The sequence below is a fragment of the Pseudomonas sp. AC463 genome (assembly GCF_979253585.1).
Genome location: NZ_CEEDDZ010000003.1, coordinates 57,672 through 168,522 on the forward strand (window position 1 = coordinate 57,672; position 110,851 = coordinate 168,522).

General features: G+C 62.5%; 111 protein-coding genes and 3 pseudogenes (2 of these 114 only partly in view). 48 read left to right on the plus strand and 66 right to left on the minus strand.

Annotated elements, in window-relative coordinates; genetic code table 11:
• From lexA to AC0IYH_RS04260, 3 genes are all read right to left on the minus strand, one after another.
• Positions 1 to 82, minus strand: partial view of a transcriptional repressor LexA gene (lexA, locus tag AC0IYH_RS04250; protein ID WP_471833044.1) — the 5' end (the start) only. 536 nt of this gene lie to the left of the window's left edge; only the first 82 of its 618 coding nucleotides appear in the window; its start codon is at positions 80 to 82; the stop codon falls past the left edge of the window.
• A gap of 200 nt (positions 83 to 282) precedes the next feature.
• Complete coding sequence (locus AC0IYH_RS04255) at positions 283 to 870, minus strand: NUDIX domain-containing protein (protein ID WP_122772284.1); 588 nt, start codon at positions 868 to 870, stop codon at positions 283 to 285.
• A 32-nt stretch (positions 871 to 902) separates the two neighbouring features.
• Positions 903 to 1,748: an SDR family NAD(P)-dependent oxidoreductase gene (locus AC0IYH_RS04260; protein ID WP_471833045.1), complete on the minus strand. Its 846-nt coding sequence runs from the start codon at positions 1,746 to 1,748 to the stop codon at positions 903 to 905.
• A 162-nt stretch (positions 1,749 to 1,910) separates the two neighbouring features.
• On the opposite strand from AC0IYH_RS04260, the gene AC0IYH_RS04265 reads away from it, so the two are divergent.
• Positions 1,911 to 2,837 carry an alpha/beta hydrolase gene (locus AC0IYH_RS04265; protein WP_116628882.1) on the plus strand — a complete coding sequence of 309 codons (927 nt, stop codon included), beginning with the start codon at positions 1,911 to 1,913 and terminating at the stop codon, positions 2,835 to 2,837.
• A gap of 192 nt (positions 2,838 to 3,029) precedes the next feature.
• Here AC0IYH_RS04265 and AC0IYH_RS04270 read toward each other — a convergent pair whose 3' ends face one another.
• Complete coding sequence (locus AC0IYH_RS04270) at positions 3,030 to 4,190, minus strand: alpha-hydroxy acid oxidase (RefSeq protein WP_471833046.1); 1,161 nt, start codon at positions 4,188 to 4,190, stop codon at positions 3,030 to 3,032.
• A gap of 137 nt (positions 4,191 to 4,327) precedes the next feature.
• Here AC0IYH_RS04270 and AC0IYH_RS04275 point away from each other — a divergent pair, with 137 nt between their 5' ends.
• Complete coding sequence (locus tag AC0IYH_RS04275) at positions 4,328 to 5,113, plus strand: DeoR/GlpR family DNA-binding transcription regulator (RefSeq protein ID WP_116628880.1); 786 nt, start codon at positions 4,328 to 4,330, stop codon at positions 5,111 to 5,113.
• 14 nt (positions 5,114 to 5,127) lie between these two features.
• Here the strand turns inward: AC0IYH_RS04275 and AC0IYH_RS04280 are convergent, their stop codons facing one another.
• Complete coding sequence (locus AC0IYH_RS04280; RefSeq protein WP_122771837.1) at positions 5,128 to 5,559, minus strand: DNA methylase; 432 nt, start codon at positions 5,557 to 5,559, stop codon at positions 5,128 to 5,130.
• A gap of 169 nt (positions 5,560 to 5,728) precedes the next feature.
• On the opposite strand from AC0IYH_RS04280, the gene AC0IYH_RS04285 reads away from it, so the two are divergent.
• Positions 5,729 to 6,289 carry a type 1 glutamine amidotransferase domain-containing protein gene (locus tag AC0IYH_RS04285; RefSeq protein WP_116628878.1) on the plus strand — a complete coding sequence of 187 codons (561 nt, stop codon included), beginning with the start codon at positions 5,729 to 5,731 and terminating at the stop codon, positions 6,287 to 6,289.
• 58 nt (positions 6,290 to 6,347) lie between these two features.
• Here AC0IYH_RS04285 and AC0IYH_RS04290 read toward each other — a convergent pair whose 3' ends face one another.
• Positions 6,348 to 6,554, minus strand: coding sequence for a PLD nuclease N-terminal domain-containing protein (locus AC0IYH_RS04290; RefSeq protein WP_116628877.1), 207 nt, complete (start codon positions 6,552 to 6,554; stop codon positions 6,348 to 6,350).
• A gap of 269 nt (positions 6,555 to 6,823) precedes the next feature.
• Between AC0IYH_RS04290 and AC0IYH_RS04295 the strand changes: the two genes are divergently transcribed.
• Both AC0IYH_RS04295 and AC0IYH_RS04300 read left to right on the plus strand, forming a co-directional pair.
• Complete coding sequence (locus tag AC0IYH_RS04295; protein ID WP_122771835.1) at positions 6,824 to 7,300, plus strand: hemerythrin domain-containing protein; 477 nt, start codon at positions 6,824 to 6,826, stop codon at positions 7,298 to 7,300.
• Positions 7,301 to 7,435: 135 nt separating this feature from the next.
• A complete protein-coding gene (locus tag AC0IYH_RS04300; RefSeq protein WP_471833047.1) occupies positions 7,436 to 7,714 on the plus strand; it encodes a hypothetical protein in 279 nt (92 codons plus the stop codon).
• Positions 7,715 to 7,720: 6 nt separating this feature from the next.
• Here AC0IYH_RS04300 and AC0IYH_RS04305 read toward each other — a convergent pair whose 3' ends face one another.
• Both AC0IYH_RS04305 and AC0IYH_RS04310 read right to left on the minus strand, forming a co-directional pair.
• Positions 7,721 to 8,266 carry a putative natural product biosynthesis protein gene (locus tag AC0IYH_RS04305; protein ID WP_116628874.1) on the minus strand — a complete coding sequence of 182 codons (546 nt, stop codon included), beginning with the start codon at positions 8,264 to 8,266 and terminating at the stop codon, positions 7,721 to 7,723.
• 62 nt (positions 8,267 to 8,328) lie between these two features.
• Positions 8,329 to 8,712: a DUF2946 domain-containing protein gene (locus AC0IYH_RS04310; protein ID WP_471833048.1), complete on the minus strand. Its 384-nt coding sequence runs from the start codon at positions 8,710 to 8,712 to the stop codon at positions 8,329 to 8,331.
• 180 nt (positions 8,713 to 8,892) lie between these two features.
• On the opposite strand from AC0IYH_RS04310, the gene AC0IYH_RS04315 reads away from it, so the two are divergent.
• The 3 genes from AC0IYH_RS04315 to AC0IYH_RS04325 all read left to right on the plus strand — a co-directional run bounded on the left by AC0IYH_RS04315 (position 8,893) and on the right by AC0IYH_RS04325 (position 11,722).
• Positions 8,893 to 9,498 carry an SCO family protein gene (locus AC0IYH_RS04315; protein WP_471833049.1) on the plus strand — a complete coding sequence of 202 codons (606 nt, stop codon included), beginning with the start codon at positions 8,893 to 8,895 and terminating at the stop codon, positions 9,496 to 9,498.
• Complete coding sequence (locus tag AC0IYH_RS04320) at positions 9,498 to 9,965, plus strand: copper chaperone PCu(A)C (protein WP_471833050.1); 468 nt, start codon at positions 9,498 to 9,500, stop codon at positions 9,963 to 9,965. The genes AC0IYH_RS04315 and AC0IYH_RS04320 overlap by 1 nt, the downstream gene beginning before the upstream one ends.
• A gap of 134 nt (positions 9,966 to 10,099) precedes the next feature.
• Complete coding sequence (locus AC0IYH_RS04325; protein WP_471833051.1) at positions 10,100 to 11,722, plus strand: argininosuccinate lyase; 1,623 nt, start codon at positions 10,100 to 10,102, stop codon at positions 11,720 to 11,722.
• Between the two features lie 58 nt (positions 11,723 to 11,780).
• Here AC0IYH_RS04325 and AC0IYH_RS04330 read toward each other — a convergent pair whose 3' ends face one another.
• Positions 11,781 to 12,992 carry a cation:dicarboxylate symporter family transporter gene (locus AC0IYH_RS04330; protein WP_471833052.1) on the minus strand — a complete coding sequence of 404 codons (1,212 nt, stop codon included), beginning with the start codon at positions 12,990 to 12,992 and terminating at the stop codon, positions 11,781 to 11,783.
• A 118-nt stretch (positions 12,993 to 13,110) separates the two neighbouring features.
• On the opposite strand from AC0IYH_RS04330, the gene AC0IYH_RS04335 reads away from it, so the two are divergent.
• Entirely contained in the window at positions 13,111 to 14,028 is a 918-nt protein-coding gene (locus tag AC0IYH_RS04335; RefSeq protein WP_471833053.1) for a LysR family transcriptional regulator, read from the plus strand.
• A gap of 4 nt (positions 14,029 to 14,032) precedes the next feature.
• Here the strand turns inward: AC0IYH_RS04335 and AC0IYH_RS04340 are convergent, their stop codons facing one another.
• Entirely contained in the window at positions 14,033 to 15,952 is a 1,920-nt protein-coding gene (locus AC0IYH_RS04340; RefSeq protein ID WP_471833054.1) for a sigma 54-interacting transcriptional regulator, read from the minus strand.
• A gap of 183 nt (positions 15,953 to 16,135) precedes the next feature.
• Between AC0IYH_RS04340 and AC0IYH_RS04345 the strand changes: the two genes are divergently transcribed.
• The 3 genes from AC0IYH_RS04345 (at position 16,136) to AC0IYH_RS04355 (ending at position 19,155) form a co-directional block, all read left to right on the plus strand.
• Positions 16,136 to 17,002, plus strand: coding sequence for a DUF1932 domain-containing protein (locus AC0IYH_RS04345; RefSeq protein ID WP_471833055.1), 867 nt, complete (start codon positions 16,136 to 16,138; stop codon positions 17,000 to 17,002).
• Between the two features lie 8 nt (positions 17,003 to 17,010).
• Entirely contained in the window at positions 17,011 to 17,715 is a 705-nt protein-coding gene (locus AC0IYH_RS04350) for an RraA family protein (RefSeq protein ID WP_471833056.1), read from the plus strand.
• A 78-nt stretch (positions 17,716 to 17,793) separates the two neighbouring features.
• Positions 17,794 to 19,155 (plus strand): CitMHS family transporter, encoded by a 1,362-nt coding sequence (locus AC0IYH_RS04355; protein ID WP_471833057.1) that lies wholly within the window; start codon positions 17,794 to 17,796, stop codon positions 19,153 to 19,155.
• Positions 19,156 to 19,214: 59 nt separating this feature from the next.
• Here the strand turns inward: AC0IYH_RS04355 and AC0IYH_RS04360 are convergent, their stop codons facing one another.
• The 4 genes from AC0IYH_RS04360 to AC0IYH_RS04375 all read right to left on the minus strand — a co-directional run bounded on the left by AC0IYH_RS04360 (position 19,215) and on the right by AC0IYH_RS04375 (position 22,940).
• Positions 19,215 to 19,682, minus strand: coding sequence for a GNAT family N-acetyltransferase (locus AC0IYH_RS04360; protein WP_471833058.1), 468 nt, complete (start codon positions 19,680 to 19,682; stop codon positions 19,215 to 19,217).
• A gap of 12 nt (positions 19,683 to 19,694) precedes the next feature.
• Positions 19,695 to 20,129, minus strand: coding sequence for a GNAT family N-acetyltransferase (locus AC0IYH_RS04365; RefSeq protein ID WP_471833059.1), 435 nt, complete (start codon positions 20,127 to 20,129; stop codon positions 19,695 to 19,697).
• Positions 20,130 to 20,514: 385 nt separating this feature from the next.
• Entirely contained in the window at positions 20,515 to 21,756 is a 1,242-nt protein-coding gene (locus AC0IYH_RS04370; RefSeq protein WP_471833060.1) for a DUF1835 domain-containing protein, read from the minus strand.
• A 308-nt stretch (positions 21,757 to 22,064) separates the two neighbouring features.
• Positions 22,065 to 22,940, minus strand: coding sequence for a LysR substrate-binding domain-containing protein (locus tag AC0IYH_RS04375; protein WP_122771824.1), 876 nt, complete (start codon positions 22,938 to 22,940; stop codon positions 22,065 to 22,067).
• A gap of 102 nt (positions 22,941 to 23,042) precedes the next feature.
• Here AC0IYH_RS04375 and AC0IYH_RS04380 point away from each other — a divergent pair, with 102 nt between their 5' ends.
• The 5 genes from AC0IYH_RS04380 to AC0IYH_RS04400 all read left to right on the plus strand — a co-directional run bounded on the left by AC0IYH_RS04380 (position 23,043) and on the right by AC0IYH_RS04400 (position 27,090).
• The gene (locus AC0IYH_RS04380; RefSeq protein WP_471833061.1) at positions 23,043 to 23,978 is read left to right on the plus strand and encodes an NADP-dependent oxidoreductase; all 936 of its coding nucleotides are present in this window, start codon (positions 23,043 to 23,045) and stop codon (positions 23,976 to 23,978) included.
• Positions 23,979 to 24,010: 32 nt separating this feature from the next.
• Complete coding sequence (locus AC0IYH_RS04385) at positions 24,011 to 24,880, plus strand: NmrA/HSCARG family protein (RefSeq protein ID WP_471833062.1); 870 nt, start codon at positions 24,011 to 24,013, stop codon at positions 24,878 to 24,880.
• A 100-nt stretch (positions 24,881 to 24,980) separates the two neighbouring features.
• Positions 24,981 to 25,883 (plus strand): pirin family protein, encoded by a 903-nt coding sequence (locus AC0IYH_RS04390; protein ID WP_471833063.1) that lies wholly within the window; start codon positions 24,981 to 24,983, stop codon positions 25,881 to 25,883.
• Positions 25,884 to 26,003: 120 nt separating this feature from the next.
• Positions 26,004 to 26,495, plus strand: coding sequence for a GNAT family N-acetyltransferase (locus tag AC0IYH_RS04395; protein ID WP_471833064.1), 492 nt, complete (start codon positions 26,004 to 26,006; stop codon positions 26,493 to 26,495).
• 169 nt (positions 26,496 to 26,664) lie between these two features.
• Positions 26,665 to 27,090, plus strand: coding sequence for a GNAT family N-acetyltransferase (locus AC0IYH_RS04400; RefSeq protein WP_471833230.1), 426 nt, complete (start codon positions 26,665 to 26,667; stop codon positions 27,088 to 27,090).
• Here the strand turns inward: AC0IYH_RS04400 and AC0IYH_RS04405 are convergent.
• From AC0IYH_RS04405 to AC0IYH_RS04415, 3 genes are all read right to left on the minus strand, one after another.
• Complete coding sequence (locus AC0IYH_RS04405; protein WP_471833065.1) at positions 27,077 to 27,607, minus strand: GNAT family N-acetyltransferase; 531 nt, start codon at positions 27,605 to 27,607, stop codon at positions 27,077 to 27,079. The genes AC0IYH_RS04400 and AC0IYH_RS04405 overlap by 14 nt on opposite strands.
• On the minus strand, positions 27,604 to 28,146 hold the full coding sequence (locus AC0IYH_RS04410) for a hypothetical protein (protein WP_471833066.1): 543 nt from the start codon (positions 28,144 to 28,146) through the stop codon (positions 27,604 to 27,606). Before AC0IYH_RS04410 ends, AC0IYH_RS04405 begins: the two co-directional genes overlap by 4 nt.
• A gap of 95 nt (positions 28,147 to 28,241) precedes the next feature.
• Complete coding sequence (locus AC0IYH_RS04415; RefSeq protein WP_471833067.1) at positions 28,242 to 29,447, minus strand: TPM domain-containing protein; 1,206 nt, start codon at positions 29,445 to 29,447, stop codon at positions 28,242 to 28,244.
• 128 nt (positions 29,448 to 29,575) lie between these two features.
• On the opposite strand from AC0IYH_RS04415, the gene AC0IYH_RS04420 reads away from it, so the two are divergent.
• Together AC0IYH_RS04420 and AC0IYH_RS04425 are read left to right on the plus strand one after the other, a co-directional pair.
• On the plus strand, positions 29,576 to 30,391 hold the full coding sequence (locus AC0IYH_RS04420; RefSeq protein WP_116628853.1) for an alpha/beta fold hydrolase: 816 nt from the start codon (positions 29,576 to 29,578) through the stop codon (positions 30,389 to 30,391).
• Positions 30,381 to 31,523, plus strand: coding sequence for a PAS domain-containing sensor histidine kinase (locus tag AC0IYH_RS04425; protein ID WP_471833068.1), 1,143 nt, complete (start codon positions 30,381 to 30,383; stop codon positions 31,521 to 31,523). The genes AC0IYH_RS04420 and AC0IYH_RS04425 overlap by 11 nt, the downstream gene beginning before the upstream one ends.
• Here AC0IYH_RS04425 and dapF read toward each other — a convergent pair.
• The gene (dapF, locus tag AC0IYH_RS04430) at positions 31,511 to 32,314 is read right to left on the minus strand and encodes a diaminopimelate epimerase (RefSeq protein WP_471833070.1); all 804 of its coding nucleotides are present in this window, start codon (positions 32,312 to 32,314) and stop codon (positions 31,511 to 31,513) included. The genes AC0IYH_RS04425 and dapF overlap by 13 nt on opposite strands.
• Before the next feature lie 63 nt (positions 32,315 to 32,377).
• Here dapF and AC0IYH_RS04435 point away from each other — a divergent pair, with 63 nt between their 5' ends.
• From AC0IYH_RS04435 to AC0IYH_RS04460, 6 genes and pseudogenes are all read left to right on the plus strand, one after another.
• Positions 32,378 to 32,878, plus strand: coding sequence for a P-loop nucleotide/nucleoside kinase family protein (locus tag AC0IYH_RS04435; RefSeq protein ID WP_471833071.1), 501 nt, complete (start codon positions 32,378 to 32,380; stop codon positions 32,876 to 32,878).
• Positions 32,879 to 32,967: 89 nt separating this feature from the next.
• Entirely contained in the window at positions 32,968 to 33,471 is a 504-nt protein-coding gene (locus tag AC0IYH_RS04440; RefSeq protein WP_116628849.1) for a sigma-70 family RNA polymerase sigma factor, read from the plus strand.
• On the plus strand, positions 33,464 to 34,528 hold the full coding sequence (locus AC0IYH_RS04445) for a FecR family protein (RefSeq protein ID WP_471833072.1): 1,065 nt from the start codon (positions 33,464 to 33,466) through the stop codon (positions 34,526 to 34,528). The genes AC0IYH_RS04440 and AC0IYH_RS04445 overlap by 8 nt, the downstream gene beginning before the upstream one ends.
• Positions 34,529 to 34,665: 137 nt before the next feature.
• Positions 34,666 to 37,488 (plus strand): secretin and TonB N-terminal domain-containing protein, encoded by a 2,823-nt coding sequence (locus tag AC0IYH_RS04450; RefSeq protein ID WP_471833073.1) that lies wholly within the window; start codon positions 34,666 to 34,668, stop codon positions 37,486 to 37,488.
• Between the two features lie 27 nt (positions 37,489 to 37,515).
• Positions 37,516 to 40,272, plus strand: coding sequence for a M16 family metallopeptidase (locus AC0IYH_RS04455; RefSeq protein WP_471833074.1), 2,757 nt, complete (start codon positions 37,516 to 37,518; stop codon positions 40,270 to 40,272).
• Positions 40,269 to 41,774, plus strand: a pseudogene (locus tag AC0IYH_RS04460) (ABC transporter ATP-binding protein/permease); the annotation flags it as partial. The gene AC0IYH_RS04455 and the pseudogene AC0IYH_RS04460, both read left to right, overlap by 4 nt.
• A 142-nt stretch (positions 41,775 to 41,916) precedes the next feature.
• Here AC0IYH_RS04460 and AC0IYH_RS04465 read toward each other — a convergent pair.
• A complete protein-coding gene (locus tag AC0IYH_RS04465) occupies positions 41,917 to 43,521 on the minus strand; it encodes a L,D-transpeptidase family protein (protein WP_471833075.1) in 1,605 nt (534 codons plus the stop codon).
• A 38-nt stretch (positions 43,522 to 43,559) separates the two neighbouring features.
• On the opposite strand from AC0IYH_RS04465, the gene AC0IYH_RS04470 reads away from it, so the two are divergent.
• Together AC0IYH_RS04470 and AC0IYH_RS04475 are read left to right on the plus strand one after the other, a co-directional pair.
• Positions 43,560 to 44,273 carry a murein L,D-transpeptidase catalytic domain family protein gene (locus tag AC0IYH_RS04470; RefSeq protein WP_116628844.1) on the plus strand — a complete coding sequence of 238 codons (714 nt, stop codon included), beginning with the start codon at positions 43,560 to 43,562 and terminating at the stop codon, positions 44,271 to 44,273.
• Positions 44,274 to 44,302: 29 nt separating this feature from the next.
• A complete protein-coding gene (locus tag AC0IYH_RS04475; RefSeq protein ID WP_116628843.1) occupies positions 44,303 to 45,049 on the plus strand; it encodes a creatininase family protein in 747 nt (248 codons plus the stop codon).
• Between the two features lie 74 nt (positions 45,050 to 45,123).
• Here the strand turns inward: AC0IYH_RS04475 and AC0IYH_RS04480 are convergent, their stop codons facing one another.
• Positions 45,124 to 45,456 carry a hypothetical protein gene (locus tag AC0IYH_RS04480; RefSeq protein ID WP_116629033.1) on the minus strand — a complete coding sequence of 111 codons (333 nt, stop codon included), beginning with the start codon at positions 45,454 to 45,456 and terminating at the stop codon, positions 45,124 to 45,126.
• Positions 45,457 to 45,490: 34 nt separating this feature from the next.
• The gene (locus tag AC0IYH_RS04485; protein WP_471833076.1) at positions 45,491 to 46,135 is read right to left on the minus strand and encodes an ATPase; all 645 of its coding nucleotides are present in this window, start codon (positions 46,133 to 46,135) and stop codon (positions 45,491 to 45,493) included.
• A gap of 132 nt (positions 46,136 to 46,267) precedes the next feature.
• On the opposite strand from AC0IYH_RS04485, the gene AC0IYH_RS04490 reads away from it, so the two are divergent.
• Positions 46,268 to 46,540 (plus strand): hypothetical protein, encoded by a 273-nt coding sequence (locus tag AC0IYH_RS04490; protein ID WP_116628841.1) that lies wholly within the window; start codon positions 46,268 to 46,270, stop codon positions 46,538 to 46,540.
• On the opposite strand, the gene yfcF is transcribed toward AC0IYH_RS04490, so the two are convergent.
• From yfcF to AC0IYH_RS04510, 4 genes are all read right to left on the minus strand, one after another.
• Complete coding sequence (yfcF, locus tag AC0IYH_RS04495) at positions 46,515 to 47,147, minus strand: glutathione transferase (RefSeq protein ID WP_471833077.1); 633 nt, start codon at positions 47,145 to 47,147, stop codon at positions 46,515 to 46,517. The two genes, AC0IYH_RS04490 and yfcF, sit on opposite strands and share 26 nt — an antisense overlap.
• A 229-nt stretch (positions 47,148 to 47,376) precedes the next feature.
• A complete protein-coding gene (locus AC0IYH_RS04500) occupies positions 47,377 to 49,809 on the minus strand; it encodes a TonB-dependent siderophore receptor (protein ID WP_471833078.1) in 2,433 nt (810 codons plus the stop codon).
• An 89-nt stretch (positions 49,810 to 49,898) separates the two neighbouring features.
• Positions 49,899 to 50,852, minus strand: a complete 954-nt coding sequence (locus AC0IYH_RS04505) for a FecR domain-containing protein (protein ID WP_122771805.1) — start codon at positions 50,850 to 50,852, stop codon at positions 49,899 to 49,901.
• Positions 50,849 to 51,346, minus strand: a complete 498-nt coding sequence (locus tag AC0IYH_RS04510) for a sigma-70 family RNA polymerase sigma factor (protein ID WP_116628837.1) — start codon at positions 51,344 to 51,346, stop codon at positions 50,849 to 50,851. The genes AC0IYH_RS04505 and AC0IYH_RS04510 overlap by 4 nt, the downstream gene beginning before the upstream one ends.
• A gap of 135 nt (positions 51,347 to 51,481) precedes the next feature.
• Between AC0IYH_RS04510 and AC0IYH_RS04515 the strand changes: the two genes are divergently transcribed.
• Positions 51,482 to 52,636 carry an acetyltransferase domain-containing protein gene (locus AC0IYH_RS04515; protein ID WP_122771804.1) on the plus strand — a complete coding sequence of 385 codons (1,155 nt, stop codon included), beginning with the start codon at positions 51,482 to 51,484 and terminating at the stop codon, positions 52,634 to 52,636.
• Positions 52,637 to 52,676: 40 nt separating this feature from the next.
• Here AC0IYH_RS04515 and AC0IYH_RS04520 read toward each other — a convergent pair whose 3' ends face one another.
• Together AC0IYH_RS04520 and AC0IYH_RS04525 are read right to left on the minus strand one after the other, a co-directional pair.
• The gene (locus AC0IYH_RS04520) at positions 52,677 to 53,288 is read right to left on the minus strand and encodes a M12 family metallopeptidase (RefSeq protein ID WP_163821235.1); all 612 of its coding nucleotides are present in this window, start codon (positions 53,286 to 53,288) and stop codon (positions 52,677 to 52,679) included.
• 317 nt (positions 53,289 to 53,605) lie between these two features.
• The gene (locus AC0IYH_RS04525) at positions 53,606 to 54,211 is read right to left on the minus strand and encodes a LysE family transporter (RefSeq protein ID WP_116628834.1); all 606 of its coding nucleotides are present in this window, start codon (positions 54,209 to 54,211) and stop codon (positions 53,606 to 53,608) included.
• Positions 54,212 to 54,344: 133 nt separating this feature from the next.
• On the opposite strand from AC0IYH_RS04525, the gene AC0IYH_RS04530 reads away from it, so the two are divergent.
• The gene (locus tag AC0IYH_RS04530; RefSeq protein ID WP_471833079.1) at positions 54,345 to 55,988 is read left to right on the plus strand and encodes a sensor domain-containing diguanylate cyclase; all 1,644 of its coding nucleotides are present in this window, start codon (positions 54,345 to 54,347) and stop codon (positions 55,986 to 55,988) included.
• Positions 55,989 to 56,103: 115 nt separating this feature from the next.
• On the opposite strand, the gene AC0IYH_RS04535 is transcribed toward AC0IYH_RS04530, so the two are convergent.
• Genes AC0IYH_RS04535 through AC0IYH_RS04565 form a run of 7 tightly spaced genes read right to left on the minus strand, consistent with a single transcriptional unit; the run spans position 56,104 to position 62,920 of the window.
• Positions 56,104 to 57,423 (minus strand): OprD family porin, encoded by a 1,320-nt coding sequence (locus AC0IYH_RS04535; protein ID WP_471833080.1) that lies wholly within the window; start codon positions 57,421 to 57,423, stop codon positions 56,104 to 56,106.
• A 7-nt stretch (positions 57,424 to 57,430) separates the two neighbouring features.
• Entirely contained in the window at positions 57,431 to 58,264 is an 834-nt protein-coding gene (locus AC0IYH_RS04540) for a phosphodiesterase (protein ID WP_116628831.1), read from the minus strand.
• Between the two features lie 10 nt (positions 58,265 to 58,274).
• Positions 58,275 to 59,306, minus strand: a complete 1,032-nt coding sequence (locus tag AC0IYH_RS04545) for an ABC transporter ATP-binding protein (RefSeq protein ID WP_471833081.1) — start codon at positions 59,304 to 59,306, stop codon at positions 58,275 to 58,277.
• Positions 59,303 to 60,097, minus strand: coding sequence for an ABC transporter permease (locus AC0IYH_RS04550; protein ID WP_471833082.1), 795 nt, complete (start codon positions 60,095 to 60,097; stop codon positions 59,303 to 59,305). The genes AC0IYH_RS04545 and AC0IYH_RS04550 overlap by 4 nt, the downstream gene beginning before the upstream one ends.
• On the minus strand, positions 60,094 to 60,912 hold the full coding sequence (locus tag AC0IYH_RS04555) for an ABC transporter permease (RefSeq protein ID WP_471833083.1): 819 nt from the start codon (positions 60,910 to 60,912) through the stop codon (positions 60,094 to 60,096). Before AC0IYH_RS04555 ends, AC0IYH_RS04550 begins: the two co-directional genes overlap by 4 nt.
• Positions 60,913 to 61,917, minus strand: coding sequence for an ABC transporter substrate-binding protein (locus AC0IYH_RS04560; RefSeq protein WP_116628827.1), 1,005 nt, complete (start codon positions 61,915 to 61,917; stop codon positions 60,913 to 60,915).
• Positions 61,901 to 62,920 carry a LacI family DNA-binding transcriptional regulator gene (locus AC0IYH_RS04565; RefSeq protein WP_471833084.1) on the minus strand — a complete coding sequence of 340 codons (1,020 nt, stop codon included), beginning with the start codon at positions 62,918 to 62,920 and terminating at the stop codon, positions 61,901 to 61,903. Before AC0IYH_RS04565 ends, AC0IYH_RS04560 begins: the two co-directional genes overlap by 17 nt.
• Before the next feature lie 343 nt (positions 62,921 to 63,263).
• Here AC0IYH_RS04565 and AC0IYH_RS04570 point away from each other — a divergent pair, with 343 nt between their 5' ends.
• From AC0IYH_RS04570 to AC0IYH_RS04585, 4 genes are all read left to right on the plus strand, one after another.
• Positions 63,264 to 64,361 carry a carboxynorspermidine decarboxylase gene (locus tag AC0IYH_RS04570; protein ID WP_471833085.1) on the plus strand — a complete coding sequence of 366 codons (1,098 nt, stop codon included), beginning with the start codon at positions 63,264 to 63,266 and terminating at the stop codon, positions 64,359 to 64,361.
• 28 nt (positions 64,362 to 64,389) lie between these two features.
• Complete coding sequence (locus AC0IYH_RS04575; RefSeq protein WP_471833086.1) at positions 64,390 to 65,634, plus strand: saccharopine dehydrogenase family protein; 1,245 nt, start codon at positions 64,390 to 64,392, stop codon at positions 65,632 to 65,634.
• 342 nt (positions 65,635 to 65,976) lie between these two features.
• Positions 65,977 to 66,243, plus strand: a complete 267-nt coding sequence (locus AC0IYH_RS04580) for a DUF6124 family protein (RefSeq protein WP_471833087.1) — start codon at positions 65,977 to 65,979, stop codon at positions 66,241 to 66,243.
• Between the two features lie 69 nt (positions 66,244 to 66,312).
• Complete coding sequence (locus AC0IYH_RS04585; protein ID WP_471833088.1) at positions 66,313 to 66,816, plus strand: signal peptidase II; 504 nt, start codon at positions 66,313 to 66,315, stop codon at positions 66,814 to 66,816.
• Positions 66,817 to 66,856: 40 nt separating this feature from the next.
• On the opposite strand, the gene glsB is transcribed toward AC0IYH_RS04585, so the two are convergent.
• Complete coding sequence (gene glsB, locus AC0IYH_RS04590; RefSeq protein ID WP_116628821.1) at positions 66,857 to 67,765, minus strand: glutaminase B; 909 nt, start codon at positions 67,763 to 67,765, stop codon at positions 66,857 to 66,859.
• Between the two features lie 55 nt (positions 67,766 to 67,820).
• A complete protein-coding gene (locus tag AC0IYH_RS04595) occupies positions 67,821 to 68,165 on the minus strand; it encodes a hypothetical protein (protein WP_122771792.1) in 345 nt (114 codons plus the stop codon).
• Between the two features lie 90 nt (positions 68,166 to 68,255).
• Between AC0IYH_RS04595 and AC0IYH_RS04600 the strand changes: the two genes are divergently transcribed.
• Positions 68,256 to 68,603, plus strand: coding sequence for a hypothetical protein (locus AC0IYH_RS04600; RefSeq protein WP_116628819.1), 348 nt, complete (start codon positions 68,256 to 68,258; stop codon positions 68,601 to 68,603).
• Between the two features lie 45 nt (positions 68,604 to 68,648).
• On the opposite strand, the gene AC0IYH_RS04605 is transcribed toward AC0IYH_RS04600, so the two are convergent.
• From AC0IYH_RS04605 to AC0IYH_RS04630, 6 genes are read right to left on the minus strand one after another with little or no spacing between them, the layout of a single operon-like run.
• Entirely contained in the window at positions 68,649 to 70,928 is a 2,280-nt protein-coding gene (locus AC0IYH_RS04605; protein ID WP_122771791.1) for a molybdopterin guanine dinucleotide-containing S/N-oxide reductase, read from the minus strand.
• Between the two features lie 2 nt (positions 70,929 to 70,930).
• Positions 70,931 to 71,719: an ABC transporter ATP-binding protein gene (locus tag AC0IYH_RS04610; RefSeq protein WP_122771790.1), complete on the minus strand. Its 789-nt coding sequence runs from the start codon at positions 71,717 to 71,719 to the stop codon at positions 70,931 to 70,933.
• The gene (locus tag AC0IYH_RS04615; RefSeq protein ID WP_471833089.1) at positions 71,713 to 72,702 is read right to left on the minus strand and encodes an ABC transporter permease; all 990 of its coding nucleotides are present in this window, start codon (positions 72,700 to 72,702) and stop codon (positions 71,713 to 71,715) included. Before AC0IYH_RS04615 ends, AC0IYH_RS04610 begins: the two co-directional genes overlap by 7 nt.
• Positions 72,689 to 73,747, minus strand: a complete 1,059-nt coding sequence (locus AC0IYH_RS04620) for an ABC transporter substrate-binding protein (RefSeq protein WP_122771788.1) — start codon at positions 73,745 to 73,747, stop codon at positions 72,689 to 72,691. Before AC0IYH_RS04620 ends, AC0IYH_RS04615 begins: the two co-directional genes overlap by 14 nt.
• A gap of 22 nt (positions 73,748 to 73,769) precedes the next feature.
• Positions 73,770 to 75,095 carry an LLM class flavin-dependent oxidoreductase gene (locus AC0IYH_RS04625; protein ID WP_471833090.1) on the minus strand — a complete coding sequence of 442 codons (1,326 nt, stop codon included), beginning with the start codon at positions 75,093 to 75,095 and terminating at the stop codon, positions 73,770 to 73,772.
• Positions 75,092 to 76,030, minus strand: a complete 939-nt coding sequence (locus AC0IYH_RS04630) for an aliphatic sulfonate ABC transporter substrate-binding protein (RefSeq protein ID WP_471833091.1) — start codon at positions 76,028 to 76,030, stop codon at positions 75,092 to 75,094. Before AC0IYH_RS04630 ends, AC0IYH_RS04625 begins: the two co-directional genes overlap by 4 nt.
• A gap of 235 nt (positions 76,031 to 76,265) precedes the next feature.
• Between AC0IYH_RS04630 and AC0IYH_RS04635 the strand changes: the two genes are divergently transcribed.
• Positions 76,266 to 77,210: an aliphatic sulfonate ABC transporter substrate-binding protein gene (locus tag AC0IYH_RS04635; RefSeq protein WP_471833092.1), complete on the plus strand. Its 945-nt coding sequence runs from the start codon at positions 76,266 to 76,268 to the stop codon at positions 77,208 to 77,210.
• Between the two features lie 64 nt (positions 77,211 to 77,274).
• Here AC0IYH_RS04635 and AC0IYH_RS04640 read toward each other — a convergent pair whose 3' ends face one another.
• The 3 genes from AC0IYH_RS04640 to AC0IYH_RS04650 are packed head-to-tail and all read right to left on the minus strand — an operon-like array spanning position 77,275 to position 80,514.
• Entirely contained in the window at positions 77,275 to 78,750 is a 1,476-nt protein-coding gene (locus AC0IYH_RS04640) for an FGGY-family carbohydrate kinase (RefSeq protein ID WP_116628812.1), read from the minus strand.
• Positions 78,751 to 78,755: 5 nt separating this feature from the next.
• Positions 78,756 to 79,688, minus strand: coding sequence for a transketolase family protein (locus tag AC0IYH_RS04645; RefSeq protein WP_471833093.1), 933 nt, complete (start codon positions 79,686 to 79,688; stop codon positions 78,756 to 78,758).
• Complete coding sequence (locus AC0IYH_RS04650) at positions 79,678 to 80,514, minus strand: transketolase (RefSeq protein WP_471833094.1); 837 nt, start codon at positions 80,512 to 80,514, stop codon at positions 79,678 to 79,680. The genes AC0IYH_RS04645 and AC0IYH_RS04650 overlap by 11 nt, the downstream gene beginning before the upstream one ends.
• Positions 80,515 to 80,863: 349 nt before the next feature.
• Between AC0IYH_RS04650 and AC0IYH_RS04655 the strand changes: the two genes are divergently transcribed.
• The 7 genes from AC0IYH_RS04655 (at position 80,864) to tal (ending at position 87,983) form a co-directional block, all read left to right on the plus strand.
• Positions 80,864 to 81,871: an ABC transporter permease gene (locus tag AC0IYH_RS04655; protein ID WP_116628809.1), complete on the plus strand. Its 1,008-nt coding sequence runs from the start codon at positions 80,864 to 80,866 to the stop codon at positions 81,869 to 81,871.
• Between the two features lie 50 nt (positions 81,872 to 81,921).
• On the plus strand, positions 81,922 to 82,854 hold the full coding sequence (locus tag AC0IYH_RS04660; protein ID WP_101271522.1) for a sugar ABC transporter substrate-binding protein: 933 nt from the start codon (positions 81,922 to 81,924) through the stop codon (positions 82,852 to 82,854).
• Between the two features lie 15 nt (positions 82,855 to 82,869).
• The gene (locus tag AC0IYH_RS04665) at positions 82,870 to 84,378 is read left to right on the plus strand and encodes a sugar ABC transporter ATP-binding protein (RefSeq protein ID WP_471833095.1); all 1,509 of its coding nucleotides are present in this window, start codon (positions 82,870 to 82,872) and stop codon (positions 84,376 to 84,378) included.
• Between the two features lie 86 nt (positions 84,379 to 84,464).
• Positions 84,465 to 85,229 carry an SDR family oxidoreductase gene (locus AC0IYH_RS04670; protein ID WP_116628807.1) on the plus strand — a complete coding sequence of 255 codons (765 nt, stop codon included), beginning with the start codon at positions 84,465 to 84,467 and terminating at the stop codon, positions 85,227 to 85,229.
• A gap of 9 nt (positions 85,230 to 85,238) precedes the next feature.
• Positions 85,239 to 86,039 (plus strand): glucose 1-dehydrogenase, encoded by an 801-nt coding sequence (locus AC0IYH_RS04675; protein WP_116628806.1) that lies wholly within the window; start codon positions 85,239 to 85,241, stop codon positions 86,037 to 86,039.
• A 45-nt stretch (positions 86,040 to 86,084) separates the two neighbouring features.
• The gene (locus tag AC0IYH_RS04680; protein WP_116628805.1) at positions 86,085 to 87,038 is read left to right on the plus strand and encodes a sugar-binding transcriptional regulator; all 954 of its coding nucleotides are present in this window, start codon (positions 86,085 to 86,087) and stop codon (positions 87,036 to 87,038) included.
• Positions 87,039 to 87,059: 21 nt separating this feature from the next.
• The gene (gene tal, locus AC0IYH_RS04685; protein ID WP_116628804.1) at positions 87,060 to 87,983 is read left to right on the plus strand and encodes a transaldolase; all 924 of its coding nucleotides are present in this window, start codon (positions 87,060 to 87,062) and stop codon (positions 87,981 to 87,983) included.
• A 50-nt stretch (positions 87,984 to 88,033) separates the two neighbouring features.
• Here tal and AC0IYH_RS04690 read toward each other — a convergent pair whose 3' ends face one another.
• The 6 genes and pseudogenes from AC0IYH_RS04690 to AC0IYH_RS04715 all read right to left on the minus strand — a co-directional run bounded on the left by AC0IYH_RS04690 (position 88,034) and on the right by AC0IYH_RS04715 (position 94,053).
• Positions 88,034 to 88,930, minus strand: a complete 897-nt coding sequence (locus AC0IYH_RS04690; protein WP_116628803.1) for a hypothetical protein — start codon at positions 88,928 to 88,930, stop codon at positions 88,034 to 88,036.
• Positions 88,927 to 89,622, minus strand: coding sequence for a hypothetical protein (locus tag AC0IYH_RS04695; RefSeq protein ID WP_122771783.1), 696 nt, complete (start codon positions 89,620 to 89,622; stop codon positions 88,927 to 88,929). The genes AC0IYH_RS04690 and AC0IYH_RS04695 overlap by 4 nt, the downstream gene beginning before the upstream one ends.
• Before the next feature lie 240 nt (positions 89,623 to 89,862).
• Entirely contained in the window at positions 89,863 to 90,567 is a 705-nt protein-coding gene (aqpZ, locus tag AC0IYH_RS04700) for an aquaporin Z (protein ID WP_116628801.1), read from the minus strand.
• A 132-nt stretch (positions 90,568 to 90,699) separates the two neighbouring features.
• Positions 90,700 to 91,617 (minus strand): annotated as a pseudogene (locus tag AC0IYH_RS04705) (type VI secretion system Vgr family protein); the annotation flags it as partial.
• 104 nt (positions 91,618 to 91,721) lie between these two features.
• Positions 91,722 to 92,906 carry a sugar transporter gene (locus tag AC0IYH_RS04710; RefSeq protein ID WP_116629700.1) on the minus strand — a complete coding sequence of 395 codons (1,185 nt, stop codon included), beginning with the start codon at positions 92,904 to 92,906 and terminating at the stop codon, positions 91,722 to 91,724.
• A gap of 148 nt (positions 92,907 to 93,054) precedes the next feature.
• Entirely contained in the window at positions 93,055 to 94,053 is a 999-nt protein-coding gene (locus AC0IYH_RS04715) for a bile acid:sodium symporter family protein (RefSeq protein WP_471833096.1), read from the minus strand.
• Positions 94,054 to 94,138: 85 nt separating this feature from the next.
• On the opposite strand from AC0IYH_RS04715, the gene AC0IYH_RS04720 reads away from it, so the two are divergent.
• Entirely contained in the window at positions 94,139 to 94,927 is a 789-nt protein-coding gene (locus tag AC0IYH_RS04720) for an AraC family transcriptional regulator (RefSeq protein ID WP_122771781.1), read from the plus strand.
• A gap of 131 nt (positions 94,928 to 95,058) precedes the next feature.
• Here the strand turns inward: AC0IYH_RS04720 and AC0IYH_RS04725 are convergent, their stop codons facing one another.
• The 7 genes from AC0IYH_RS04725 to AC0IYH_RS04755 all read right to left on the minus strand — a co-directional run bounded on the left by AC0IYH_RS04725 (position 95,059) and on the right by AC0IYH_RS04755 (position 101,538).
• Positions 95,059 to 96,294, minus strand: coding sequence for a Zn-dependent hydrolase (locus AC0IYH_RS04725; protein ID WP_471833097.1), 1,236 nt, complete (start codon positions 96,292 to 96,294; stop codon positions 95,059 to 95,061).
• Positions 96,287 to 96,769, minus strand: a complete 483-nt coding sequence (locus AC0IYH_RS04730) for an L-2-amino-thiazoline-4-carboxylic acid hydrolase (protein WP_116629704.1) — start codon at positions 96,767 to 96,769, stop codon at positions 96,287 to 96,289. Before AC0IYH_RS04730 ends, AC0IYH_RS04725 begins: the two co-directional genes overlap by 8 nt.
• Before the next feature lie 57 nt (positions 96,770 to 96,826).
• Positions 96,827 to 97,966: a branched-chain amino acid ABC transporter substrate-binding protein gene (locus AC0IYH_RS04735; protein ID WP_471833098.1), complete on the minus strand. Its 1,140-nt coding sequence runs from the start codon at positions 97,964 to 97,966 to the stop codon at positions 96,827 to 96,829.
• Positions 97,967 to 98,029: 63 nt separating this feature from the next.
• The gene (locus tag AC0IYH_RS04740) at positions 98,030 to 98,746 is read right to left on the minus strand and encodes an ABC transporter ATP-binding protein (protein ID WP_122771779.1); all 717 of its coding nucleotides are present in this window, start codon (positions 98,744 to 98,746) and stop codon (positions 98,030 to 98,032) included.
• The gene (locus AC0IYH_RS04745) at positions 98,739 to 99,512 is read right to left on the minus strand and encodes an ABC transporter ATP-binding protein (protein ID WP_116629707.1); all 774 of its coding nucleotides are present in this window, start codon (positions 99,510 to 99,512) and stop codon (positions 98,739 to 98,741) included. The genes AC0IYH_RS04740 and AC0IYH_RS04745 overlap by 8 nt, the downstream gene beginning before the upstream one ends.
• Positions 99,509 to 100,594: an ABC transporter permease subunit gene (locus AC0IYH_RS04750; protein WP_471833099.1), complete on the minus strand. Its 1,086-nt coding sequence runs from the start codon at positions 100,592 to 100,594 to the stop codon at positions 99,509 to 99,511. Before AC0IYH_RS04750 ends, AC0IYH_RS04745 begins: the two co-directional genes overlap by 4 nt.
• Positions 100,591 to 101,538 carry a branched-chain amino acid ABC transporter permease gene (locus AC0IYH_RS04755; protein ID WP_471833232.1) on the minus strand — a complete coding sequence of 316 codons (948 nt, stop codon included), beginning with the start codon at positions 101,536 to 101,538 and terminating at the stop codon, positions 100,591 to 100,593. Before AC0IYH_RS04755 ends, AC0IYH_RS04750 begins: the two co-directional genes overlap by 4 nt.
• Before the next feature lie 172 nt (positions 101,539 to 101,710).
• Between AC0IYH_RS04755 and AC0IYH_RS04760 the strand changes: the two genes are divergently transcribed.
• Positions 101,711 to 102,607: a LysR substrate-binding domain-containing protein gene (locus tag AC0IYH_RS04760; RefSeq protein WP_471833100.1), complete on the plus strand. Its 897-nt coding sequence runs from the start codon at positions 101,711 to 101,713 to the stop codon at positions 102,605 to 102,607.
• An 85-nt stretch (positions 102,608 to 102,692) separates the two neighbouring features.
• Here the strand turns inward: AC0IYH_RS04760 and AC0IYH_RS04765 are convergent, their stop codons facing one another.
• Positions 102,693 to 103,694, minus strand: a complete 1,002-nt coding sequence (locus tag AC0IYH_RS04765; protein WP_471833101.1) for an ABC transporter substrate-binding protein — start codon at positions 103,692 to 103,694, stop codon at positions 102,693 to 102,695.
• A 165-nt stretch (positions 103,695 to 103,859) separates the two neighbouring features.
• Here AC0IYH_RS04765 and AC0IYH_RS04770 point away from each other — a divergent pair, with 165 nt between their 5' ends.
• Entirely contained in the window at positions 103,860 to 104,288 is a 429-nt protein-coding gene (locus AC0IYH_RS04770; RefSeq protein ID WP_471833102.1) for a hypothetical protein, read from the plus strand.
• A gap of 7 nt (positions 104,289 to 104,295) precedes the next feature.
• On the opposite strand, the gene AC0IYH_RS04775 is transcribed toward AC0IYH_RS04770, so the two are convergent.
• Complete coding sequence (locus tag AC0IYH_RS04775) at positions 104,296 to 104,703, minus strand: SDR family NAD(P)-dependent oxidoreductase (RefSeq protein ID WP_471833103.1); 408 nt, start codon at positions 104,701 to 104,703, stop codon at positions 104,296 to 104,298.
• Between AC0IYH_RS04775 and AC0IYH_RS04780 the strand changes: the two are divergent.
• A pseudogene (locus AC0IYH_RS04780) lies at positions 104,638 to 104,988 on the plus strand (helix-turn-helix domain-containing protein); the annotation flags it as partial. The gene AC0IYH_RS04775 and the pseudogene AC0IYH_RS04780 sit on opposite strands and share 66 nt — an antisense overlap.
• A 24-nt stretch (positions 104,989 to 105,012) precedes the next feature.
• Here the strand turns inward: AC0IYH_RS04780 and AC0IYH_RS04785 are convergent.
• The 3 genes from AC0IYH_RS04785 to AC0IYH_RS04795 are packed head-to-tail and all read right to left on the minus strand — an operon-like array spanning position 105,013 to position 107,139.
• Positions 105,013 to 105,981, minus strand: coding sequence for a saccharopine dehydrogenase family protein (locus tag AC0IYH_RS04785; protein ID WP_471833104.1), 969 nt, complete (start codon positions 105,979 to 105,981; stop codon positions 105,013 to 105,015).
• Entirely contained in the window at positions 105,978 to 106,379 is a 402-nt protein-coding gene (locus tag AC0IYH_RS04790; RefSeq protein WP_122771774.1) for a VOC family protein, read from the minus strand. Before AC0IYH_RS04790 ends, AC0IYH_RS04785 begins: the two co-directional genes overlap by 4 nt.
• Before the next feature lie 16 nt (positions 106,380 to 106,395).
• Complete coding sequence (locus tag AC0IYH_RS04795; protein WP_471833105.1) at positions 106,396 to 107,139, minus strand: SDR family NAD(P)-dependent oxidoreductase; 744 nt, start codon at positions 107,137 to 107,139, stop codon at positions 106,396 to 106,398.
• A gap of 138 nt (positions 107,140 to 107,277) precedes the next feature.
• Between AC0IYH_RS04795 and AC0IYH_RS04800 the strand changes: the two genes are divergently transcribed.
• Entirely contained in the window at positions 107,278 to 108,171 is an 894-nt protein-coding gene (locus AC0IYH_RS04800; RefSeq protein ID WP_471833234.1) for an AraC family transcriptional regulator, read from the plus strand.
• Positions 108,172 to 108,237: 66 nt separating this feature from the next.
• Here AC0IYH_RS04800 and AC0IYH_RS04805 read toward each other — a convergent pair whose 3' ends face one another.
• The 3 genes in view from AC0IYH_RS04805 to AC0IYH_RS04815 are tightly spaced (at most 32 nt apart) and all read right to left on the minus strand, a layout consistent with a single transcriptional unit that may run on beyond the window.
• The gene (locus AC0IYH_RS04805) at positions 108,238 to 109,980 is read right to left on the minus strand and encodes an ABC transporter substrate-binding protein (RefSeq protein WP_122771772.1); all 1,743 of its coding nucleotides are present in this window, start codon (positions 109,978 to 109,980) and stop codon (positions 108,238 to 108,240) included.
• A 32-nt stretch (positions 109,981 to 110,012) separates the two neighbouring features.
• Positions 110,013 to 110,285, minus strand: a complete 273-nt coding sequence (locus AC0IYH_RS04810; RefSeq protein ID WP_003232363.1) for a DUF2160 domain-containing protein — start codon at positions 110,283 to 110,285, stop codon at positions 110,013 to 110,015.
• Between the two features lie 10 nt (positions 110,286 to 110,295).
• Positions 110,296 to 110,851: the 3' portion of a carbohydrate ABC transporter permease gene (locus tag AC0IYH_RS04815; RefSeq protein ID WP_003174634.1), read on the minus strand. It continues 245 nt past the right edge of the window; only the last 556 of its 801 coding nucleotides appear in the window; the start codon falls outside the window, past its right edge; the stop codon is at positions 110,296 to 110,298.

The following is a 110,851-nucleotide window of genomic DNA, read 5'->3' on the forward strand; positions in this document are numbered from 1 at the left end:
GCTGGCCTTGTTGCGCGATACGGTCGCGGATGAAGGTCAGGATGGCGGTGCGGCGGGGGGTCAGGGTCGTCATGGAGTACATTTGTACTCTTGTGAGATATTTCTGACAATAGCCGGCAGTCGGGGGGGGGGTGGCTGGACCTGGAGCCGACCGGCACTTCATAAGTGAACCGAGTCAAAAATGTGGGAGGGGCTTGCCCCCGATGAGGATGTGTCAGTTGATAAATGTGTAACTGACTCACTGCCATCGGGGGCAAGCCCCCTCCCACATGTTTGATCGCCTCACCACCCCTCTTTCAACATCCGCAACTCCAGATGCTGCAACAGCATGATGGTCTTCCCATCCACAATCTCCCCGTCCTGCACCATCGCCAAGGCCTGCTCAAACCCCAGCTCCAGCACCTCGATATCCTCGCCCTCCTCCTCCAGCCCACCACCAACGCCCACGCGATCCCCCGGCTGATACTCACCGATAAAAAAGTGAATCCGCTCAGTCACCGAGCCCGGGCTCATGAACGCCGCGTAGATCTTCTCCACATGCCCCACGCGATACCCCGTCTCTTCCTCGGCTTCCAGGCGAATGCGCTCCTCGGGGCTGGCGTTATCCAGCAACCCCGCCGCCGCTTCGATCAGGTAACCGGGGTAATCGTTGACGAACGTGGGCATGCGGAACTGGCGAATCAGCAACACCGTGCGTTGCTCGCGGTTGTACAGCAGGAGGGTCGCGCCGTTGCCGCGGTCGTATACCTCGCGGGTCTGGGCTTGCCAGCTGCCGTCGCGGCGGCGCAGGTCGAAGCTGTATTTTTTCAGCAGGTACCAGTTATCCGAGAGGGTCTCCTCGGCGGTGATGCGAATGGGGCTGTTGTCCATGGTCAGTACTGTGCTCTTGGAAATAATCGGGTTCATGCTTGTTTGATGCGATGCCACTCAGCCGCAACCTCTTGCGCACTGCCCGCCTTGATCCGTGCCAGATCGCGCGGGTAATCCACACCAGGGTTTTCCGTGAAACGCGTGGCGGTGAATTGACCGTTGCTGGCCCGCAGGATATAGCCCGTGTCCTCGCACTGCGTTGACGCAAGAAACAACACCCCCGGCGCCACCCACTCTGGCTTGAGTTCATCCGGTTCACCGACCACGCCCCACATGCGGGTTTTGGCTACCGGCGAAATGGCGTTGACTCGAATCCCGGCCTGCGCACCTTCATGGCTCAGTGCATTCATGATCCCCAGTTGCGCCATCTTGCCGGCGCTGTAGGCCACCAGCCCGGCCTGCTCATATTGCGCGTACATGGCCCGGTCGGAGGTAGTGAGGATGATGCGCGGCGCAGATGAGCGCAGCAGGTGCGGCCAGGCGTGTTTGCACAACCACAGCGGCGCGTACAGGTTGATGTCCATGGCGCGTTGCAGGAACGCGACGTCAAGGTCTGCAATGTTCTGGTAACCCACCCAACCGGCGTTATGGATCAGGATATCGAGCTGCCCGAATGCCTCGATGGCATACGCAATCAGTTGCCGGCAGCCTTCATTCGTGGACAGGTCACCGCCATGCCCGATCACTGCCAGCCCTTCGGCCTGCAAGGTCTTGGCCGCCGTTTCTACCACCGAGGCGTCGTTGCCGGCACCGGTGTTATCGGCACCGATATCGCTGATCACCACCCGCGCACCCGCCAGGGCCAGCGCCCGCGCATAGCTGAGCCCCAACCCGCGCGCGCCACCGGTGACAATGGCGGTTTTACCTGTGAAATCCATGTGCTTATTCTCCCGTGTGACTGCCCACCCTAACAACCCGGGCGCGTGGTGTTCAATGCTGTAACACTTTGCAAGCAATCGCCGTGGGCGGCCGTCGAATTAATTCCTGCCTGTGTGGGGCATCTGGTAAAACCCGTGCTTCACCTTTGCCCTGGAACCTTCATGTCTTCTCGTTTTCTGTCTCGCCTGAGCCTGCGCTGGTTTCCCTTGCTGTGCATGGCGCTGTTGATCGTCGGCCTGCCGGTGGGTTGCGCCGCGCTGCAACACAAGGAGCGCGAGCTGGTGTTTCGCATCGAGCCCGGCACCGCCAGCTGGTACAGCGGCTTGCCCAAGGCGGTGCAGGAATTCGAACTCAAGCCCAGCAGTTTCAAATCGGGGCAGAACATTCATGGCTGGTGGTACCCGGCGGCAAACAAGGATGCCCCGGCGATCCTCTACCTGCATGGCGTGCGCTGGAATCTCACCGGGCAGCTGTTTCGCATCGAGCAATTGCACGCACTCGGCTACTCGGTGCTGGCCATCGACTATCGCGGCTTTGGCCAAAGCCAGGGCGAGCTGCCGTCGGAAACCACGGTATACGAAGACGCGCGCATTGCCTGGGAACGCTTCCAGGTGTTGCAACCCGACCCGAGCAAGCGCCTGATCTACGGGCACTCCCTGGGCGGCGCGGTGGCTATCGACCTGGCTGTGGAGCTGGGCAAGCAAACCCCGCTGCCGGTGCGCGGGCTGGTGATCGAGTCGACCTTTACGTCCCTGGCAGATGTCGCCACGGCGGTGGCCAACACCTCGTTGCCGGTGCGCTGGTTGCTGTCGCAGAAGTTCGACTCCATCGACAAGATTGCCGACGTGCATATGCCACTGCTGGTGGTGCATGGCCTCGCCGATCAGTACGTGCCACCGCGTTTCAGCCAGCAGTTGTTTGAAGCCGCGCGCGAACCCAAGCGCTTGCTGCTGGTACCCGGCGCCACGCATAACAACAGCATGAGCCTGGCCGGTCGCAACTATCGCCAGGCACTCGACAACCTGATGCAGGCGACGATGCCCGCGCAGGTGGTAACGCACTCCACAGGTCGTAACGGCGACTCGTAAAAGTGCTTTTCGGCACTGGGTTCGCGCTTGGCTGTCAAGCGCAAACCCTGCCCATGCTGGCCCGCGCCGCAGATTGATCAAATATTAACCTTGGGTTAAATCGCCATACCCGCCGGGGTCTTGCAAAGTTATCCACAGAGATACCCACGGTTTTCGTGGACAACTCTTTTTATTTTTTTACGATTTTTTTGCTCAAGAAACGCTTTCAGGAAATGTCCCAGGCAACAAAATCTCATGATTCACATCGCGTATATCGTTATAGCCACAGAGCGCCATCGACACGTCCAGCTCACGGGCAATGATCTCGAGTGCCTTGGTCACGCCCGCCTCACCCATCGCCCCCAAACCATACAAATGCGGCCGACCGATCATGGTGCCCTTGGCACCCAGCGCCATGGCCTTGAGCACGTCTTGCCCTGAGCGAATGCCGCCGTCCAGCCACACTTCAATGCGCTCCCCCACAGCCGCCACAATCGCCGGCAGTTGGCTGATGCTCGACGGCGCACCATCGAGCTGGCGTCCACCGTGGTTACTCACCACCAACGCATCGGCACCGGCATTCGCCGCCAGGCGCGCGTCTTCCACATCCAGAATGCCCTTGATGATCAGCTTGCCGCCCCAGCACTTCTTGATCCACTCCACATCGTCCCAACTCAGGCGGGGGTCGAATTGCTGGGCGGTCCATGACGACAGCGAACCCATGTCCGCCACGCCCTTCACGTGCCCGACGATATTGCCAAAGCCATGGCGCTTGGTGCCGAGCATGCCCATCACCCAGCGCGGTTTGGTGGCCATGTTGAGGATATTCGGCAGGGTCAGCCGGGGCGGCGCCGACAAGCCGTTGATCAAGTCCTTGTGGCGTTGCCCGAGGATTTGCAGGTCCAGGGTCAGCACCAGCGCATCCACGCCGGCGGCCTTGGCCCGCTCGATCAATTGCTCGACAAAGGCGCGGTCGCGCATCACATACAGCTGGAACCAGAACGGCTGGCCGACGTGTTCGGCGATGTCCTCCAGGGAGCAGATGCTCATGGTCGACAAGGTGTAACGCAGGCCAAACTTCGCGGCGGCGCGGGCGGTGAGAATCTCGCCGTCGGCATGCTGCATACCCGCCAGGCCGGTGGGTGCCAGGGCGACCGGCATGGCCATGTCCTGGCCAATCATGGTGGCGCGGATCGAGCGCTCGTCGATATTGCGCGCCACCCGCTGGCGGAATTTGATCCGGGCAAAATCGCTTTCATTCGCCCGGTAGGTGCTCTCAGTCCAGGACCCGGAATCGGCGTAGTCGTAAAACATCCGAGGGACACGTTTTTGCGCCAGCTTGCGTAAATCTTCGATGGTTGTAATCAACGACATCTAGGTCACCTCTCCCTGAACTGAGCACAGACTGAATTGAACAAAGAGAGTAACCGCCCATCGGCGGCGCAACCAGCCATTGCGTTTACAGGAGCAGGCGACTAATCTCGCACAAACCCGCAAAAAAGCGCACAAACATGCAAAACACCCATCACGCCATCGACCTGCCCTCGTTGCGCAAACAGAAGATTCTGTTGCTGCTGGAGCGTGACGGCAAAGTCACCGCCGCCGACCTGGTGGAGCACTTTGCCGTGTCCCAGGACACCATCCGCCGCGACCTCGGCGAACTTGCCGCCGCAGGCCTTTTGCAGCGCGTGCACGGCGGCGCCCTGCCCCGGCCCAAGGACACCGGCAAAGACTTTTTCACCCGTGTCGGTGAAACCAACGATGCCAAGCGCCGCCTCGCGAAACTGGCGGCCGACCGTGTGGAGGATGGCCAGATTGTGCTGTTCGACTCCGGCTCCACCACGCTGCAGATTGCCCAGTCGCTGCCGCGCTCGATCCGCCTCACGGTCGTCACGCCGTCACCGATGATTGCCATCGCCCTGGCCGATCATCCCGATGTAAAAGTGATCCTCGCCGGAGGCCAACTCAACCCCGCAACCCTCTCCACCAGCGGCCATGAAGCCGTGCGTCTGATCCAGAGCATCAAGGCCGACCTGCTGTTTACCGGCGTGTGCGCACTGCATCCGCAGGTGGGCATCAGCTCGCTGCATTTTGATGAAGTGGCGGTCAAGCAAGCCTTGCTCGACAGCGCCTCCCAGGTCGTCGCCGTGACCATGGCGGACAAGCTCGGAGCGGTGGAGCCGTTTGTGGTGGCGCCATGCAACCGCATCCACACGTTAATCACCGAATGGCATGTGCCGAGTGTCGAGGCGTATGAACAGCTAGGGCTGGAAGTGCTGCGGGTGGAGGTCGAGTAGGAACAGCCGCGCAATCAAAACAGCACGTCGACCGCATCGCGCATAAAAATCTCGATGGTCTTGGGCCCCACACCGTCGAATTGCGCAAGGCGTTTTTCGAAGGCCTGGCGGTCGGCGCTGGCGCTGCGTATCTGCGTGATCTTGCCGGCATATTCGGCGCTCAATTTGGCGCTCAGGTCCAACAGACGTTGTGCGGTGGTCTCGTCATAGCGCACGTAATGGGCACGCCCGAGCATCGCCACCAACTCGCGCGAGGTGCAGTGCTGCAACTTGCGGGCGGTGTCGCGACCCTGTTCTTCGACGATCACCTTGTACGCCTGCGCGGCAATAGGCGCCTGGATGCGCTTGCCCATCAGGAAGCTGGCGATAAACCACTTGAACAGGCTGCTGTCATCGTCGGGCTTGAGTTCAATGCCCAACTCTGCAGCACTGATGGCGCGGGCCATAGATCCTCCTTGGTAGATGCTGAACGTATCCAGCAGAGCCACGGGCTGTTTCGATAGTTCAACAAAAATGCCGATGTAAACCGCTCAGCCAATAGGCACAAATTAATTTAAACCTTTGCCCATTGCCCTTGATCAACTCTCCACATCAACCACCAGGAGACACTCGATCATGAGCGCACAACTCAACGGCAAGAACATCCTGATCATCACCTCCAACACCGGCATCGAGCGCGACGAGTTGCTCAAGCCGCTGGAAGCCCTGCGCAGTTTTGGCGCCACCGTAACCCACGCTTCCAGCAAGGGCGGCACCACCCAAACCTTTGTCGGCGACACCGAGAAGGACCAGACCGTAGAGTCCGACGTGCAACTGTCCGACGTGGCAAGCAGCGACTTTGACGCCCTGGTCATTCCCGGCGGTACCGTCAACGCTGACACCCTGCGCCAGGATGCAGCCGCATTGCGGTTGATCAACGACTTCGTCAAGGCTGGCAAAACCGTGGCGGCGATCTGCCACGGCCCATGGGCCCTGATCGACGCTGGCGTGATCAAGGGCAAGACGCTGACCTCCTACAAAAGCGTACGCATCGACCTGGAAAATGCCGGCGCCGCGGCCTGGGTGGATGCGCAGGTCAAGGAATGCAAGGCCAACGGCTGGACCTTGATCACCTCACGCACACCGGATGACTTGCCGGCGTTCAATGACGCGATTGCCCAGGCTGTTGCCGGTTAAGCTTCGGCCATAAACGCAAACAGGCGCCCAAGGGCGCCTGTTTTTTTGCGAAAAAATCTTAGCTTTTACGATGCTCCGGCATCTCGCGCTTGGGCCCGAACATGGCCCACGCAATCAAACCTAACAACGGCACGAAAATCAGAATCACCAGCCACAACCCCTTGGTCTCCCAGCCACTGGTGCTGCGCAAAACGGTGTTGATCGCCCACAGCTCCAAGAGCAGCAGAATCACGGCCAACGCGATCCAGATATAGTTTATTTCCATGGTCCACCTCCTGAGGTCTACGTATTAGGTCAAGCGATGGCCGTGAGGGTTCCATCCAATTTTCAACCGGCTGGGATCGGGTGCGGCGTAATGCAACGCCGATAGCGCCGGACCATGCAAGCTGCACGACCGCCAGCGCAGCACCACTGCGCCAAGCCATTGATGTAACGCAAAATTTTTCGACCGATCAAGTTGGTACAACTGATGCAAGACCTTACCCAAGAGGCGCGCACTTCGACCCGCCCGACTGCTACCCGTGAGGTTTCATCATGAATGCCATTGACCTTCTCAAGGCCGACCATGAACGCGTCAAAGCGCTGCTCACGCAACTGAGCGAATCCACCGAACGCGGCGTAAAGAAACGCACCGAATTGCTGGCCAAGCTTGAGATGGAAATCAGCCTGCATACCAAACTTGAGGAAGAGATTCTCTACCCGGCCTTCCGCAAAGCCGGCGGCAAGGAACAAGACATCATGTACCACGAAGCCAAGGAAGAGCATCGCACTGTCGACTCCCTGGTGCTGCCCGACTTGAAGCAGACCCAGCCTTCGACCACCGAGTTTTCCGGGCGCGTGAAAGTGGTCAAGGAACTGCTGGAGCACCATATCGAAGAAGAGGAAACCGAGATGTTCCCTCAGGCCAAAAAGCTGCTGGGCAAGGACGCTTTGGAAGAACTCGGCGCGCAGATGGAAGCCATGAAAGCGGCCCACAAGAAAGCCACGGCGAGCAAGCCGCTGGCTGCGTGAATACCCTCCGCCGGATTTGCCCGGCGTTGCTAAATAGGCTTGATTGAAACACCACCGGAGCCCGGTCAGCCGGGTTTCGGTTTCGTTCAACGCCGCTGCTCACAGCAGCAAGGGGATTACGTCATGAAGACCAACATGTCCCACCGTTTTTTGCTTGTCGTCGGTTTGTCAGCCCTGCTGGCCAACCCAGCCTTCGCCGCGTTTGGCGACGACACCAGCCCGCCACCCAGCTCGCTGAGCGACAACGCTGCGGGCTCTGCACTGCCGCCAGGCACCTACCCCAGCAGCCCTGCCGACAGCGACAAAAAAGCCGAGACGCCGCCCAAGGAAAAAGCCGCGTCGGGCACCCAGCCTCAACAGAAGCAGCCCGCAAGCAAGGCGCCGAAAAAGCCGGCACCGCGCTCCGGCAGTTGAGTCACCTCACGGCACTGGCCTCCACCCACTGAACTCACCCTGAGCACCCAGCGCGCTCCAGGTGAAGCCCTCGTCGGCCAACGGCAGTTCCTGAGGCTGCGCAAGGCGCAATGGGTGTTCCTTCCAATCGAACACCCGCGAACCTCGCCAGGCCAGGACAATTCCCTGCGCCTGGCTATCGTCGGTGCTGACCCATCGCGCCGCGGCAGCCGCCATGAATGCTTCGATCGGCTCGTGGTCAATCTGCGTGCGGTAGGTGCAGCCCAGCAGCCAGCGACACACATTCAGGTGATAGGTCCAATCCTGCGCCGGCTGGTTACGATAGGCCCAGGTCATAAAACTGCGGAACAGGTTCAACCCTTCCGGCGGGTCGAGCTTGAGCAGCGCCGGGCAGATGTCGAACAACGCGTGCCAATACGGCAACAGCCGTGCATCCAGGCGCACGAAGCAGCGGGAGTTACTCGGGTAGTCAATTCGCGCAGGTTCCGCGCGCAGGCGACGCGACGCCTTGCTGACCAGGCGGCTGGCGCCGGCAGGCAATACAGGGTTCATGAAACGCACTCACAGTCATGACGATAGAACGCCTCCTGGTCACAGGAGGCCCAAGGCACACGTCAGAAAGCGGGAGAGGCGCGGGGGTTGGCCGAGGGCCAGGAGTAACGCGGCGGCGCCTTGTTGCGCCGTTCATGGGCCGGGCGTGGGGTTTGCCCGAGGCCCAACAGCCAGGCGAGGCCGATCAGGAACACCAGCGCGACGCTGACGGCGTTGCACACCGGGCAGGCAAAGTAGTTCGAGATGTTGCTGGAGGTCGGGCTGCCCAACCCTTTGTCGGAAAGTGGCGCCTGCTTGCCGTCCACCGAACAGAACGCGCCGCCGATCCCGTTGAGCTGCTGGCCCATCATCTGGCCATGGCCCAAACCGCACACGAACAGGTTCATCAGCACGCAGAAGTACAGGGTCCAGACGATCAGCGAACGGTCGGGGTGGCTCAGTTTCATGGCGGCGACTCTACCACCAGAGCCGCAAAAGGTTGAAGCACTGCGCGCCCCTGTGGCAGAACGTCGCAGATTACGTGCCGTAGCCAGGGTTGGTAGACTGGCGCCCTCCTCGTTTACTCCTTTTCAAAGCCTGCCGAGTTGATGTTGCGCAACGCAGGCGTTTCACAGGATGCACAGTTGATGAGTACGTTATTCACCCGCCGCAAGGTCCTGACCGGCATGAGCCTGTTGGGTCTGGGCCTGCTGGCCGGTTGTGACAACAGCCCCAAGTTGAACTTCAAGTACGGCAAGGACTTGAGCGACAAGATCATGGGCCGCACTTTCAAGCTCAAGAACACCGAGGGCGATACCGTCACGCTCAGCTCCTACCGTGGCCTGATGCCGGTGGTGTTCTTCGGCTTCACCCAGTGCCCGGCTGTGTGCCCCACCACCCTGGCGCGCGCCGCCCAGGCCAAGAAGCTGATGGGCCGCGACGGCGAGATCATGCAGGTGATCTTTATCACCCTCGACCCGGAACGCGACACGCCGGAGATTCTCGACAAGTACGTCAAGGCCTTCGACCCCAGCTTCGAAGCGCTGTACGGCACCCCGGAAGAAATCGCCGTGGCCGCCAAGGAATTCGGGATCTTTTATGAAAAGATCCCCGCCGGCGACACCTACACCCTGTCCCACACCGCCACCAGTTTTGTCTTCGACACCCGTGGCAACCTGCGCCTGGGCCTGCAGGCGTCCCTTAACGCTAAAGAGTGCGCAGAAGACCTGCTCACCGTCATGGAGGTCTGCTGATGACTGCCGTTCAAACCCTCAAGCGCACCCTGATCGGCCTCGGCCTGCTGGGCCTCGCCGCACACGCCAGTGCCCAGGTGCAAGTGACCGACGCATGGGTACGCGCCTCGGTGCCGGGCCAGCCGTCCAGCGGCGCATTCATGACTGTCACCGCCGACAGCGACAGCAAGCTGCTGAGCGTGGCCTCGCCGGTCGCCAAGGACGTGCAGATCCATGAAATGAGCATGAAAGACGACGTGATGCGCATGGGCCCGGTCGACGCGGTGGCCTTGCCCGCCGGCAAAGCGGTAAAGCTCGACCCCAACGGTTACCACGTGATGCTCATGGGCCTGACCGGCCAGATCAAGGAAGGCGACCAGGTGCCGCTGACCCTCACCGTGGAAAACGCCAAGGGTGAGAAGCAGGCCATTGAAGTCAAGGCTACCGCGCGCGGGCTGGATGGGATTGACCACAGCCACATGCACTGACTTCATATCCCAAAGCTCTGCCATCAACACTTTCTATATATTTTCAATCTGCAAACAGACCCGATAGCCTGATTGTGCCGCGCTTGTCCCAGGACAAGCGCGGCCCACAATTCCAAAAACAATCGGGTATTCCAGTGAACACATCCCCTCGCGCCTTGAAAAGCCTGCTGCACCTGGCTGTGGCCTTCGCCCTCTTCAACAGTTTCGGCGCCTATGCGGCCAACACCGGCGAGCTGCCCTGCGCCACCACCGAACAATGCGCGGCCCAGGCGGCGAAAGTCGGTGCCACACCCGACAGCGCGCAAATCGAACACAAGGCCATGGGCGATCCGACCCAAACCCAATTCGCCTGGCTCAACCGCATCAACAAAGCCTCGATCGTGATGCTCACCGAAGAAGGCATCGTCCCGCCTGCCATGGGCCAGAAGATCGCCGGCGGCGTGCGCTATGCCATTGCCCAGGCCGACCAACCCGGCGGCACGCGCCCCAGCGATGTGCTGCAACTGGAAAAAATCATGACCGACAAGATCGGTCCCGAAGCCTCGCTGATCCACTCCGGCCGCAGCCGCCAGGACATGCTCGCCACCTACCGCCTGGCCGCGCTGCGCAGCCAGGTACTGGCTTACAGCGAAGCCCTCAACGCCACGCGCCAGCGCCTGCTGAACATTGCCGACAAAAACGTCGACACCCTGGTGCCCGCCTACACCAACGGCGTGCAGGCCATGCCGATCAGCTACGCGCATTACCTGCTGGCCTTCGAAGCCGCGTTTGACCGCGATGGCCAACGCATCCGCGAACTGTACACACGCCTGAACAAGAGCCCGATGGGCACCGCCGTGCTGGCAAACTCGGCGTACCCGCTGAACCGCGAGCGCCTGGCCGAGCTGCTGGGCTTTGATGAGGTGCGCGAGAACTCGCTGGATTCGAGCCAGGTGTCGACCTACGACATCCCGATCGAAGCGGCCAACCTGGCGTCGTCCTCAGCGATCCGCGTGGGCGCGATGATTGGCGATATCCATACCCAATATCACCAGATCCGCCCGTGGCTGCTGCTGGATGAAGAAGCCACCTACACCAGCAGCGCCATGCCGCAAAAGCGCAACCCGGGCCTGCTGATGCGCGCCCGTGAAAGCGCCTCCGATGTGGTCGGCCTGGCTCAGGCCGTGACCCTGCGTGCGCACAACGTCACCACCGGCATGACCGACTACAAGTTCGCATTCGACTCACTGGGCGTGTTCCGCTCCACCAAAGAGATGTTCGAAAGCATGGACGCCGTGCTCGACGCCTTGCAGATCAACCCGCAGCGCGCCCTGGAAGAACTGGAGTCGGAATGGACCACCTCGATGGAGCTGGCCGACACCCTGGAGCGCCAATACAAAGTGCCATTCCGCATCGGCCACAGCTTTGCCTCGCTGATCGTGACCGAGGCACGCAGCAACGGCACCACGCCGAAAACCTTCGCGTACGCCGACGCACAGAAGCTGTATAGCCAGGCAGCCGACAAGTACAAGTGGACGCCGAATACCTTGCCGCTGGATGAGGCTGGCTTGCGCGCAGCGCTGTCGCCGACCACCATGGTGCTGACCCGCAAAGGCACCGGCGGCCCGCAACCGCAAGAGGTCAAGCGCATGCTGGTAGAGGCGCGCAAGACGCTGGCGGGGGATCAGCAGTGGCTCAAGGAGCGGCGTGAAAAACTGCTAAACGCTGAGGCCAACCTGGATAAGGCCTTCGACAAGCTGGCCACCAGCAAAAACTGAAATGCTATCCAAATGTGGGAGGGGGCTTGCCCACTCCCACATTGGATTTATGTTCACTTCAGATCGCCAATGCCCGCCGCAACGCTGCCCGATCAATCGACTTCTGCCACCCGCAGATCGCCAGGCACGCCACACAGTTACCCAGCACATTGGTCAGCGAGCGGCATTTCATCAAGCGTTCCACCCCCAGCAGCAACCCCACCCCTTCCAGCGGCACCAGTTGCAGGATGTTCAACGTGGCAATCAAGGTAAATAACGCCGAGCCCGCCACGCTGGTGGAGCCCAGCGATGTCACCAGGCAGATCACCAGCACCGCGAGCAGCTCCGGCACGGCAATCTCGACCCCGCCCATATGGGCCAGGAACATGATGGCGGTGGTCAGGTACAGGTTGGTCCCGGCCAGGTTGAAGGTGTAGCCGGTGGTCAGCACCAGGCGCACCAACTGACGGTCACAGCCCAGGCTTTCGAGTTTATTCACGCAGCCGGGAAGTGCCGCCACCGAGGAGCCGGTAAAGGTCACCAGTAGTAACTCTTGCTTTAAATAAATAATCAGCCGTGAGAGTTTCACACCGACCAGTCGAGTTATAAAAGCCAACACTACCACCACAAATAATGCGCTGACCAGATAAATAACCAGCACAAACTTCAATAACGGCAGTACCGAACTAACGCCATATTTACCCACTACAAACGCCATCGCCCCAAACGCCGCCAACGGGGCAAACTTCAAGATAATCCGCAACAGGTAGAACAACCCCTGTACCCCCGCCTCCAGCCAGCCCAGGCAGCGGTTGCCGAGCGTACTGCCACGGCCCAGCAACACGCCGCAGATCAGCGCGGCGCACATCACTTGCAGCACCAGGCTTTGGGTAAACACGCGGTACAGGGTCGAGGACGCCGACAACAAGGACAGCTCATGCAGGAAGCTCTCCGGCGGCAACGGTGGCGCCGGCAAGGCGCGGGGCTCCAGGTTGAACACCCAGGCGGTGGCCATGCCCAGCACCAGCGCGAAACACGACATCACCTGGAAATACACGATGATCCGCCGTACCACATGGCGGTGATGGGGCTCGCGCTTGATACCGGCGACGCCGGTGGACACCAACACAAACAACAGGAACGGCATCAATACGCCGACCACTTTTATAAAAGCGTCACTCAACACTTTCATATCAACCGCCAGGTCCGGATATACCAGCCCCAGCGTCATGCCAAGTGCGATGGCAATCAAAATAGGCAGGGTCGAATGCTGGGTGTATCGGATCGACATCGCTACTCCAGCCTGTTTTTATTTATTGTTATTGTCGCTGCGCGCCGCTTTAGGCATATTGGGCGCCACGGCCGCAACCGGGCGCAAATAATAAAGTCTTGTCACGGGATATACCACCATGGAACTTCGCCATTTACGCTATTTCATCATGGTGGCTGAAGAGCGACATTTCACCCGTGCCGCCGCGCGCCTGAACATGCAGCAACCGCCCCTCAGCCAACAGATTCGTGCACTTGAACAAGAGCTGGGCTTCGACCTGTTCAAGCGCCACCCCAAGGGCGTGGACCTGACCGCCGGTGGCCTGGTGTTTCTCGACGAAGCCCGCGTGATCCTCGCCCGCGTCGAACACGGCGCGCTCAAGGCCTCCCGCGCCGCCCAAGGCATCGAAGGCACACTGGTGATCGGCTTCACCAGCTCCGCCGCCGCCCACCCGCTGATCCCGCGGATCATCCGCGCGTACCGCGAGCGCTACCCCGGCGTGGAACTGTCGATCAACGAAGGCAGTGCGCGGGAAGTGACCGAAGACTCCATCGAAAAACGCCTAGACATCGGCATCCTCCGCGCGCCGGTCAGCACCCACCAAAGCCTCACGTTCCATCGCCTGCTCAATGAAGAAATGCTGCTGGCCCTGCCCACCGGCCATCCCCTGCTGGACGCTCCCGGCAGCTCCATCCCCCTCACGGCCCTCAAGGATGAACGCTTTATCCTCGTGCGTCGCCCCGGCGCGCCGGGCATGTACGCCAACCTGATCAAAGCCTGCCAGAACGCCGGTTTCGAAGCGAAGATCGCCTTTGAAGTCGAACGCATGCTCACCAACCTGAGCCTAGTGGCCGCCGGCGAAGGCATCTCGGTGGTGCCCGCCTCGATGCGCGATGTACACCGCGAAAGCGTGGTGTACTGCCAGATCAAAAACGCCCGGCCCAAGCTGCTGGCGCCGATCACCCTGGTGCGACGCACGTTCAATCCGTCGGCGCCGTTGCAGAATTTCATCGCCCTGGCGCGGGAGTTGAGTGGGGTGTATCGCCGGCACAGCTGATATCTCAAGGCCTTGAGTAACGCGCCCCGTCAAAACACCCCGGGTCCTCATCCAGGTACTTCTTCATCCGCCGCCACAAGGTCGTGGTGCTGATCTGCAAACGCCGGGCGGCCTCTTCACGGTTGCCGCGCACGCTGGCGAGCACTTCATGCAGCAACGCCAGTTCACTCTGGATCGGCGCGCCCGCTTCAACCGGCGCAGTGCTCGAAAGATCCTCCAGCACATCCTCCAGCCACGGCTCGTCAAACTCGCGGCCCTGGCTCATCACCGCCAGGCGCTCGACGATATTGCCCAGTTGCCGAATATTGCCCGGCCAGGCATAACCGCTCAGGCGCTGCAGCAATGCCTCCTCCGGCTCGGGCGTGACCATGGGCAGGCTGCGCAGCAGGTGGCGCACCAGCTCGGGGATGTCGGCGCGGCGTTCGCGCAGGGCCGGCAGGTGCAGCTTGAGCACGCAGATACGGTAGAAGAAGTCTTCACGAAACCGCCCCTGGGCCACCTGTTGCTCCAGGCTCTTGTTGCTGGCGGTGATGATGCGGATATCAATGGGCGTGACCTTGTCATCGCCGATGCGCACCACCTTGCGCTCCTGCAAGGTACGCAGGAGCTTGACCTGGATATCGGTGGAGGTTTCGTTGATTTCATCGAGGAAGATCGTGCCGGTGTGCGCCAGCTCGAACACCCCGGCCTTGCCCTCGTTGAGCGCGCCGGTGAAGGCGCCTTTTACATAGCCGAACAGCTCGCTCTCCAGCACACCGGGGGCAAACGCCGCGCAGTTGATCGCCACAAACGGGCCGTGTTTGCGCCGCGAGGCATTGTGGATACTCTGGGCAAACAGCTCCTTGCCGGTGCCGGTTTCGCCTTCGATCATCACCGTGCTGTCCACCGCCGCATAGGTCTGGGCCAGGCGCTTGGCCTTGGCGAGCGCGGGGCTGCTGCCGATGATCTGGTCGAAGGTTTTTTCCGCCAGGTGCTGACGCGCCAGCTGGCGGCGCATCTTGCGCTCGATGGCGGTGATTTCGGTCTGGTTTTGCAAGGTGGCGACGGCGCCGATGACCTGGTTGTCGAGGGTGATCGGCGCGATGCTCAGGGTGAGCGACAGACGCCCCAAGGTGATCAACGCCCCGCGCACCGGGCGGCCACTGCCGAGTACCTGGCCGAAATAATCCTGGGCCAGCAGGCCGTCGATGCGGTCGCCGATTTGCACGCTGCCCAGGTACGCCGTGGCCACGCTGTTCAGGTTGGTGACGGTGCGCTGGCTGTCGACGCTGAAAATACCTTCCGACACACAGTTGAGGATCGACTGGATCATCTCGTAGCGGCTTTGCAGCTCCACGCGCTTGAGCCGGCGCTCCTCCTCGATCTGCAGCAAGTGCAGCGCCTCGTCGATGGCATCAAAGGCCGCATCCGGGTCGGCCTCGGACATGATGTAGCGCATGCCCCGCGCCAGCACCGCCTCGCGCAACGACAGCCCGCCGATCGCCACTTCGATACCGTCGGCCCGCAAGCGATCCAGCTGCGCCTCGGTGGCGTGGTGGCTGCCCAGCGGGTCGATCAGGCAGATCGACACCTGCGGCATGAACGGGCGGGCCTTTTCCAGGATGGTCGCGTAGCCCTCGGAGGTGGCGAGGAAGGCCACCTTGTCCGAAACCTGCTGCGCCTTTTGATAGGCATTGATGCAGTCGAAAAACGTGTGCTTGACCTCGACGATGGGCACGCGCAACTGCTCGCGCAACACGCTGGCCGTGCGCCCGCGGCTGATGATCACGCTGACGCCGCTGTCGATCAACTGCCGCGCCTTGAGCGTGGCGTCGTGTTGCGCGGCTTCGACCACCACCAGGGTTAACCCGCGCTGCTCGAGGATGCCGTGCATCACCGACGTGAGGGTGCTGGAGGGGGAAATGACGGCGATGGTGCCTTGCATGGAAAGACCCTGTGAAGTGGCGGCGCGCATTGCATCCTATTGCATGGCGCAACAGGTTGAAATGATCTGAAACCACCCAAGCACTGCGTATATCCATAAGCCTTTGTTTTTAAACACCAATAAACAATGGCACAGCCTTTGCTCCTTCCCAGTCAATAACAAAGACAATGAAGGAAACACTGGATGGATATCGTCTTCATCGGGTTTGGCGAAGCCGCCTACCACCTCAGCAAAGGCCTGCGCACCAGCGGCGACCTGCAGATCGGCGCGTTCGACGCCAACCTCAGCCCCGTGGTACGCCAACGCGCCGACGAGCACCACGTCACCCTCTTCGACTCCCTGGAAACCGCCTGCCACGGCGCACGTTTTGTGGTGTGCCTGACCAGCGCCAGCAGCGCGCTGGGTATCGCACAAAAAGTCCTGCCGCTTTTGGTGGCCGGGCAAACCTACGTGGACATGAACTCCGCCGCACCCAGCGTCAAACAGGCTATCGACCAGTTGCCCCGCGCGGCCGGCGTGGGCTTTTGCGACAGCGCGGTGATGGGCACCGTGCCCGGCAACAACCATCGCGTACCCATGCTGCTGGCCGGCGACGGTGCCGCAGCGTTCACCGCAGCCTTTTCGCCGCGCGGCATGCAGTTGACCGTGCTCGACGCCGAAGCCGGCGCCGCCTCGGCAATCAAGATGCTCAAGAGCGTAGTGATGAAAGGCCTGCCGCAATTGCTGCTGGAAGCCTTCCAGGCCGGTGAAAAATTTGGCGTGCTCGACACCCTGGTGGCGTCACTCGGCGACTCGCTCAACGGCAAAACCATCGAGCAACTGGCCAACACCTTCACCGCACGCACGCTGATCCACGCCAAGCGCCGCAGCGCGGAAATGGACGATGCCGTCGCCACCCTCGAAGCCGCCGGCGTCGACGCCAGCATGAGCCGCGCCACCCAAGGCCAGCTCGACAAGCTCGCCGCCACTGACTGGGCCAGCCTGCTCGGCCCCGACGGCAGCGACATGGACTATCGCAGCGCCATCGCCCACCTGACTGCCCACAAGTGAGACCTGCCATGAACACCGAACACTACTTCCCGCTGCCCGACCTGATCCCTGAAGACCTGCTGGCGCGCTTCCGTCAGCTCAGCCCCGCGCAACTGTGCGACGGCATGCAAAGCCTGGGCATCCCGCGCAACGGCTGCATGGACGCCGACCTCATGCCCCTGGACGAAAGCAAGGTGATGCTCGGCACCGCCTACACCGTCGACACCGAAGACGGCGACAACTTTCCCATCCACGTCGCCGTATACCAGGGCCAACCCGGCTACGTGCTGGTGGTGGCCGGCAAGGCCTACCCCGGCCGCGCCTACATCGGCGACCTGATGGCCGGCGCCGCCCAGGCTGTGGGTTTGAGCGGCATGGTCATCGACGGTTGCGTGCGCGACAAAGTGCCGTTGGCGCAACTCGACATTCCGATCTACGCCAAGGGCTTCATGCAGCGCAGCCCAGGCAAGCAGGGCCCCGGCAAGATCAACGCCAGCGTGACCTGCGCCGGTGTCGAGGTAGCGCCGGGCGACCTGGTGTTCGGTGACTACGACGGCGTCACCGTGGTGCCCCGCGCGCGCCTGCTGGAAGTGCTGGAAGCCTCGGAGAAAAAAAGCGTCTACGAAAACCAGCGCCGCGAGGTGATCGACGCTTACACTCGCGCCCGAGACAGCGACCAGCCTTTGCCGGCACTGGCCCCGGCGTGGGTCACCGAACTGCTCGAAGGCCAGTAACGCTAACGGCTGTACCCGGGGCGCACGGCGCCCCAACCTGCTGCGCTCACTATAAAAATAAAATGTGGAGACGTTCAGATGCTGACAGTTCTGGGCTATGTGTTGATCACGTCATTTCTGTTGCTGGTCATCAAGCAAAAACTTTCCCCTTTCACCGGGTTGATCGTGGTGTCGCTGGCCGTGGGGGTGCTGGTGTGCCTGGTCAATGGCGTGCCGATGGGCACCATCATGACCTGGGTGCGCGAGGGCCTGTTCTACTCGCAGAACGAGGCCGGCAAGGTTTCCCTCGGCACGGTCAACCCGACCGTGATGATCCTGTTTGCAGTGCTGTATTTCAGCCTGATGATGAACGTGGGGCTGTTCGATCCGCTGTGCACCTACCTGATCCGCAAGGCCAACGGCGACCCGCTGAAAATCATCCTGGTCACCGCTTTCACCTCGGCCGTAGTCACGCTGGACGGCGACGGCACCACCACCATCCTGATCATCACCACTGCGTTCCTGCCGCTGTACAAACAGATGGGCATGAAGCTTTCCAACCTGGCCATGTTGATTATTCTGCCGTGCGGCCTGGGCAACTGCCTGCCGTGGGGCGGGCCGCTGGCGCGGGCGGCGGCGGTACTAAACGTGGAGGTCAATACGCTGTTCGTGGCGATCCTGCCGATCCTTGGCGTGTCGTTCCTGTATGTGTTTTTCATGGCGTACTTGATGGGCATCAAGGAGCGCAAGCGCCTGGGGTTTGTGAAGGGTGAAAACGGCATCGTCACGCCCGAACAGATTGTGCAGATGGTCAACGTGATCAAGGACCACGACAAAGAACTCAAGCGCCCCAAACTGTTCCTGTTCAACCTCGCCCTGACCCTGGGCATGCTGGTGATCCTCATCGCCGGCTGGGCCAGCGGCGCGGTGGTGTTCATGCTCGGCACTGCGATTGCGCTGACCGTCAACTACAGCGCCGTGGAACAACGCGAACGCATCACCGCCAACGGTGGCGACGCCGTCGCAGTGGCCTCGATCATCCTCGCCGCCGGCTGCTTCCTGGGCATCTTCAACGGCAGCGGCATGGCCGGCGCCGTGGCCGAACACATGGCCAGCCTGATCCCGGATTCCATGGGCAGCCACACCGCACTGATCTTCGCCTTCCTCGGCGCCCTCGCCTGCTACGCCCTGCCGGTGGACGCCTACTACTTCGGCATCCTGCCAGTGGTGGCGCCGATCGCCTACAAATTCGGCATCAGCCCCACCGAAATCGGCGTGGCGTCCTTCATGGGGCAAGCGCTGCGCTACGCCAGCCCGACGGTGGCGTGGTTGTTCCTGCTGATGAACCGCACGGAGATGACGTTTGGGGAATATCAGAAAGAGTTCTTCAAGTGGTCGATCCCGATGTTTTTCATCTTTTTGATTACGGCGATTTTGACGGGGGAGTTGCCCGTAGGTTAGATCGAACCCGGTCCAAATGTGGGAGGGGGCAAGCCCCCTCCCACACTTTGCGTCAGTGCCTATTCAATTCGTTTCGTCATCGCAATACACGCCAGCTCCAACCCCAATGGCGAATGGTAAACCGCCTGCTCATCCCCCACGTAGCCACACGCCCGATAAAAACTCACCGCATTCAACGTCGCATCCAGCACCACCGCGTCAATCGCCAATTCCCGCGCGACGCTTTCAAGATGATCCAGCATCGCCTTGCCATACCCACGCCCGGTGAATTCGGGCAGCACAAACAGCGCGCCCACTTCATTGTTATCGAGGTCGAGCATGCCGGTGGCGACGGGCTCGCCATTGACCCAGCCCAGGTAAAACGGTTTTTCCATCAGCGCGCTGTAACCGTCCTCGGCCTTGCCACGTGTCCACAGCATCATCTGCTCAACCGTGTAGGCACCGATGCACTGGCTGCGAATGGCTTCGCGGCGGATGTCAAAAGCCGCATGGGCGTCCTCGGGTGTGGCGCGTTTTATCTCCAGCATAGGGTCCATCCATCAGGCGTTTTCATTCCCCTCGCGAGTGAACGAATAACGGTCAATATCCGTGCGTAACTGCCAGCCCTGGCCTTGCCAATACTGGGCGGCATGGGTGTTGGTCTTGAATACATCCAGGTGGCATTTGTGAATGCCCAACTGCTCCAGCGCGCCAAGGCAACGCTCGACCAAAGCCTGTGCGACGCCTTGGCGACGATACTCCGGCAACACCAACAGATGTTGCAGATAACCGCGCCGCCCATCATGGCCGCACATCACACACGCGATCAACCGGCCTTCGGCTTCGGCCACGAAACTCATCCCCGGGTTACGCGCCAGGTAGCGCTCGGTGGCCTCGCGGGAGTCGGCGTCACGCAGGGAAATGCCGGGAGTGGTTTGCATGAGGTAGCGGATGGCGTCGTAGTCGGCTGGGGTCATTACGCGAAGGTTGGGCATCGGCGTGGCCTGGCTGGAAGGGTCAGGCAGATTGGCATAATTTTGTGACGGGCTGCAGTGGGTTGGCCCTATCGCGCAAACTTGCGCTCGCCTTTTTCGACCTCGTCTAAAATTCTCTCTAGCTCAGGGAGTGTCCATTTTTCCCAAGGAAAAACATCCTTTGCATCTCCGATGGGCCAGTACTCCTGCGCGTCAAACGCAATAAACGTCCTGTCTGGGTCGGACGCTGGTTGCCTTGGCATGGAGGCGTCAAGCTGGCTTCACCCAAAGCCGGTGGTGGGCAACATGAATTTTTTTGACAGGCTGCTTTCGGTCCAGTTGTTGGAAGCCTGCAACGGCTTCCAACATTTACGTTGAGTGGCTATCTTGGTTTTTTCAGCCCAACCTAGCGACGCCACACCCGCCCGTCATCACTGACCACCCAAGGCGATTGACCCGGGACGATACGCACCCCGCCTACCCAGCGTTCTTCTGGTGTGTAATCGAGCCAGTTCTCATGCCCGAGTAACACTTGCTCACCAAGAGGAGTTATCCGGATGAGGCGTTTTTGCCACTCTCTACCCGGCTGCTCTTCGACTAGTGGATACGGGGTATCGGTGATAGGCCTTAATAGGGCATTGAACATCTGATCGCCTAAATAAGGCAGCGGCTCGTAACTCATCATGAGGTGGCCGAACACCTTGCCAGCCGGCAATTCACCCCGCTCGGCAAGAATCCGCAGTATCAACCGCTGGGTCATGCTTAAGCCGTCCGCTGCGCCTGGAAGCTCTTGCAGTTGCCTTGCCAAGGCAGGCCCAAGTAGCGGTAACGCCGGATGCCGCTGCACTGCCAATTGCGCCCAATCGCTCGGGTCAGTTGCGGTATAGGCATCCCAAGCCTTGCGGGCAAGCGCCAACGCATCGTCACCCAGTGGGCGCCGCTGGGTCCAGAGCCAGGCCAACAGATCCGGCGCGAGCTGACCAATCCCTATGAATCGTTCAACACCGGGCACCCGGTTGGTCTCAATCAATTCGAGCCTGCGTGGCAGTACGGGCAGACTCGCCAGTAATCGAATCAGAAACAGTTGATCGTACGCATCACCTTCACACCAAAGCACCAGTTCACTGCCAGCATTCAGTTGCGCCAGCGCCTTGCGCTGAATAGCTTGGCGCGCCTGGATATCCCTGGCATCGAGCCGGAATGCCTGCTCCGCGAACTCCGCCCGTACCAACCAGTAATCATCATCCGGTAAAGCGGGAACCGGCCCCAGCACCATGGGATCATCGAACATATAAAATGCACCCGAGAATCCCGCTACTCGAAGGCTGTGCTCAATGTCGTTGCCACAACGCCAATGCTGGACTGTCGACTCATTCGCAGCAGCGAAGCCCGGATTGCGTGCAGCGAATGCAACGCTGTCGGTGTGAGCAATCAGTTTGGGCCAACTGGCGAAGCCCGACTCGCGAGCCACCAGCCACTGCACATCGGCGAGTCGATAGTCAGGGCCAGGTATACCCAGTGCGTGTAGCTGGGAACGGGCATCTGCGGCCTGGTTATTCTTGATGTCTTTCAAAAGGCGCTTGGCGTGTTTGCGAAGCGACGGGAGGTCGAGTAGACCGTGATGACGGGAAGCGTTAGTGGCAGGCATGCCAACTCCTTATGGGGCTCGGTCCGCCGACAAGCCGGGAGCTGGAATGAGAAAATGGGCAACCATGCCTTGGGTGACCCCTTCGCGCGGACCGCAGGCGCAGCAAACGCCCAAGTGCCGACTTTAGCCGCAAGAGGTAACAGAAGCAAAGAGTGGAAGAGCACTGACATCGAACAGCCAGTCTTGAGGGGGGGCGCGCGAAGTGTTGCTACACCGACGAAACGTCGATGACCTCTGGAGCCGAGGCTGACGGGCGTTTCAATAACGATGCCTCCAAGAGCGGCACAACAATCAGGCGTAAAAAAGTTCTATCCCCTCAGAACAAGAGACATGTCTGAATACTTTTCACACATGAAGTCGACGAATGCGCGAACCTTTGGCGCCGCCAGCCGCCTGGAGGTGTGCAAAACCCAAAGCGCCGGCTCTACACCTGACACCGTGCCCCACTCTACCAATTCCCCGCGGGCCAGCTGATTCCACGCGATGGACTGTGGAATAAGAGCTGCGCCGCCACCGGCGATCGCAGCGTCGCGCACCATCAGTAGCGAAGAAAATTGCATTTTCGGGATCGGCTCCAGAACCCATTGCCCGCCATCGAGACTCCAGTGCGTGGGCTGGAACGTAGAGGTTACGATCGCCGGTACGGGTCTGACCGCGCCGGGGGTTGGCCTGGATATTTCAGGCGCCGCCACCACGATCAGCCGGTCCCTGGCGAAGCAGCGCCCGACCAGGCTGCTGTCCGGGCTTGGGTTGATCCGGATGGCGACGTCAAATTGTTCCTCCACCAGATCCACCTTGCGATCTTCCGACACGACCTCAATGAAGACTTCCGGGTAGGCCTTACAGAACTCGGCGCCAATACGCCCCATCGCCAGCTGCGAGAACAGAATCGGCGCCGCCACTCGCAGGCGCCCACGCGGCGTTGAAACCCCGTCACGGGCTGCGGTCATGGCTTCGGCCACTTCACTCAAAGGGCCCTCAGTTCGCGACATCAATGCTTCACCCGCTTCGGTGAGCTTCAATCCCCGCGCGCTGCGCTCGATCAGCCTCACGCCCAATTGCTCTTCAAGGTCGCCGATTCGGCGCGACAAGGTCGCCTTGGACACACCGCTCGCACGGCTGGCTCTTCCCAGCCCTGAATGGTTGGCGACGAGAATGAAATCAATCAGAGCGTTCAGGTTCATGGTGTTCCACATTTGAAACGAGGTGTATGGATTCTGTGGTCTTCGTTTTGTAAGTGCAACGGATTACTTTCTCGTCATCGGAATACGAGATGAGGAATTCCAATGAGCACCCTTCAACGCGCTGTACTGATCCGGGCCTACGGCGGTGCGCACGCCGCACAGATTGCGCACATAGAAACGCCGGCACCCGAGCACGGCCAGGTTCGAGTTCGGGTTCGCGCCGCCGGCGTGAATGGCATCGATTGGAAGGTTCGTGAAGGTCATGTACGCAATGCCTTCGCACTTGCATTGCCGATCGTGCTCGGTGCCGAAATGGCCGGGGTGATCGATGCAGTGGGTCCCGGATCCTCACGCTTCAGCATCGGTGAGCGTGTCATGGGGGCGATGGGCGGGCTGGGCGCGTACGCTGAATTCGTGACCGTCAGCGAAGCGAGCCTTTGCCCCACCCCCGAGGCTCTGGACGACGTGCAGGCGGCGGCCATGCCTGTAGCAGCGGTAGCGGCCTGGAATAGTCTTCATCATGCAGGGCCGATCGTTGCGGGGCAGCGCGTCCTGATTCATGGCGCGGCCGGTGGGCTAGGCGCTTATGCCGTGCAGTTCGCCAAGCGTGCCGGCGCCGAGGTCTTCGCAACGGCGGGCAGTGCCGACCTGGATTACGTACGCAGCCTCGGCGCCGACGAGGTCTTTGACTACCAATCTCAGCGCTTCGAAAACCTCGTGCGCAACATTGACCTGGTGCTCGACTACGTCGGTGGCGAGGTATTGGACCGCTCGTGGCAGGTGTTGGCGCAGGACGGCGTGGTTGTCGGCACATCAGCGCCCGACATTCTCGCCCGAACACCCGCGAATCGTCGAAGCCTCTGGTTCATGAATAAACCTGACCCTCAATTACTGGAGAAGCTGGCCCGGGAAGTCGCCGACGGCACACTTCAGTCGAGGATCGGCGGCGTCGTTGGCTTCACTGATATCCCCGAGGCAATCGAACGCAATCGTACTGTTTCGCGGACGGGCAAGGTCGTTGCGGACTTCACTCGTTGATCCAGTCTAAATCCCATGCAGGAGTTTCAAAGATGAGCATTCTGGTTATTGGCGCCACTGGCACCATCGGTTCACTGGTCACGAAAGGCCTTGCTGACGCGGGCGCAGAGGTCAAAGCCCTGGTACGCCAGGCGGGTAAGCGGGAATTCCCGGCGGGCGTCATTGAAGTCGTCGGCGACCTTACCGACGTAGCGTCGATGCGCGTTGCGCTCGCGTCGGTGCGCACGCTGTTCCTGCTCAATGCCGTGACGCCCGACGAGGTCACTCAGGCCCTGATCACCCTGAACCTGGCTCGCGAGGCGGGTATCGAGCGCATTGTTTACCTGTCGGTGATTCATGCCGACAAATTCACCAATGTCCCGCACTTCACCGGCAAGCATACGGTTGAACGCATGATCGAGAGCCTCGGCATTCCCGCCACGGTTCTGCGTCCGGCTTACTTCATGCAAAACGACCTCATGGTCCAACAGACTATTGAAAACTACTCGGTCTACCCAATGCCGATCGGCGCGGCGGGCGTGTCGATGATTGACGCACGCGATATCGCTGACGTGGCCGTTGCAGAGCTGCTGCGACGCGACAAAGCACCCTCGGCGCTGGAGCGTGTAACGCTGGAACTGGTTGGGCCGCAAGCGCTCACCGGTGCGTCCGTGGCGAAGGCCTGGAGTACCGCCCTGGGGCGCGAGATCGCCTACGGGGGTGATGACGTGGTCGCTTTCGAAGGACAACTGGCCTCGTATGGTCCCACCTGGCTGGCTTATGACATGCGCCTGATGATGGCGGGTATACAGACCTTCGGCATGCAATCAGCTCAGGGCACGGTGGAAAAGCTCCAGACCCTCGTCGGGCACCCGCTGCGCACTTACGACGACTTTGTCCGCGAGGCCGTTGCCAAGGTTTAAGCCGCCAGGGCAAAGGGGACAAGCATCGCCCGGCTCAATCGAGCGGGCAGGTTGAATCTCGTGCGCCCACCGCAAGCCTGACATCCAGGGAATCGAAACCATGACAACCTCCTCGCGCCAAGCCGACGCCCACGTGCGCCGGCGTGTTGTGCAGCACACACGTGGCACCGCCGGCCACGGCCCGATCACCCGCCTCATGAGTCCCTCGGACTTGGGACAAATGCTCAAGCCCTTCGTCTTCCTCGATATCTTTGATGTCAGTGGCGATGGCATTCATGCGATGGCTGACATGCCTTTGCACCCCCATTCCGGCATAGCCACAGTGACGGTTTTCACCGAAGGCAGAGTGCGCTACAACGATGCGGACAACGGGCGAGGCACCTTCGGCTACGGTGGTGTCGAATGGATGCGGGCAAGCGGTGGCGTTTGGCATGGCAAGGAACTGACTGCCGAACAGGTGCCGCGTATACAGGGCTTTCAATTATGGATCGCTTTGGCGCAGGACCTCGAAAACGCTGAGCCTGAGAGTCGCTACTTCGAGTCAGTAGGGGCCAGTGAAGGTCAACCGGCTCATGTGATTCTCGGCAATTATCAAGGCAGGCAGAGCCCTGTACCTGCGCCAAAGGGGATCAATTACTTACTGGTTACGTTAACGCCAGGAGAGCAATGGGAGTATCAGCCACCCCCCGGACATAGTGTCGGATGGCTTGCTCTGGCCAAGGGCGAGTTGACGACCGGGAGTATTATTCAGGCAGGCGAAATGGTCAGTTTCAATTCCAGCGAAGCCCCTATCACCTTGCAGGCCTTGGGCCAGGAGGACGCGGTATTTGTGCTGGGTTCGGCAGTTCCTCATCCACATGCGCTGCATCTCGGGTACTACTCCGTGCATACCAGTGAGCAGGCGCTGGAGCAAGGTGAGCGCCGCATTGCCGAGCTGGGCAAGAAATTGAAAGCGGCCGGAGACCGTCGTACGGCGTCAGGAGTCATTCCGGTGTTCCGCTGATGGTTTTTAACCTCAGGTTCGAGGAATTGTAAGGAAGCCCGCTTTGGCGGGTTTTCCGGTTTTGTGGAGGGGCCATTTGTATCTATCATGTGGCCTTTCGCTCAACGTCCAGGACACCCCATGCCCGCCCTCACCTTCCGTAACGCCCTCCCCGCCGACGCTGCGCGCTGCTTTGAAATCGAAATCAGCGCCTACGAAGGTGACGAAGCCGCGACCCTGGAAAAGATCGCCACGCGTATCGCGCAGTACCCCGAGGGCTTTTTGATTCTCGAGGCGGATGGCGCGGTGGTGGGTTTTATCAATTGCGGTTGCGCCCACCACGTGGTGATGTCGGACGAGGCGTTCAAGGAGTTGGTGGGGCATTCGGCCGAGGCGCCGAATGTGGTGATCATGTCGGTGGTGGTTGACCCGGCGCAGCAGGGCAAGGGTTATTCCAGGCTGTTGATGACCGAGTTTGTGCAGCGCATGCACGCGCTGGGCAAGCGGACGATTCACTTGATGTGCAAGGAGCAGCATGTGCCGTTGTATACGCGCATGGGCTACACCTATGTGCAGCCGTCGCCGTCGGATCACGGCGGCATGGCGTGGCATGAGATGGTGATGGACCTCTGATTCTTCCTCCCTGGTAAAGGATTACCTGCATGTTTATCGGACGCCTCGCCCAACTCACCGAGCAAGTTCGCGCCGCCCCGGCGCGCACGCTGTGGCCCTGTTCGAGCAGCAGCCTGACCAGCGTATTGCCCCATGGGACGGAGTCAAGACCAGCAAGGAGTCCGGCGTGATGCAGCATCCCCAGATCGAAATCAGCGACCAGGCCAACCCCGACGCCGAGTGCATTCTCGGCAACGGCCTAGCGGCGTTCAACGAAGGCATTACCGGCTACAACGACCGCCGCCCGCTGACGGTGCTGATCAGAGACCCCGACACCCAGCAGATCCTTGGCGGCATCACCGGTAAAACCACCTTGGGCATGGCCTTTCTTGACCTGTTCCACGTGCCCGATTCAATGCGTGGAACGGGCCTCGGCAGTCAGTTGCTGCAGGTTTTCGAGGGCGAAGCCCGGCGCCGGGGGTGTGCCAGTGCGGTGCTGTACACCCTCAGTTTCCAGGCGCCGGGGTTTTATGAGAAGCATGGGTGGGTGCGGTTTGGCGAGGTACCGTGCGAACCTGCGGGCAGCAGCCGCGTGTTTTTGTCTAAGGCGTTGTGACGCTCAACGCTTTACCAAACAACCGGTTCCCATGGGTTTCGCCCTGGAAGGTATAAGTCGGCGAGCCCAATAGTTCATACCCGCGCCGAGGGTAAAACCCCAGCGCCCGCTCATTGCCTACCCACACCGTGGCCCACAATAACGCAGCACCGCCGAGTGCTGCGCGATGTTCGGCCGCTTGCAGCAGCTGATAACCGATGCCCAGGCCAGTGAAGCGTTCCTGGATATACAGGCGTTGCAACTCGGCGATGTTCGAGGCTTCGATCATCGGGTGGCGGGCGTTGAGTTTAACCTGGGCGAAGCCGACCAGGTGATGGTTGGATTCGGCGACCATCAGCGAGGTGCCTGGCTCAGCCAGCAACGCGGCGATGGTACCCGGGGCAAAGGCTTGCAGCACCTCGTCGGCAATCGAGCGGCGAATACCTTGGGTAGCGTAGGTGTCGAGGAATACCTGCATACCCAGCACGCCGATGCACAGGGCGTCCTGGGGCACGGCGTCGCGGATCAGCAGGGTCATCCTTCCTGCCCTGGCAGTGGGAAGATGACTTCCTGGGTATCCAGGTTCCTGATGCTGGAATAGGTGCGGTACTCAGTGCTGTAGTTCGGCGCCACACCCTTGGTGCTGGCGGTCAGGCGGTACGTCACTACGTAGCGTTGGCCGGGCTTGAAGTCGACGTCGTCCGCGCCTTTGTTGCAAAACGCGCCGCCGGTGCCCAGCGCGTTCATCGACACGTTGCACCAGCGCAACGAGTGTTTGCCCGGCGACAGCTTGAGGGCTTGCTCGCCACTCACGTCAAGGATCGAGCGGCGCCCTGCGCCGGGCAGCGGCTGGCCGTCGACTTCGACGGCCAGTACCAGGCGGTGGAACGGCACGCCCAGCTCGCGCTCGCGCCAGGTGTCGAAGTACACCAGCACGGCATCCGGGGCATTGTTGGAAAGGTCCACGGGTTGGAGTTTTTCCGGGGCCCAATCCCCCTGGTAGTTTTTGTAGTGGTAATCGGAACAGGCGCCGAGCAATGGCAGGGTCAATACGGCGGCGAGTTTCAGCAGTTTCATCGAGTGACGGTCCTTGTGAGCGATGAGAATCCTATCGACATCATCGTGGAAATCTTGAACCGATTGCCACCGTCAATTCTCCGCAGCCAACGGCTTTACCAACTCCCGGAAGCCCCGCCGCCGCCGCTGGAACCGCCGCCGCCCGAGGAACTGCTGCTGGAACTGGAACGGCTGGAACTGGAGCTCGAACTCGACCCGCCCCCCGACCCCGAGCCGGACGTGGAAATGCTCTGCACAAAAATGATAAACGCCGCAAAGGACGCCACCGGAATCGCCACGATCCAGCCCTGGTAGTCGTTCCCCACCAGCAGGCCCGCCGTCACATAAATCCCCATTACCGCCAGCGCACGCACAATGAAGAAGCGTGGTTTGGTCTTCCACGACTCCTTGATCACGTAGAACAGCCCCACATAAAGCGCCAGCACCAGCGCCCCGCCAAACGGCCACACCAGCCAATGGACGAAGCTGATCTGGACAAAATGGTTCACCACCAGCACGCCGACAATGTAGGCCAGCAGCGCCATCACGCAGTAAAACGCGATGCGCGCCAGCCACAATGCGCCGAAGGTGGCGCCGCCGATCAGCATGGTCAGCGGCAATACTCCCAGGTGGATCGGCCAATCCGGGCCGCCGCCGTAAATTGCCAGCAGCACGGTGGCGACCACCGCAGCCAGCAACGCACGACGCCACGGCAGTTTGCCGGCAGCCATCAGCACACCGCCGATGCCGCCGAGGATAAACGCCAGCAGCACGGCGATCGCCTGGGGGTTGACGCCGGGGCCGGCCACTTCGGGAAGGTCGCCGCCGTCCACCAGCGTCACCAGGTCATTCACGCCTTGGCTCACCCCACCCGCGAAGTCGCCCTGGCGAAACGCCGGGGTGATGTGTTCTTCGATAATTCGATGGGCCAGCAGGTCGGTGACGGTGCCTTCCAGGCCGTAGCCGACTTCGATGCGCACCTTGTGGTCGTCCTTGGCCACCACCAGCAGAATGCCGTCGTTGACCTCCTTGCGCCCCAGTTTCCAGGCGCGGAACATCTGGTTGGCGTAATCCTCGATGCTGCCGCCGCCGGTGCTGGGCACCAGCAGCACGGCCACCTGGGCGCCTTTGCGCTGTTCGAGAGCGGCCAGTTGCTCTTTCAGACGAGTGGTGGTGCCGGCGTCGAGGGTATTGGTCAGGTCAATCACCCGCTGATCAAGGGCGACGCCGATGGGCGAAGTGTCGGCCTGGGCGGTGATAACCAGGTTGGCGAGCACCATCACCAGCAGACCCAAGACCGATTGCCGCAGAATCACCATCATGCTTTGTTACCTGAAGTTTCTTCCTGAAGGCGCCGACTTTACCCTATCCGCGCTATAACGCGTGACCCCACGGGATTGACTATCTAAACTGCCCGCACGCATAGCAAAAAGCCATAACCGAGAAGCCCATGGACCTGCGCCACCGCAATAACATCACTGTGATGGGCACCGGCACCTCGACCCTGGTGTTTTCCCACGGCTTCGGCTGCAACCAGGCCATGTGGAATGCGCTGGCGCCGCAGTTTGCAGCGCGCTTCCGGGTAGTACTGTACGACTTGGTGGGCGCCGGCCTCTCGGACCTCAGCGCCTTCGACAAAGCCAAGTACAACACGCTGGACGGCTACGCCCACGACCTCAACGAGATCATCGAGGCCTACGCCGAAGGCCCGGTGATCCTCGTGGGCCACTCGGTCAGCGCGATGATCGGCGCCCTCGCCGACCGCCAGGCCCCCGGGCGTATCGCCGCCCATGTGATGATTGGCCCGTCGCCGCGCTATATCGACATCGATGGCTATGTCGGCGGCTTCAAGCGCAGCGACATCGACGACCTGCTCGACACCCTCGACAGCAACTACCTCGGCTGGTCCAGCGCCATGGCCCCGGCGATCATGGGCGCGCCCGACCAACCGGCGCTGAGCGCGGAGCTGACCGATAGCTTCTGCCGCACCGAACCGGACATCGCCAAGCAGTTTGCGCGGGTGACCTTCATGTCCGACAACCGCCAGGACGTGATCGGCCTGACCACCCCGGTGCTGATCCTGCAATCGAGCGACGACCTGATCGCCCCCGTGGCCGTGGGTGAATACCTGCACAGCGTGTTGCCCAACAGCACCTATTGCCTGGTGGACAACGTCGGCCATTGCCCGCACATGAGCGAACCACAGGCCTGCGCGGCGGCCATGCACAGTTTCCTCGCGCCATGGGCGGCTGCCAGTGCCCACTGAATTATTCGACAGCGCCGCCTGCGCCCTGGCCGTCACCGCCGAAGACGGCACGATCCTGCAAGCCAATGCGCGCTTCAGCGAATGGTCGGGCTTCAACAACGCCGAGCTGTATGGCCAACGCTTCCAGGACTTGCTGACCATGGGCGGGCGGATTTTCCACCAGACCCACCTGGCGCCCATGTTGCGCATGCACGGCAGCGTCACCGAAGTGAAACTCGACATGCTGCACCGCGACGGGCACAAGCTGACCGTGCTGCTCAACGGCCACAAACGCGAGCACCCTGGCGGCGTGGTGTACGACCTGGCGCTGTTCGGCACCACCGACCGCGACAAGTACGAACGCGAGCTGCTCAACGCGCGCAACCTGGCCGAAGCCCTGCTGCAGGAAAAAACCGCCACCGAACTCGCGCTGCAACAGGCCCAGGCCGACCTCAACGAGGCCTATGCCATCGCCCAGCGCCGCGCGCTGTTTGCCGAGCAGATGGTGGCCATCGTCAGTCACGATCTGAAAAATCCGCTGACGGCGATTCGCATGGCCTCCGACTTTCTCAGCCGGGGCGAACGCACGCCCAAGGAACGCACGCTGCTGGGCCATATCGGCCAATCGTCCGAACGCGCCCAGCGCATGATCGCCGACCTGCTGGACTTCACCCAGGCCCGGGTCGGCCAGGGTATTTCCATCAAGCCCGCGCCGCTGGCCTTGCATGAAGTGATTCAACACGCGGTGGATGAACTGCGTGTGGCCTTCCCCAAGGCCACCCTGGAGCATCACGCCGAGGGCCAGGGCGACGCGTGCCTGGACGCCGACCGCGTGCAGCAAATCATCGGCAACCTGGTGGCCAACAGCGTGGCCTATGGCGACCTGCAACAGCCGATCACGATTACCTCACGCCTGGGCGACGGCGCCTGCGAAGTGGCGGTACACAACCACGGCAAGGTGATCCCCGAAACCTTGCTGGCCGGGCTGTTCGAGCCCATGACCCGTGGCACCGACCAAGGCAGCGACGTGCGCAGCGTGGGCCTGGGCCTGTACATCGTGCGTGAGCTGGCCAAGGTGCATGGCGGGGATGTGGCGGTGACGTCCTGTGCCACCGGCGGCACCACCTTCACCGTGACCTTTCAGGACAGGTAGGCGCTGCCCTGCATCACCGGCTCCACACTACCGGTGAGCACCACACCGCCCGCGCCCGCCCAGTGCACGGTCACCGTGCCGCCGTCGCACTGCACTTGCACGGTGGCATCCAGCAAACCGCGCCGAATGCCATTGACCACCGCGCCGCAGCAGCACGAACCCGAGCCCAGCGGCACCCCGCCGCCACGTTCCCAGATGCGCAGGCGGATATGCCCACGGTCCAGCACCTGCACAAAATGCACGTTGGTTTTGGCCGGGAACAACGGATGATTTTCCAGCGCCGGGCCCACGGCGGCCACGTCGATGGCGGCAATATCGTCGACAAAAAACGTGCAATGCGGGTTGCCCATGCTGCACGCCGCCGGGTCGCCTTCGATCGGCAAGGTGCGTGTATCCAGCGCCTCGGCCAGGGGCACCGCCGCCCAGTCCAGCGACGGCTCGCCCATGTTCACGGCCACCTGCCGCCCCGCCTCGCGCGTGCAGGTCAGCAAACCGCGCTCGGTGCGCAACACAACCGAGTCGGCGCCGGTTTCATGCATCAGCCGGTCGGCCACGCCACGGGTGGCGCTGCCGCAGGTTTGCAGCGGTGTGCCGTTGGGGTTCCAGAATTTAATGCGCGCGGCAGCGTCGTCACAGTCGAGGATCACCGCCAGTTGGTTGAAGCCGATACCGGTGTGGCGATTGCCCAGGTGCCGGGCGATGGCGGGGGTGACCGGGTCGTCCAGGCCACGGCGGTCAATGAGGATAAAGTCGTCGCCATGGGCGTGCATTTTTACGAACTGCAAGGGCATGGGCTGTCCAGTGGTGGAAGTGAAAGATACCCTGAGCTTACTCACTCTTGACGAGCGCTACCCATGCTTATTGTCTTCAGCGGCTTGCCCGGCACCGGCAAGACCACCATTGCCCAACACCTGGCACGCCGTACCGGTGCGGCTTACCTGCGTATCGACGTGATCGAACAGGCGCTGCGCGATGCCGGTGTGTCGGTGGGTGCAAACGGCTATGAGGTGGCAAATGCATTGGCGCTGAGTAACTTGCGACTGGGGCATACGGTGATTGCCGACTGCGTGAACCCGGTGCGGGAAAGCCGCGCAGCCTGGCAGGCAACGGCCGAGACGGCGGGTGTGGCACTGCTGAATGTCCAGGTGGTGTGTTCGGATGCGCAGGAGCACCAGCGCCGCGTTGAAGCCCGCACGGGGGATATCGCCGGGCTGGTGCCGCCGACCTGGCAGTCGGTATTGAGCCATGAATATGAGCCGTGGGACCCCGCGCCATTAACCCTGGACACCGCCAAAATCAGTGCTGCGCAGGCCGTCGAAAGCATCACCCAGCACAAAAGCACACCCGGTTGTTGATAACCATTATCAACTACAGCTAAACTCCGCGCCCTCCCACTTCCCAGTCTGTGCCACGCGGCACAGTCGCGCGCAGGCAGCTGACTCTCTTGGCGGATGAAAAACTCCAGCTTTACCTGACCCACCGGGCCGCGCTGCTGGACTACGCCGCGCCCATCGTGGGCTGCCGCGCCCGCGCCGAGGACGTGGTGCAGGAAGCCTGGTTGCGCTTCAGCGGCCAGGATGAACACGCCGATATCCGCCACCCGGCGAGCTACCTGTACCGCATCGTGCGCAACCTGGCGCTGGACCTCATCCGTCGCACCGCCACCGAGCGGGTGCAGCCGGGCGGCGATGAAATGCTCAACGAGTTGCCCTCCAGCAGTGCCTCGCCGGAACGTGAAGTGAGCAGCCAGAACGAGCTGCAAGCCATCTCCCGCGCCCTGGCGCAGTTGCCTGAACGCACCCAGCGCGCCTTTGAACTCCACCGCCTGGGCGGGTTCACCTTGCAGCAAGTGGCGGTTGAACTAGGCGTTTCGACCGCGCTGGTGCATCAGCTGGTGCACGATGCCTTGCGCCATTGCATGGACTGCCTGGGAGCCGACGATGACTGATCGATCCGGCGACTTTCTGAAAAACCGTAGTGCTGCTGCGTCTTTTGCAGTGAAGGGCGAATCCATGGGATCCTGCCCGCCGTTTTTTACCTGCGAAGATGCTGCCGACATGCCTACCAAGGATTGCGCCAACACCCGCCGCGACGAGGCCCTGGACTGGCTGATGCGTGTGCAACAGGCCCCGCAGGACGTGGACTTGCGTGCGCAATTGGCCGACTGGTGCAGCGTGGATGAGGCAAACGCCAAGGCCTACCGCAAGGCCGAACGCGTGTGGCAACTGACCGGGCAACTGGCGCCGGCCAGCGCGGCACCGCTCACCCCTGCGCCAAGGCCCATGGCACGCCCACGTCGTACACGGCGTTGGGTCGCCGCCGCCCTCGCCGCCTGCCTGGTGGTGGCCCTGGCGCCGAGCCTGCTGCTGCGCTGGCAAGCCGACTACCGCACCGGTGCCGGTGAAACCCTCGACATCATCCTCAGCGACGGCAGCGTGGTGCAACTGGACAGCCACTCGGCCATCGCCGTCGACCTCGCCGGTAACCATCGCGATGTGCGGCTGCTGGCCGGCCAGGCGTTTTTCAAGGTGACGCCGGACAAGCGCAAACCCTTTCACGTGGTCACCAAAACCTTACGAGTGACCGTCACCGGCACCGCGTTCAACGTCGACGCCCAGCCGGGCAACCCCAGCGTGGCCGTGCAACAAGGCTCGGTGAATGTCGACGACGGACCCGCTAATCGCCCGCTCGCCAGCCTGGTGCCAGGGCAACGCCTCAGCTACCGCGCCGGCCGTGCCGAGGTCAGCAGCTTCTCCCCCAGCCAGGCCGCCGCCTGGCGCCAGGGCCAGTTGATTGCCGATGACCTGCCGATCAGCGAAGTGCTCGAACAGCTGCGCCGCTACACCCCGGCGATCATCGTCTTGCGCGATGCCAAGCTCGGCGCGCAGCGTGTCACTGGCGTGTACGACCTGCGCAAACCCCAGGCGGCGCTGCAAGCGGTGCTGCAACCCTATGGGGCCAAAGTGCACGCCTACAGCCCGTGGCTGCTGGTGCTCAGTCGGTAAAATCCGCGCCCTTTAAAAATATTTCATATTTTTTCTGAAAATCCCCAGCGCTGTCCCGTCTTCTGTCCCGCGCGCAGCAATTGAGATGTATTCGTATTCATTGACTGGCCGGTGTTTGCCGGCGCGGGGACCTTTGCATGACTCACACCCTTCACCGCTTGCCAGGGCAGCGCGGGCCCTGGCCGCTGCGCCTGAAAAACACCGCCGGCGCCGGTTTGCTCGGCCTGTGCTGCGCGTTCGGCGCGGTGCCGCAAGCCATGGCGCAGGCACACACTGCGGATAAAGCGGCGCACGGTTTCAGCATTGCAGCCCAACCCCTGGCTGGCGCGTTGATTGCCTTCGGCCAACAGAGCGGGCAACAGGTGAGCGTCGACCCTCAACTGCTCAAGGGCGTGAATTCCCCGGGTGTGAATGGCGACATGAGCAACGACGCCGCCCTCGCCTACCTGCTGCAAGGCACCGGCATCGGCTGGAGTTACCAGGACGGCGCGCTGATGTTCCATCGCCTGCCGAGTGCGGATGCCGGCCCGTTGACGCTGGACAACACCATCGTGCTGGGCTTCACCGAAGAGAACTCGTTCCAGGGCGCCACCGTGATCGACCAACGCGCGATCCAGGCCTTCCCCGGTGCCAACGGTGACATCACCACCCTGCTGCAGATGCACCCCGCCGTGCAGTTCAGCAGTGAACAGAAAAGCTCCAACACCCCCGGTGAAATCGATCCGGCCGACATCAGCATCAACGGCGCCAAGTTCTACCAGAACAATTTCATGATCGATGGCATCTCGATCAACAACGACATCGACCCCGGCGCCCACGGCTATAACGAAACGCGCCAGTTCGACGCTGCCCCCAGCCGCTCCCACGGCATCGCCCTGGACGCCGACCTGCTGCAGGAAGTGAAGGTCTACGACAGCAACGTGCCGGCCGAATACGGTGGTTTCAACGGCGGCGTGGTCGATGCGATCACCCGTCGCCCCAGCCAGGACCTGCACGGCAAGGTGTCCTACTCGATGACCCAATCGGCGTGGACCAAATACCACATCACCGCCCAGGACCAGGAAGCCTTCGACAACGCCTCCAACGAGCAATACCAGCCCGAGTTCAAGAAAACCACAATGCGCGGCATGCTCGAAGGCCACCTCACCGAGGATTTCGGCGGGATTCTGAGCTTCTCGCAGAAGCGCTCAGTGATCCCGCTCAACCGCTATGCCGACGGCTACACCAGCCCCAATGGCGACAACGAAAAAGACCAGACGCGCCAGCTCGACAACTACATGCTCAAGACCTACTGGAACGTCAACGACCGCCTGAGCCTGGACGCGTCGTTCATCAAGGCGCCGCAGGAAAACATCTATTTCCGCGAGAACTACATCAACTCCGGTTTCACCAATATCAACGGCGGCTGGCAGGGTTCGCTCAAGGCGGTGTGGGAAGGCGACTCGGCGCGCTGGACCCACACCGTGGCGCTGACCGACCTCAACAGCTCACGCGAATCCGAGTCCACCGACATGATCGGCTGGTACTACTCCAGCGTGAAAAATTGGGGCATTCCGCTGTCCAGCACTTCACGCAGCGGCGAAGGCGCGTATGGCGACCTGGACCAGACCCAACGCGGCATCGACTACAAACTCAAGGCCGAGTGGCAAGCGTTCAACTGGGGCGGTGCCGAGCATCAGCTCACCGGCGGCATGGAGCTGACCCGCAACGAAGCCACCTGGGAGCGCGGCACTGCCGCCACCTCGGCGCTGGTCGGGAGACGCGACAATATCGCCACCTGCCTCAACAACGACCCGCTCTGCTCCATCGGCCTGATGCTCAACGGCAACACACGCCAGTGGGCCAACACCATCAACGTGTATGGCGCCGGCAAGCTGGACCTGACCGAAACCAAGTACGCGTTCCACCTGCAAGACGCCATCCAGATCGGCAAGCTCGGCCTGCGCCCTGGCGTGCGCTTCGAGGGCGACGACTACATGGAAGGCAAAAACCTCGCGCCACGTTTTGCCGGTGACTACGACTTCTTCGGCGACCGCAGCACCGTGCTGGTGTTCGGCGCCAACCGCTACTACGGGCGCAACCTGTTCAAGTATCGCCTCGCCGATGGTCGCCAGGCCTTCAACACGCGCTACACCCGCACCACCCAGGGCGGCGCCTGGACCGCCGTGCAGGGCAAGAACCAGAACAAATTCTCGGACCTCAACGTGCCCTACGATGACGAGTGGACCCTGGGCCTTGACCAAGTGTGGCTCGACACCGATTTTCGCCTGAAATACGTGCACCGCGAGGGCAAGGACCAGATCGTGCGTGCCTCCAACCGCGTGCTGGGCACCGGCGCCGCCGCCGGCTACGACACCATCTACTACACCTACACCAACGCCGGTTCCAGCGAGACCGACAACATCAGCCTGACCATCACGCCCAAGCAGGAATTCAAATGGCAGGGCACTCGCACCAGCGTGCAGGCGGCCTTTGACTGGTCACAAACCAAGGACGGCTACGGCACCTACGAATCAATCGTCGACGCTGGCGAGTTCGCCGACGACGATGTGATCTACGACGGCAAGCGCATGGCCTACAGCGAACTGCCCGCCGGCGATTTCAACCGCCCCTGGACCGCGCGCCTGACCACCATCACCGAGATCCCGCAGTGGCACCTCACCGTCAGTAACTTCCTGCGTTATCGCGGAGCCTACGAACAGATCGTCGAAACCAGCGCCACCGCCGTGGTCGGTGACGAAACCCTGGCGGTGTACGACTCTGCCGAGGTCAAGGCCGCGCCCACCTGGGACATGCGCGTCAGTTGGGAGATCCCCACCGGCAAGGACCAGGCGCTGTTTGCCGCCGTGGATATCACCAACGTCACCGACCACGTCAACGAGATCGTCGGCAAAAACAGCTCCACCGTCACCTATGAGATCGGCCGCCAATACTGGCTCGAAGTCGGCTACCGCTTCTAATCCACCCCTGATTAGCCTGGACACCCTATGAACAAGATTCTTGCAGGCCTGCTCGGCCCGCTGCTGCTGTGCGCGTGCGCAGCGCCCGTCACCCAAGCGCCGTTGCCATGGGCACCCCAAGTGGTGCGCGGCACACTGGCCAATGGCTTGGAATACCGCCTGGTGCGCAACAGCAGCCAGGCCGGCCGCCTCGACCTGCGCCTGACCGTACGCGCCGGCTCCGTGGATGAAGACGACGACCAGGTCGGCGTAGCGCATATGCTCGAACACCTGACCTTTCGCAGCCGCGCTGGCCAGCCCACGGATTTGCGCGCGCAGATGACTGCACTGGGTTGGGTGCAAGGGCGCAATTTCAACGCGATGACCAGCTACGACCGCACCCAGTATTTGCTCAGCCCGATGGCCGGCAGCACGCAAACACCCGCGGCCCTGTCGATGCTGTCCAAACTGGTGTTCGCCGGCGACTACAACGCCGCTGACCTGGAGCGCGAACGCCCGATCGTCATCGAAGAATGGCGCGGCGGCCTCGGTGTGGCGCAGCGCATGAACGACCAACGCGCGGCCTCGCAGCGGGTCGGCTCGCGCTACCCGGCGCACCGCACCATCGGCAATGAGACGGCGATTCGCGAAGCCTCGCTGGAAGCCTTGCAGCGTTTTCAACAACGCTGGTACGTGCCCAACAACATGATCCTCTCGGTGGTCGGCGACTTCGACCCACAGCAATTGGCGCAGCAGATCGAGCAGGCGTTTGGCGCCCCCAAGGCGAAGCCCTTGCCGGAGCGCGAGCACCGCGAACTGCCGCTTGACGGCCAGCTGAAAATCTTCCGCCTGCAAGACCCGCAAACCGGCAGCAACCAGGTGTCGCTGCTGTTTCGCCTGCACGAACCGGACAGCCGTGGCGCCAGCGCCGATGCGACCCGCGAGCGCTTGATCGACCGCATCACCCTCGCGGCCCTGTTGAACCAACTGCGCCGCCAGCCGCTGCAACCGGGCGTGCGCAGCCTGACCGCGCAAAAGACCCTGATCGGTGAACACTCCAGCGTGCTCGGCATTGCCGCCGGGGTAGAAGGCGCCCATCACGACGCCGCCTTGCAGCAACTGCTGACCGAGCTTGAACGCCTGCGCCAACACGGCCTCACTGCGCAGGACCTGAGCAATGAGCAGGCGAAGATCCGTCGACTGGCAGACGGCATGCTCGCCAAGGACGAGTCGCGCACCTTCGAACAATGGGTGACCACCCTCAACGATGCGGCCGTGCAGAACCGCAGCGTGGTGGCAAGCCATCAGGTCGCGCAAGTCTCCCTGCAAGCCCTCGACAGCATCGACCTCGCGGCCATCAACACACGGTTGCAGCGCTGGCTGAACAGCCCCGACCAGGTACTGCAACTGACCGCGCCAGGTAGCAGCGTGGTGCGCTTGCCCACGGTGGATGAAGTGCAGCAACTGCGCGCGCGCATCGCCCAGACCTCGCTGACGGCGCCCCAGCTTGTCGCACCCGAAGCGCCACCCGTGGTCACCTTCACGCCACCGGCTGCGGGGCAACCCGGCAAGGTCACGGGTAAACGCCGGTTTGCCGCCGAACAGGTCGAACACTGGCAACTGAGCAACGGCGACCGCCTGGTGTGGCTGCGGCGCAATGCCGACAACGGGCAGTGGCGCCTGCAAGCGGAATCCGCCGCCGGCTTCAACCGCCGCGACGTGCCGGGCTGGCGCCTGCAAATGGCCGCGCAACTGGGCAGCGAAAGTGGCGCGCCGGGGCTGGAGGCGTGGCGCAAGCAGCACAAGGCGACGTTGAGCCTGGAACACAGCGCCACGCGCTTGCAGTTGAGCGCGAGCAGCCAGCCTTCCATCAGTGGGTTGACCACCGTGCTGCAAAGCTACCGCCAGAGCCAGGTCAATGCCGTGATCGACGAGGCACTGTTCAGCGCCGCACGCGATGACTTATTGAGCCGCGCCAGCACCCGACCGGACGCCATCGCCGTCGCCCGCCGTGAACTGCGCTACGGCGCCGACACCTGGCAGACTCCCGATCAGGCCGCCCTGGAGCCGCTGCAATCGGCCACCTTGACTGAAGACTGGCGCCAACTGGTACAGGCCCCGGTCACCTACTACCTGATGGCCGACATCGAACCCGCCCAACTGGAAACCGTCGTGCGTGAACAGCTGGCGAATATCCCGCGCGGCGTCGCCCCCCTCACCCACCCTGCCCTGCAACAGCCCGGTCAACGCCGTGCCGACCTGGCCGTCGCGCTGGAGCCGCGCGTGGTGCTCGAAGCCAGCAGCTTCAGCGCACACCCCTGGTCGCCCGAGGCCGCTGCGCGTGTCGCGGCGCTGCGTGAGCTGGCCAACCAGCAACTCAAGCAGCGCCTGCGCGGCGAAGCCTCCGGGGTGTATCGCCTGCGTTTTGACAGCGAACTGAACCCCGACACCCAGCGCATCGAAAGCCAGTTGAGCTTTACCTGTGATCCCCAACGCGCCGAGGAACTGTGGGCCCTGGCCCAGCAAACCCTGGCACAACTGGGCCAATCGGTAGACGCCAAATGGGTCGCGGGCGAACGCGCCGAACTGCGTCGTCAGGAGAAAAAACGCCTGCTCGATCCCACCACCCAATGGCGTCGCCTGGTGCTCAGCGAACATCATTGGCAAGACCCACGCTACTTGAGCCGCCAGGCCGCATTGCCGGATGGCCTGCGCATCGAGCTGCTCAAACCCTTGGCAAGCCAGCTGTTCCCGGCGCATAACCAAGTGCTGCTGCGCGTACTGCCCAAGGCGGACGCCCAGTGAACAGCCTGCGAACCTTCTACCGCCTGGTCGCGCCCTTCTGGCGCCAGCGCAGCCAATGGCTGGGCTGGCTGATGCTGGCCAGCATCATCGGCATGGGCCTGCTGCTCGTGCAGATCAACGTATTGATCAACGCCTGGAGCAAGAGCTTCTACGACACCCTTGGCGCGTTCGACACCCCCGCGTTGTATGCGCTGATGGGCCGTTACGTGATGTACCTGGGCGCCTATGTACTGATCGTGGTCGCGCTGGACTGGGTGCGCAAAGCCCTGGTACTGCGTTGGCGCCAGGCCATGACCGAGCATTTCACGCATGCCTGGCTGGCCGACCAGGCCTTTTACCGCCTGGGGTTGAACGGCGAGCCGGACAACCCCAACCAGCGCATCAGCGAAGACGTGGACATGGTCGCCGACCTGAGCGTGGAGCTGGTCGCATCGTTCATTGTCAATATGGCCCAGGTAGGCGCGTTCATGAGCATCCTGTGGCAGCTCTCCGGGGTGCAAACCTTCACTGTCGGTGAGTACAGCGTCACCCTGTCGGGCTACCTGGTGTGGATCGTGCTGCTGTATACCCTGGCCGGCAGCCTGATTACTCATTGGGTCGGCCGCCCGTTGCACCGTTTGAACGTGGACCGCCAGCACTACGAGGCGGACTTTCGCGCCAGCCTGTTGCGCAAGCGCGAGCACGCCGAGCAGATCGCCCTGTACCGTGGCGAAGCGGTGGAGCGCCAGCACCTGGCCGAGCGCTTCGGCGCCATCGCACGCAATTGGCGCCAGTTGATGGGCCGCGAGCGCAACCTCAGCCTGTTTGTTGTCAGCTATGACCGGCTGAGCCTGATCATTCCAGTGTTTGCCGCGATGCCTGCGTTTCTGGCCAAGACCATCACCCTGGGCGGGCTGATGCAGATCCGCAGCGCGTTCAGTGCGGTGCAAGGTTCGCTCAGTTGGTTTATCAAGCTCTACCCGAAGTTGATGCGCTGGAGTTCGGCGGTGGAGCGGCTGGGGCAGTTTGAGCAGGCGATTGCGGCCAGCCGCTGCCAGGCCAAGGCACCGGTGGTCGGCGATTGTTTGTGCGTGAGCGGCCTGGACGTGTTGCGCCCGGACGCCGGCGTGCTGCTGGCGGATGTGTCGGTGCAGGTGGCGCAAGGCGAATGGCTGTTGATTGCCGGGCGCAGCGGCATTGGCAAATCCACCTTGCTGCGTACCTTGCAGGGCATCTGGCCGTACTGCCGGGGCGGCTGGCAATTGCCGCCGGGGCGCAGCCTGTTGTTGCCGCAAAAGCCTTATCTGCCGAGCATGCCGTTGCGCAACCTGCTGGCGTATCCGGCGGTTGAGGTACCGAGTGCGGCGCGTTTGATGGCCGTGTTGCAGCAGGTCGGTTTGCCGGGCCTGGCGACACGGCTGGATGAGCAAAGCGAATGGGCGCGGGAACTGTCCGGCGGCGAGCAACAGCGCATCGGCCTGGCGCGGGCGCTGCTGTATGCGCCCGACACCCTGTACCTGGATGAAGCCACCAACCAGCTCGACGAGGCCAGCGCCCACGCCTTATTGGTGCTGCTGCGCGCGCAACTGCCTGGCTGCACGGTGATCGGCATCAGCCATCAGGCGGCACTGGTGGCGCTGTTCGATCGCACCTGGTCGCCGTCCTCTATAGAGGCTGGGAACCCATCGCCTTCATCAGCGCAAGGTCCCGTGCATAGATATCCGGCGCGTACACCAGGCTGCCCTGGCGATCCACTTCAACCGTCCAGTAGCCCAGCAACACCGGCACCGGGGTGGCCAGCCTGAATTCGTGGGTCACACCGGTGGCCAATAGTTCATCGGTGCGCGCGCGTTCGGCCGGGGTCACCAGCAGGTCGCGCAGCAGCAACGGCTGCTCTACCCTCACACACCCCGAACTGAACGCGCGCGGGCCTTTGGTAAACAGCGGCTGGCTCGGGGTGTCGTGCAGGTACACCGAGTAGGGGTTGGGAAAGCGCATCACGATCTTGCCCAGCGGGTTACGCGGGCCGGCTTCCTGGCGCAGCAGGATATTGCCCGGGCGCGCCCAGTCGATCTGCTCCGGCGCCAGCGGGTGACCTTCGGCGTCGAGCACTTGCAGGTTCTGCTGGCGCAGGTACTCGGGGTTGAGGCGGATGGCCGGCAGTTTGTCCTCGCGCATGATGGTCGGCGGGATGGTCCAGGTGGGGTTGAGGGTCAGCCGCGTGATGCGCGATTTGAGCAGCGGCGTCTGGCGCTCGGCGCGCCCCACTTGCAGGCGGGTTTGCCACACCGGGATGCCGCTCTGGTAGACGCTCAATTGCGCGGCGGCGACGTTGACCAGCACGCCTTCAGGTTCCAGGTCCTGGGCCAGCCAGCGGAAACGTTCGAGGTTGATGCGCAGTTGCTCGCGGCGAATCGCCGGGCTGATATTCAGTTCGGTCACCGTGCCGGCGCCGATCACGCCGTCGGCCTGCAAGGAATGGCTGAGCTGGAAGGCCTTGACCGCCGTGACCAGTTCAGGCCGGTATTGCTGGCCGCCGCCCTTGGGCTCGTTGGCCAGATAGCCGCCGCTGTGCAGGCGTCGCGCCAGTTCCGGTACGCGCGGGTCGTCCATGCCGGGGCGCAACAACGGGCCACTGGCGATCGGGTCCCAATGCGGCAACGGTTGCAGGCGCACGCTGGAATAGGCGTTGCGCAGGCTGCGGTAGAGGTCGGCGCTGGGGCGTGCCTGGTCGAATGCCTGGGCCATGTCTTGCAGGCCGACGGCGGCGAACGCCAGCACTTCGGTGCTGGGGTCGTGGGCCGGTGGCTGGGAATGCCACAGGGGTTCGAAACGTGACTGCTGCAGCCGGCCGTAGTGCAGATCCTGCAAGGCTTGCAGGTACTGACGGCTGCTGGCGATATCGCTGCACAGCACGTTGGCCGTGGCGTCTGGCGCAGGCAGGCTATAGTGGGTGGGGTCCAGGCCGTCGTCGGCGAGCAGCAGCAGCTGGGCTTGCAACGCGTCGCGGCGCTCGGCAGCCGACCACAGCGGCACGTCGCCCTGCTGCTGGTAAAAGGCTTGCAGTCGCGACTGGACGGCGGCGTCGACCTGCGGCGCGAGGCTGGGGCAAACGCTGGCCAGTTGCGCCAGGGCCTGTTGCACCGGCGCCGTATTCACCAGGATCGGCGGGGCCACGGGTAATGCGGCGTCCGGCAGCGCGTCGGCTGTCGCGACCAATGGTGCAACGAGCAGGCAAATGCTCAAGTAACATGCGTGTTTTTTGAACAATAGCTTTGCTCCAATCCACAGCGGGGGCTGTACTGTAGATGCTGACTTTTTTGTGTCGCCTGGGTTTGATCACCGTAAGCCTGGCTGTGTTGAGCAATTCTGCGCTCGCCGCCAATGGCAACCCTCCTACCTTGTATAGCAGCCTGGCGCGCTCGGCTCCAGAACTCAATCCGACTGTGCTGAAAAGTGCCCTGAACGCGGTGCAATGTGCAGTCAATAGTGGCGAGGAACGCTCCGAGCGCCTGGCCGTGATTGACTATTCCCAGCCTTCTACCGCTCGTCGGCTGTGGATCTTCGACCTGCGCAAAAAGACCCTGGTGCTGCGTGACCTGGTGGCCCATGGGGCCAAGTCCGGGGAAAATTTTGCCACCCAGTTTTCCAACCTCGAAGGCAGCCACCAATCCAGCCTGGGGCTGTTCCGTACCCAGGAAAGTTACCTCGGCACCCACGGCTATTCACTGCGCATGGACGGCCTGGAGCCAGGCTTCAACGACCAGGCCCGCGACCGCGCCATCGTGATTCACGCGGCTGACTATGTGAGCCCGCTGTGGAGCAAGCGCGAAGGCCGCATCGGCCGCAGCCAGGGTTGCCCGGCCGTGCGTCCGCAAGTGGCGCGCCAGGTGGTGGATAAGCTCAAGGATGGCCAGTTCATGTTTTCCTGGTACCCCGACCAGCGCTGGCTGAAGTCTTCGACGCTACTCAATTGCAAGCCCCAGCAGGTGGCGAGTAGTCGTACAATCCGTGGCGGATAGCCTGAGCCACCGATAAAAGAGAGCGTCGAATGCTTCTACATACTTCCACCTGGATCGAGATCGAGCAGTTCCTGGAGCGCAGCCGCACGGTGGTGATCCCCATCGGCTCCAACGAACAGCATGGCCCCACCGGCCTGCTGGGCACCGACTGGATGTGCCCGGAAATCATCGCCCATGCGGCGCAGAAAAACGCCGACATCCTCATCGGCCCCACCTTCAATATCGGCATGGCCCAGCATCACCTGGGTTTTCCCGGCACCATCTCCCTGCGCCCGTCCACTTTTATTGCCGCGATTGGTGACTGGGTGCGTTCGCTGGCCGGGCATGGTTTCGAGAAAATCCTCTTCCTCAATGGCCATGGCGGCAATATCGCGACAATTGAAGCGGCGTTTTCCGAGCTGTACGCCGAAGCCAGCTTCGCCCGTCGCCCAGCCGGCTTTGCGCTGAAACTGGTGAACTGGTGGGACCTGGAAGGCGTGAGCGAGCTGGCCCACCGCCAATTCCCGGTCGGCCATGGCAGCCATGCCACACCGTCGGAAATTGCGGTGACGCAATGGGCGTACCCGGAATCGATCAAGTCGGCTGACTACTCGCCACAAATCGCCAACACCGGGCCGATCCGCGAAGCCCTGGACTTCCGCGCACGCTTCCCCGACGGGCGCATGGGCTCGGACCCGGCTCTGGCGACGGTGGAGAAAGGCGGTGAGTTGGTGAAGTTGGCGGCGACTGGGCTGGTCAAGGTCGTTGACAACTTCAGCAACGAAGCCAAACCCTAAGCCAAACACATAGCAAAATGTGGGAGGGGGCAAGTCGAATCGTCGCACCGCCCCTCCCACATTTGAATGGTGTGTTACTTACACTCTTGCGCTGCCAGCTCAAGCCGCGACGGCGTCAGTGCCGAGGCCAGCGGCTTGCGCTCATACAAAAACACCTTGCCGCCGTCGCCGGCCTTGTAGGCCTCCAGCACATCATCTGCCGCAATCTTGCTGGTCAACACCACCTTGGCGTGACGCGAGTTCTGCGTCACGGTGGAGGTAATGCCGTGTTTTTCCAGCTTGGGCAGTACGCACTGCACATAGGCTTCAGGCCCCTTGCTGGTTTGCAGGGTCATGGTTGGAGCGTTAGGGGCGGAAACACAGCCGGCCAGCAACAGAGTGGCGGCCGGTACAAATAAAGAGCGCATGAAAAAATCCTGACGATAAAAATAAAAGTTCATTTCAACTCGCACGAACCAGCGCCTTGAGCGATGCATCGAACTGCTTCAAGGCATCGAGCTGCACATCCCGCTGCTGCTCGATCTGCGCGGCAATCTCCGGTGCGGCCTTATCGCGCACCCACACCGACGGCAGTTGCTTGTGCATCGAGCCCTCTGCCTTGGCGATGTATTGCAGGTTGGCGTCATAGAACCGCGCCACAAACCGCGCCTCGACCTGATCGTTACGCTGGGTCAGCAGTTGATTATGGGTATCGAGCATCACCACCACATCGGGGTGCGCCTGCACCAGGGCATCCAGGTTGTCGTAAACCGTCACCGACAAAAAGGTGCCTTGCAGCGAACTCATCAACCAGTCAATGGCCAGTTCCGGGTCGGAGCTGTTGACGAACGCCTGGCGGATACGCCCGTCGAGGGCACCCTTGGCGCCATTCAAGGCCATGTCGTGGTAGCGTTCAAGGTAGCTGAGGTTGTCGCGGGTGTTATCGCTCAGCAATACACCCACCGATTGCGCGCGCTGGAGGGAGTCTACGCTACCAACGATAGGTAGCAAATGGCCGGTAGGTGGTTCAGCGGCGATTGCCGCATTGTTCACCACCACGGTGCCCAGCATCAGAATCATTAGACCAAGCTGAATAATCGTCCTCATCGCGCATTTCCTTGAACAGCGTCTCGATGGAGGCGATTTTGCGCTTTCCCGGCAAAAACAGAACTTGCGATGCGTGATGGTGACTATTATCTGAACCGATAGTGCACCCATAAAATCTATAAGGACCACGCCATGAAGCCCCACCAGAAAACCTTCGACCGCATCCGCGAAGCCGTCCTGCCGGAGTTTCGCGAGCGGGTCGCCGATTACCTGGTCGACTATGAAAACGTGCTGCAAGACGATACTGCCGACACCGCGCAAGCCAACGCCAGCGCCCAGCAATTGCGTGGCTACCTGCGTGGTTTGAACACCACGCGGGTGCTGGGCATGGCCGACTGGGAGGACCTCGACCGGCGCGTAGCGCAGATGACCGCGGGCGCTACAACCCAGGACGTTGCTGGTTGACCCACTCCTGCACCGAGGGCCGCTGCCACTGGCGTTGCGCGTAAGCCACCAGCTCGGCGGGTACGTTGTCGCCGTTGAGGATCAGGCGATTGAGCATGATCGCCAAGTCCACATCGACAATCGACCACTCGTCAAACAGGTTCGCCGGGTTACCCGCCAGCAGTACCTGCGCGCCATTGATCAAACGGCTGGCAGCCGCTTCAGCCACCGGCGACAACGGCGGCATCTGCTGCCCGCAGAACACCACCAGGGTAGAGCGCTCCTGGCGAATCGGCAGCAAGTCGCTGCGCAACCACGCCTGCACCTGCCGCGCCCTCGCCCGCTGCTTGGGGTCGGCCGGGTACACCGGCGTGCCGGGGTAGGTGTCCTCCAGATACTCGGTGATCGCCGAAGACTCCGACAACGCAAAATCGCCCTCCACCAGGGTCGGCACCCGCTGGGTCACAGACAGCCGCGCGAAGTCGGCCGTCTGGTTTTGTGCGGCGTCCAGGTCCAGGGTAAGCAGGTCGAAGGCCAGGCCTTTTTCGCGCAGGGTGACGAACACCGACATGGCGTAAGGGCTGGTGTAGATCGAATCAACATATAGACGCAGCGGGCTCTGGCTCATGGGCACTCTCCTTGAATGAGCCTTAACGCTACGAGATGTACGCGCAGAAAGACAATGCAGGGTTTTTATGGGGGCATTCCTGGTGGGAATAGCGCACTAGCCGGCAAAGCCGCCCGACTCAAGGTGGGAGGGGGCTTGCCCCCGATAGCAGTGGGTCAGTCGCCATCTACATGCCTGACATACCGCCATCGGGAGCAAGCCCCCTCCCACATTGGGTCTCCTGTGTGGCTTAGAAATCCACCGTGGCCGACAGCTTCACCGTGCGGGGCTCGCCCTGGGTCAGGTAGTTGTTGGCGGTCGAGGCCGAGGCCCAGTACGCTTTGTCGGCCACGTTCTCGACGTTGGCGCGCAGGGTGATGTACTTGTCGTCGGCCTTGAAGCCATAGCGGGCGCCGAGGTCGACGCGGGTCCAGGCCGGGATGCTCAGATTGTTCGCCGCGTCGAGGTATTCACCCCCGGTACGCAACAGCCGCGCGTTGACCGCCGCGCCCTGGATGCCCGGGATGTCCCAATCGGCACCGAGGTTGTACTGGAAACGCGGCACGCCGGCGGCGCGGTTACCGTCGGTGAGGCCGTTGGAGGTGTTTTGCAACTCGGTGCGCATCCAGGTCGCACCGGCCAGCAGGCGCAAGCCGTCGACCGGTTCGCCAAAGACGTTGAGTTCCACGCCCTTGTTGATTTGCTCACCGTCGACGCTGAACGTGCTGCTGCCATTGGGGTTGGTGCGGGTGGAGCTGTTCGGCTGCTCGATGCGATACACCCCAAGGGTTGCACCAAAGCTGTCCCAATCGAGCTTCACCCCGGCTTCGGTCTGTTTGCTGCGATTGGGGGCGAAGGTGACATTCGGGTTGGTCACTCCGGTCGAGGGCGATGTCGGCCCCTGCGCCAGGCCTTCGATGCGGTTGGCATACAACGACACGTGTCCCCACGGCTTGACCACCAGGCCGTAGACCGGCGTGGTGATCGATTCGTCGTAATTGGCATTGCGCACGCCGGCGGTGGTGCTCCACGCGTCCACTTCGATGGTCTGGCGGCGCACGCCCACGGTCAGCAACACGCGATCGTCGATAAAGCCCAAGGTATCCGACACCGCCGCGCTCTTCATGCGGTTCTTGCCGACGATACGCGGGTCATGAATATCGCTGCCGAAGTAGGTCACGCTCGGGCGCGGAGTCTGGATCGGGTTGTACAGGTTACCCGGTTGGCGGTTGGCCCGCAGTATCGCCTCGAAGGCCGAACGCTGCTCTCCCCAGATCCCCGACAAGCCGAAGTTCATCTGATGGGTCACCGAGCCGGTGTTGAAATGCCCGTTCAAGCCGCCCATGGCGCTCTTGTTGTCTTCATCGTGGGGCGAGTACAAAAAGCCGACCTGCCCGGCGCCGTTGTTGCCCACGTACAGCGACGAGTACTGGCCGTTTTCCCGCGTGTGCTTGGCGCCGCCGCCTACATAGGCGGTCCAGTTTTCATTCAAGTCATATTCGGCGTTGAACATGCCGTAGGTGTCTTCCAGCTCCGACCAGCTCCAGTCCTGGGCGTAGTTGTGCTTGGCCGACGGAGCCTTGGGCACCTTGGTGCCGTTGGGGTATACCACCGAGCGGCCATTGTTGATGCGCTCTTTCTGGTAGCCGAAGTCGGTGGACACGCGCAGGCGCTCGCCACGGTAATCCAGGGCAATGGCCACCAGCTGCGAGCTTTTGAATTCATCATCGATAGCCGTGTCGCCGCCATGCCGGGCCAGGTTGACCCGCGCGCCGAAGCGGTTGTCTTCGCCAAAGCGCTGGCCCAGGTCGAGGTGGCCGCCGGCCTGGCCGTCGGTGGTGGTGTCGAGGGTGACGCTGCGGGTGGCGATGTCTTCGGCGCGCTTGGGCACCAGGTTGACGCTGCCACCAATGCCGGTGCCGGCCGGCGACACACCGTTGACGAAGGCATTCGGGCCTTTGAACAGCTCGACGCGCTCCAGCGCCTCGGTGGTGATGATCTGCCGAGGCAGCACGCCGTACAGGCCGTTGAAGGCAATGTCATCGGTGCTCAGCGGCAAGCCACGGATAGTGAACACCTGGGAAAAGTTGCCGAACCCCGAAGACTGACGCACCGACGCGTCGTTAAGCAGCACATCACCCACGGTGCGTGCCTGCTGGTCGGCGATGGTCTTGGCGGTGTAGCTGACCACACTGAACGGCACGTCGCTGATCGAGCGATTACCCAACACACCGAGCCGCGCCGAGCGCGCCACCTGGCCACCGCCGTAGGTGTCAGCCTGCGCCCCGCTCGCCTCGGCGCTGATGGTGGTGGCGCCCAGTTGCAGCGCATCGCCGGTGGCCTCGGGCACTACGGTGTAACCGTTCGCCCCGGTGCTTTGCAAGGTGTAGCCGCTGCCTTGCAGCAACTGCATGAAACCGGACTGCGCGGTGTAGCTGCCCTGCAACCCTGCACTCTGCTGACCATTGAGCAGCGTGGAGTCAAACGACAACGGCACCCCCGACTGCGCCGCGAACTGCGCCAACACATTGCCCAAAGGCCCCGGCGCAAGGGTGTAGCTGCGCGCCGCGCTGGTCGCGGCGGCGTCGGCGGCCACGGCACTGTGCAGTGGTGCGATGGCCGCCAAGGCAACGGCCAGGCTCAAGGCCTTCAAGGGGCGAATGGGGTGCGGTGTGAAGGTCATGGGCATTCCTGTCGGCGCGGTGCAACGTTGAGGGTTCTCCCCTACACCGCGCGACAACGAAAAAGGTATCAGCGAAAGATAAAAAAGATTCAGCGCGGCTCGAGCGTCACCCAGTAGCCGGTCAGGCTGCTGACTTTTACCGGCAGGGTGTCCTGCAACAGGCGCAGGCTGGCGTCGGTGTCACGCAGGGGGAAGGCCCCGGAAACGCTCAAACCGGCCACGCTGGCGTGGCAGCGCAGCACGCCACGGCGGTAGCGGCCCAGTTCGTCGAGCAAATCCGCCAGGCGCATGTGCTGGGCCAAGAGCATGCCGTTTTCCCAGGTCAGCGCGCTGCGGTCCAACGGCGCCACGGCCGCCACGCTGTCGCCGCCAAAGGCACTCTGCTCACCGGCCTTGAGGATCAGCCCGCGGCTGGCACGCGCGGGCAGCATTTCTACCGCACCTTCGAGCACCGCCACGCGGCTGCTGTGCTCGCCCACGCGCACGCTGAAATGCGTGCCCAGCGCACGCGCCGTGCCATGGCGGGTCTGCACGATAAACGCGCGATGGGTGGGCGCGGGGTCTTTGGCGGTGGTGATCATCACCTCGCCTTGCAGCAGGTCGATGCGCCGCACCTGGTCGGTGAAGGCAATATTCAACGAGCTGGCAGTGTTGATCAGCAGCCGCGTACCGTCGGGCAAGGTCAGGTCGCGTTGCTCGCCGATGGCGGTGTGCTGGTCGGCCGTCCAGGCCTGCCAGGGCTTTTGCTGCCAGGCCAGCCAGGTCGCGGGGCCCGCCAGCAGCAACAGCCCGAGGGCCTGGCGGCGGCCAAGGGATTTTTTGCGGCCGATACGCTTGAGGGTGTCGCCGGCAATCAACGCCGGCACGCTGTTGAAATCACCGAGCACCGCCTGAGCACGCTGCCAGGCCTGGGCGTGCTGGGCGCTGCGGCCCTGCCATTGGGCGATGGCGCGGCGGTCTTCGTCGGTGGCGCTGCCGGATTGCAACTGCACCATCCAGTCGGCGGCTTCGCCGAGGATCAGCGGGTCGATCGACGGGTTCATGCCACGCTCAGGCAGGCGAGGAACGCATCGCGCATATAGCGTTTGACCGACACCAGCGACACCTTCAATTCATCGGCGATCTGCTGATAGGTCAGGCCGTCGATCTGCGCCATCAGGAACGCCTGGCGGGTTTTCTCCGGCAAGTCGCGCAGCATGGCTTCGATACGGTACAGCGCTTCGAGGATCAGCCAGCGGGTTTCCGGCGACGGCACTTGCTGCTCGGGCAGGTGGGCGATGGTTTCCAGATAGGCGCGTTCGACTTCCTGGCGGCGCCAGCTGTCGATCATCAGGCCTTTGGCGATATGGGTCAGCAAGGCGCGCGGTTCGCTGCCGAAACCGCCGCTGCCGGGGCGGGTCAGCAGGCGCATGAAGGTGTCGTGTGCCAGGTCGGCCGCGTCGTTGGCATTGCCCAGCTTGCGGTCGAGCCAGCGGTACAACCATCCGTGGTGTTCGCAGTACAAATCCTGGATTGGCAGATTGAGGGAGGACGACATGCGAGTCACCGGCGCCGGGGCCAAGGAGTAATTAAGAATTGATCGCATTCTAATCTGCACAACGAAGCACGGCAACGCGTTAATTAATGTTATAGGATAACGCCCTCTTTCCGCCCTGCCCTGTGATCCTTGCCCATGACCGACGCTGTTCCCCTGCGCCAACGCCTGCTTTGCATCGACGCCCTGCGCGGCTTGGTCATCCTGTTTATGCTGCTCGACCACGTGCGCGAAACCTTCCTGCTGCACCGACAGGTCAGCGACCCGATGAGCATCGACAGCACCGAACCCGTGCTGTTTATCAGCCGCACCCTGGCGCATCTGTGCGCGCCGGTGTTTGTGTTGCTCACCGGTTTGTCGGCGTTTTTGTACGGCCAGAAATATCAGGGCCGGCGCGACGTGTCGGCGTTCCTGTTCAAGCGCGGGCTGTTTCTGGTGGTACTGGAATTTACCCTGGTCAACTTCGCCTGGACCTTCCAACTGCCGCCCAGCGTGATCTACATGCAAGTGATCTGGGCGATTGGCGTGAGCATGCTCGCCCTCGCCGCGCTGGTGTGGTTGCCGCGCCCGCTGCTGATCGCGGTGGCGCTGGTGATCATCGGCGGGCACAACCTGCTGGATGGCCTGCATTTCGCGCCCGGTTCCGCGTTGCAAAACGGCTGGGCGATCCTGCACGAACGCAGCTGGATCGACGTGACTGACAGCCTGCGCCTGCGTATCACCTACCCGGTGCTGCCGTGGATCGGCGTGATTGCCTTGGGTTACGCCCTCGGCCCATGGTTCGCGAACGCCACCCAACCGGCCGTGCGCCAGCGCTATCTGTTGCTGTCGGGCGTAGGTGCATTGGTGGGGTTCGTGGTGTTGCGCGCGGCCAACAGCTATGGCGAGAAGCCCTGGCAGGCGTACGAGAGCGGTGTGCAGACGCTGATGAGCTTCTTCAATGTCACCAAGTACCCGCCTTCGCTGCTGTTTCTGGCGCTGACCCTGGGCATCGGCTTGCTGGTGCTGCTGGCGTTTGAACGTGTGGGGCACAAGCGTTGGATCAGCGTGCTGGCGGTGTTTGGTGCGGCGCCGATGTTCTTTTATCTGCTGCACCTGTATGTGCTGAAAGTGCTGTATGTGGCGTGTGTTGCGCTGTTGGGCTTGAACCACGGCAACTACTTTGGCTTTGAGAGCATGGGGGCGGTCTGGCTGGTGGCGCTGCTGTTGCCATTGGCGCTTTACCCGCCGGTGCACTGGTTCGCCAGGCTCAAGGCGCGACGTCGCGACCTGGCCTGGCTTAAATACCTCTGACCTGACTCCCACAATGCCCTGAGTTTTAAAGGGCGTCGGCTTAGGTGCGCGGTAGAGGAACACTGCTGCCCAGCAAAAACGCACGGTACGCGGACAGTGGTTTGGCGCCGGGTGTCGGATAGAGTGAACGCACAAAGGCCTTGTCCCCCTCCGACAATTCATTGTTGTCATCAATGGCCGTTCCACTGAGCAGTAAATGTTCGGGAAAGCCGTAATGCATGACGGATCGTTGGTCATAGGCGGAGCTGATAACTCCTGTGACGATCGGCGCAAAGTTGCCATCAATAATGGATGGCGAGCTCAACGCTCCCATCGCCTGAATAACCTTGTCCCAATTGAACTCAAGCGTAGCCTGCGGGTGCTGATGCTCATGGTGCAGGCCCAGCGCGTGACCGAATTCATGCAGTACCGTGCCGCCAGTGAACTCATCCAGCCCGTCCTTGAACCCGATTTCCATCGTGGGTTCATTGGCCCCTACGTAGTTTTTCCAATCGGTGCCCAGGTAGGAAAACCCACCCACATGGTCATTGTTTGCCTTGATCCTGATATCACCGTCGTCCTTATCAGTAAATTCCAGTTTCAGATTGATGTGGAGGGCCCATTTATTGATGCTGTCCCGGGTAAATTTTTCTTGTTCCTTGGTCATGCCCATCAGGGAAATCCTGAGTGTCGAAAACTGTGGCCATAGCGCAGCTGTTTCGGCCACTCCACGCTTTTGCCTGGATAGCACTGGTGCAGCGTCGTGTTGCGCTTGGCCAGCGCTATGCTCCGGCACACGGTGAAAGGGCATCACAGGTGGGTGAGTATTTACGCCAGTAATCAAATTCATAACCTCCATGGTTGTTGGGCTTCTTGCCCGATCATCACGTGCCCGCCCATCCAGCCTGCGAACACGTGCTGAACAGTGGCGCCTACCCCATCCGCAGTTCCACGCAAGGTATAACCAGCTTTTTCAAACGCCCACTCGAATCATGTCGAGACCAGATGCAAGTAGAACGCGTGAAACATGAAATACGCACACCCCGCCAGCGCCAACCCCATGCCGCGGTTGAACCAGGTAAACGCCGCCGCCCCACTGATCCGCCGCCCCAGCAAAGCACCGAGCAAGGCGTAGACCCACGGTGCACCCACTGCCCCCAGCCCCAGCAAGGCTGAGACGACAAAAATCGACGCGCCGGTGATATGCGCTGCCGGCAGCATCACGCTGGTGATCGGCAACACCGCCACGATGCCCTTGGGGTTAAGCAACTGGATCACCAGGCCATTCCAGAACGTGAGGGTTTTGCCCGGCGCACCTGAAGACTCTTCCACCACCGTGCGGGCGGTGAACACCTGGTACGCCAGGTACAGCGTGTACACGCCGCCAACCAGCGAGATATACGGCAGCGCCGCCTGGGAAATGATCGCCTCGCCGGTGTAGCCGAACAGCACGAACATCAGCAGCATCGCGCAGCCCACGCCGACGTAGAACCCGCTGGAACGGCGCAGTTTGCCGGTGAGCCCGGCATTCAGGCCCATCAGGTTGACCGGCCCCGGGCTGTACATGACGCTGAAGGCGTAGAGGAAAATGTCCATGGTAAAACCTGCAATTAGAGATCGTGCAGCGAGTCTACGCACGCGCTTGCGGTGCATTCTTGTACGTTTGTGGTTGGTCGTGCTCGGGCCAATACGCGTACTATGCTGAAAACAAACACTCAAATGAGTCCCCATGATCAAAGCCAGTCTGCGTAGTCACCTGACCCTGTGGTTTGCCGGTTTGTCCTTGCTTACGCTGCTGAGCGTGGGGGTTTACGTGGGGCATATCGCCACCGAACAGCGCAAGCAGGCCAGCGGCAATGCGCTGCTGAGTACGGCGCGGTCCACGGCGGCGCTGTTGGCCGTGCAACTGCGCGAGCGTCAGTTGGAAGTGTCGTTGCTGAGCAAGGCGCCGCTCTTTCGCAGGGGCGACCTGGACGCGCCGGACATCCTGACCTTGATGGAACTGCGCACCCAATCGCGCGCCGAATACGCCTGGATGGGCGTGGCCGATGCCGACGGCCGCGTGCGCCAGGCGGTGAACGGTCTGCTGGTGAACCAGTCGGTCAGCCAGCGCCCGTGGTTCCAGGCGGGGATGCATGGCGAGTACACCGGCGATCCCCATGAAGCCGTGTTGCTGGCCAAGTTACTGCCGGGTGCCGCCAATGGCGAACCGTTGCGCTTTATCGACTTCGCCGCGCCGATCCGCAATGCCGAGGGCCAGACCATCGGCGTGCTGGGAGCCCACGCGCACTGGCGGTGGGTCACGCAGATCGTCGATTCGGCGGTGATGCAAAAAGACGCCATTCCCGATATCGAAGCGCTGATTGTCGACTTCGACGGCAAGGTGCTCTACCCCGAGCTGCTCGCCGGCGAGCAGATGGCCAGCGACAAGCTGCTCACGCCCTCCGGCTGGTCGATCGGCAACGGCTACGTGACCGCCTCGGTCGCGGTGCCCAGCCCGTCAAACGCGAAAGTGACCTGGTACATCATGGTCCGCCAGCCGCTGGACGTGGCCCTGCAACCGGCGCGCAGCCTGCTCTATCAATTGCTGATTCTTGGCGTACTCGCCGCCGTGGTGTTTGTGCTGGCCGCGTACTACCTGGCGTCCTCCCTCAGCCGCCCCATCGAGCGCCTGGCCCGGTCGGCCAAACTGGTGCAGAACCAGCAGCCCGGCGCGGTGTTCCCCCAGGAACATTCGGTGTTGGAGATCGCCCAATTGGGCCGTTCCCTCAGCGGCATGACCCAATCGCTGCTGGCCAAGGAACGCCAACTGCAGGACGCCAATGCTTCCCTGGAAGCCACCGTCGCCCAGCGCACCGCCGACCTCACCCAGGCCAACGCCGACCTGCTCAAACTAGCCACCCACGATGCGCTGACCGGCGTCTATAACCGTCGCCGCTTCGATGAAAAACTCGCCGAGAACAGCCTGCTGTTCCAGCGCACCGGACGTACCTTTGCGCTGCTGCTGATCGACGCCGACTACTTCAAGCGCGTCAACGACACCTACGGCCACGCGATTGGCGATGACGTGCTGTGCCAACTCGCGGCGCTGATCGAAAACACCACCCGCGCCACCGACTTTGTCGCGCGTTACGGCGGTGAAGAATTCGCGGTGCTGCTGCCCGAAGTCGAAGAGCCCGACAGCCCCGAAGTGGTCGCCGAAAAAATCCGCGCAGCCGTAGCGGCGGCGGTATTCCCGACCGTAGGCCATGTGACGGTCAGCATCGGCGTAAGCGTCGCCGAACCCTCGGACCGCGACTCCCTGGCACTGCTCAAGCGCGCGGACATGCGCTTGTACGAGGCCAAGGGCGCAGGCCGAAACCGCGTAGCCTGAGCGCCACCCCCTTGTGGCGAGCGAGCTTGCTCGCGCTGGAGTGCGCAGCGCTCCCGCTTTTTCAGGGCCGCTGCACAGCCCAACGGGAGCAAGCGCCCTCGCCACAGGGGAGTGGTTACATCAACGGAATCGAGTAACTCACGAACACCCGGTTCTGATCCTGGTCCCGCGCCACTTCACTGCGCGACACACCGTTGCGCCAGCCGAAGCCGACGTTCTTGAACGTGCCGCTTTGCACCACGTAGTCCAGCGAGATATCCCGCTCCCACTCACTGGCGTCGTTGCCGCTGGCGGTGAGGATGTGGTCGCCCTTCAGGTACATCAGCGACGCCTTGAGCCCCGGCACGCCGAGGGACGCGAAGTCGTAGGCGTACTGCGCAAACGCGGTGCGCTCGCCCGCCTGGATAAAGGTTTGCACGGTACGGTCGGTGTAGAGGTACAGGCTGGCCCCGCCCTCGCCTTTGTTCACCAGGCCGCCCTGGTTGAGTTGGGCAAAGTTGCTGTCGTCCGAGACTTGCTGGTAGCCGGCCGTGATCGCGTGCGGGCCCAGGGAATAGATGAACGCGGCGCTCCAGGTGTTGTTGTCGATTTCGCCGTTGCCGTTCTTGGTATAGCCACCCAGCTTATAGCCCTCGGCGCGGCCGGCGACGCTGCTGTTTTTGCCGTCGGAGCTGGTCTTGAAGTAACGCAGGTCGGTTTTCAGTGAGCCGTATTCGCCCAGCGGCAACACATGGATCAGCCCGGCAAAGTGCTGCTGGTAATAGTCTTCGAGGTTGGCGTAGTAGTACTGCAGCATCAGGTCCTTGGTCACCTGATAGTCCGCACCGGCGTAGTTGAATTTGTTGCTTTCCTGGGTGCCGCCCGCTGCCGCCAAACCGCTGCGGTCACTGGAGCCACGGCCGGTGGTGTGCTGGAGTTGGCCGCCGATCAGGGTCAGGTTGTCGATGTCCTTGCTGGTGATTTGCCCACCCTCGAAGGACTGCGGCAACAGGCGCCCGTCGTTGCTCACCAGGATCGGCAGGTTCGGCCGCAGGTAGCCGTAACGCAGCTCGCTCTTGGCAAAACGCGCCTTGGCCGTCGCACCGCCACGGGCCCAATTGTCGGCGGCCTTGCCGTCGTCATTGGGGATCATCGAGCTGCCCACATGGCGGCCGGCGCCGCTGTCGAGGGTCACGCCGAGCATGCCGATGGCGTCCAGCCCAAAGCCCACGGTGCCGTCGGTAAAGCCCGATTGATAGTTGAGGATAAACGCCTGCCCCCACTCTTCGGTCTTCGACGGCGCAGCGGTGCCGTCGCGGTTATCGTTGTTGAAATAGAAGTTGCGCATGCTCAGGCTGGCTTTGCTGTCACTCAGGAAATCAGCAGACGCCAAGGGGCTCAGGGCCATGCCCAGGCCGCCGGTCAATACGCTTAACACATTCAATGTGGCTTTCATCACAACCTCAGTCAATTAACCCATGAGCGTCATAAAACGGATACGGCCCCGGGTAGCTCCCGAATACGCCGTTGTGGCTGATCAAACCCTGTTGCGCCTCCCAGCGATGCAACAGATAGCCCGCCGGCTCCAGGTTGAAATGCGCGGGCGCCGCTTCTTGCAGGTCCAGCACGATCTGGTGCGAGGTGCCGGGGCACACACAGCTCAAACTGCCGCCGAAACGTCGCTGCATCGGCCGGTGCAAATGGCCGCACAACAGGCGCTCCACTTGCGGGTGGCGGGCCACGACTTTTTCCAGCGCGGCGGCATTGATAAATGGCTCGCGGTCCATATGGCCGATGCCGCTGATAAACGGCGGGTGATGCAGGATCAGCAAGGTCGGCACGTCCGGGCGCAGCGCCAGTTGCGCGTCCAGCCACTGCAACTGGCTGTCGAGCAATTGGCCGCCGTGGCCACCGGGGATGGTCGAGTCCAGACCGATCAGGCGCAGCGGGTGCTCGTCCACCACCCAGTCCAGCGGGCCGTCTGCCGACCGCGGCAAATAGGCGTGATCGCGGAACGCATCAAGCATCGGCCCGCGCGCGTCATGGTTGCCGGGCACCAGGTAGCACGGCATGTGCAGGCGGGCGAGTTCGGGGTGCAGCACGGCGTACTCATCGGCGCGGCCGAAGTCCACCAGGTCACCGCTGACCACCACGATATCGGGCCGTGGCTGGCTGGCGTTCAAGTGGTCGACGGCGCGGCGCAGTGCGCCCAACGTGTCGACAACGCCATAAGTCAGGCGGTCGCCGGCTTTAAGGTGCAGGTCGCTGATCTGCGCGACTAGAAACGGACGGTTCAAAAGTAAATTCTCACGTATTCAGGGTGAACAACATGTGCGGCGCAATCGCCAGGGCAATCGGCGCGCCGACGGCGTATAGCTGGTTGTCGCTGCTGTCGACCAGCAACGGCTGCGGCCCGCCCACCTCCACCAGCAGGCGGCTTTGCGCGCCCTGGAAAAACTGCGCCAGCAGGTGGCCGTGCAAGTGCCCTTCACGCTCCATCACCCGCAGGTGTTCGGGGCGGCAGTAAACGGTGTGCGGCTGGCCGCTTTCATGCCACGGCAGTTCGCCGCCGCACACCTTCAAACCCCGGGCCGAATGCTCAAGCACGGTGAAGGCATTGAGGTTGCCGACAAAGCCTGCGACGAAGGCATTCGCCGGGTTCTGGTAGATCTCCCGCGGGCTGGCCAGTTGGGCAATGCGGCCCTGCTCCATCACCAGGATGCGATCGCCCAGGGCCATGGCTTCACCCTGGTCATGGGTGACGAATACCGAGGTGATGCCGAGGCCTCGCAGCAACTGGTCAAGCTCACTGCGCAGGCGCTCACGCAACTGCGCATCGAGGGCCGCCAACGGCTCATCCAGCAACAGCACTTTGGGACGCGGCGCCAAGGCACGGGCCAGGGCCACGCGCTGGCGCTGGCCGCCGGACAATTCGTGGATGCTGCGCTTGCCGTGCTGCTGAAGGCCCACCAGTTCCAGCAGCTCGTCGCAGCGCTTGTTGCGCTCGGCAGCCGGCACGCCGCGAATCTTCAAGCCGTAGACGATATTGCCGGCCACATCCAGGTTGGGAAACAGCGCGTAGTTCTGGAACACCATGCCCACGTCGCGGCGCTCGATGGGTAGGCGAGTCACGTCCTGATCGCCGAAAAATACCTGGCCGACGTCGGGGCGTTCCAGGCCTGCGATCAAGCGCAAGGTGGTGGTTTTGCCGCAACCGGACGGGCCGAGAATCGCCAGGGTCTCGCCGCCTTCGACGGTCAGGTCCAGGTCATGCACGGCCACGGTGCCGTCGGCGAACGCCTTGCGACAGGCCTTGAGGCGAATAGTGATAGCGGTCATCGACGCTCTCCACGGGACAAACGAGCGCTGATGGCCTGCAACGCAATCAGCAGCGGCACGATCATCAGCAAAAAGATAAGGGTGTAGGCGCTGGCGATTTCCAGGCGCGCCGAGGCGTAGCTGTCGGCCAGGCCGACCGGCAAGGTTTTGGTCATCGGCGTGTGCAGCATCCAGGTCAGGTTGAACTCACCCAGGCTCAGGGTGACGACCATCAACACACCGGCGAGGATCCCCGCGCGGCAGTTAGGCACCACCACGCTGAAAAAGCGTTTGATGGGCCCTGCGCCCAGGCTGGCTGCGGCCTCTTCCAGCACCGGCAAGTGCTGGCGTTGCATCACGGCCATCACCGGGCGCACCAGAAACGGCAAGGTGAACAGCACATGGCCGACCAGGATGAACAACCAACTGCTACGGAACGTGCCGAACTGGCCGTAGGTGAGCAGCAAAGCCAGGGCACTGGCCAGGCCCGGCATGGCCACCGGCAGCACCATCAGTTCCTCGAAGGCGCGGCTGAAGCGGTTGTTCATGCGCACCAGCGCATAGGCCGCCGGCACGCCGATCACACAGACGCACACCGCGCAGGCCACTGCCAGTTGCAGCGACAGCCACACCGTCGGCGAATAGGCCTGCCACACCTGCACTATCCAATCGAAGGTCAAGCCGCTGGACACGCCAACGAAGAAATTGCGCGTCAGCCCGGCCAGCAATGACATCAACACCGGCACCAACATAAAGGCGCACACCAGCAAGGTGAACAGCAGTTGCAGCACAAACAGCGATGAGCGTTTCACAGGACCGTCCCCGAATTTTTCACCAGGCGCCGCGTCAGCAACAACACGGCCCAGGTCACCGCACCGAGCACCACCGACAGCGCGGCGGCCACGGCAAAGTTGGCGTAGTTGGTGAACACGTTGTAGATCGCCACCGGGGTCACGTTCAGGCGCGTGCCCAAGGTAAACGCGGTGCCGAAGGCGCCCATGGACGTGGCAAAACAGATCGCCCCGCACGACGCCAACGCCGGCGCCAGGCCCGGCACGATCACGTCGCACACCACCCGCCAGTGCCCTGCCCCGAGTGAATGCGCGGCTTCTTCCAGGCTGCGGTCGAGGCTTTCGCACGCGGCCATCACCGTGAGAATCACCCGTGGAATCGAGAAGTACAGGTAGCCGACAAACAGCCCGGCCAGCGAGTAGGCGAAGATCCAGCGCTCACCTGCCAGTTGCAGGCCGAGGGACGCCAACAGGCCCTGGCGCCCCGCCAACAGGATCACCAGGAAGCCGACCACCACCCCCGGAAACGCCAGGGGAAACGTCAGCAATGCCACCAAGGCCGAGCGTCCAAAAAAGTGCTGGCGGGCGAGGAACACCCCGCTGATGCCGCCGATCAATAGCGCGACGAGGGTCACTACCACCGCCAGCACCAGGGTTTGCCCCAGGCTGCCCAGGTACTGCGCGCTACTGAGCACCTGCCAGTAGCCGCTGCCGTGGCTGTCGCGGCTCTCGGGGCCGAGCACGATCAAGTGCGCCAGCGGCAACAGCCAGAACGCGAGCAGCACGGCAAACGCCGGGGCCAGGGCCCAGCTTGCGTGTTTGGCCGACGTTGCCACTTACTTGACCTCGTTCAGGTAGCGGGCGGCGAAGGCTTCCTGCACGGCGGCCATTTTTTCGTAGTCCACCACGCCGGCCCGCGCATAGTCGCTGTCGGGCAGGAATTGCGCGGCGACCTCGGCCGGCATTTTCATCGGGCGAACCGGGCGCAGATAGGCCTTGGCCCACAGCGCCTGGCCCTCGTCGGAGAGCACAAAGTCGAGGACTTTTTCGCCATTGGCGCGGTGCGGCGCGTTGGCCACCAGGCTCATCACGTAGGGCACGCTGATGCTGCCTTCCTGCGGGATCACGAAGGCGACGTTGGCGTTGTCTTTATAGCGTGCGCGGTAGGCGTTGAAGTCGTAGTCCACCAGGATCGGCAACTCACCGGACAGCACCCGCGCATACGCAGTTTGTTTGGGCACGATGGGCGCGTTTTTCGCCAGTTTCTGGAAGTAGTCGATGGCCGGGGCGAAGTTGTCGAGGTCGCCGCCCATGGCGCGGTTGATCGCCACCGCCGACACATAGCCGACGAACGCGCTGGAGGGGTCGAGGTAACCCACCATGCCTTTGTATTGCGGCTTGAGCAGGTCGGCCCAGCTTTGCGGCACGGGCAAACCACCGAGGGCGTCGACGTTGACCATGATGCCCAAGGTGCCGGAGTGGATTGCAAACCAATGCCCGGCCGGGTCTTTGAGGCCGGCGGGGATCTGGTCCCAGGCCTTGGGTTTGTAGCCTTCGACCACACCGGCCTTTTGCGCCTGCAGGCCGAAGGTCACGCCGTAATACACTACGTCGGCAACCGGTGCGGCCTTTTCGGCCACCAGTTGCGCCAGGGACTGGCCGGAGTTCTTGTTGTCCAGCGGCACCTGCACGCCGGTGCTGGCGGCGATGGCTTTGAGCTGGGTGCCCCAATCGGCCCAGTCCGGCGGGCAGTTGTAGCAAATTGCAGTGTCGGCGGCCTGGGCCAGGCTGGCCATGCCGCACAGCGCCAGGGCTGCCAGGGTTTTACTGAGTGCGCGCATCAAGGGACTCCTCATGGGGTTGAGTGCTTTCGCCCGGCCGGATATGGCAAGGCAGGCAATGGGAAATCGGGTCGTTGCCGGCGATCTGCGCCAGCAGTTGGTCAATCACCGTGCTGGCGAGCAGCGCAATGGGCTGCACCACGCTGCACAGGGTCGGGTGCATCTGGGTGCCGAGGGCGATGCCGTCAAAGCCCATCACCGAGAGTTGCTCGGGGACGTTCCAGGCGTTGCGGCGCAGTTCGGCGATCAGGCTGATCGCCAGGAAATCGTTGGAGCACACCAGCGCGGTGGGCGCTTGCGGGCCCTGGAGAAACGGTGCGATAGCCGCGAATTCAGCCTGGGTATGGGCGGGCATTTCGATCACCGGGTGGCTGTCCAGACCGTATTCGTGCATGGCATCGCAGTAGCCGGCGTAACGCAGGCGAGCGCGGTCGGACTGCAACGCCGGGCCGGCGACCATGCTGATGCGGCGGTGGCCGGCTTCGAGCAGATAACGGGTGGCCAAGGCCATGCCGGCGCGGTTGTCCACCGACACGGCGCTGTAGTTGGGGTTGCTCGGTTGGTGATAGGCCAGCACGAACGGGGTTTTTTCGCTATTCAGGCTGCTGAGCACGCTGTTGCTTTCGGCATCGGTGACCGTCAGCACCAGGCCGTCGACACGCTGGCGCAGCAGTTCTTCGACCACGATGCATTCGCGCTCGCTGCTGTAGTCGGTGGTCGCCAGCACCAGGCTGTAGCCCCGCGCACGCGCAGCACGCTCCATGGCCTGGAACTGCTCGGCGAATACCGGGTTGAGCAGGTTGGGCACCACCACGCCAATCAACTGGGTGGTTTGCAGGCGCAACTGGCGGCCCAGCAGGTTGGGCCGAAAGCCCAACTCACGGGCGGCGGCGAACACCTGCTCACGGGTGTTCGGACGCACCTGGTCGGGGGAGGCAAAGGCACGGGCGGCGGTCGCACGGGAAACCCCGGCCAGGCGTGCAACGTCTTTCAAGTCAGTCATTGTCACTCGCTTGAGATCGATCTCATTGGCGAGCACAGTAGCGAGCGAATGTGGCAGGAACATGCTGCGCAGATGACGGTTTGATGGCAGTGAAGTGGGCAAATGTGGGAGAGGGCTTGCCCCCGATGAGGGAGTGTCAGTGAACACATCTGTGACTGACACACTGCTATCGGGGGCAAGCCCCCTCCCACATTTGGTTCGGTGTGTAACCAGAGATAGTCATACTCTGTGGCTATTGTTGAAAACCCGGCGCGCAAAATCCGCCCGCTAACCTTTCGATTCGATCCAAGTGCGGGCACAATGCGTGTCCTTTTTTGGCAGGCACCGCCGCAGGCTCTCAAAAATGATCAAAACGCCGTACTACCTCATCGATAAACAGAAGCTTCTGGTCAACATGCAGAAAATTGCTTACGTGCGCGAGCAGTCCGGCGCCAAGGCCCTGCTGGCGCTCAAGTGCTTTGCCACCTGGTCGGTGTTCGACCTGATGCAGGAATACATGGACGGCACCACCTCGTCGTCGCTGTATGAGCTCAAGCTCGGCCGCCAGAAGTTCGAAGGCGAAGCGCACGCCTATAGCGTGGCCTGGGCCGACGATGAAATCGAAGAGATGCTGGATAACTGCGACAAGATCATCTTCAACTCGATCAGCCAGCTGCAGCGTTTTGCCGACCGCAGCGAAGGCAAGACCCGCGGCCTGCGGGTGAACCCCCAGGTGAGCAGCTCCGACTACCTGCTGGCCGACCCTGCGCGCCCGTTCAGCCGTTTGGGCGAATGGGACCCGGTGAAGATCGAAGGCGTGATCGAGCAGATCACAGGTTTCATGTTCCACAACAACTGCGAGAACGGCGACTTCAACCTGTTCGACCAGATGCTCAACACCATCGAAGAACGCTTCGGCGCGCTGCTGCACAAGGTCAACTGGGTCAGCCTCGGCGGCGGCATCCACTTCACCGGTGAAGGCTATGCCATCGACGCCTTCTGCCAGCGCCTCAAGGCGTTCTCGCAGAAGTACGACGTGCAGGTGTACCTGGAACCCGGCGAAGCGGCGATCACCAACAGCGCCTCGCTGGAAGTGACCGTGCTCGACACCCTCTACAACGGCAAGAACCTCGCCGTGGTCGACAGCTCCATCGAAGCCCACCTGCTGGACCTGCTGATCTACCGCCTCAACGCCAAGCTGGCGCCGAGCGCGGGTGAACACACCGTCATGGTGTGCGGCAAATCCTGCCTGGCCGGAGACATCTTCGGCGAGTACCAATTTGATCGTCCGCTGGCCATCGGCGATCGGCTGTCGTTCATCGACACCGCAGGCTACACCATGGTCAAGAAAAACTGGTTCAACGGCCTGAAAATGCCGTCCATCGTAGTGAAACAACTCGACGGTACAGTCGAAGTGGTTCGTGAATTTGGTTACGACGACTACCTGTCCAGCCTTTCGTAAGCTGGCGGATAAAGGAGAGATAAAGCAATTGAAAAAGAACGTTCTTATCATTGGTGCAGGAGGTGTCGCCAAGGTGGTGGCCCACAAGTGCGCGCAGCACAACGACGAACTCGGTCGTATTGCTATCGCGTCGCGCAACATCTCCAAATGCCAGGCCATCATCGACAGCGTCAAGGCCAAGGGTAGCCTCAAGGTTCCCGCCGACATCAAGGCCTTCGCGCTGAACGCCCTGGACGTGGAAGCGACCAAGGCCCTGATCCGCGAGACCGACTCGCAGATCGTCATCAACGTGGGTTCCGCGTTCCTCAACATGTCGGTACTGCGTGCCTGCATCGATACGGGCGTAGCCTACCTCGACACCGCCATCCACGAAGAGCCGGGCAAGGTCTGCGAGACCCCGCCGTGGTACGGCAACTACGAATGGAACCACCTGGAAGAGTGCAAACAGAAGAACATCACCGCCATTCTTGGCGTGGGCTTCGACCCGGGTGTCGTCAACGCGTATGCCGCGCTGGCGCAGCAACAGCATTTCGACCGCATTGATTCGATCGACATTCTCGACGTCAATGCCGGCAGCCATGGCAAATACTTCGCCACCAACTTCGACCCGGAAATCAACTTCCGCGAGTTCACCGGGCAGGTGTGGAGCTGGCAGAACAGCCAGTGGACCAGCAACACCATGTTCGAAGTCAAACGCACCGACGACCTGCCGGTCGTCGGTTCGCAGAACCTCTACCTCACCGGCCACGATGAAGTGCACTCGCTGTCGAAAAACCTCGACGTGCCCAACGTGCGTTTCTGGATGAGCTTCGGCGAACACTACATCAACGTGTTCACCGTGCTGAAAAACCTCGGCCTGCTCTCCGAGAAGCCGGTGACCACCGCCGAAGGCCTGGAAGTCGTGCCGCTTAAACTGGTCAAGGCCGTGCTGCCCGACCCGTCTTCGCTGGCGCCCGGCTACACCGGCAAGACCTGCATCGGTGATCTGGTCAAAGGCACCAAAAATGGCCAGCCACACGAGATGTTCATCTACAACGTGGCCTGCCATGAAGAAGCCTTTGCCGAGACCGACAGCCAGGGCATCTCCTACACCGCCGGCGTACCACCGGTAGCCGCAGCGCTGCTGGTAGCCCGTGGCGAGTGGGATGTGAAACACATGGCCAACGTAGAGGAACTGCCGGCCGAGCCGTTCCTGAAAGCGCTGGACGTGATGGGCCTGCCGACCCGGATCAAGGATGAGCACGGTGATCGTGCGTGGGATGCGATTGCCTGATAGGCGATTGCTGACCAAACAAAAAAATGCGCCCTCAGGGGCGCATTTTTTGTTTGGGCTCACATAACGCTCAAAGAACACTGAAGATCAAAATGTGGGAGGGGGCTTGCCCCCAATGAGGCAGTGTCAGTGATACATCTTAGGCTGACACACTGCAATCGCGGGCAAGCCCCCTCCCACACAGATAGCACTTTGCCCCCAACTCTCGGAGAGTTCCCACGACTGTTTCAGGTTGTCGCTGGGAACTATGCTGACTAACCTCTTCGCCGTCGCTGCCAATTCAGCGACCGGGTTTGACCGTCCGAATTATCAAACGGAGCTTTTTAACTGAAGGGTCTGACCATGATCAATGAAACCACTCGCCGCAACCCTGAACACCACTCCCATAAAACCGAAGAGCGGATTTTCTCCGTGCGCGATAACCTGGGCACGGAAACCTTGCTGGTCAACGCCTCCCAAGACCTGGCATCAATCAGCGACATCGCAACCCACCTCGCCTTTGAAATCGATGGCCCTCAACGCAATGTCGCACTGGGCATCTGTCGCATGATCGACGGTGTGCAGCTGTTAGTGGACAAGGTGCTGGATGAAGCCCATCCGACCGCCTGAACGTAGACGCCATAAAGCGCCTGAGCTATCTTCGGGCGCTTTCTACAGACCGAAACAGGAAGTTACCGTTTGAGCACGTCGTCCCTACTGCGAGGCCGTCCCTTTGCCCTTCTCGCGGGTATCGCCTTTATTGCCGTGGACCAGTTGGTAAAACTGCTGGCGCTGGCTTCCCTACACGCCAACAGCTTCAAATTCGGCTCCAGCCCTTTCAATCTGGCCCTGGAGCTGAGCCTGAACCCTGGTGCATTCCTCAGCCTGGGCGCGGCTTTGCCACCGCAAGTCAAACAGCTGATTTTTATCGTCGGGGTGGCCATCGTGGTTGCCTGGGCGGTGGGGTGGTCGCTTTCCAACTGGAGCCAACCGCTGCGTAAAGTCTTGCCGCTGTACACCATTGCCCTGGGCGGCATCGCCAATTTGATCGACCGCGTTTTTCGCGACGGCCATGTGGTTGATTACATGGTGTTGAACGTTGGCCCCACGCATACGGGCGTGTTCAATATTGCCGATATCGCGATTACTGCGGGGGCCTTGTTCCTGATGTTCGATTTATTCGTAAAGCCGCGTAGAGCCTGATCAGCAAGGGGGTTCAGGCGCTACGCCAACCCCCTCGCCGTTAAAACACCGACCACCCAATCCGCTCACTCAACAACTCCAGCGCCTTCATCCCTGCCAGCGAGTTCCCCGCCGCATTCAACTCCGGCGACCAGACACACACGGTAAACTGCCCAGGCACCACCGCAACAATCCCACCCCCTACCCCGCTCTTGCCCGGCAGACCCACGCGATAGGCAAAATTCCCTGCCTCGTCATACAGCCCGCTGGTGGCCATGATCGAGTTCACCTGCTTGGTCTGTCGCGCGCTCAACACCTGTTCGCCGCTGTGGGCGCTCACGCCCTCGTTGGCGAGGAAGCTGAACGCCCGGGCCAGGTCCAGGCAGCTCATTTGCAGCGCGCAGTAGTTGAAGTAGCTGTGCAGCACCGCGTCGACGTCGTTGTGGAAGTTGCCGAAGGATTTCATCAGGTAGGCCATAGCCGCGTTGCGCGCACCGTGCTGGGCTTCGGAGTCGGCGACCACGCTGTTGACCAGGATCTGTGGGTTGCCCGACAGGCGCCGGACAAAGTCGCGCATCGACAAAATCGGTACGGCAAAGCGCGATTGGTTGATGTCGCAGATCACCAGCGCGCCGGCATTGATGAAGGGATTGCGCGGGCGGCCGCGTTCGAATTCCAGTTGCACCATGGAGTTGAACGGCTGCCCCGAAGGCTCATGGCCCAAGCGCTCCCAGATGGTTTCGCCGCCGTGGTCGATGGCCTGCACCAGGCTGAACACCTTGGAAATGCTCTGCACCGAAAACAGCGTTTCGGCATCCCCGGCGCAGTAGGCGGCGCCGTCGTTGCCGTACACGGCAATGCCCAGTTGGTTGGCGGGTACATCGGCCAGCGCGGGGATGTAGTCGGCGACTTTGCCCTGGCCGATCAGTGGACGAACTTCGTCAAGGATCGCGTCCAGCAGCGCCTGCATGTCTTGTCCTGTCATCGGTCTTTGAATCAGTGGTAAGCGGGGCGCGGAGGATACTTCAATGTGCCCGAAAGCCCCAGACTATCTCCACAACCCGCTCGGCAACGATCAGATAAACCAGGATCAACACCACCTGCAACGCCAGGTGATAGCGCAGCTTGGCCAGCCGACGAATGCCATCGCTTACATTCAATAACACCAATACCGCCGACAGCGCGATCAGCCCCCACCCGGCAACGGTCGAGGCGAAGAAGCCGAGAAACAATTCACGTTGCCCCAGCAGCGTATTGGTGCCCGCCGCAAACAGCAGCGCGCACACCAGCAGGTTTTTGACGTTGTCGAAAATCTGCGTGCTCAGGTCATTTTCCAGCAACGCCACATATCGCTTCCATAACGTGCGCATGGGTAAGTACCGGTTAGGATCGCTCGTCAATCAAAGTAGTCCAAATGCCCGTACACTGCACCGCTGCGCTTACTCCACGAGGACTTTTGCATGAAATTGATGATCGGCCTGGCCGCCCTGCTGCTGGTATCCGCCTGCACCGCGACCGCCACAACTACCCCGCCCGCCCAGGACGCCAGCGCATCCGCCTGCCTGGCCGGTGGCGGCACCATGAAACAAGTCGGCAAGTTGCAGAGCTGGAAGTGCATCACGCCGTACAAGGACGCGGGCAAGGCCTGCACCGATTCAAGCCAGTGTGAAGGCGAGTGCCGGACCAGCGTGACCACTCAACCCGGCAACGGCCCGGTGACCGGCGCGTGCCAGGCAGATAACGGGCACTTCGGCTGCTCGGCGACCGTGGAGAAAGGCCAACTTGGCCGGGCAATTTGCGTGGACTGAGGACTGCCACATCACCCATGTGGGAGGGGGCTTGCCCCCTCCCACCTATTTAACGCCTTCCAGCACCGGCGGTACAAAGGCGGTGACCTCAGGCAACGCCTGATCCCACTTCACCACTTCCACCGTCGCCGTCTGCGCCGAGCAGCCTTGGGACAAACTTGACGCACCGATATCGGCGGTGATCATGTTGGGATTCCCGTGCTTGTCCAGGCTGTTGCGCTGCCCCGGCGTCTGCGGGTCGAACCAGGCGCCGGTGGCGATCTGCACCACACCTGGGCGGATGCCCGCCGACACAATCACCCCGGCCAAAAACGCGCCACGGTCGTTGAAGACCTTGACCACATCGCCGTCGACAATACCGCGGGCGCGGGCGTCCTCCACGTTGATGGTCATGGGTTCACGCTGCTGAATCTTCGACCCGCGGCTGTAGCTGCCATGGTCGTACTGGCTGTGCAGGCGGGTCTTGGGCTGGTTCGACAGCAGGTGCAGCGGGTAGTCCGGCGCCGGTTTTTCAAGCCATACCGGGTGGCCCGGGCAGTCGGCATAACCGAAGCTGGCGATGCGCTCGGAGAAGATCTCGATACGCCCCGACGGGGTTGGCAAGGGGTGAGCGTCGGGGTCATCGCGAAACGCCTTGAGCAGCACCGTGTCGGTGTCCGGGTAGGCCACTTCGAACACACCATCGCGCCAGAAGTTGTCGTAGCCCGGCAGCTCAATGCCGTGTTCCTCGGCGCGCCCGCGCGACTCGTCGTAGATAAAGCGCAGCCATTGCTCGGCATCGCGGCCTTCGGTGAAGGTGTCGGCAAAACCCAGGCGCGCTGCGATAGCGGCGAAGATCGTGTAGTCGTCCCGCGCCTCGCCCACCGGCTCGATGGCCTGCTGCATCGCCAACATGAAACGGTCCGAGGCCGAGCTGCCGATGTCGTTGCGCTCCAGGGCGGTGGTGGCGGGCAGCACGATGTCGGAGTACTTGGCCTGGGCGGTCCAGTACTGTTCGTGGACGATCAGCGTGCGCGGTTTTTGCCAGGCTTCCAGCAGGCGATTCAAATCCTGGTGATGATGGAAAATATTGCCACCGGCCCAGTACACCAACTGGATATCCGGATACGCCTGGCGCTTGCCGTTGTAGTCGAACGTCGCGCCGGGGTTGAGCAGCATGTCGGTGATGCGCGCCACCGGGATAAAATCCTTGACCGGGTTGAGCCCCTGGGAAAAACGCGGCCCGGAGAAGCCCTTGCGCCCGCTGCCGGTATTGTTCATGCAGCCATAGCCCAGGCCAAACCCGCCGCCCGGCAAGCCGACTTGCCCAAGCAGCGCGGCCAGGGTCACGGTCATCCAGAACGGCTGCTCGCCGTGCACCGCGCGCTGCAGGGAATAGGCGATGTTGATCATGGTGCGCTGGCGGCCCATGCGGCGCGCCAGGTCGGTGATCTGCTGCGCGGGGATATCGGTCAAGTCTGCGGCCCAGTCCGGGTCTTTCGGCTGGCCATCGACCGTGCCCAGCAGGTATTCGCGAAAGCGCTCGAATCCCACGGTGTAGCGCTGGATAAACGCCGGGTTGTGCAAGCCCTCGGTCACCAGCACATGGGCCAGCGCCAGCATCAGGGCAGTGTCGCTGCCCGGGCGGATCGGCAGCCATTGGTTGAGCGCCGGGCCACTGAGGTCGTCGCGCAACGGGCTGATATTGACGAACTGCACACCGGCCGCCGACATCGCCGCCAGCGCCTCGCTCAGCAGGTGGTCGCTGGCGCCGCCAGGGCTGGTCTGGGCGTTTTTCGCCGGCAGGCCACCAAAGGCCACAAACAGCTCGCAATGCTCGGCCAGGTTTTTCCACGACGTGTGCGCGGCCAGCAGCCAATCCATATTGCCGACGATATGCGGCATCAATACGCGCCCGGCGCCGAGGCTGTAGCTGTCGGTGCTGGCGACGTAGCCGCCGTAGAGGTTGAGGAACCGGTGCAACTGGCTTTGCGCATGGTGAAAGCGCCCCGCGCTGCCCCAGCCATAGCTGCCGCCGTAGATGGCCTGGTTGCCGTGCTCGGCCTTGACCTTTTTCAGCTCAGCGGCCACCAGCTCCAGCGCCACGTCCCAGGACACTTCAACGAATGGCTCCTGCCCGCGCAACTCCGGGTGCGCACCCGGCTCGGCCAGGTAGCTGCGGCGCACGGCGGGCCGCAGGATGCGCGTCGGCGAGGTAATCGCATCGGGGATCGACGCGCCAATGGGCGACGGGTCTTTGTCCCACTCGGCCGGGGCCATCGCCACCAGCTTGCCGTCGACCACCTGCGGGCGGTACGCGCCCCAATGCAATGAGGTGAATGTCATGACTACCAGCTTTCTCCCAGCCCGAGCAGCCCGAGTATCTGCCGCCGCAGGTCCACCAAGTAAGGATCATCCCGGTGCCGAGGATACGGCCTATCGATGCTCAATTGCGCCTGTATTTTTGCCGGGCGGTCGCTGAACACAATCACGCGATTGGCCAGCAACAAGGCTTCTTCCACATCGTGGGTCACCAGCAGGGCCGTGTAGCCCTGGCGTTGCCACAAATCGATCAGCTCTTTTTGCATGGTGATGCGCGTCAGCGAGTCGAGCTTGCCCAAGGGCTCGTCGAGGATCAGCAGGCGCGGCTGATTGACCAGCGCGCGCGCCAGCGCCACCCGCTGCGCCATGCCGCCGGACAGCTGCCGGGGATACGCGCGGGCGAAGTGGCTGAGGCCGACTTTGGCCAAGGCCTCATCCACCTTGTGCGAGTGGGTCTTGAGCAGGCCCTGAGCTTCGAGGCCGATGGCGACGTTGTCCCACACCCGGCGCCAGGGGTACAGGGTCGGGTCCTGGAATACCACCACGCGGCTAGGGTCCGGACCGAGGATGGCTTCACCGTCGGCCAGCAGCTTGCCGGAATCCGCTGGCTCCAGGCCGGCGACCAAACGCAGCAAGGTGGATTTGCCGCAACCCGACGGGCCGAGCAATGCCACGAATTCACCCGGCGCCACATCCAGTGAAACCTGCTCCAACACCGGCAGGTGCTGGCCGTCCAGGGCAAAGCCATGGCTCAGGTTGTCTATGCGCAGCGCCAACCCGGCGCTGGCCTCTACTGCGTGTGCCAGGGCTACCATTTCATCGTTCCTTTTTGCCAGGCCAGCAAGCGGTCACGCACCAGGAACAACCCGGTGATCAACCCCGAACAGGCCAACGCCATGATCAACAAGGCCGCGTACATATTCGCGTAGGCGGCCCAGCCCTGGGCCCATTGCAGGTACCAGCCGATGCCGGATTTGACCCCCATCATTTCCGCCACCACCAGGGTCGAGAACGACGCGCCCAGGCCCATGAACAGGCCGACAAACACGTGGGGCATCGCGGCCGGAATCGCCACTTTGAAAATCAGGAAACCCTGCCGGGCGCCCAAGGTGCGCGCCACGTCGTAATAGGCCTTGTCGACACTCGCCACGCCCGACCAGGTGAGCACCGTGACCGGAAACCAAGTGGCCAGGGCGATCAGGAACACACTCGCGCTCCAACTGCTGGGAAACAGGAAAAAACACAGCGGCAACAACGCCGTGGACGGCACCGGGCCGAGGATGCGCAGCACCGGGTGCAGCCAGTAGCCGATACGCGTCGACCACCCAATGGCCACGCCCGCGACAAAACCGGTGGCCGCGCCCAGCGCCACGCCCGAGCCCAGCAGCAACGCCGAATGCAACAGGCTGTCGGCCAGCCGCGCATAGTCTTCGATATACACCGCAAGCAGCGCCTGGGGCGGCGCAAAAAACGGCACCGGCAGCAGCGCCAGCTTGGCGGTGAGCAATTCCCAGACAGCCAACAGTATCGGCAACGCAATCAACCAGGGCGCGGCCGTGTGCAGGCGCTGGCCGAGCGTCGCCACCTTGCGGCCCACCAGGCTCAGCACGATAAACAACGCCGCCACGCCCACACAGAGGTTGGCCAAACCCTGGGTCATCGGCCAATTGCGCGTCGCGTTGGGCCAGTAACTGATCAACAGCGCGACGGCCACCCAGGCCGCCACCACCGCCGCGCCCTGCCAGCCGACCTTGAGGGCCACGGGCGGGTTGAGGGTTGTCGCGTCAGCTGAAGACATCGGCGGTGATCTCCTTGGCGAATTCCACCGGGTCGGTGCTTTTGCTGATCACTTCGACGGTTTTCAGGTCGGTGACGTAGGTGGTGATTTCCCGGGTCAGCGCGGCGCCCACCGCGTGGTGGCCGTGGGTGTGGTCGTGGAGGATCGCCTGCACTTCTTCGGTGGAGGTGTTCAGCGCGTAGGCCTGGAAGCCTTTGGCCACGGCTTCGGGGTGCTGCACGGAATAGTCATGGGCCTCGAGGATCGCCTGGGTCAGCGCCGCGACCACGCGCTTGTCTTCACGCACCAGTTTGCCGGTGACGCCGACCACGCAGCAGCTGAGGTTGGCGTACTCCTCCACCAGGTTGGTGGACAGCTCGCGCGCCACGCCGGACTTGATCAGGCGGTACATGAACGGGTCGCTGCCGCTCACCGCCTGCACTTCGCCGCGCTCAAGCGCAGTGCCGAGCAGGTCCGCCGGGTAAAGGCGCCATTCCACATCGCGCACCGGGTCGACGCCGTGTTTTTTCAGCAGGATCGAGAAGAAATTGCGGTCCGGGCTGGCCATGTCGGTCACGCCGATGGCTTTGCCCTTGAGGTCCTCGAGCTTGCTCACGCCGCCATTCACCGCACTGAGCAAGCGCAGGCACCCGCCATGGGTGCCGGCGGTGAGTTTCACGTCAAAGCCTTGCTCCAGCGCCTTGAGCCAGCGCAGCGCCATGCCCACGCCGGCATCAGCCTTGCCGGTGGCGATAGCTTCCAGCAGCACTTCGGTGGAGTTACCGAAGTTGACCAGCTCTACGTCCAGATTGTGTTTAGTGAAGAAGCCCTGACCGTGGGCGATCACCACCGGCGCCAGGCACACGGCATTCAGGTTGACCGCCAGTTTGAGCTTGCGCGGCGCGTCGAGGCGGATGAACTCCCCGGTGCCGGCGGGCTCCTGTGGCGTGTTGTGGCCGGCGTGGGCGTCAGCGGAAAAGCCCAGGCGTGGCAGCGACAGGCTGGCCAGGGTGACGCCCGCCAGGCCCAATAGACGGCGGCGGGTCAGGTGATCGAAAGCAGCCATGCAAAATATCCCTTTAGTAAAATCAGTGGTTGAGATCGGCGAGGCCCAAGTGCTCGCGCAGCGTCGAACCTTCATATGCGGTGCGGAACAAACCCTTGCGCTGCAGATGCGGAATCACGCTCTCGACAAACTCCGTAAAAGACCCCGGCAGGTAACCCGGCGAAATCACAAAGCCGTCGCACCCGCCTTGCTCGAACAGCTCGGCCAACTGGTCGGCGACCTGCGCCCCGGTGCCCACCAGTTGCGGCACGCGCACGCTGCTGGCGAAGATGCGCCCGAGTTGTTCCAGGGAGGTTTGCGGACCTTGCATCAACAGCTTTTCGGCAGCGGCCGGGTGAATCAGTGGCGACTGGGCGATCTCGGCCAGGGTGGCGCTGAGGGGGAATGGCGACAGGTCCACATTCAGCTGCGAGGCCAGCGTGACCAACCCCAGTTCAGGCCGCGCCAACGCGTTGTGTTTATCGCGCTTGGCGCGGGCTTCGGCTTCGCTGCCGCCAATAAATGGCATCACCGCCGTCAGCACTTTGCAGCTGTCGGCCTCGCGGCCTTGCTGTACCACCTGGGCGCGCACGTCATCGCGAAACGCGCGCATGGCCGCCAAATGCGGGTGAATGGTAAAAATCGCCTCGGCCCAACGCGCGCCAAAGCGTCGACCGCGCCCGGAGGAACCGGCCTGGATCAGCACCGGGCGGCCTTGGGGCGTGCGCGGGATATTCAGCGGGCCTTCAACCTTGAACCACTCGCCCTGGTGCTGCACCGAGTGGATCAACGCCGGGTCGGCGAGCACGCCGCTTTCGCGGTCCAGCTTGAGCGCGCCCGGGCTCCAGCTGTTCCAGAGTTTCAGCGCCACCTCCACGAACTCATCGGCGCGGTCGTAGCGCAGGTCGTGTTCCAGGTGCTTGTCCTTGCCGAACAGGCGCCCTTCGCTGTCGTTCATCGAAGTAACGATATTCCACGCCGCGCGGCCCTTGGACAGGTGGTCGAGGGTGGCGAATTCCCGCGCGATATGCGCCGGTTCGTAGTAGGTGGTGGAACGCGTCGCGCCCAGCCCCAGCTTGCTGGTCTGGCCGATCAGATAGGAGAGGATCGGCAACGGATCGAGGCGCGTGGCGTCCTGGGCGCCGTAGCGCAAGGCGAACTCGCGCGAGCCGCCCATCTGGTCGCCGACGGCCAGGCGGTCGGCGAAGAACAGGAAGTCGAACAGCCCCTCCTCCACCACCTTGGCAATGCGCGAGTAGTACTCGGGGTCGAGGTAATTACCGACGGTTTCCGGGTGGCGCCACACCGCGTGGCTGTGCACCACCGGGCCGCTCAACAAAAACGCAGAAAGATGGATTTGGCGGCTCATGGCTTGGGCGTCCACACGGTGATAGTGCTGACCTTCAACGGCTTGGGAATCAGCTTGGCGGCGTAGTAGGTATCGGCGATGCGCTGCTGTTCGGCGAGGTTGTCAAGCTTGACCGGGATGATGTCGTAGCTGCGCCGGCTGTTGGCGCGCGCCACCGTGGCCGGGGCGATGTTGCCCCACAGCGGGCCGAGGATTTCAGCCGCCTCCTTGGGGTGGGCTTTGACCCACTGGCCGGTCTCGCGCAGGGTGTCGAAAGTCACTTGCAGCACGTCCGGGTGGGCTTTGGCGAACTTGGTTGTGGCCAGGTAGAAGCGGTTGTAGTTGGCCAGGCCGTCGCTGCCGTCGGCAATCACGCGCACGTGATGGTCAAGCTGTTGGGTGGCGAGGAACGGGTCCCAGATCACCCAGGCGTCCACGCTGCCATTGGCGAACGCCGCGCCGCCGTCCGGGGCTTCGAGGTAACGCGGGGTGATATCGGCCAGGGTCAGGCCGGCTTTTTTCAACGCGCTGATCAGCAGGAAGTTGCTGCCCGAGCCTTTCGACACGGCGACGGTTTTGCCCTTGAGGTCGGCGATGCTGTGGATCGGCGACTGGTCCTGCACGATGATCGCCTGGGCGCCCGGCGATGAATTCTCCTGGGCGTAGTAGGTCAGCGGCGCATCGGCGGCCTGGGTGAACAGCGCAAAGGCGTCGGCCACATCGGCGTGCAAGTCGACGCTGCCAGCGTTGAGCGAACTGAGCAGGCCGGTGCTGAACTCATGCCAGTTGACGGTAAAGCCCAGGGGCTTGAGGCGCTGCTCCAACTGGCCATTTTGCTTGAGCAGAATCCACAGGGTGGAGGAGCGCTGGTAGCTGATATCCAGGGTTTGCTCGGCATGGGCCGCCGCTGCGGCAAACAGCAGGCTGGCGGCGACGATGAGTTTTTTGAGCGTCATGAAAGGCCTTGGCGTGGGAGGTGAAAGAAACACGAGCAAGGCATAAGCGCCCGGCATAAAAGCGCTTTTGATTATATTAATGAAGACTGATTATGAAAGGACCTTATGATTCTATGGATATGCCCGATTCGTCGGACCACGCCAAAAGCGCCCTAAGCTCAGATCGAAAAAGTATTTATCGAATGGTTTTTAGAACTTTATGCTCAGCGCTATTTCGTTGAAGATCGAGCGCGCCATGTCTCTACGTCGTCCATTTGCCGCCGTACTCGGGTTGCTGGCCTTTTCTGTCGCCGTGAGCGCGGATGCCCAGGAAACCGTGCGCATCGGCTACCAGAAATCCTCGACCCTGATTACCCTGTTGAAGACCCAGGGCACCCTGGAAAAAGCCCTCAAGGCCGACAACATCGACGTGTCCTGGCACGAATTCCCCAGCGGCCTGCCGCTGCTGGAAGCGCTGAACGTGGGCAACGTGGACATCAGCGCCGACGTCGCCGACACCGTGCCGATCTTCGCCCAGGCGGCCCAGGCCAAACTCACCTACTTCGCCCAGGAAGCGCCCTCGCCTTCGGCCCAGGCCATCGTGGTGCGCAAGGACTCGCCGATCCAGCACCTGGCGGATTTGAAGGGCAAGAAAATCGCGGTGACCAAGGCGGCCGGCACCCACTATCTGTTGATTGCCGCGCTGGCCAAGGCAGGCCTGGCGTTCTCGGATATCGAGCCGGCGTATCTGTCGCCGGCCGATGGTCGCGCGGCATTTGAGAACAACAAGGTGGACGCCTGGGTGACCTGGGAACCCTTCCTCACCAGCGTGCAGCGGCAACTGCCGACGCGCACCCTGGCCGATGGCGCAGGGCTGGCCAGTTACAAGCGTTATTACCTGACCGGCACGCCATACGCCAAGGCGCATCCCGAGGTGTTGAAGGTGGTGTATGCGCAGCTGGAAAAGGCCGGGCAATGGGTGAAAACCCACCCGCAGGACGCGGCCAAAGTGCTCGGCCCGCTGTGGGGCAATCTGGATGTAGCCACGGTGGAGGCGGCGAATGCACACCGCAGCTATCAGGTGCAGCCGGTGAGCATTGACCAGTTGGGGGAGCAGCAGAAGATTGCGGATGCGTTCTTTAAAGCGGGGTTGTTGCCCAAGGCGGTTGATGCCAAGGATGTAGACACCTGGAAGCCCTGAGAACCGCTGTGCTTTAAATGTGGGAGGGGGCTTGCCCCCTCCCACATTTGATCTCCATTTATTGTTAGAGAAGGGTTCGGGCCAGGGCCTTTTTCCATTCTGCATAGCGGGCCGCCATGGCAGGGTCCTCCTGCGGCTCAAACCGCTCGCGCTGGCGCTCCAACTCACCCAACGCCGCATCACTTGCCCAAACCCCCAACGCCCTCCCCGCCAAATGCGCCGCACCCAGCGCCGACACTTCCGGCGACAGGCTGCGCACCACCGGGCGTTGCAGCAGGTTGGCCAGGAACTGCATCAGCCAGCGGTTGCGCGTCGCCCCGCCGTCCACCCACAGCTCCTTCAACGGGCTGCCGATATCCTGCTGCATGGCCTCGAACACATCGCGAATCTGATAGCCGATGGACTCCAGCGACGCGCGCAAAATATGCGCGCCGGAGGTGGCTTCGGTGAGCCCGCAGATCAAGCCGCGCGCGTCGGCTTTCCAGTGCGGCGCCCCCAGCCCGGACAGCGCCGGCACAAAGTACACGCCGCCGTTATCCGGCAGTTGCGCGGCCTGTTCGGTCAAGGCGTCCAGGGATTCCCCGGCCACCAAGCGCGAGGCCCACTGCACGGCGGCGCCGGTATGGACGATATTGCCTTCCATGCCAAACGTGGGCTTGGCGCCGTCGTGCCAGGCCAATGTAGTGGAGAGTCCGTGGGTGGAGGCAATCGGGCCGGTCATGGGGGTCATCAGGGATGAGCCGGTGCCGAGGGTGGCCTTGACCAACCCCGGGGCGAAACCGCCCTGCCCGTAGAGTGCGGCGTGGGAATCACCCATCATCGACATCACCGGGATGCCGGCGGGCAAGCCGCCCACCGCCACGGTTTCGGCAAAGAAACCGGCGCTGGGCTGGATCGGCGCCAGCGCCGCCAAAGGAATCGCAAACAGGTCCAGCAGCGCAGGGTCCCAGCTACATGTGTGCAGATTGAACAGTTGCGTGCGCGCCGCGTTGGAATAATCGGTGGCAAACACTTGGCCGCCGCTAAGTTTCCACAACAGCCAGCTGTCCACCGTGCCCAGGCAGATCTCGCCGGCGGCGGCGCGGGCGTGGCCGTTTTCCAGGTTATCGAGAATCCAGCGGAATTTACCCGCGGAAAACATCGGGTCCAGCGCCAGCCCGGTTTTCTCCAGGATGACCGCTTCGTGGCCTTGCTCATGCAATTGCGTGCACAGCGCCGTGGAGCGTCGGCATTGCCAACTGATGCACGGCGACAGCGGCTCACCGGTTTGCCGATCCCAGGCCACCACCGACTCGCGCTGGTTGCTGACAGCCAGCGCGGTGATTGGCCGGTCGACCTGCGCCAGGCATTCTTCAATCGCGGCCAGGGTGTTCTGCCAGATCAGCAGCGGGTCCTGTTCGGAGAACCCGGCCTGAGGGTGGCTGATGCTCAGCGGCCGTGAACCCCGGGCAATCACCTGCCCACGTTCGTTAACCAGCACCGCCTTGGCGTTGCTGGTGCCTTCGTCTATCGCCAGGATCAGCGGAGTGTTATTCGTCATTGCATTCACCGCAACCGAGTGGCAGCCGCCACAATCCCAGCCGCGTCGATGTTATGCAAGGCGCGGGTCGGTTCGCGCGCACCGGCGGCGGCGTATTCGCCATCGCCGATACCGAGGCGAATCAACGGGATACCCAGCCCGGCTTCGGCCAGCACTTCGGCCACCACGCTGCCGACGCCACCGTTGATGTTGTGTTCTTCGACGCTGATCACCGCGCGGGTGCCGCTCAAGGCACTGAGCAACACATCGCGCTGCAGGGGCCGGATCGACGACAGGTTGATCACCTGCGCCTGGATGCCCTGCTCCGCCAGCAACGCGGCGGCGTCCACGGCTTCGTGCACCACCGAGCCGAGGGCGACGATGCTCACGTCGGCGCCCTGGCGCAGGATATCGACCTGACCGGGTTGAAATTGGTAGTCGGCGCCATGCACATCCGGCAAGGCTTTGCCGTCGAGGCGGATATACACCGGGCCCTCGTAGCGCAAGGCGTAATCGACTATCTGGCGGCATTCAAGCGCATCAGCCGGGGCAAAAATCTGCACATTGCCGAAGCCGCGCATCACCGAGATGTCGTCAATGCTGTGGTGGGTGCTGGCCAGCGGGCCGTAGCTGGCGCCGGCGTTGAGGCCGAACATTTTCACGTTGGCCTGGTTGTAGCAAACATCGACCTTGATCTGCTCATTGGCCCGCGAAATCAGAAACGGCGCCGCGTTGCAGGTGGCGGCGATCTTGCCGCCCAGCGCGAGGCCCGCCGCGACGCTGACCAGCGACTGCTCGGCAATCCCGACGTTGATCAGCCGCTCGGGAAAACGCTGCATGAACGGGCCGATCTTGGCCGTGGACGTGGAGTCGCTGACCACCGGCACCACATCCAGCCCGGCATCCACTGCGTCAATAAAGGCCTGCACCATGACACTCGCCAAATGTTCACTCGCCATGGTTCAACTCCTCCAGTGCTGCATTGATTTCATCACCCTTGGGCACGCGGTGGTGCCATTCGGGGCGGGCTTCGATAAACGACACGCCCTTGCCTTTGATGGTGTGGGCAATCAGCACCTGGGGCGCGCCGGTCTGGGTCTGCATGCTTTCCAGGGCGGTGATCAACTGACCTACGTCATTGCCGTCGCACTCACTGACGCGGAAGCCGAAGGCGGCCCATTTCACGTCCAGCGGGTCCAGCGGCATGATCTCGGCGGTCAGCCCGGCCAGTTGCAGTTTGTTCTTGTCGACGATCACAAACAGGTTATCCAGGCCGTACTTGGCGGCGGCCATCGCCGCTTCCCAGTTGGAGCCTTCGGCCAGTTCGCCGTCGCCGGTGAGCACATAGATGCGCTTTTTGCTGCCAGACATCTTCGCCGCCAGCGCCAGCCCTACCGCCACCGGCAAGCCGTGGCCGAGGGCGCCGGTGTTGAGTTCGATACCGGGGGTTTTCTGGCGCACCGGGTGGCCCGGCAGGTGGGAATTGAAATGCTGATACGTCGGCAACCACGCCTCAGGGATGTAGCCCGCCTGCGCCAGGCAGCAATACAAGCCGCCCACGCCATGGCCCTTGCTCTGGATGTAGATATCGCGCTCAGGGTCCTGGGTGCGTTCCGGGCCGGTGTTGAGGATGCGGAAATACAGGGTCGCGAGGATGTCGGTTTCCGACAGGTCCGCCCCGGTGTGGCCGCCGGCCGGTGAGTCGGCATTCAGGCGGATCACGTGGCGGCGGATCAGGCGGGCCTGTTCCTTGATCTGGTGGGCGTCGTACTGGAAGGCATTCATGCAGCGGCTCCTGTGGGCTGACCACGTGAGTTGAAAGTGCCAAAAGCTGTTTTGAATATTTATTCAGCAGTGACAATATATTTCTATTTAGACGCCGATCGCTCACGCGGTCAAGTGACCGAACGGCTCAAAAATGAAATAAATCCCTCGGACAGACGGCCAAAATCCCACGCGGGCTTATCTATCCCGTGGCTTTGCGGCGTATAAAAGTACCGGTCTAGAGGCGTACCGGAAAAATTAAGCGCTTGACTTTGACACGGTGTCACTGGAATCTGAATTAACAGTCAGGCACGCATAAATATTCAAGCCGCCTGAAAGCACTCCAAAAAAAATAAATCAGGAGAACACTGTGGACACCAAAGCTATTGTCCAGCACCCGGCCGAACTCAAGCCGCCACCGCGCCCACGCCTGGTGAAACTGCTCCCCAGCAACATCGGCGGCCCGCTGATCGGCCTTGTGCTGCTGGTGCTGGTCTTCTCCTTCAGTTCCGAATTCTTCTTCTCATTGCGCAATGGCCTGAACATTCTCGATCAGGTCACGGTGCTGGGCATCCTCGCGATTGGCATGACGGCGGTGATCGTGATCGGCGGCATCGACCTGTCGGTCGGCTCGGTGCTGGCCTTCTCGATGATGATGCTCGGCTGGCTTTATCAGGATCAGGCGGTGCCGCTGGGCTTCGCCATTCCGATCTCGATTGCCAGCGGCATGCTTGCCGGGCTGGTGTCCGGCGGGTTGATCACCTATGCCAAGCTGCCGCCATTCATTGCCACGCTGACCATGATGTCGGTGGCCCGTGGCCTGGCAAATATCCTCACCGAAGGCCGGCAGATCGTCGGCTACCCGGACTGGTTCACCAGCCTGGCGACGGTGCGGCATTTCGGCTTTCTCTCGGCGACCGTCGGGCTGTTTCTGGTGATGCTGGTGGTGGCCTGGGTGTTCCTGCGCTTTCGTGCCGGTGGCCGCAACCTCTATGCCATGGGCGGTAGCCCGGAAGTGGCGCGCCTGTCGGGCATCAAGGTGCGTGCGATTACCCTGTGGGTCTACGCCATCAGCGGCGCCCTCGCCGGCATCGCCGCCGTGACCCTCGCCGCCCGCCTCGACTCATCGCAACCCAGCGCCGGCCTGAGCCTGGAACTGGACGCCATCGCCGCCGTGGTGATTGGTGGCGCCAGCCTCAGCGGTGGCGTCGGCAGTATCGGCGGCACTTTGGTCGGTGTGTTGATCATTGGCGTGTTGCGCAATGGCCTCAACCTGCTCGGCGTCTCGCCGTTTATTCAACAAGTGGTGATCGGCGTGGTCATCGCCCTCGCCGTGACCATCGACACCCTGCGCCGCCGTTCCAGCACTGCCCGTTAAACCTGTTCGACAGTTGACACCCTCCAACAATAAAACCAGGAGTCACCGACATGTTCAGCCCCAAGAAACTGCTCATTGCTACTGCTTTGGCTGCCGCAACGCTCACCGCCACCGGCACCACCTGGGCCAAGGATCTGACCATCGGCCTGGCCGTGGCCAACCTGCAGGCCGACTTCTTCAACCAGATCAAGCAATCGGTGGAAGCCGAGGGCAAGGCCAAGGGGATCAAGGTGATCACCGTGGACGCCCAAGGCAACTCCTCCACCCAGGTCAGCCAGATTGAAGACCTGATCACCCGCCAGATCGACGTGTTGATCTACATCCCCGCCGGCGCCACCGCCGCCGGTGTGCCGGTAAAAGCCGCCAAGGCCGCCGGCATCCCGGTAATCGCCGTGGACCGCAACGCCCCCGACGCGCCCGGCGATACGTTTATCGCCAGCGACAGCGTGGCCGGCGCCAAGACCCTGGCCGAGTACGTGGGCAAAATCACCGATGGCAAGGGCCGCATTGCGATCCTGCAAGGCCAGCTCGGCACCACGCCGGAGAACGATCGCGCCAAGGGTTTTGAAGAAGGCCTGAAAGCCTTCCCGGACCTCAAGGTCGTGGCCCAGCAACCCGCCGAATGGGCCCAGGACAAAGGCTTCGCCGTGGCTCAGGACCTGCTCCAGCGTGACCCGAACATTACCGTATTCTTCGGCCGCGCAGATGCCATGGCACTCGGCGCTGCCCAGGCAGTGAAGGTCGGCAACCTCGACCACAAAGTCGTGGTGGTCGGTTTCGACGGCGACGTCGCCGGCCTGAAAGCCGTGGAAAGCGGCGTGCTCAACGCGACCATGACCCAGCAGACCCAGAAGATGGGCCGCCTGGCCGTGGCCTCGGCCATCGACCTCAAAGCCGGTAAAGCCGTACCCAAGGAGCAGCTGCTGCCGACCGTGCTGACCACCAAAGAAAACGTCGCGCCGTTCCTGCAACAGCACCCGTAAGCCTTGGAGGTCGTCATGCAAGCAGCAGCTCTGGATAACAGCGCCGACGCGGTGCTGTGCCTGCGCAATATCAGCAAGGCCTACGGGCCGGTGCAGGTGTTGTCGCAGGTCAACGTGGATATTCGCCCCGGCGAAGTCCTGGCCTTGCTCGGTGAAAATGGCGCGGGCAAATCCACCTTGTCGTCGATCATCGCCGGCCTGGTGCAACCCGAAGCCGGGGGCAGCATGACCTGGCTCGGCGCGCCTTACGCTCCGGCTTCACCGGGCGCGGCGCTGAATGCCGGGATCGGCCTGATCCACCAGGAAATCCGCCTGCTGCCGCAATTGTCGATCGCCGAGAACATCTTCGTCGGCCGCCTGCCCATGCGTCACGGGCGGGTGGACCGCGAGTACATCGAGGCCCAGGCGCAGATCCAGTTGGAACGCCTGGGGCTCAAGGTGCCGGCGTCGCGCAAGGTCGAAGGCCTGAGCGTGGCGGCCCAGCAACTGGTGGAAATCGCCAAGGCGCTGACCCTCAAGGCCAGCCTGTTGATTCTCGACGAGCCCACCGCCGCCCTGGGTGGCGAGGAAACCGAGCTGCTGTTCAAGCAGGTCGAGCGGCTGAAAGCCGAGGGTGTGTCGTTTATCTATATCAGCCACCGCCTGGAAGAAATCGCGCGCATCGCCGACCGCGTGCTGGTGCTGCGCGACGGTCGCCAGATCGCCCTGCACGCCACCGCGCAAGTGCCGGTGCGCGAGCTGGTGGAACAGATGGTCGGGCGCAGCCTGGAACGCATCTTCCCTGCCCTGCAAGCACCAAAAGACCAAGTGATGTTGCAGGTCAAAGACTTGAGCTGCCGTGAGTTCGCCTTGCACGGCATCGACTTCAGCGTGCGCGCCGGCGAAGTGTTCGGCATTGCCGGAGTGGTCGGCGCCGGGCGCACGGAGCTGGTGCGCACCATCGCCGGTGCGGCCCAGGACATTCAAGGGCATATGGTGCTGGACGGTGAAGTGCGCCAGCTGCGCAGCCCCTTCGAGGCGATCCAGGCCGGTGTGGTGCTGGTGCCCGAAGACCGCAAGCAACAAGGCGTGGTGGTGGAGCATCGCATCGAAGACAACCTGATCTACGGCAACACCGACCTGCTGGATAGCAGCGGCTGGGTGTTCCCGGCTGCCCTGCGCGAATTTGCCCGCACGGCGGTGGCGCGCCTGGGAGTTAAAGGTGCGCCGCAGTCGCGGATTTCCAGTTTGTCCGGCGGTAACCAGCAGAAGGTCATCATTGCCAAGTGGCTGGCGCGCAATCCCAAGGTGTTCATCCTCGATGAGCCAACGCGCGGCATCGACGTGGGCGCGCGGGCGGCGATTTATGAAGTGATTGCGGACCTGGCGGCCAAGGGCATGGCGGTGATTGTGGTGAGTTCGGATCTGGATGAAGTGCTGGGGCTGTCCCATCGGGTGATGGTGATGAGCCGGGGCCGGCAGATGGGGATTCTGGAGCGCGGCGAGGCCACCCCGGTTTCGGTAATGGAAATGGCCACCGCATAACCCAAGACCTATAGAGATTCAAATGTGGGAGGGGGCTTGCCCCCTCCCACATTAGCCCTACTGTGATTTCAAGATTGGAGTAATTCATGCAACTTTTTAGTCTTCAGGGCCAAGTCGCCTTTGTCACCGGTGCCGGCAGCGGTATCGGCCAAGCCATCGCCGTCGGCCTCGCCGAGGCCGGCGCCGACGTCGCCTGCTTTGACCTCCCCGGCAGCCCCGGCATCGCCAGCACCGTAGAACGCATCCAGGCCTTGGGCCGTCGCGCCCTGGCCCTGAGCGGCACGGTCACCGAACGCGCCGCGCTGGACGCCGCCGTCGCCCGCACCGAACAGGAACTCGGCGAACTCAGCGTGGCCGTCAACTGTGCCGGCATCGCCAATGCCCAGGCCGCCGAAGACCTCGAGCTGCAGCGCTGGCAGACCACCCTGGACATCAACCTCACCGGCATCTTCCTCAGCTGCCAGGCCCAGGCCGCAGTGATGTTGCCGCGGGGTAAAGGCGCCATCGTCAATATCGCCTCCATGTCCGGCAGCATCGTCAACCGGGGCTTGTTGCAAGCGCACTACAACACCTCCAAGGCCGGGGTGATCCACTTGAGCAAAAGCCTGGCGATGGAATGGGCCGACAAGGGCCTGCGCGTCAATTGCATCAGCCCCGGCTACACCGCCACGCCGATGAACTCACGCCCGGAAGTCGCCGACCAGGTGAAGATTTTCGAACAGACCACGCCCATGGGCCGCATGGCCAGCGTGGAAGAAATGGTCGGCCCGGCGATCTTCCTGGTCAGCCAGGCCTCGTCTTTTTGCACCGGCGTCGACCTGTTGGTCGATGGCGGTTTTGTCTGCTGGTAGGAGCTCGTCATGTCGCAACGATTCAGCGGTAAAACTGTAGTCATCACCGGCGCCTGCCGTGGCATCGGCGCCGGCATTGCCGAGCGTTTTGCCCAGGAAGGCGCCAACCTGGTGCTGGCCTCCAATGACCTGGAACGCGTGACCTTCACCGCCGACCAATTGGCCCAGGAATACGGGGTCAACGCCCTCGCCCTCGGCATCGATGTCACTAACGAGGCCGACATCGAAAAGCTCTACCGCGAAGGCCACGCGCGCTTTGGCAGCATCGACGTGTCAGTGCAGAACGCCGGCATCATCACCATCGATCACTACGACAAAATGCCCCGCGCCGACTTCGACAAGGTGCTGCAGGTCAACACCACCGGCGTGTGGCTGGGCTGCCGGGAAGCGGCCAAATACATGGTCAAGCAAGGCAGCGGGCGCTTGATCAACACCTCCTCCGGCCAGGGCCGCCAGGGGTTTATCTATACGCCGCACTACGCCGCGAGCAAGATGGGCGTGATCGGTATCACCCAGAGCCTGTCCCTGGAGCTGGCGCCGCATAACATCACGGTCAACGCGTTTTGCCCGGGCATCATCGAAAGCGAGATGTGGGACTACAACGACCGCGTGTGGGGCGAGATCCTCAGCACCGACGAAAAACGCTACGGCAAGGGCGAGTTGATGGCCGAATGGGTCAAGAACATCCCCCTGCGCCGCGCCGGCAAGCCGTCGGATGTGGCCGGCCTGGTGGCGTTCCTGGCCTCGGACGACGCGGCCTACCTGACCGGCCAGGCGATCAATATCGACGGCGGCCTGATCATGTCGTAAGGGTTTGGTATCCTCACCCGCATTGAGTCAACCATTGAGGCCTTCATGAGCCAAATCGAAGAACAGCGACTGATCACCAAGATCGCGAGCCTCTATTACGAAGAAGGGCTCAAGCAGTCCGAAATCTCCACGCAGCTGGACCTGTCCCAGTCGTTTATCAGCCGCGCCCTGCGCCGGGCGCTGCAGGAAGGCGTGGTGAAGATCAGCGTGATGCGCCTGCAAGGCCTGCACCTGGAGCTGGAAACCCAGTTGCAGCGCCGCTACGGCGTACGCCGGGTGATCGTGGTAGAAGCCACCGAACCCGGCAACGATGAAAGCATCAAGCAAGCCATCGGCTCGGCCGCTGCGCATTACCTCGAAACCAGCCTGTCGCCCCAGGACCATATCGGCATTTCGTCGTGGAGCAGCACCATTCGCGCCATGGTCGGGCACTTGCACGCGCAACCGGGCAAACAGGCCGCTCAGGAAGTGGTACAACTGCTGGGTGGCGTCGGCAACAAAGGTGCGTTTGAAGCCACCCTGCTGACCCAGCGCCTGGCCACCCTGCTCAACTGCCCGGCGTTTCTGCTGCCGTCGCAGAGCATCGAGCAATCGGTGCAGAGCAAGCAGCGCATCGTGCAAATGGAAGAGGTCAAGGAAGTGCTGCAACGCTTTGACAGCATCACCCTGGCGATTGTCGGCATCGGCGACCTGGAGCCCTCGCAGCTGCTGCGCAACAGCGGCAACTACTACACCGAAGACATGCTGCGCCTGTTGGCCGAGCGCGGCGCCGTCGGCGATATCTGCCTGCGTTACTTCGATGCCCAGGGCAAACCGGTGCTGGAAGAAGATGAAGAATTCGTGGTGTCGGTGGCGCTGCCCAAGTTGCGCGCCATCCACCGAGTGCTCGGCCTGGCCGGCGGGCTGAACAAGGTCCAGGCGATTCGTGGCGCGCTCAAGGGCGGCTACCTGGACATCCTGATCACCGACCTGGATACCGCACAGGCCCTCAACCAATAACCTTTTTTGGAGACAGCCGCTATGACGTCCAAGCTCGAACAACTCAAGCAATTCACCACCGTGGTCTGCGACACCGGCGACCTCGAAGCCATCAGCCGCCTGCGCCCGGTGGACGCCACCACCAACCCTTCGCTGCTGCTCAAGGCCGCCGCCATCCCGGAATACGCCGAGCTGCTGCGCAGCGCCGTGACGCTGTCCAAGGGCGATGTCGACCTGGCCTGCGACCACTTTGCGGTGTCGGTAGGTGCAGGGATTCTCAAGGTGATCCCGGGGCGTATCTCCACCGAAGTCGACGCGCGGTTGTCCTTCGACGAAGACGCGCTGTGGGCCAAGGCCAACCAGTTGATCGCCCTGTACGACCAGGCCGGCATCGGCCGTGACCGCGTGCTGATCAAACTGGCCTCCACCTGGGAAGGCATCCGCACCGCCGAGCGCCTGGAAAAGGCCGGCATCCAGACCAACCTGACCCTGCTGTTCTCCTTCGCCCAGGCCCAGGCCTGCGCGGACGCCGGGGTGTTTTTGATCTCGCCGTTCGTGGGCCGCATCTACGACTGGTACCGCAAGAGCACCGGCCAGGACTACACCGGCGCCGAGGACCCAGGCGTGCAGTCGGTGACGCGCATCTACAACTACTACAAGGCCAACCAGATCAACACCGTGGTCATGGGCGCCAGCTTCCGTACCCTCAGCCAGATCGAAGAGCTGGCCGGTTGCGACCGCCTGACCATCAGCCCCGACCTGCTGCAAAAACTCGACGAAGACCAGGGCACCCTGGAACGTAAACTGGCGCCTGGCGCCGACGGCGAGCCGCGTCAAAACCTGACCGAAGCGCAGTTCCGCTGGGCCTCCAACGAAGATGCGATGGCTACCGAGAAACTCGCCGAAGGCATTCGCCAGTTCGCGCGGGACCAGGAAAAACTCGAGAAACTGCTGAGCAATCCGTAAAGCTGAAGGCGTCGCGCAGTGCCCGATGGGGCCTGCGCAACGTCTGCCCGTTACGGCGTGACGCGTTGCACGGCCACGTTTTCAAACGGCATGGGCACCGATTTGATCGCGCCGTCGAGGTTTCGGTAGCGGCTGTAGACGCCGGCCGAAGGCAGCACCCGGCCGCGCTCGACCACGCGACGGCCATCAAGCACGTAGCGCACGGTCTGCTCGACCTCGGCCGGGTTGTCGGCGGCGCGCAGGTCTTGGGCCAGCACGCGCATGGACTCGTCGATGCAGCGTTCAAGCTGCTCGTTGACCTTGGCGGTTTCCAGGTGGCCGTCGTCGATGCACTGCGCGCCGCAACTGCGGAACGGCTGGCCGACCACTTCGATCCGCCGCTGGTAGAGCACGGAGCCGGCGATGTCCTGCACCTGTACGCGGTTGACCAGCACGAAGCTGCCACGGTCGGCGCTGAGCACCAGGCGCGGCTCAATCAACACCAGTGCGCTGACCTGCCCTTGTGCCGCAGGCAAGCCTGCCGCCAGGCCAGTCTGCTGGTAGCGTTGGGTAAACAGCGTGTCCAGGTTCTGCTCCGCGAGCAATGCCGCCATCGGTCGCGAGTCGTGTTCGGCACTCTGGCGTGCATCGCGCTCCAGCGCGCCAACACCGGTGCGGGTGTTGATGGCGCTGGCGATCAACAAGCCCACCACGCCACCCGCGCCCACCGCGTTGCGGGTCACGTTGTCGGTGGTCTGCGCGGCACTCAGGGCGGTCTTGCTGTCAATCACCATCGACGCGGTGATGAAGCCTTCGGTCGGCAACCGCACCTCGACCTTGGCCCCGTGGGCATTCACATACGACAGCGCCGACGGCGTGTTGAAACCGCGCTCCGGCAACGGTTGCTGGGCGCAGGCACCGAGCAACAGGCTGCCGGCGGCCAGCATGGCGCAACGCAACGCCCTCATTGGGCGAACGGGGTAATAACCAGTTGGCGGCTGCTGTCCACGGCCTGGTAGTAGGCGTTCGACAGGTTGCTGTAGTTGGGCTGGTCCCACTCGCCCTGGGCGGGCTGGGTCACGGCGAACGGCTTGTACCAGAGCAGGTGGTTGTCATGCAGGTCGACCACCAGGCCGATACCGCCGACTTGCGGGGTCGGTACGCTGGTTGGCACCACGCTGTAGTAGGTGCGGTAGGCGCCGCTCGCGGTGTAGGAAATCAGCAGCAGGCGATCCACGCCGTACTTGGCTTGCAACGGCGTCAAGTCGCGGCCAAAGAAACCTTCGCGGAATTTGTTTTCCTTGAACAACTTGACGTCGACGGCGTCGTCGATGCGCTTGGCCTTGTAACCCTTGGCCACCAGCTTGGCGACGATTTCATCCGGGATCGACGTGGTGTCCTGCAGCTTCCAGGTGCTGACCTGATCGCTGAGCTTGCTGTTGATGCCCTTGTTGATCGCCAGGTCCAACAGCCCCTGTTGTCCGGCCAACACCAGTTCCGACGGCGGCAAGGTGCTCATGGCTACGCCGATGGTCTGGTTCTTGTCACTCCAGAATTGGGCGTCGAGTTCGATGGGCTTTTGAATATTGGCCGCGCAGCCAAACAGGCCGGAGCATACAAAAATCAGGGCAATACAGTTTCGGAACGCGCGAAATCCCACGGGAAAGTCCTTTTAAGGGTGAGGTGTGTAAGCAATGTCGGGCACAGCAGACGGACAACTAATATCACTATGCCATCAATGGCTGGCGATATTAGAAGGCAGGAAAAATGACGTCAACTTAATAACTTTCTGAACAATGAAAGTCGACCAACGGTAGCGGTGCGATTTTATAACGCAAAAAAAAGGAAGCGTCTCCCTGACAGCTTCCTTTTTCACGACCGCGTCACAAAGGTGCGATATTCAAACCGACCCGCGTGTGCCCAGACCCCGCGCGGCCAATGCGCCCAGCACCCCGCCGGCAATCGGCGCCACCCAGAACAGCCACAGCTGCGAGATGTACTCCGGCCCGGCAAACAATGCCGGCCCGGTGCTGCGCGCCGGATTGACCGAGGTGTTGGTCACCGGGATCAGCACCAGGTGAATCAAGGTCAGCGCCAGTCCGATGGCAATCGGCGCAAAGCCGGGAGCCGCGCCCGGTGCAGTCACGCGCATGATGATCAGCACAAAGAAGAACGTGGCGAGCACTTCGGCCAGCAGCGCGGCCTTCATGTCAAACAGGCCGGGGCTCAACGGGCCGAAGCCGTTGGCGGCAAAGCCACCCAGCTCGAAACCGGGCTGCCCATTGGCGATCACGTACAACGCCGCCGCCGCCGCAATTGCGCCCACCACCTGCACCACGATGTACGGCAGTACATCAATGGCCGGTACGCGGCGCCCCACCCACAGCCCGATGGTCACCGCCGGGTTGAAGTGCCCGCCGGAAATGCCGCCCACGGCATAGGCCATGGTCAACACGGTAAGCCCGAAGGCCAGGGACACCCCGGCAAAACCAATGCCCAACCCAGGAAATGCCGCCGCCAGAATGGCACTGCCACACCCGCCGAAGGTCAGCCAGAAAGTCCCCAGGAACTCTGCGATCAGACGTTTTTGCACAATCGACTCCATTGCAGTTCACGCGCCGTCACCACTGGATGTGGGCGGTCGTGGCGACGGTAGCAATCGGCATCAAAGTGCCCTGTAAGACTTATCTGGTTTGTGTTGTGCAGGTCGTTAGCGTCGACTGGGAGCTGTTGGCTAGCCGCTTTCGCTTAGCAGGCGTTCGTCTTGATCCAAGCGGTCGCCAAGCGCGCTGTAGGGTTCGGCGTAGTGGTAAGCCTCGCCGTAGGTGGTGGTTGCACCGCGTGTCTGGTCGATTTCGCCGCTCAGGTCGGCGCGGGCGTCGCGGTGCTGGTAGGCGCGGATATGCACCTGCTTCTCGACCACCGCGTGGCTCGATTGCAGTTGCCACACACCGTCCTGCCCGCTGCTGCCGAGCCCGGACTGCGGGCGTAATGGCAGCTCAAGGCCGAACTGATAGAGGCGTTGATCGTCGCAGAACTCGACCACATCGATACCCAGGCGGTCGTCGGCGGTGAAGCGGTACCAGATGCCGACTTCGGCCAGCAGGCGGGCGATAAAGTCCAGGTCGCTTTCGCCGTATTGCATCACCTGTTCGCGCCGGGGGTAGTCGCGTTTCAGGCTGAACAGGAAGTCCTGGCCAAGGAAGCCGTGGCGGTTACGCAGGATGCTTTCGACGATTTCCGGCACGGATTGGTGCTGGTAGATGCGGTACTGCCGACCGCGCGCCAGTAGCGCCAGGCGCGGCTGCAAGGTGACGGCATAACTGGCCTGGTCGCTGGAGCCGGAGTTGCGTGTGAAGCCGGTGACCACGCCATACAAGGTGCGCAGCGGTTTGATTTCCTCTGCACTAAGGTCCAGAAACGAGCGTTTTTTTTGCGGCGCGGCGTGCAGGCTGAAACGGGCGTCCTGGCCGAGCAAGGCGTCCGCCGCCAGGTCACGCTCGGTGCTGGTGAATTCCACGGTGTAGCTGTAGGGCTGGCTGAGGTGTTCGTGGCCCGTGAAGGCCAAGACATCGAGCCGGGCTTCGACCTTGCGCACACTCAGGGTGTGGCGGCTGTGGTCGAAAAAGACGCTGGGCAGTACGCTGGAAGTCATTCCCTTTACTCCTGGACGCAAGAGTCCAGAGAGTAAAGATTTGCTATCGGTGATTAATGTCGGAAAAGTCGACTGTACGAGACAGGCACTTCCTGATCACGTTTTCAGCCGGGCGCCACACCCGTGCCAAACTTGCGAATCGCCAGGCAATACCCGATCAACGCCACCGCCGCCAGCAAGCCGCCCGCCGCGCCGATCCAGGCGAAGCCGAAGTGGCTGCCGACCCAGCTGCCCATCAGGGCGCCGCCGCCGATGCCGATGTTGTAGATGCCGGAGAACATGGCCATGGCCACGTCGGTGGCGTCCGGGGCCAGCACCAGCACCTTGGATTGCATGGCCAGGCCGAAGCCCATGATTGCCATGCCCCAGAAGATGCTCAGGATCACCAGGTAGGATTCGGCGCCGCTCAACGGCAGCATCAGCGCCAGGCACGCGGCCAGGATAAACACCGCGCCGACCACGAACAGGTGTGGGTTGAAGCGGTGCACCAGGCTGAACAGCAGCGAGCCGATGATGCCCGCGCCGCCGAACACCAGCAGGATCAGAGTGACCGCGCCGCCGCCCATGCCGGCGACGCCTTCGACGAAGGGTTCGATGTAGCTGTAGGCGGTGAACTGCGCGGTCACCGTGAGCGCGGTGAGCACATACAGCGCCACCAGCGCCGGGCGCTTGAACAGCAGCGGCAGGCTGCGCAACGAACCGGAGTTCTGGCTCGGCAACAACGGCAAGGTGCGCGCCAGCCAGAACACCAGCGCCGCCGCGAACGCGCCAATCACCAGGAAGGTGGTGCGCCAGCCCATGGCTTCGCCGAGCAGGCGGCCGAGGGGGATGCCCAGGACCATCGCCAGCGAGGTGCCGGTAGCCAGCAGGCCAAGGGCTTGCACCTGTTTGCCTTCCGGTGCCAGGCGTACCGCCAGCGAGGCGGTGATCGACCAGAACAGCGCATGGGACAAGGCAATGCCGACCCGGCTAAGCATCAGGATGCCAAAGCTGGTGGCCACGCTGGAAAGAACATGGCTGGCGATAAACATGCCGAACAGCACGATCAGCAACTTGCGCCGCTCCACGTTGCGGGTCAGCAGCATCACCGGCAGCGAGGTCAGCGACACGATCCAGGCATAGATGGTGAGCATCAAACCGACGCTGGCGATAGGCATGTCGAAGCTGGCGCCGATGGCGCTGAGCAGCCCGACCGGCACGAATTCGGTGGTGTTGAACACAAAGGCGGCCAACGCGAGGGCGATGACCGGTTGCCAGTTGGCTTGGGGCGTTGCGGCTGAAATGCTCATTTACGGGCGCGGTACTCTGACGGTGATCAAACGGCCACCCAGGACAAGCGCCGTCGCCCGGCATTCTATAGGTTTCTCGCCGCGCTGTTGACGCTGATCCTACGGAAGGCCTGCGCGTATTTGTCGCACTCCCCAAGTGGCCGCTGGATTAAGGATCCACCTGGCCCATCAGCTCCGGAATGCTTTCCGGCCGTTTTGCATAGCGTTGCGCCAGCGCTGCACAGACCATCAGCTGGATCTGGTGAAACAGCATCAACGGCAAAATCAGCACACCCATGCTCGCCCCGGCAAACAGCACCTGGGCCATCGGCACGCCGGTGGCCAGGCTTTTCTTCGAGCCGCAGAACAGAATCGTGATGCGGTCTTCCTGGTTAAAGCCGAACGCCTTGCCCAGCACGGTAGACGCCACCAGCACCAGGGCCAGCAACACGCAGCAGGCCACAACCAGCCCGCCCAGCTCCCACAGCGGGATCTGGTGCCAGATGCCTTCGTTGACCGCTTCGCTGAACGCACCGTAGACCACCAGCAGAATCGAGCCCTGGTCGACGAACTTGAGCCAGGACTTGTTACGCCCTACCCACGCGCCGATCCAGCGCCGCGCGATCTGCCCGGCGATAAACGGCAGCAGCAGTTGCACGCTGATTTTCAGGATCGCATCCACGGTGGAACCGCCCTCACCGTGCACATTCAGCAGCAAGGTCACCAGCAGCGGCGTCAAGAAGATCCCGAACAGGCTGGACGCCGCCGCACTGCAAATGGCCGCCGGGATGTTGCCGCGCGCCAGCGACGTAAAGGCAATCGCCGATTGCACCGTGGCCGGCAAGGCGCACAGGTAGAGCATGCCCATGTACAGGTCTTTGCCGATCAGCGGCGACAGCACCGGCTTGAACGCCAGGCCCAGCAGCGGGAACAGCACGAAGGTCAGGCTGAACACCAGCAGGTGCAGGCGCCAATGGCCGGCGCCGGCGACGATGGCCTGGCGCGACAGCTTGGCGCCGTGCAGGAAAAACAGCAGCGCAATCGCCAGGTTGGTCACCCAGCCGAAGGCCACGGCGGTCTGGCCGCTGGCGGGCAGCAGGGAGGCGAGGATCACCGTGGCGATCAGCGTCAGGGTGAAGTTGTCGGGCAGAAAACGCGGGCGGGTCATAAGCAAATCTTCCAGGGGTTGCCAAGAGCATCGTCACGACTCTAACGTAACGGCTTGTTACCGACTAACGCCAATGAGCCAGTAAATGCCGCCTAAAGGACATGACAAGGCCGTGCGCCGCAGTGTGCCCGGGCTTTCCAGCCTGCCGCGCCCGGTGTATGGGCGCACCGAATCGCTGCCTAATCGCGCCCTCACCCGTCGGCACAGCCACCCGTGGGTGCAATTGTCCTACGCGATTTCCGGGGTGCTGGAGATCCAGACCAGCGTCGGCCGCTTCGTCGCGCCGCCGCAACGCGCGGTGTGGATTCCGGCCGGCATGCCGCACCGGGTGTACAGCTCGCCGCACACCGAGATGCGCAGCCTGTACCTCGATTGCAGCGTCACCGCCTGGGCGACCGAGGCGTGCCATGTACTGGAAGTCAGCAGCCTGTTGCGCGAGTTGATCCGCAGCTTCAGCGAGCTGCCGGTGGAATACGCCGAGGACGGGCCGGACGGCAGGCTCGCCCAGGTGGTGCTCGACCAGCTCGCCGCCGCGCCGCAGGTGGATTTGATGCTGCCCTTGCCGCTGGACCCGCGCTTGCGCCAGATCTACCGCAGCCTGAATTTGCACCCGGAGCAGCAGACCACGCTGGGGCAGTGGAGCCAGAAGCTGGGCGTCAGCGAGAAAACCCTGAGCCGGTTGTTCCTCAGTGACACCGGGTTGACCTTCCGGGCCTGGCGCCAGCGCCTGCGCCTGCTCACCGCCCTGCCCGCCCTGGAGCAAGGCGAACGGGTGACGGATGTGGCATTGGGGTGTGGGTATGAATCGACGTCGGCGTTTATCAATGCGTTTCGTCAGCAGTTTGATGCGACGCCGGGTGAGTTCTTCCGCTGACCTCACAGACGATGAAGATCCAAATGTGGGAGGGGGCTTGCCCCCGATTAGGGTGTGTCAGCTGAGAAATCTATAACTGAAACACTGCTATCGGGGGCAAGCCCCCTCCCACATTTTAACTGTGTGATTCTTTAGATTTTGGCCTTGGCCAATATCGCCTGGAGCAACACATCCGCCCCCGCCGTCGACCATTCCGGGGAAATCTCTTCCGCCTCGTTATGGCTCAGCCCATCCACACACGGCACAAAGATCATCGCCGTCGGCGCCACCTGGTTCAGGTAGCAGGCGTCATGCCCGGCGCCGGAAATCATCCGCCGATGGCTGTAGCCCAACGCCTCAGCCGATGCGCGCACCACCTCCACGCAGTCCGGGTCAAAGGCAATCGGCGCGTACTGGAATATCTGCTTCACGCTGTGCTGCAGGCCGATGCCCGCGGCGATGCGCGCCACGGCGTCGCGCAGTTGCTGGTCCTGGCGCGCCAGCACGACCTCGTCCGGGTGGCGGAACTCCACGCTGAAAAACACCCGCCCCGGCACCACGTTGCGCGAGTTGGGGAAGATGTTCGCCATGCCCACCGTGGCCCGACCTTCGGCGCCCTGCTCCAGGCCCAGGCCGTTCACGGCCTCGACCACCCGCGCAAAACCCAGCAGCGCATCCAGGCGATGGTCCATCGGTGTGGTGCCGGCGTGGGCGCTGCGGCCGCTCAATTCCACTTCATACCAACGCTGGCCCTGGGCACCGGTGACCACGCCGATAGTTAGGCCTTGGGCCTCCAGGATCGGGCCTTGCTCGATATGCAGTTCAAACGCCGCATGCACGGCCTGGCCGCCGACCGGCTCGGGGCCGGCATAGCCTATCTGCTGCAAGGCCTCACCAATGGTCACGCCGGTTTTGTCGGCGCGGGACAGGCCGTATTCAAGGTCGAACACACCGGCATACACGCCGGAGGAAATCATCGCCGGGGCAAAACGCGAGCCTTCTTCGTTGGTCCAGTTGACCACTTCGATAGGGCGCTCGGTTTCGATGCCAAGGTCGTTAAGGGTGCGCAGTACTTCCAAGCCGGCGAGCACGCCATAAATGCCGTCGTACTTGCCGCCGAAGGGCTGCGAGTCGCCATGGGAGCCGGTGAGCACCGGGGCCAGATGGTCCTGGCGACCGGCGCGGCGCGCGAAGATATTGCCCATGGCGTCCACGCGAATGCTGCAACCGGCCGCCTCGCACCACTGCACGAACAGGTCGCGGCCACGGCGGTCTTCGTCGGTAAGCGCCAGGCGCGACACGCCGCCCTTTTCGGTAGCGCCGATCTGCGCCATTTCCATCAGCGAATCCCACAGGCGTTCACCATTCACCCGTGCCAGGTTATTCATGGGGTTTGGCCCGATAGCGGAAGTCACAGCGGTGGTCGCCGCCCATGATGGTCTGGGTGCGGGTCAGTTCGATGTCCGGGTTGTAGCCGACGATAAACAGCTCGTCACGATTGCAGGACAACAGGTGGCCGATCTCGCCCAGGCCCATCTCGGTGTACATCTCGGCGTAGCGGCAGCGCTTGACGTCATAGTCATAGCGCTCGGCATCGCTGGCGATGATGTCGATTTTGAGCGCGTCGTCCTGCTCCCACAGCACTTGCAGTTCGACAAAACTCTTGAGGTCGGCGCCCTGCTCTTCCAGCGCGGCAAAATGCTTGCCGGCCTGGATCGCCGCATTGCCCACGGCTTCGCCAATCACCGCAGCGGCAAATTCCTTGCCCTGCTCGCGCTTCAAGATCTCGTAGATCGGCTTGATGATTTCGGCTTCGATGCGCCGCCGGGCGAGGATGCCCAGTTCACCTTCCAGTTTGCTCATTGTGTGCCTCCATCAGCTCCACAGAATCGGGTGCCCTGCAGGGCACCCGACAGATGTTTACTTGCCGCCCGCCACGCTCACCGGCTGCCACTGGTTGGCCTTGACCTGATAAACGGTGAACGACGGTTTTTTCAAGTTGCCTTCGGCATCAAACGCAATGGTGCCCGTCACGCCCGGGTAGCTGATGGCGCGCAGCACCGGCAGGTACTTTTGCGGGTCGACGGAGTCGGCCTTTTCGATGGCCGCCACCAGCACGCCGACGCCGTCATAGGCGAATGGCGCATGCAGTTCAATGTTGGTCTTGTAGCGTTCTTTATAGGCCTGTTCGAACACCTTGCCACCCGGCATTTGCGCAACGGCCAGGCCCGGTTCCAGGGCAATCACGCCCTCGCCTTCGTTCTGCGCCAGTTGCAGGAAGGTCTGGCTGACAAACCCACCGGCGCCCATCAACGGTGCCTTGATCCCCAACTGTTTGATGCGCCGCGCCAGCGGTGCGGCCTGGGCGTCGACGCCGCCGAAGAAGATCAGGTCCGGGTTCTGGCTGCGGATATTGGTGAGCACGGCGCTGAAGTCGATGGTCTTGTCGTCCACGTATTCGCGCGCAACCACCTTGGCGCCGCCGGCTTCGATGGATTTGACGAACTGGTCCGCCAGGCCCTGGCCGAACGCGGTGCGGTCGTCGATCACGGCGATGCGCTGGGCCTTCAAGGTGTTCAGCGCGTAGGCGCCGGCGACCTGACCGCCATCGTCGTCATGGCCCATGATGCGAAAACTGGTGTCGAAACCCTGCTGGGTGTAGGCATGCCCGGTGGCCACCGGCGCGACCTGGGCAATCCCGGCGTCGTGGTAGACCCGCGCAGCCGGGATGCTGGTGCCGGTGTTCCAGTGGCCGACCACGCCGACCACGCCTTCATCCACCAACCGCTGGGCGACGGTGACGGCGGTGCGCGGGTCGGACTGGTCGTCTTCCGAGACCAGCTTGAACGTCACCGCCTCGCCGTTGATTTTTGGGTGCTTGGCGTTGGCCTGGTCGATGGCCAGTTGCGCGCCGTTTTCCAGGTCTTTGCCGATACGGGCCGAGGGGCCAGTCAGCGGGCCGGCCAGGCCGATCAGCACGGTCTGGTCAGCCTGGGCCACGGCGCTCGCGAGGCTGCTGAGGGCCAGGCCGATCAATGCGGTGTTCTTGAAAGTCTTCATCAGTGTTTCCTGCTAATTTTCAGGCGGGTCGGAACACGCCGGGCGTCCGGTAGCGTCATGTATTTATTCGCCGAGGTACGCACTGCGCACCTCTGGGTGTTCAAGCAAATCTGCGGAGGGACCCGTGAGGCTGATGCGCCCGGTGTCCATCACGTAAGCGCGGTCGGTCACTTGCAGCGCCAGCCGCGCGTTCTGTTCCACCAGCAACAGGGTCATGCCCTGGCGGCACACGTCGTCGATCACCTGGAAAATCTTCTCCACCATGATCGGCGCCAGGCCCATGGACGGCTCATCGAGGATCAGCAAGCGCGGGCGTGACAGCAGCGCGCGGGCCAGGGCGAGCATTTGTTGCTCGCCGCCGGAAAGCAGGCCGGCGGACTGCTGCAGGCGTTCTTCCAGGCGCGGGAAGTGCTCGAACAGCTGGCGCATTTCGCGTTGCACCTGGGCGTTATCACGGCGCAAAAATGCGCCGGCCTGGAGGTTTTCCAGCACGCTCATGCGCGCAAAAATCCCGCGGCCTTCCGGCACCATGGCGATGCCCTGGCGCAGCAGTTGGTCCGGCGCCTGGCCGCGCACCGAGCGGCCGGCAAAACGGATCTCGCCAGCGGCCGCCGGCAGCAGGCCGGTCAAGGCCTTGAGGCTCGAGGTCTTGCCGGCACCGTTGGCGCCGATCAGCGTGACGCGCTCGCCTTCCTCGATATGCAGGTCGAGGGATCTGACCGCTTCGATGGCGCCGTAGCGCACCTGCAAACCGTCGACTTTCAATAGCGGTTCAGACATGCGCACTGGCTCCCAGGTAGGCCTGGATCACCGCCGGATGCTGGCGCACCTCGGCCGGCGGCCCCACGGCGATGACTTGGCCGTAATCGAGCACGCTGATGCGGTCGCACACCCCCATCACCAGCTTTACGTCGTGCTCGATCAGCAGCAGGGTGTGGCCGTCGTCGCGGATCTTTTCCAGCAGGCTGCGCAGTTGCACTTTCTCGCTGGCGTTCATGCCGGCCGCCGGCTCATCCAGCGCCAGCAAGCGCGGTTCGGTAGCCAGGGCGCGGGCGATTTCCAGGCGACGCTGGTGGCCGTAGCTCAGACTGTCGGCGCGGTAGTCGGCGAAACCGGCGAGACCCACATACGCCAACAAACGATGGGCATGCGCGCGGGTTTGTGCCTCTTCATCACGGGCGCGGCGATGCCGGCTCAAGGCAGCCCACAGGCCGTTGCGCGTGCGCACGTGGCGCCCGACCATGACGTTTTCCAACGCGCTCATGGCATTGAACAGGCGGATATTCTGGAAGGTGCGCGCAATACCGGCGGCGGCCACCTGGTGCACGCTGGTCGGCTGGTACTCACGGCCATCGAGCTGAAAGCGCCCGGAATCCGGGGTGTAGAGGCCGGTCATCAGATTAAAGAAGGTGGTCTTGCCCGCGCCGTTGGGCCCGATCAGCCCGTAGATTTCGCCGGGCTGGATGCTCAGGCTGACGTCGGTCAGCGCCGCCACGCCACCGAAGTGTTTGTTGACCGAATCGATCTGCAACAAAGGTGCGTTCATCGTGCCACTCCTTTGGGCCACAGCCCGGCGGGTCGATAGAGCATCGCCAGGATCAGCGCCAGGCCGTAGAACAACTGACGAATGATTTCCGGGTCCACCAGCACCTGGCCGAACAGCGCCTGCTGCAACGGGCCCATGCTCGCGCGCAGCGCTTCGGGCAACGCCGCCAGCAGCACACAGCCGAGAATCACGCCGGGGATATGACCCATGCCGCCCAGCACCACCATCGCCAGTACCGCGATGGATTCATTGAGGGTGAAAGACTCCGGCGAAACAAAACCCTGGAACGAGGCGAACAGCGCGCCGCTCACGCCGCCGAACGCGGCGCCAATCGCAAACGCCAGCAGCTTGAGGCGCACGGTATTCACGCCCATGGCCTGGGCCGCGTCTTCGTCTTCGCGGATCGCCACCCAGGCGCGGCCGATGCGCGAACGCTGCAGGCGAATGCAGGCGAACAGGATCAACACCACCAGCGCGGCGAACAGGTAGTAATAGAGGTACACCGACGGCAGGCGCAGGCCGAACAGCTCCTGGGTGCGGCCCAGGTTCACGCCGAGCAGGCTGACCGGATCGACCTGGGAAATGCCCTTGGGGCCATTGGTGATATTCACCGGGCGGTCGAGGTTGCGCAGCAGGATGCGGATGATCTCGCCAAATCCCAGGGTGACGATGGCCAGGTAGTCGCCGCGCAGACGCAGGGTTGGCGCGCCCAGCACCACACCGCAGCCGGCCGCCAGCAGTGCGCCGAGCGGCAAAATCAGCCAGATCGAGGTGTGCATGCCCGCCGGCAGCAACGCCGCCAGGGCCGGAAACTGTTGCAGCAGATGGGGCGACGACAGCAACGCGGCCAGGTAGGCGCCCACGGCGTAGAACGCGATAAAGCCCATGTCCAGCAGCCCGGCGTAGCCGACCACAATATTCAGGCCGAGGGCGAGCATGATGTACAGCAGGGCAAAATCCAGGGTACGCACCCAGGTGTTGCCGCCGGCATACCCGACGATCCACGGCGCCAGCACCAGCGCTACGGCGAACAGCAGCAGGCCAAGCGTCGCGCGCTTATTCGGGGTAAGAGACTTGATCATGCGCGGCTCGCCAAACGTTCGCCCAGCAGCCCCGAGGGCCGAAACACCAGCACCGCGATCAACACGATAAAGGCGAACACATCCTGGTAATTGCTGCCGAACACGCCGTTGGTGGCAGCGCCCAGGTAGCCGGTGCCCAGGGCTTCGATCAACCCGAGCAGCAGGCCGCCGAGCATCGCACCCTTGAGGTTGCCGATACCGCCCAACACGGCGGCGGTGAAGGCTTTGATGCCCGGCAGAAAGCCCATGTAGAAGTGCGCGCTGCCGTAGTTGCTGGCCATCATCACCCCGGCGAGTGCCGCCAGGGCGCCGCCGATGGCAAAGGTGGTGACGATAATGCGGTTGGGGTTGATGCCCATCAGGCTGGCGACTTGCGGGTTCTCCGCCACGGCACGCATGGCCCGGCCGAAGCGCGTGCGCTCCACCAGCACCAGCAGCGCGACCATCACGGCCAGGGCGATGGCGATGGTGGTCAACGCCGTGGCGTTGGTGATCGCCGGGTGCGCCGAGGCACCGGCCAGCACTTCAATCGGCTCCAGGGGCAACAGCTGCGGGAACATTTGCGGGTTGCGGGTCCACACCAGCATGGCCAGGGTTTGCAGCAGCAGCGACACGCCGATCCCGCTGATCAATGGCGCCAGGCGCGGCGCATGGCGCAGGCGGCGATAAGCCACGCGTTCGATCACCACTGCCAGCAGCGCACAAAACGCCATGGCCACCAACGTGGCAATCAGCAACGCCAGCACCGGCGGGAGTGCCGGCCATGTCGCTTGCACCAGGCGAATCACCGACAGGCCCACCAGCGCGCCGATCATCAACACATCGCCATGGGCAAAGTTGATGATGCGCAAAATGCCGTAGACCATGGTGTAACCCAGGGCCACCAGCGCGTAGAGACTGCCCGTCATCAAGCCGTTGAGCAGTTGTTGGATAAAGCCATCCATCAGGAGCATAAACCTCAGTGCGTACAGGGGCGGCACACTAAGCATCTATTCTGTTTTTATCAAATATCAGAAAGTCATATGGATATACCAAAGCGATAACAGGTTATTTATGCCGTAAATTCGGCACTTATGGCTCTTTATCTGGATTAAAACTTGGTATTTAATTCAATACATGAATAAATCAGAACAGTTAGCCAATGACCCGCCACTGCGTGCAGTGCGCACCTTCGAAGCCTTTGCACGCCATGGCGGGGTGAATGCCGCCGCGCGTGAACTGGACGTGTCGGCCTCGGCCATCAGCCATCAACTGCATTTGCTGGAAGACTTTCTGCAGCAGCCGCTGACCTTGCGCCAGGGCCGCAACCTGGTGCTCACCGACGAGGGCCGCGAGTACTACCGCGCGATCCGCTCGGCCTTTGCCGTGCTGCGCAGCGCCACCGAACATGTGCGCGAGAAAAGCGCCACGCGCCAGGTCACCATCAGCCTGATCCCGCTGTTTGGCATCAACCTGTTTATCCCGCGCCTGGCGAGTTTCCTGAAGGACCACCCGGCGCTGGACATCAACGTGACCTACGCCAACCACCGCAGCTACCCCAGCGATGCGGCCGACCTGTCGATCCGCTTCGGCACCGGGCACTGGCCGGGTTATCACAGCGAGCCGCTGATTTGCGGCGCGGTAACGCCCTACTGCAGCCGCGCGTTCCTGGCGCAACACGGGCCCATCGACACGCCCCAGGCGCTAAGCGAACTGCCGCTGCTGCACGACGAGGAACGCGGCACCTGGGGCCAATGGTTCGAGGCCGCCGAAGTCGACGCCACGGCGCTGAATGGTTTGCTGCTGGAAGATGGCCAACTGGCACTCACCGCCACCCTCACCGGCCTCGGCTGCGCCTTGCTGCGCGAGCCGCTGGTAGCGCCGCATGTGGCCAGTGGCGAGTTGGTGAAGCTGTTTGATCTGCAGGTCAATGATGGCCGCCAGTACTACCTGTGCCGGCGGGCCAACAGTGAATTGTCGAGCGAGGGAAATGACTTGTATGACTGGATCAAGCGCAGTTTGATCGAGGGGTGAAAGTCCACAGTAAATCTCAATGATTATGGAGATCAAAATGTGGGACGGGGCTTGCCCCCTCCCACATTTGATTTTGGTTTACAGGTTAGCTGCCGTTGCCCGCGTGGGCCTCTTCAAAGAAGTAGTCCTTCCAGCTCGCCGCCTTGTTTTTCAGCACGCCCAGTTCCTGCAATTTCTCGGCGTAGATAAAGGTACGCTGCGGCACGATGGTGAAGTCGATTTCCGGGTCCTGGACGATTTTTTCCACCAGGTCCAACGGCAACTTCGACTGTTCTACGCGGATATATGCCTTGGCCGCCGCGGGCTTGTCGGCCTTGATGATCTTCTCGGCCTCAGCCAGCGCGTCATAGAACGCCTTGTAGGTCTTGGGGTTTTCGTCGTGGAATTTCTGCGTGGTGTACAGCACGTTGAAGGTCGCCTGCCCGCCGAGGATGTCATAGGAACTGAGCACCTTGTGCACGTTAGGATTCAACAGCTCCTGGTACTGGAATGGCGGGCTGGAAAAGTGCGAGTTGATCTCCGAACCGCCGGCAATCAGCGCCGCCGTGGCGTCGGGGTGGGCCAGGCTGATGGAGATATCATCAAACTTCTTGTAGTTGGCATCGCCGAACTGCTTGGCGGTTTCGATCTGCAAGGTACGCGACTGGAAGCCCACACCCGCCGCCGGCACGGCGATGCGGTCTTTCTCGGTGAAGTCCTGCAAGGTCTTGACCTTGGGGTTGTTGGTCAGCAGGTAGTTGGGCATCGAGCCGAGGGAGGCGATGGCCTTGACGTTCTGCTTGCCCTTGGTACGGTCCCACAGGGTCAGCATCGGCGGCACACCGGCCGAGACCACATCCAGGGCGCCGGCCAGCAACGATTCGTTCATGGCGGTGGCGCCGGAAATGCTGTTCCATTCCACCTGGATATCCAGGCCCTGTTCCTTGCCATGCTTTTCGATCAGGTGCTGGTCGCGCACCACATCGAGAATCAGGTAGCCGATGCCGAATTGTTGGGCGATGCTGATCTTGCCTTCGGCCTGGGCGCCCAGGCTGAGCAAGGCACTGGCGGCGGCCAGCAGAATGAGTGAGGAACGCTTGAAAGTCATGGGGGATCTGCCGCGTTTTCGGGAAGGTGATGGAGCGTAGCGGCGGTTTTTAAGACAGCAAAAGAATATCGGGATCTATTGTTATGCAAATAATCCCCAAACCGGCGCGCGGCTGGTATCGTGCCGCGCTTTGAAAAACTGCCACACACTGCGAGGAAATGGACGTTGAACACTGACGACAAAATGACCGGGGACCTGTTCGAGGTGGATAAGCGCCTGTCACTCAAACCCGTGGTGGACTTCAACACCTACCTGCGCAGCGCCTTCGGCGACGGCCCGTGCACCTGCATCCGCTGCACTGCCAGCGGCGGCGACGAAACCGGCTATGAGTTCCAGCACACGTTCAACTTCGACGGCAAACCCACCCACCGCCGCTTCGCCACCACGGCGGGCAGCGATGTGTTGATGGTATTGAAGAAGGCGTGGTTGTCCTACACCAAGGCCGAGTTGCCGCTCAGCGGTGTGCTGGCACTGGAAACGCTGAAGGAGTTTATCGAGCCGCAACTGCACAAACGCCTGGCACCGCTGTTTCGGGCCAGTGGCTTGGTCAAGGATGTGGACGGTGAGTTGCTGCTGCAGCCGCAGGCGGCGTGATCAGCCTTCAGTAGCCCACACCCCGCACACCACCGGAAGCCCGAATCGATTCCCCGGTGACCCAATGGGCGTCTTCGGACGCCAGGAAGACCGCCAGCGGCGCGATATCCTCGGGCTCGCCAAAGCGCCCCAGCGGCGTGCCGGCGATCAGTGACTGGCCGAATTCGCCGGCAAAGTTGCCATCGGTCGCCGGCGTGTTGGTGTGGCCCGGCAAGATCGAGTTGACCCGAATCCCCCGCCCGCCCAGTTCACGGGCCAAGGCGAAGGTCAAGGTGTCCACCGCGCCCTTGGTGGCCGAGTAGATACTGGACGCCAGGTAGGGGTCGGTACTCAGGATCGAACTGAGGTGGACATGGCCCGACCCGACGGGCGCCTGACGCAGATCCGCCGTGCCACCGAGTGGATTCGCCAGCACTACACCGAACCGTTTCGCGTGGAACCGCTGGCGGCCATGAGCGACATGAGCGTGGCGGCGTTCTACCGGCATTTCAAAGCCATCACCGCGATGACGCCCATCCAGTACCAGAAGCGCCTGCGCCTGTTGCGGGCGCGCTGGTTGCTGCTGTTCGACACCCTGGACGCGGCCTCGGTGGCCTTCAGCGTGGGCTATGAAAGTGCTTCGCAGTTCAGCCGAGAATACGCGCGGCTGTTCGGCCTGCCGCCGGTGAAGGACATGGCACGGTTCAAGGTTCCGGCCTGACGACCGGGCCGTTGCTCCCAAGGGTTAAAAATCAATGATCCGCGTGCCGCCAATCGTCTGGGCAAACCCCACGCCGAACAGCTTGGCCGGGGTTTCAAAGCCGGGCCGGCGTTCGCCGCCGAGCACACGACGCGCGGCTTCCACGGCGGCAATCGGGGTGAAGCTATAGCCATTTACGGTTTCGATCACTGAGCGCGCGAGCGTGCCGTCTGCGCCGGTAACTTCAGCCACGGCGCGGGCGGGATGGGCGTCACGCTGGGCCTGGCTGGGGCCGTCGGGCAGTAATGAAAGGTCGCCTTCGGGGAAGGCTTCGCCGCTGATGTGCACGAACATGGCGATATCCGGGATGCCGCTGGAATGCCACGCGGTGACCAGGTCGCCGAAGGACAACGGCGCACACAGCACCGCGCCGTCGCCGAAGTCCAGGTGTTGCGGTTGCGCGTCCGGCGTGGCGACCAGCTCGCCGTCGATGCGCGCGATCACGCCGGCGCCGATGATTTCGCCGACACTCATGGCCGAGCCGCGGGACATCGCGCCCGGCACCTGCAAGGCGATTTTCACCGAGCGTGGCTGCTGCACGCGGCGGGCGACGTGCATCACCAGGCAGTCGGTGGGCACCACGTCCCAGCCGACGCCGGGCAGCAGCATCACCCCTGCCTCGGCGCCGAGTTGCTCGGCCAGGCGGTACACATTGATTTCGGCGGTGATGTCCAAATAATCGGTGCCGCTGGCGATGCAGGCGCGCATCAACGGCTCGGCGGTATGGGCGAACGGCCCGGCAAAGTTGAGCAGCACGTCGATATCCGCCAGGTGGCTGGCCGCTTGGGCGTCCGCGGTGAATACGCGGTATGCCGCGTTCAGTTCCGTGGCGAGAGCCGCCAGGCGCGTGGCATTGCGGCCAGCGATCACCAGGTCCAGGCCGAGTGTTTTTGCGTGTACCGCCGCCATGCGCCCGGTGTAGCCGGTGGCGCCGTAGATCATCAATTTTTTCATGGGGTGTGCTGCCAGTTCTTGTAGACGAATTCGAGGCTGTAGCCGTCCGGGTCAAGGACGTTGGCCGCGTAGTAGTTGGGGTCGTAATGCAGGCGTGCGCCGGGTGCGCCGTTGTCGGTGGCGCCGTTTTCCAGCGCGGCGGCGTAGGCCTTTTCGACCTCCAAACGACTGTTGGCGACAAAGCCCACATGCACCGCCTGCCCTTGCACCACGCCTTCGCGCAACCAGAAGAACATGCGCCCGTGGGCGCCAAAGCCTTTCAGGTCCGGGTGGCCGGGTGGGCCGTCCTTGCCGGCGTAATCGAGCCGTGCGGTGATGCCCAATGGCGTCAGCGTGGCGTCGTAGAAGCGGACGGAGCGCGCAATGTCGCTGACCGAGAGAAACAGGTGATCGAGCATGGAGTGGCCTCGCGATTCAGATGATATAGCCGCCAGCGACTTCGATCGTTTGCGCATTGATCCAGCTGCCCTCTTCCGACAGCAGCATGGCAATTACCCGCGCCACGTCGTGCGGTTCGCCTACACGACCGAGGGCGGTTTGCCCGGCCAGCAAGGCTTCGAACTCATCGTTCAGGCCGCCGCCCAGTTCGGTACGGATCGCACCGGGGGACACCGCGTTGGCGCGAATACGCCGTTCGCCGAACTCCTTGGCCATGTAGCGGGTGAGCACGTCGAGCCCGCCCTTGAAGGCCGCATAGGGCGCCACGCCTGCCGTCGCCACACGGGTGGTGGCGCTGGTGAGGTTGACGATGCTGGCGTGCGCTTCCAACAGTGGCAACAGGGTTTGGGTGAGGAAAAACGGGCCCTTGAGGTGCACGTTGAACAGGCCGTCGAATTGCGCTTCGGTCACCGCTTCCAGCGGGTTGAACAACCCGTAGCCAGCGTTGTTGACCAGGCCGCTCAAGGTCTCTACGCCCCAGGTGGAGCGCAGGGTTTGCACCACAGTGTCGCGAAACGCGGTAAAGCTGCTGACCGCAGCCACATCCAGTTGCAGTGCGACGGCCTTGCCGCCAGCGGCTTCGATCTGCTGGACCACCGCCTGTGCGGCGTCGGGGTTGCGGTTGTAGGTCAGAATCACGCCATGCCCCTGGCGAGCACACAACTCGGCGGTACTGGCGCCGATGCCGCGGCTGCCTCCGGTGATCACGATAACGCTCATGGCCTGCTCCACTGCTGAAAAGTTGAGTGGCTACAGTAGCCATCGCCCTACCCGGCCACGCAGCCGTTCCTACTGCAATCCTGCCTGTTTCTGCTTTTTGCTTGCGCTGGGTTCGCAGGAAGGCACAGCATGGCCGCCATGAATACTCAATTGATCGAACTGCGCGCCTTGGCCGCCAAGGCCGAAAACCGCCGCACCGAGACCGGGATCCCGCGCGTGGCGATGGTCCAGGGGAAGATTCCCGAGCATCTGCTCGCGGCCGTGTACGACCCGATGATCAACCTGATCCTGCAGGGCAGCAAATCGCTCACCGTGGGCGACCGCACATTGCACTACGATCCGGCGACGTATTTTGTGATGTCCATCGAGTTGCCCGCCGTGGGCGTGGTGAACCCGGCGAGCACGGGCGAGCCGTACCTGGCGGTCAGCCTGACCCTGGACCCGACGGTGCTGACCACCCTGCTCAATGACTTGCCCGCGCCCAATGGACGGTGCGAGCAGGAAGCCGGGTTTTCAGTGGCGGCGGTAACGCCGGCCTTGATGGATGCCTGGGTGCGCATGCTGCGCCTGATCGGCGACCCGGTGGCGATTGCCGCGCTGGCGCCGGCCTATGAACGGGAAATCCTCTACCACGTGCTGCAAGGCCCGCACGGCTGGATGTTGCGCGAGATTGCCGCACCGGACACTGCCATGGCGCGCGTGAGCCAGGCCATCCAGTGGATTCGCCGCGACTTTGCCCAGCCGATCCGCGTGGAAGCATTGGCCCAGAAGGCGGCGATGAGTGTTTCGGCGTTTCACCGGCACTTCAAGGCGGTGACCAACCTGAGCCCGTTGCAGTATCAGAAGCGCGTGCGTTTGCTACAGGCGCGCACGTTGATGGTGGCCAGCGCGAGCAGCGTGACCAGTGCGGCGTTTGAGGTAGGGTATGAAAGCGCGACCCAGTTCAGCCGCGATTATGCGCGGGTGTTCGGGTTGCCGCCGGCCCGCGATACCGCGCGGATTCTCGCGCAGAGCAAAGGACTCGCCGGATAAATTCCGGATATAGCCACAGCGATGTGGGAGGGGCTTCCCCCCTCCCACAGTTTCTACCGATTGCGATTACTTACGCGCCGCCTCCCACTGCTTGAGCAGGTCGTTGTAGTTCACGGTTTCACCCTTCGGCTTCTCGTTCGCCAGTTTCGGCTTAGGCGCGCCCGGCTGGTCGAACCAGTATTGCGCGTCCCGCTCGGGGTTCATTTTCGGACCGCAGACCGGTTGCACCTTGGAGCGTTCCAGGCGCGTCATGATTGCGTCCTGCTCCTTGGCCAGGTTGTCCAGCGCCTGTTGCGGGGTTTTCTCGCCGCTGGCGGCAGCGGCGATGTTGCTCCACCACAGTTGCGCCAGGCGTGGGTAGTCCGGCACGTTGGTGCCGGTCGGCGACCATTCGGTGCGCGCCGGGCTGCGGTAGAACTCCACCAGGCCACCGAGTTTGGGTGCCATGTCGGTCATGGCCTGTGAGTTGATGTCCGACTCACGAATTGGCGTCAGGCCGACGATGGTTTTCTTCAGCGACACGGTTTTCGAGGTCACGAACTGCGCGTACAGCCAGGCCGCGAGTTTCTGTTTCTCCGGCGTGGACTTGAGGAAGGTCCAGGAGCCTACGTCCTGATAGCCCTTCTTCATGCCCTTTTCCCAGTAAGGCCCTACAGGCGACGGCGCCATGCGCCATTTCGGGGTGCCGTCGGCATTTACTACCGGCAGGCCCGGTTTGACCATGTCGGCGGTAAACGCGGTGTACCAGAAGATCTGCTGGGCGATGTTGCCTTGGGACGGCACCGGGCCGGATTCGGAGAAGGTCATGCCCGCCGCTTCCGGTGGCGCGTAGGCTTTCATCCAATCGACGTATTTCTGCGTGGCAAATACAGCGGCCGGGCCGTTGGTGTCGCCGCCACGGGTAACGCTGGAACCCACCGGGTGGCAGTCCTCCACGCGAATGCCCCACTCGTCCACCGGCAAGCCGTTGGGCAGGCCCTTGTCGCCGCCACCGGCCATGGAGAACCAGGCATCGGTGAAGCGCCAGCCCAGGGACGGGTCTTTTTTGCCGTAGTCCATGTGCCCGTAGATGCGCTTGCCGTCGATTTCCTTGACGTCCTCGCTGAAAAATTTGGCGATGTCCTCATAGGCCGACCAGTTCACCGGCACGCCGAGTTCATAGCCGTATTTCTCCTTGAACTTGGCTTTCAGCTCCGGGCGCTCGAACCAGTCGGCGCGGAACCAGTAGAGGTTGGCGAACTGCTGGTCGGGCAACTGGTAGATCTTGCCGTCCGGCGCGGTGGTGAAGGAGATACCGATAAAGTCCTTGATATCCAGGGTTGGCGAGGTGAAGTTCTTGCCTTCGTTGGCCATCAGGTCGGTGATCGATTCGGTCTTGCCATAGCGAAAGTGCGTACCGATCAAGTCGGAATCGTTGACCCAGCCGTCATAGATGTTCTTGTCGGACTGCATCTGGGTTTGCAGCTTTTCCACCACGTCGCCTTCCTGCAACAGGTCGTGGGTCAGCTTGATCCCGGTGATTTCACTGAAGGCCTTGGCCAGCACCTTGGACTCGTATTCGTGGGTGGTGAGGGTTTCCGACACCACGTTGATCTTCATCCCACGGAACGGTTCCGACGCCTTGATAAACCACTTGAGTTCCTCAAGCTGCTGCTCGGCGGTGAGCGTGGACGGTTTGAATTCGCTGCCGATCCATTTTTTCGCGGCATCTTCATACGCATCGGCCCAGGCCGAAGCGCTCAAACCGCTGAGGGCCAGTACGGCAGCCAATGAAATGCTATGTCGCAGCTTATTGTTCTTATTCAACATAGAGACCTCCTGGTTGTTTATTCACAAGGGCACTAGCCCCAACGCATCACACTCAACAGCCATACCAGGGACAGCGCGGACGCCACCCAGATGCTCCAGTCGGTAACGCCGATCACCAGCAAATGCAGGTAGGCGCTGCCGAGAAGACCGATAAACAAACGATCACCACGGGTGGTGCTGATCGGAAGAAACCCACGCCGCGGGATGCTCGGCGAACGCAGTTCCCAGGTGGTCATGCCCGCCAGAATCAGCGCGATGCCGCCAAAGAACAGCGCGGTTGGGGTGGTCCAGGCCATCCATTCCATCATCGACTCCTCAGACCCGGCCCAGGGCAAAGCCCTTGGCCACGTGGTTACGAACAAACCAGATCACCAGCATGCCGGGAAGGATAGTCAACACCCCCGCCGCCGCCAGCACGCCCCAGTCAATACCCGACGCCGACACCGTGCGCGTCATCACCGCCGCAATCGGCTTGGCGTTCACCGAGGTCAGGGTGCGCGCCAGCAACAGCTCGACCCAGGAAAACATAAAGCAGAAAAACGCCGTGACACCGATGCCGGAGCCGATCAGCGGGATAAAAATCTTCACGAAGAACTTGGGGAACGAGTAGCCGTCGATGTAGGCGGTTTCGTCGATCTCCTTGGGCACGCCGGACATGAAGCCTTCCAGGATCCATACCGCCAACGGCACGTTGAACAGGCAATGGGCCAGAGCCACGGCGATGTGCGTGTCGAACAGGCCGATGGACGAATACAGCTGGAAAAACGGCAGCAAGAACACCGCCGGCGGCGCCATGCGGTTGGTCAGCAGCCAGAAGAACAGGTGCTTGTCACCGAGGAAACGGTAGCGCGAAAACGCGTAGGCCGCCGGC

Coding starts and splice junctions, on each gene's coding strand:
- AC0IYH_RS04255 (WP_122772284.1), bottom strand. CDS start 870: ATGGACAACAGCCCCATTCGCATCACCGCCGAGGAGACCCTCTCGGAT.
- AC0IYH_RS04260 (WP_471833045.1), bottom strand. CDS start 1,748: ATGGATTTCACAGGTAAAACCGCCATTGTCACCGGTGGCGCGCGCGGG.
- AC0IYH_RS04265 (WP_116628882.1), top strand. CDS start 1,911: ATGTCTTCTCGTTTTCTGTCTCGCCTGAGCCTGCGCTGGTTTCCCTTG.
- AC0IYH_RS04270 (WP_471833046.1), bottom strand. CDS start 4,190: ATGTCGTTGATTACAACCATCGAAGATTTACGCAAGCTGGCGCAAAAA.
- AC0IYH_RS04275 (WP_116628880.1), top strand. CDS start 4,328: ATGCAAAACACCCATCACGCCATCGACCTGCCCTCGTTGCGCAAACAG.
- AC0IYH_RS04280 (WP_122771837.1), bottom strand. CDS start 5,559: ATGGCCCGCGCCATCAGTGCTGCAGAGTTGGGCATTGAACTCAAGCCC.
- AC0IYH_RS04285 (WP_116628878.1), top strand. CDS start 5,729: ATGAGCGCACAACTCAACGGCAAGAACATCCTGATCATCACCTCCAAC.
- AC0IYH_RS04290 (WP_116628877.1), bottom strand. CDS start 6,554: ATGGAAATAAACTATATCTGGATCGCGTTGGCCGTGATTCTGCTGCTC.
- AC0IYH_RS04295 (WP_122771835.1), top strand. CDS start 6,824: ATGAATGCCATTGACCTTCTCAAGGCCGACCATGAACGCGTCAAAGCG.
- AC0IYH_RS04300 (WP_471833047.1), top strand. CDS start 7,436: ATGTCCCACCGTTTTTTGCTTGTCGTCGGTTTGTCAGCCCTGCTGGCC.
- AC0IYH_RS04305 (WP_116628874.1), bottom strand. CDS start 8,266: ATGAACCCTGTATTGCCTGCCGGCGCCAGCCGCCTGGTCAGCAAGGCG.
- AC0IYH_RS04310 (WP_471833048.1), bottom strand. CDS start 8,712: ATGAAACTGAGCCACCCCGACCGTTCGCTGATCGTCTGGACCCTGTAC.
- AC0IYH_RS04315 (WP_471833049.1), top strand. CDS start 8,893: ATGAGTACGTTATTCACCCGCCGCAAGGTCCTGACCGGCATGAGCCTG.
- AC0IYH_RS04320 (WP_471833050.1), top strand. CDS start 9,498: ATGACTGCCGTTCAAACCCTCAAGCGCACCCTGATCGGCCTCGGCCTG.
- AC0IYH_RS04330 (WP_471833052.1), bottom strand. CDS start 12,992: ATGTCGATCCGATACACCCAGCATTCGACCCTGCCTATTTTGATTGCC.
- AC0IYH_RS04335 (WP_471833053.1), top strand. CDS start 13,111: ATGGAACTTCGCCATTTACGCTATTTCATCATGGTGGCTGAAGAGCGA.
- AC0IYH_RS04340 (WP_471833054.1), bottom strand. CDS start 15,952: ATGCAAGGCACCATCGCCGTCATTTCCCCCTCCAGCACCCTCACGTCG.
- AC0IYH_RS04345 (WP_471833055.1), top strand. CDS start 16,136: ATGGATATCGTCTTCATCGGGTTTGGCGAAGCCGCCTACCACCTCAGC.
- AC0IYH_RS04350 (WP_471833056.1), top strand. CDS start 17,011: ATGAACACCGAACACTACTTCCCGCTGCCCGACCTGATCCCTGAAGAC.
- AC0IYH_RS04355 (WP_471833057.1), top strand. CDS start 17,794: ATGCTGACAGTTCTGGGCTATGTGTTGATCACGTCATTTCTGTTGCTG.
- AC0IYH_RS04360 (WP_471833058.1), bottom strand. CDS start 19,682: ATGCTGGAGATAAAACGCGCCACACCCGAGGACGCCCATGCGGCTTTT.
- AC0IYH_RS04365 (WP_471833059.1), bottom strand. CDS start 20,129: ATGCCCAACCTTCGCGTAATGACCCCAGCCGACTACGACGCCATCCGC.
- AC0IYH_RS04370 (WP_471833060.1), bottom strand. CDS start 21,756: ATGCCTGCCACTAACGCTTCCCGTCATCACGGTCTACTCGACCTCCCG.
- AC0IYH_RS04375 (WP_122771824.1), bottom strand. CDS start 22,940: ATGAACCTGAACGCTCTGATTGATTTCATTCTCGTCGCCAACCATTCA.
- AC0IYH_RS04380 (WP_471833061.1), top strand. CDS start 23,043: ATGAGCACCCTTCAACGCGCTGTACTGATCCGGGCCTACGGCGGTGCG.
- AC0IYH_RS04385 (WP_471833062.1), top strand. CDS start 24,011: ATGAGCATTCTGGTTATTGGCGCCACTGGCACCATCGGTTCACTGGTC.
- AC0IYH_RS04390 (WP_471833063.1), top strand. CDS start 24,981: ATGACAACCTCCTCGCGCCAAGCCGACGCCCACGTGCGCCGGCGTGTT.
- AC0IYH_RS04395 (WP_471833064.1), top strand. CDS start 26,004: ATGCCCGCCCTCACCTTCCGTAACGCCCTCCCCGCCGACGCTGCGCGC.
- AC0IYH_RS04400 (WP_471833230.1), top strand. CDS start 26,665: ATGCAGCATCCCCAGATCGAAATCAGCGACCAGGCCAACCCCGACGCC.
- AC0IYH_RS04405 (WP_471833065.1), bottom strand. CDS start 27,607: ATGACCCTGCTGATCCGCGACGCCGTGCCCCAGGACGCCCTGTGCATC.
- AC0IYH_RS04410 (WP_471833066.1), bottom strand. CDS start 28,146: ATGAAACTGCTGAAACTCGCCGCCGTATTGACCCTGCCATTGCTCGGC.
- AC0IYH_RS04415 (WP_471833067.1), bottom strand. CDS start 29,447: ATGATGGTGATTCTGCGGCAATCGGTCTTGGGTCTGCTGGTGATGGTG.
- AC0IYH_RS04420 (WP_116628853.1), top strand. CDS start 29,576: ATGGACCTGCGCCACCGCAATAACATCACTGTGATGGGCACCGGCACC.
- dapF (WP_471833070.1), bottom strand. CDS start 32,314: ATGCCCTTGCAGTTCGTAAAAATGCACGCCCATGGCGACGACTTTATC.
- AC0IYH_RS04435 (WP_471833071.1), top strand. CDS start 32,378: ATGCTTATTGTCTTCAGCGGCTTGCCCGGCACCGGCAAGACCACCATT.
- AC0IYH_RS04445 (WP_471833072.1), top strand. CDS start 33,464: ATGACTGATCGATCCGGCGACTTTCTGAAAAACCGTAGTGCTGCTGCG.
- AC0IYH_RS04450 (WP_471833073.1), top strand. CDS start 34,666: ATGACTCACACCCTTCACCGCTTGCCAGGGCAGCGCGGGCCCTGGCCG.
- AC0IYH_RS04455 (WP_471833074.1), top strand. CDS start 37,516: ATGAACAAGATTCTTGCAGGCCTGCTCGGCCCGCTGCTGCTGTGCGCG.
- AC0IYH_RS04470 (WP_116628844.1), top strand. CDS start 43,560: ATGCTGACTTTTTTGTGTCGCCTGGGTTTGATCACCGTAAGCCTGGCT.
- AC0IYH_RS04475 (WP_116628843.1), top strand. CDS start 44,303: ATGCTTCTACATACTTCCACCTGGATCGAGATCGAGCAGTTCCTGGAG.
- AC0IYH_RS04480 (WP_116629033.1), bottom strand. CDS start 45,456: ATGCGCTCTTTATTTGTACCGGCCGCCACTCTGTTGCTGGCCGGCTGT.
- AC0IYH_RS04485 (WP_471833076.1), bottom strand. CDS start 46,135: ATGAGGACGATTATTCAGCTTGGTCTAATGATTCTGATGCTGGGCACC.
- AC0IYH_RS04490 (WP_116628841.1), top strand. CDS start 46,268: ATGAAGCCCCACCAGAAAACCTTCGACCGCATCCGCGAAGCCGTCCTG.
- yfcF (WP_471833077.1), bottom strand. CDS start 47,147: ATGAGCCAGAGCCCGCTGCGTCTATATGTTGATTCGATCTACACCAGC.
- AC0IYH_RS04500 (WP_471833078.1), bottom strand. CDS start 49,809: ATGACCTTCACACCGCACCCCATTCGCCCCTTGAAGGCCTTGAGCCTG.
- AC0IYH_RS04505 (WP_122771805.1), bottom strand. CDS start 50,852: ATGAACCCGTCGATCGACCCGCTGATCCTCGGCGAAGCCGCCGACTGG.
- AC0IYH_RS04510 (WP_116628837.1), bottom strand. CDS start 51,346: ATGTCGTCCTCCCTCAATCTGCCAATCCAGGATTTGTACTGCGAACAC.
- AC0IYH_RS04515 (WP_122771804.1), top strand. CDS start 51,482: ATGACCGACGCTGTTCCCCTGCGCCAACGCCTGCTTTGCATCGACGCC.
- AC0IYH_RS04520 (WP_163821235.1), bottom strand. CDS start 53,288: ATGGGCATGACCAAGGAACAAGAAAAATTTACCCGGGACAGCATCAAT.
- AC0IYH_RS04525 (WP_116628834.1), bottom strand. CDS start 54,211: ATGGACATTTTCCTCTACGCCTTCAGCGTCATGTACAGCCCGGGGCCG.
- AC0IYH_RS04530 (WP_471833079.1), top strand. CDS start 54,345: ATGATCAAAGCCAGTCTGCGTAGTCACCTGACCCTGTGGTTTGCCGGT.
- AC0IYH_RS04535 (WP_471833080.1), bottom strand. CDS start 57,423: ATGAAAGCCACATTGAATGTGTTAAGCGTATTGACCGGCGGCCTGGGC.
- AC0IYH_RS04545 (WP_471833081.1), bottom strand. CDS start 59,306: ATGACCGCTATCACTATTCGCCTCAAGGCCTGTCGCAAGGCGTTCGCC.
- AC0IYH_RS04560 (WP_116628827.1), bottom strand. CDS start 61,917: ATGCGCGCACTCAGTAAAACCCTGGCAGCCCTGGCGCTGTGCGGCATG.
- AC0IYH_RS04565 (WP_471833084.1), bottom strand. CDS start 62,920: ATGACTGACTTGAAAGACGTTGCACGCCTGGCCGGGGTTTCCCGTGCG.
- AC0IYH_RS04570 (WP_471833085.1), top strand. CDS start 63,264: ATGATCAAAACGCCGTACTACCTCATCGATAAACAGAAGCTTCTGGTC.
- AC0IYH_RS04580 (WP_471833087.1), top strand. CDS start 65,977: ATGATCAATGAAACCACTCGCCGCAACCCTGAACACCACTCCCATAAA.
- glsB (WP_116628821.1), bottom strand. CDS start 67,765: ATGCAGGCGCTGCTGGACGCGATCCTTGACGAAGTTCGTCCACTGATC.
- AC0IYH_RS04595 (WP_122771792.1), bottom strand. CDS start 68,165: ATGCGCACGTTATGGAAGCGATATGTGGCGTTGCTGGAAAATGACCTG.
- AC0IYH_RS04600 (WP_116628819.1), top strand. CDS start 68,256: ATGAAATTGATGATCGGCCTGGCCGCCCTGCTGCTGGTATCCGCCTGC.
- AC0IYH_RS04605 (WP_122771791.1), bottom strand. CDS start 70,928: ATGACATTCACCTCATTGCATTGGGGCGCGTACCGCCCGCAGGTGGTC.
- AC0IYH_RS04610 (WP_122771790.1), bottom strand. CDS start 71,719: ATGGTAGCCCTGGCACACGCAGTAGAGGCCAGCGCCGGGTTGGCGCTG.
- AC0IYH_RS04615 (WP_471833089.1), bottom strand. CDS start 72,702: ATGTCTTCAGCTGACGCGACAACCCTCAACCCGCCCGTGGCCCTCAAG.
- AC0IYH_RS04620 (WP_122771788.1), bottom strand. CDS start 73,747: ATGGCTGCTTTCGATCACCTGACCCGCCGCCGTCTATTGGGCCTGGCG.
- AC0IYH_RS04625 (WP_471833090.1), bottom strand. CDS start 75,095: ATGAGCCGCCAAATCCATCTTTCTGCGTTTTTGTTGAGCGGCCCGGTG.
- AC0IYH_RS04630 (WP_471833091.1), bottom strand. CDS start 76,030: ATGACGCTCAAAAAACTCATCGTCGCCGCCAGCCTGCTGTTTGCCGCA.
- AC0IYH_RS04635 (WP_471833092.1), top strand. CDS start 76,266: ATGTCTCTACGTCGTCCATTTGCCGCCGTACTCGGGTTGCTGGCCTTT.
- AC0IYH_RS04640 (WP_116628812.1), bottom strand. CDS start 78,750: ATGACGAATAACACTCCGCTGATCCTGGCGATAGACGAAGGCACCAGC.
- AC0IYH_RS04645 (WP_471833093.1), bottom strand. CDS start 79,688: ATGGCGAGTGAACATTTGGCGAGTGTCATGGTGCAGGCCTTTATTGAC.
- AC0IYH_RS04650 (WP_471833094.1), bottom strand. CDS start 80,514: ATGAATGCCTTCCAGTACGACGCCCACCAGATCAAGGAACAGGCCCGC.
- AC0IYH_RS04660 (WP_101271522.1), top strand. CDS start 81,922: ATGTTCAGCCCCAAGAAACTGCTCATTGCTACTGCTTTGGCTGCCGCA.
- AC0IYH_RS04665 (WP_471833095.1), top strand. CDS start 82,870: ATGCAAGCAGCAGCTCTGGATAACAGCGCCGACGCGGTGCTGTGCCTG.
- AC0IYH_RS04670 (WP_116628807.1), top strand. CDS start 84,465: ATGCAACTTTTTAGTCTTCAGGGCCAAGTCGCCTTTGTCACCGGTGCC.
- AC0IYH_RS04675 (WP_116628806.1), top strand. CDS start 85,239: ATGTCGCAACGATTCAGCGGTAAAACTGTAGTCATCACCGGCGCCTGC.
- AC0IYH_RS04680 (WP_116628805.1), top strand. CDS start 86,085: ATGAGCCAAATCGAAGAACAGCGACTGATCACCAAGATCGCGAGCCTC.
- tal (WP_116628804.1), top strand. CDS start 87,060: ATGACGTCCAAGCTCGAACAACTCAAGCAATTCACCACCGTGGTCTGC.
- AC0IYH_RS04690 (WP_116628803.1), bottom strand. CDS start 88,930: ATGAGGGCGTTGCGTTGCGCCATGCTGGCCGCCGGCAGCCTGTTGCTC.
- aqpZ (WP_116628801.1), bottom strand. CDS start 90,567: ATGGAGTCGATTGTGCAAAAACGTCTGATCGCAGAGTTCCTGGGGACT.
- AC0IYH_RS04710 (WP_116629700.1), bottom strand. CDS start 92,906: ATGAGCATTTCAGCCGCAACGCCCCAAGCCAACTGGCAACCGGTCATC.
- AC0IYH_RS04715 (WP_471833096.1), bottom strand. CDS start 94,053: ATGACCCGCCCGCGTTTTCTGCCCGACAACTTCACCCTGACGCTGATC.
- AC0IYH_RS04720 (WP_122771781.1), top strand. CDS start 94,139: ATGCCGCCTAAAGGACATGACAAGGCCGTGCGCCGCAGTGTGCCCGGG.
- AC0IYH_RS04725 (WP_471833097.1), bottom strand. CDS start 96,294: ATGAATAACCTGGCACGGGTGAATGGTGAACGCCTGTGGGATTCGCTG.
- AC0IYH_RS04730 (WP_116629704.1), bottom strand. CDS start 96,769: ATGAGCAAACTGGAAGGTGAACTGGGCATCCTCGCCCGGCGGCGCATC.
- AC0IYH_RS04735 (WP_471833098.1), bottom strand. CDS start 97,966: ATGAAGACTTTCAAGAACACCGCATTGATCGGCCTGGCCCTCAGCAGC.
- AC0IYH_RS04740 (WP_122771779.1), bottom strand. CDS start 98,746: ATGTCTGAACCGCTATTGAAAGTCGACGGTTTGCAGGTGCGCTACGGC.
- AC0IYH_RS04745 (WP_116629707.1), bottom strand. CDS start 99,512: ATGAACGCACCTTTGTTGCAGATCGATTCGGTCAACAAACACTTCGGT.
- AC0IYH_RS04750 (WP_471833099.1), bottom strand. CDS start 100,594: ATGATCAAGTCTCTTACCCCGAATAAGCGCGCGACGCTTGGCCTGCTG.
- AC0IYH_RS04755 (WP_471833232.1), bottom strand. CDS start 101,538: ATGGATGGCTTTATCCAACAACTGCTCAACGGCTTGATGACGGGCAGT.
- AC0IYH_RS04760 (WP_471833100.1), top strand. CDS start 101,711: ATGAATAAATCAGAACAGTTAGCCAATGACCCGCCACTGCGTGCAGTG.
- AC0IYH_RS04765 (WP_471833101.1), bottom strand. CDS start 103,694: ATGACTTTCAAGCGTTCCTCACTCATTCTGCTGGCCGCCGCCAGTGCC.
- AC0IYH_RS04785 (WP_471833104.1), bottom strand. CDS start 105,981: ATGAAAAAATTGATGATCTACGGCGCCACCGGCTACACCGGGCGCATG.
- AC0IYH_RS04790 (WP_122771774.1), bottom strand. CDS start 106,379: ATGCTCGATCACCTGTTTCTCTCGGTCAGCGACATTGCGCGCTCCGTC.
- AC0IYH_RS04795 (WP_471833105.1), bottom strand. CDS start 107,139: ATGAGCGTTATCGTGATCACCGGAGGCAGCCGCGGCATCGGCGCCAGT.
- AC0IYH_RS04800 (WP_471833234.1), top strand. CDS start 107,278: ATGAATACTCAATTGATCGAACTGCGCGCCTTGGCCGCCAAGGCCGAA.
- AC0IYH_RS04805 (WP_122771772.1), bottom strand. CDS start 109,980: ATGTTGAATAAGAACAATAAGCTGCGACATAGCATTTCATTGGCTGCC.
- AC0IYH_RS04810 (WP_003232363.1), bottom strand. CDS start 110,285: ATGGAATGGATGGCCTGGACCACCCCAACCGCGCTGTTCTTTGGCGGC.